Genomic DNA, 107,526 nt, shown 5'->3' on the forward strand with positions numbered 1-107,526 from the left:
CGTCCATCTGGGCCGCCCCCGTGATCATGTTCTTGATGTAGTCCGCATGGCCCGGGCAGTCCACGTGCGCGTAGTGGCGCTTCTCCGTCTCGTACTCCACGTGCGCAATCGCAATCGTGATGCCGCGCGCGCGCTCCTCCGGCGCGTTGTCGATCGAATCGAACGGCCGGTACTCCGCTTCGCCCTTCAGCGCCAGCACCTTCGTGATCGCCGCCGTCAACGACGTCTTCCCGTGGTCCACGTGCCCAATCGTCCCAACGTTGACGTGCGGTTTCGTCCTCTCAAACTTCGCCTTCGCCATGGTGATGCTTCCTTTCGTGCTTGCCCGGGTGGGCGGTGATGGTGGGGTTTAGCCGACGGCCTGCTTGGTGAGCGTGGCCGCGATGTTCTTGGGAACTTCCTCGTAGTGGTCGAACTCCATGGAGTAGCTCGCGCGCCCCTGGGTAAGCGAGCGGAGTTCGGTGGAGTAGCCGAAGGTCTCGGCGAGCGGGACCATGGCGTGGACGATCTGGGTCTTCCCCATCGATTCGGAGCCGAGGATCATGCCGCGGCGGGCGTTGATGTCGCCGACGACGGCGCCGAAGTACTCCTCGGGGCAGCGGACTTCGACCTTCATGATCGGCTCGAGGAGGATGGGGCCGGCCTTCTTGATGGCCTCCTTGACGCCGATGGAGCCGGCGTTCTTGAAGGCCATTTCGGAGGAGTCGACGGGGTGGTAGGAGCCGTCGACGAGGGCGACTTTGACATCGAGCACCGGGTAGCCGGCGACGACGCCGCCTTCGAGGGCTTCCTTGACGCCCTGCTGGACGGCGGGGATGTACTCCTTCGGCACGGCGCCGCCGACGATGCGGTTTTCGAAAACGAAGCCCTGGCCGCGCTCGAGCGGCTCGATTTCGAGCTCGACGACGCCGTACTGGCCGCGGCCGCCGGACTGGCGGACGAAGCGGCCCTCGGCCTTGGCCGGGCGGGTGATGGCTTCACGGTACGAAACCTGCGGCCGGCCGACGTTGGCTTCGACTTTGTGCTCCCGCTTCATGCGGTCGACGATGACTTCGAGGTGGAGCTCGCCCATGCCGGAGATGATGGTCTGGCCGGCTTCCTCATCGAAGGTCCAGTGGAAGGTGGGGTCTTCCTCGGCCATCTTCGAAAGGGCAGTGGCGAGCTTGTCCTGGTCTTCCTTGCTCTTCGGCTCGAGGGCGACGCGGATGACCGGCTCGGGGAACTGGATGCTCTCGAGGATGATCGGGTGGTCCGGTGCGCAGAGGGTGTCGCCGGTGAAGGTCTGCTTCAGGCCGACGGCGGCGCAGATGCCGCCCGCGCCCATCTCGGTGATCTCTTCGCGCTGGTTGGCGTGCATCTGGAGGAGGCGGCCGATGCGCTCGCGCTCCTGCTTGGTCGAGTTGAGGACGGTCTCGCCGGCCTTGAGGACGCCGGAGTAGACACGGATGTAGGCGAGGCGGCCGACGTAGGGGTCGGAGACGATCTTGAAGGCGATGGCTGCCAGCGGTTCGTCGTCGGAGGCGTGGCGGACGACTTCGCCGCCGTTCTTCGGGTCGACGCCCTTGACCGGCGGGATATCGACGGGGCTGGGGAGGTAGTCGACGACGGCGTCGAGCATGAGCTGGACGCCCTTGTTCTTGAGCGCTGAGCCGCAGAGGACGGGGTGGGCGAGGCTGTGGAGGGTCGCCCGCCGGATCGCCGTCTTCAGCTCGTGGACGCCGATCTCGTGGCCTTCGAGGTAGGCGATGGCGATCTGGTCGTCGACGTTGCCGATGCCTTCGATGAGCTGCTCGCGGGCCTTCTCGGCGGCCTCGCGGAGGTGGGCCGGGATCTCGCGACGCTCGGGCTTATCGCCCTTCTCGCCGCCGAACCACCACCAGCACATTTCGACGAGGTCGATGCAGCCGTCGAAATCGGCTTCGGCGCCGACAGGGATCTGGAGGGGAACGGGGTTGGCGCCGAGGCGGTCCTTCATCATCTCGACCGTGCGCCAGAAGTCGGCACCGACGCGGTCCATCTTGTTGACGAAGGCGATGCGGGGAACGCCGTAGCGGTCGGCCTGGCGCCAGACGGTTTCGGACTGGGGTTCGACGCCGGCGACGGCATCGAAGACGACGACGCCGCCGTCGAGGACGCGGAGGGAGCGTTCGACCTCGGCGGTGAAGTCGACGTGGCCGGGGGTATCGATGAGGTTGATCTGGTGGCCGTTCCACTCGCAGGTGGTGGCGGCGGCGGTGATGGTGATGCCGCGTTCGCGCTCCTGCTCCATCCAGTCCATGGTGGCGGCGCCTTCATGGACTTCGCCGAGCTTGTAGGTCTTGCCCGTGTAGAAGAGGATGCGCTCGGACACGGTGGTCTTGCCCGCGTCGATGTGGGCGATGATCCCGATGTTCCGGATGCGTTCGAGGTCGGCGTTGCGGGGCATGGGACTCCTGGCTTACCAGCGGTAGTGGACGAAGGCGCGGTTGGCCTCCGCCATCCGGTGAGTATCGTCGCGGCGTTTGATCGCGGCGCCCGTGCCGTTGGCAGCATCGAGGAGCTCGGCGGCGAGCTTTTCGCTCATGGAGCGGCCGTTGCGGTTGCGGGCGGCGTTGAGAATCCAGCGCATGGAGAGGGCGAGCCGCCGGTCGGGGCGAATTTCGACCGGGACCTGGTAGGTGGCGCCGCCGACGCGGCGGGGCTTGACTTCGAGGACGGGCGTGGCCTGGCGGATGGCCTGCTGGAAGACGTCCAGCGGGTCGCGGCCGGTCTGCGCCTGGATGCGGTCGAATGCGCCGTAGACGACCTTCTCGGCGACGCTCTTCTTGCCCCGCCGCATGATCTTGTTGATGAAGATCTGGACGTGGACGTTCCCGTAGCGGGCATCCGGCGGGATGGGGCGTTTCTCGGGCTTGGTGCGTCGGGCCATGGGCGGACTCCTGAGTTCTTCTGACCCTGGTGGTTAGCGCTTGCGGCCGGCGGCCACGGGCTGGGCGTTCTTGCGGGTGCCGTACTTCGAGCGGCCCTGCTTGCGGTTGTTGACGCCGGTCGCATCGAGGGCGCCGCGGACGATGTGGTAGCGGACGCCGGGGAGGTCCTTGACGCGGCCGCCGCGGACGAGGACGACAGAGTGTTCCTGGAGGTTGTGGCCTTCGCCGGGGATGTAGGCGGTGACTTCGATGCCGTTGACGAGGCGGACGCGGGCGACCTTGCGGAGCGCGGAGTTCGGCTTTTTCGGCGTCTGGGTGCGGACCTGCGTGCAGACGCCGCGCTTCTGGGGGTTGCCGCGGCCGACGGCCCTGGTGAGCTTGCCGGTGTTCGAATTGAAGCTGAAGAGCAGGGCAGGCGCGCCCGACTTCTTCGACTTCTTGGTTCGCCCTTTGCGAACGAGCTGGTTGATGGTCGGCATTCCTGCTTCCCCTGCGTTTCAGCGTTTGGCGGCGCCGGCGGGCGCCTGCGGCGTGGCCCGGGGGCCGGTTGGATTTTGGGCACGAAAACAGGCCGAAAAGCCTGTTCGTGAACAGCGCTCCGCGCTGGTTACCCGTGCGCAGAGCCGTCTTCAAGCACGCAGCTTCGCGACCTGTGCAAACTCAGAAGGTTCGCCAGTCAATAAGCGCCAAGGGAGAAGACTAGCACAGCACGGGATGCTGTCAACCCGTGGCGCGCGGGGTGGGAAGCCGCGGGGCGGCGGGGCCGCGGGTCTTTCGCCGCCTTCATCGAGGATATGACAGGCGTCCCCAACTGGCCACTCAACCGTTCGGGAATGGTCCCTGAGCGGCGCCGAGGGGACTGCCGTCCTTGGAGGTAGGCGGCCTCCTGACCAAAGGACGCCAGGCGACAATGTCCTCCCCGTCGCACGGGGGCGCTCCGCAAGGGGCGCCCCCACCCCCAAGAGCGCACGCGTCAGGCAGGGGGAGGGCCTGACCGCACCTTCTCCGTTCCGGTTTCCCTATTGCGGTTTGCTGGTAGGATGGGGCCCGGTGGTGGGATAGCCCCCGGGGGACAGGAGAGGGCGTGACGCAGGAAGAGTATTCGCAGGTGTGCCCGTACCTCGGGCTGGCGGACGATGCGGATTCGCACGCGACGTACGCCACCGAAGCGCACCGCTGCTACCGGCTGGAGACCCCGACCCGGATCGCGCTGCCGCACCAGGAGAGCTACTGCCTCGGCGCGAACCACGTGACCTGCCCGGTGTATATGGGCGAAGGCATCCCCGGCCGGGGCGCGCCGGCTGCGCAACAGCCGGCGGCGGCCGGCGCCGTGCCGGGGCCGCGCACAGCGCCGCGGCGGCCGTTCGGCCAGGGGCCGGCGGCAACCCCGCGGCCGCCCCGGCGGCCGTCGCCGGGGACGCTCGGCCCGCGGCCGCGGCCGGGCGGCATCAGCCTGCCGGTGGCGACCATCGGGCTGTTCGCGCTCGCCATCGTCGTCGTCGCACTGGCGTTCATCATCCAGCGGGTGGTGGATGACGGCGGCGGCGGCACGATTTCGCCGGCTGATGCGGTGGCGACGCGGGACGCGCTGAACCGGACCCAGACGGCGCAGGCCGCGAGCGGGACGCCGACGCCGCCGACGCAGCAGCCGGGCACCCAGCCGCCCGGCACGCCGCGCACGGGCACCCCGGCGAACGGGACGCGGACGCCGGGCGCGGGGACGCCGACACCGGGCGGCACCGGGGGGCGGACCTACACGGTGGCGGAAGGCGACACCTGCTTCTCGATCGCGCAGGCGAACGGGGTCAGCCTCCAGCAGCTGCTGCAGGCGAACAACCTGACCGAAGACGACTGCACGCGGCTGGCGGTGGGCCAGCAGCTCCGGCTTCCCTAGGAGCGGCCTGCCGGCCGGCGCGGTTCAGCTGATTCGGCGGAGGATGGCGAGCGCGCCCTTCTGCCAGGCGACGCGGTGCGTGACGCCGGTGTCGTAGCGGCCCCTGTTCTCGACGTACCAGTCCCAGGCGCGGATGAGGGCTTCGGCGTTGGAGTACTTCGGCTGCCAGCCGAGGAGCCGCTTCGCCTTGTCGACTTCGACGTAGGAGTCGCGCCACATCGTGCCGTAGTGCCAGGCGGCGAGCGGCGAAAGGCGGAGGAGTTCGAGCACGCGCAGGGCGGCCTCGCCGGGCCGGGCGGGCAGGTGCCAGAGGCGGGAGCCGGAGCCGGCATGGTCGAAGAGGGCCTGCATGTCCTCGTTCAGGGTCTGGAAACGGTCGGCGCCGACGTTCATCGTTTCGTTGACGACGTCGGGGTTCGTGGCGGCGCGGACGATGGCGTCGACGAGGTCGGTGACTTCGAGCAGCTGGTAGTGGTTGGTGCCGTCGCCGAGAAGCGGGATGCGGCGGCCCTCGGCGATCCATTCGAAGAGGATTTCGAAGACGCCGAGGCGCCCAGTGCCGAGGAACGTCTTGGGGCGGATGATGTTGACCTGGAGGCCGCGCTCCTGGTACTCGCGGCAGAGCTGCTCGCCGACGACTTTGGAGGAGCCGTAGTGGCCGAGCGGGTGGAGCGGCGAGGTTTCGTCGATCGGGTGGACCTTCGGGACGCCGTAGACGGCGGTGGAGGAGATGAAGACGACGCGAGGGATGCCGGCCTTCCAGGCTTCGTGGAGGACGTAGCGGGTGCCGCGGACGTTGGTGGCGTAAATCTTCCGCTTCGAGACCTGGATGGGGAGGGCGGCGGCGGCGTGGATGACGGCTTCGGCACCCTCGAGCGCGCGTCGGATGGCGTCGCGGTCCTGGACGTCGCCCTGGATGAAGGTGACGCGGTCGGCGATGTCGGCGTCATCGGGCGGAAGGGGTGCGATGTCGAAGAGGACGGGATGGATGCCGTCGTCGAGGAGGCGGCGGGCGACGTGGGAGCCGAGGAAGCCGGTGCCGCCGGTGATGAGCCAGCGGCGCGTGTTGGCGGGGGTGGTCATGCGGAATCGCTCTGCCTGCGGGGTGTGATGCGCTCAGGGTGCGCCACGGGTGCGTGACGCTCAAGCCGCAGGCAGGGGCGTCAGGGTTTCGGGCCGAGGACGACGAGCTCGGCGATGAACGCGCCGGTGCGGGGGTCGAAGCCGCCGGCGACGGTGGCGGAGTAGCCTTCGAACGAGGCGCCGGCGCGGATATCGGCCATGCTGAGGCCGCTTTCGCCGGGCAGGAATTTCAGGCGCGGGCGGCGGACGACCTGCACGGGGCCGTCGGCGGTCTGGAGCGTGAAGCCGGTCGGAGTGACGTCCTGCAGCGTACCGGTGAGGCGGACGAGCGGCGGCCCGTCACGGTGGTGTCCATCGCCGTCGCCGTCGCCGTCGCCGTCATGGCTGCCGGGCCGCATGTCGAGGCGCATCTCGAGGAGCCGGCCGCCGGGCTGGTCGATCGTGACTTTGCTGCCGAGCGGGGAGCCGGTCGCGGCGAGGAGCTGTCCGAGCGAGTCGACGTCGACGTCGACGAGGGCGCGGCGGCCGTCGGGGAGGAGGATGACGGCGCGCCCTTCCTTCCCGTCGCGGTCGATGGCGACGAGGGTGACCGTGCCCTGGGCGGGCGCGGCGAGGCGTTCGAGCGGGCGGCCGTCGCCGCCGGGGAGGGCAGCGGCGAGGGCGACGGTCTGGCCGTCGATGGCGAGGCGGCCCTGGCGGGCGTCGCGGACGAAGCCGGCGACGGAGACGGCTTCGCCGGGCCGCGGCGGCCGGTCCATGACGGCCCCGGCGGCGTCGAGGAAGGTCGCACCGGACGCGGCGACGGCGACGCGGCCGAACTCGGCGGTTTCGATGGTGATGCCGGAGGCGTCAGCGGCGGCGACGGTGCCGGTGAGCTGGACGTAGTCATCGACGCCGAGGGCCTGGACCTGCTGCGCGCCCTGGAACGGCCGGGAGACGAAGAGGGCGACGGCGGCCACGATCAGGACGGCGGCCAGGGAGCCCGCGAGCGAGAGGCGCCGGCCGCCGAAGAGGCGCTCGAAGCGCCCGGGCCGCGAGGCGACCGCGCGGACCTCGACGGGAGCCGGGCGCTGGGCGGCGAGGTAGCGCTGGAAGCGGGCGCGGGCAGCGGGAAGCGCGTTCGCGGCTTCGGCATCGATGCCGGCGCGGACCGCCGCGATGTCCGCGCGGGCAGCGAGGAGGCGCTCGAGTTCGGGGCGCTCGGCCGGCGCGGCGTCATCCGGGATGGTCCCGCTTTCGAGGGCGCGCTGGAGGAGGTCGTCGAGCCGGTCAGGCGTCATGCGCCGCCTCCCGCGTGGTAGGCTTCGCCGCCGAGGGCGCGGTGGAGGGCTGCGAGCGCCCGGCGCTGCAGGTTCTTGACGGCGTCTTCGGAGCGGTCCATGAGCTGCGCCGTCTCGGCGACGGATTTGTCGAGGAGGAAGCGGAGGCGGATGACCTCGCGCTGGTCCTCGGTGAGGCACTGGAGGGCGCCGGCGAGGTCGCTGCGGAGCTGGATCGCGGGGGCCGGGTCGTCGTCGGCGAGAGCGCCGGCGAGGTCGGCGGCCTCGAGGTCATCGGTCGGGCCGCGGCGGATGCGTTTCTTGATGACGTCGCGGGCGAGGTTGCGGGCGATGCCGAGGAGCCAGGCTTCGATGGGGACGCCGCGGTAGTCGAAGGCATCGGCGCGGGCGTACGCGGTTTCGAAGACCTGCGCGGCAAGGTCTTCAGCTTCGTCGGGGCTGGCGAGGCGGAAGCGAAGGTAGGCGTAGATGCGGCGGTAGTGGGCATCGAAGAGGGCTTCCCATGCGGCCGCGTCGCGGCGGGCAGCGCGGGCCGCGAGGTCGGCATCGGCCAGGTCGCGTGGCTGCGTGGGTTCATGGGGGCCTTCCCCGGGGTCGCGCACGGCGGGATTCACTGTACGAATGGCCCGGGGAAGGTAAAAGGTGACGGGCTTTACCGGGGGACAGGCGCGGTTCAGCTCTCCGACTGGCGGGCGTGCTTCTCCCGTTCGCGCGCTTCGAGTTCGGGCGAGGCCCAGCGGACCTCCCAGCCGGCGGCGGCGTCATCGCGGATGCGGTCGAGGACGGTGTGGTCCGGGGTGACGGTGGAGAAGGCCGCCACCCGGCCTTCGGCGGTGAGGAAAAGGAGGACGCCGTTCACCGTGGTGCCGCTCTCGGGGTAGGGGACCGGGTCGGTGGCGATGGAGAGGAGCACTTGGCCGGCGCGGTCGGCCGCGAGCAGCTCGGGGCGGGGGTTGGCGCCGCGGAAGAGGCCGGCGAGGATGGCGGCCGCCTGGTCGCGGGTCCGCGGCACCTCGCGGCCCTCGCGTTCGATGATGACGGGAACCTGCGTCCCCGGGGCCACCCCGAGGGCGCTGCAGCGGAGGTGGAGGTCCTGGCGGACGCCGTCGGGCAGACATTCGACCGGGCGGAATGCGGCATCGGCGAGCAGGCCGGCGGGGTCGCCGGCCTTCGCGGCGGCGATGGCGGCATCGAGACGGCCGGCGGCAGGCAGCGCGGCGAGCGCGGCGGCAAGGTCGCCGGCAGCGGGCAGGCCGACGGTGGGGGTAGGCGCCGGCCCGCTATCCTGGTCCCCGGCGGAGGTGAACGGCCCGGAACGGATGACGGCGACGGCGGCAAGGACGCCGGCGGCGAGGACGGCGACGAAAAGAAGCGACGAAAGTAGATGCCGTGTTCTCATGAACTAATGCCTCCTAAAACCTCCTAAGGGTAGCTCTCCCTCTTGTGCACTCTCGCCCAACCCCCCGGCTTCTCAGCCGGTCACTGAATTCGGAATGCCGGGTGGTCGACACTCCGGAGCGCCTGCATCCAAGTCGCACAAATATACTGCGAGACCGCGCCCGAGACGGCGGCGTAGCCGCTCCAATTTCCAGGCGGGCACGTGCTTAAGGGATTATGCTTGCGAACGCTGCCAATGGAGCACGCAGTAGGATTGTCCGACCAGCAGGTGTCATTGGATTTCGGAGAAACGGCGACTGAACCAACCGGAGCCGAGAGATGGGAGTGGCTCCCGCTTCCCCCTCCGCAGGTGGAGACGTTCCCCACGACGTTATAGAACCATTGCCCAGCCGAGGACACGGCAACCGTGAACTGCGGGCTGCTTGGACCGTTCGTCACGTGAACGAGCCGGAGGTCGTAGGCAGGGTAGTCGACCCACGTTCCGCCAACCAGGCGCTGGAGCCGCGCCCGAATGACGCAGCCCGACTCCGCCCAGTACCGGTATCGGGCTGGATAGGTCTGTGACGTGGCCGCCATCCCGCGCAGCCAGACGCTCCCACCATCTGACGGAGAGTAGTCATAGGCGCCGCGGCCAGGATCGCCCTCATCGAAATGAAGCCCGTAGTCGTAAACAGTCCCCGCACTCCGCCAAGCTGAGGGCATGATGTCGATGGCGGATTGGCTCCCGGAGGCAGGTGACTCCCAGTGGGTCCAAGCCACCGCCAAAAAGAACGCAATCAATGCCACGTTTCCACCAACTCGTTTCATGAGCACACCCGGGAACTTTTTTTCCCGGATTCTGTCCCCCCCCCCCCGAATGTCAAGGGCCATCTGTGGGATGTCCCTGCGCGTTGGCGCTCAGGGACGTTTCGTCCCGTGCGTCAGCCGCCGTTGCGGGAGCGGAGGTACTCCATCGTGGCGCGGTACCGGTCCTCGGTGATGTGGCCTTCGGACATGAGGTAGTTCGCGATCTGTTCGAGCGAGAGGATGGAGACGAGGTTGATGCCGGCGGCCTTGAGGGCCTGTTTGCCGCCCTCCTGGCGGTCGATGAGGGTGACGGCATCGCGGACGACGAGCCCGGCGGATTCGAGGGTGGCCGCGGTCTGGAGGATGGAGCCGCCGCCGGTGATGAGGTCATCGATGATGAGGCAGCTCTGGCCGCGGACGAAGATGCCTTCGATGACGTCGGCCTTATCGGTGCCGGGCGGGTGGATGTAGATCATCGGGGTGTTGACGAGGAGGGAGAAGGCGGTCGCGACGTGGAGGCCGCCGAAGGGCACGCCCGCGACGAGCGTAAACGGCTGGACGTGCGGGTTGCGCATCGACATGAGGGCTTCGAGCTCCTCTTTGATGATGCGCGCGCACTTCTTGAGCGCCTTCGGGTTGGAGATGAGGCGGCGGAGGTTGATGTAGATGGGGGAGTGGACGGCGGTGCGGCCGAGGGTGAAGTCGCCGAATTCGATGGCGTTCAGCTTCCAGAGTTCTTCGGCAAGCCAGAGGTTGCCGGGCGGCTTGGAGGATTTGCTCAAGGGGCACCCCGGGGAAAGGTCGGGAGCGCGGCTGCGAACGTGCACGCTACGTAAGGTTCTTTTTTCTTGCGCGGCCGGGCCTGTGTCAAGTTACGAACGGGGGTTCGCGGGCCGGTTGACGGGGTTGGGGGGCTCGCGGCCGGCGAGGACGGCGAGGATGTTGGCCGCCGCCATCTCCGCCATGCGGGCGCGGGTAGCGCGGCTGGCGGAGCCGATGTGGGGCGTGATGATGACGTTCGGGAACGTGGAGAGCGGGTGGTCGAGCGGGAGCGGCTCCGGGGTGGTGACGTCGAGCGCGGCGCCGCCGAGCCGGCCGGTGCGAAGGGCCTCCACGAGGGCGTCCTGGTCGACGACCTGGCCGCGGGCGGTGTTGACGAGGATGGCGCCGGGCTTCATGGCGGCGAGGGCGGCGGCATCGATGAGGTGGCGCGTTTCCGGGGTGAGCGGCGTGTGGAGCGTCACGAAGTCCGACTCGGCGAGCAGCTCCGGGAGGGGGCGGTATTCGAGGCCGAGGTCGGCTTCGAGGGCAGGCTTGCGGGTGCGCGAGTGATAGAGGATGCGCATCTTGAAGCCGCGCGCACGGCGGGCGACCGCCTCGCCGATTTCGCCGAGACCGACGATGCCGAGCGTCGCGCCGAAGACGTCGGTGCCGAGGAAGGCCGTCGGCGACCAGGTCTTCCAGCCGCCGGCGCGGGTGTCGCGATCGGATTCGACGATGCGGCGGGCGGCGGCGAGGAGGAGGCCGAAGGCGAGGTCGGCGGTCGTCTCGGCCAGGACGCCAGGGGTGTTCGTGACCCAGACGCCGAGGTCCGCGGCGGCGGCAGGGTCGACGTTGTCGTAGCCGGCCGCCATGTTGGCGACGATGCGGAGGCGGGGCGCCGCGGCGAGCATCTCCGGCGTGATGCGGTCGACGACCATGGCCATGACGGCGTCGCTGCGGACGAGCGCCGCGGCGAGTTCGGCGGGCGGCGGGGGGAGGTCGCCGGGCCAGGTTTCGACGGCGTGGCCGGCGGCCTCGAGCTGTTCGACGGCGCGGCCGGGGATGGCGCGGGTGATGAAGACGCGGGCCATGGCGGAGAGTTTGACGCGGAGGGCGCGGCAAGGCCAGCGCGGGTGTAGGCTTGCCGGCAGGCTGGCTTTCGGAGGTGTAGCGCGATGACCACGACGAGCGAACCGCGGCCCGTCTCGCCGACGGAATCCGTGCTGCAGGGGGTGCTGGCGGCGGCCGACCGCCTGCGCACGCCGCCGGAGGTGGTGGACCTGCTGCGCACGTCGTGGCGGGAGGTTCGCGCGCAGGTGCCGGTGCGGATGGACGACCGGACGCTGCGGATCTTCGAGGGCTACCGGGTGCAGCACAACGGGGCGCGGGGGCCGTACAAGGGCGGGGTGCGCTTCCACCCGAAGGCGGACCTCGACGAGGTGCGCGCGCTGGCGATGCTGATGACCTACAAGTGCGCGCTGATGGACTTGCCGTTCGGGGGCGCGAAGGGCGGCGTGATGTGCGACCCGACGCACATGAGCGAGACGGAGCTGAACCGGCTGACGCGCACCTACACGCAGCACATCGGCATGGTGCTGGGGGTGAACCGGGACATCCCGGCGCCGGATATGGGGACGAACCAGCAGACGATGGCCTGGATGATGGACGCCTACGGCGCGCGGTACGGCTACACGCCGGGCATCGTGACCGGGAAGCCGGTGGAGCTGGGCGGCAGCTACGGCCGGGACCAGGCCACGGGGCGCGGCGTGGCGATCTGCATGCGGGAGCTGGCGCGGATGGAGCGGGTCGCGCCGCAGGATATCCGGGTCGCGATCCAGGGATACGGCAACGTCGGCAGCTGGACGGCGCGGGTGGCGGGCGAGATGGGCTTCAAGGTCATCGCCGTGAGCGACGTGAAGGGCGGGGTGTACAACCCGGACGGGATCGACGTGGCGGCGCTCGACCGGTGGTTCTCGGTGGCCGGCAGCGTGGCGGGGTTCGAACCGGCGGAACCGATCACCAACGAGGCGCTGCTGGAGCTGGACTGCGACTACCTCGTGCCGGCAGCGATCGGCGAGGTAATCACCGGCGAGAACGCGGGCCGGGTGAAGGCGCGGGTGGTGGTGGAGGCGGCGAACCACCCGGTGACGCCGGAGGGCGATGCCATCCTGCGGGCGCGGAAGGTGCTCGTGCTGCCGGACATCCTCGCGAACGCGGGCGGCGTGACGGTGTCGTACTTCGAATGGACGCAGAACATCCAGCAGTTCCGGTGGCCGCTGGAGCGGGTGCTCGAGGAGCTGGAGAAGAAGATGGTGGCGACGTTCGACGAGCTGATGACGCGGGCGGCGCGGGACGGCACGCAGCCGCGGGACGCGGCGTTCGACATCGGGCTCGAACGGGTGGCGCGGGCGATCCAGCTGCGCGGGTTCGTGTAGCGCGAAGGGTGGCAGGGCCGACCCCATACCGTTAGGATGCGGTGAATGGTCGGGGCGTGGTTCGCGCGGACGTTCAAGGCGCTGGAGTACCGGGACTACCGGGTGCTCTGGATCGGGACGTCGCTGGCGTTCCTCGCGTTCATGATGTCGTCGGTGGTGCAGGCGGTGGTGGCGTTCGACCTCACCGGGCGGAACGGGGCGGTGGGGTTCGTCTCGCTCGGGATGGGGCTGGCGACGATCCTCGTGTCGCCGTTCGGCGGCGTGGTGGCCGACCGGTTTCCGAAGCGGCGGATGCTGTTCGCCGGGCAGACGATCATCGGGCTGAACTTCGCGGCGGTCGGCCTGCTCATCATCTTCGACCTCATCACGATCCCGCTGCTGGCGCTCTCGACGCTCGTGATGGGGGCGGTGTTCTCGTTCATCGGGCCGGCGCGGCAGGCGTGGATCGGCGAGCTGCTGCCGCCGAAGGACCTGCCGAACGGCATCGCGCTGCAGCAGGTGGGGATGACGCTGACGCGGGTCATCGGGCCGTTCATCGCGGCGGGCCTGATCGGGCTGTCGTTCGTCGGGACGGGCGGCACCTACCTGTTCATGGCGGGGCTGTTCGTCTTCGTCATCGGGAGCCTTGCGATGCTGCCGCCCTCGCGGGCGGTGGCGCGGGGCGGGCGGTCGTTCCGACAGGACATGGCGCTGGGGATGCGGCACATCCGGGAGCGGAAGCGGCTGATGCTCGCGGTGGTGACGTTCATCGGCGTGATCATGGCGGGGTTTTCGTATTTCGTGGTGCTGCCGGGGTTCCTCGAGAACGAGCTGGGGCGCTCCTCGAAGGACATGGCGCTGCTGATGGCGGCGGGCGCAGCGAGCGGCTTCGTCGTGTCGCTGGCGGTGGCGGGCGCGGCCGGTTCGCGGCATGCGTGGACCTTGATGGCGGCGGGCGGCGCCGTCCTCGGGCTGTCGCTCATCCTGCTGGCGGCGGCGCCGAACTTCGCCGTCGCGATGCTGGCGATGCTGGCGATCGGCGCGGGGACGGGCGCGTTCCAGGTGCTGAACAACGCGATCGTGATGCGGGAGGCGGAGCCGGCGTACCACGGCCGGGTGATGTCGCTGACGATGCTGGCGTGGGGCGTGAACGGGCTGGTGGCGTATCCCTTCGGCGCGCTCGCGGACCGGATTGGCGAGCGGGAGACGCTGGGGGTGATGGCGGCGGGCGTGCTGGCGATCATCGGGGCCGCGTGGGCGGCATCGGTGCCGCTGCGGCCGGGCGCGCCCGCCATCGACGTCGAGGCGGAGACGCTACCGCGGCCGGCGGGCGGCGACTAAGCTTTCGGGGAACGCACGAAGGGAGCCGCTATGGGACGCGAAGAGATCGCCGCGCTGATCGCCATCCTCGAACGGGCGCGGGAGGAGGGGCCGGGCAGCCCGGTCATCGGCACGTGGAAGATCCAGTTCGATAAGAAGCGCAGGGCGTTCGTGTTCGACAAGTGCGAGAACGAGGGCTACTGCGAGGAGCGGCCGGCGGTCATCGCGCTGGACGGTTCGGTGCTGGATCCCGGGGGGCCGCTGTTCGGCTGAGGCGGGGAACCTGCCGCGCCGCATGCCGGGTGCCGAGGGCGACGCCCAGCGCAGCCCCGGCGGCATCGGCGAGCACGTCGAGCGCCGAGGCGTGGCGGTTCGGCACGAAGGCCTGGTGGACCTCATCGGAGATGCCGTAGGCGACGGCGAGGAGCCAGGCGGCGGCTGCGACCGGCAGGCCGGCGGTGCCGCGCCACGCGGCGAGCCAGCGGACCGCGAGGTAGCCGAGCACGGCGTAAAAGGCAACGTGGGCGACGACGGCGCGGGGCTCGGTGACGCGCGGGCCGGGCGGGTTCGGGAAGCTGGAGAGGGTGAAGATGACGGCGGCCCAGGCGACGAGGCCGAGAAGCCACGGACGGGCGGCGCGGCTCACGGTGCGCCCCCGAGCGCGGCGACGAGCTGCTCGAGCTGCTCGCGGCTGGTGATGCCGCGCGCGAGGCGGAGGAACTCGCCGACGTCGTTGGTCTTCGCCCAGAGGGTTTCGAACAGCGGGCCGATGGGGTTGGAGGACTGGGGGCTATCCGCGTAGGTGCCGTAGAAGGCGAAGTAGGCCTGGTTGATCTTGCGGATGACGATGCCGTTGGCGGCGAGCTCCTGCCGCTTTTGCTCCATCAGCTGCTCGGCTTCGGCGACGCGGCCCTGCGCGAGGAGGTCGTCGACGGCGAGGCGGAGGCTGCGCATCTCGGCGCCGAAATCGATGTCCGGGTTGCGGCCGGCGGGCGGCGCGCTGCCGTCTTCGCCGGGCGGGAAGTCGATGGGGTGGCGGAGCATGACGAGGCGGGCGAGTTCGCGCCCGGCGATGGATGCGACGGTTTCGTTCAGCACCTCGGCGTCGCCGCCTTTGCCCCACTGCTGGCCGAGGGGGTAGAAGGCGAGGTAGTGGTGGACCCATTCGTGGGCGGCGGTCTCGAGAACGCTGGCGTAGGTCCGGTCATCGCGGACGATGGCAGGGTAGGCGGCGAGCCCGCCGAGCGAGACGACGATCGAGACGGTATCGGCCGTGTCGGCCTGCGCCTCGATGCGCTCGATATCGGCGAGGGTGAGGCCGGGCTGGAGGAGCGTATCGCCGGCCCGCTCGATGCGGTCGCGCGGGGAGCGGACGAGCAGGCGCGGCGGGCTGGTGAGCTCGAACGCGACCGGCGGCCACGTGATGGTCACGCCGGTGAAGAGCGGGAGCGGACGCTGGAGCCCGGCGGTCGCGATGACCTCCGTCAGGGCGCTGGAGACGAAGCGCTCGACGTCGTTTTCGTAAGTGGCGCGCTCGTTTTCGAGGGCGGCGATGAGGGCGAGGTCGGGGTTCGGTTGCGCGGCTTCGGCGCGGAGCTGCGAGGTGAGGGCGAAGTAGCGGCGGACGGCCTCGTCGCTGGCGGCTTCGGCGGGTTCGGGGCCGATGCCGGCGATGCGGGCGAGGGTGGGCACGAAGGTTTCGGCCTGCCAGCGCCAGAGGTGGTAGCGCTCGCCCGCGAACTCGCCGCGGGGCGCGAAGAGGGCGATGCCGAGCCCGATGACGATGCCGAGGACGCCGGCGAGGGTGAACGCGAGGAGCCAGCCATGGGGCCGCCACGGCTCGAAGACGGCCGGCGGGCCGGCGGAGACCGGTGAGGCGGCCATACGGTAACTGTACCGTGCGGGCCGGGGAGGCAGGGTGAAGGCGCTACCGCCTTACCCGGGCCGTCGTAGACTGGCGGGGATGGGCGCGGAAGCGACGATGGACACCCGCGGCGAGGGCCGGCGGCCAGCCTACCGGCTCCACTACGCCTCGTTCGAATCGCGCGTCGCAGCCGGGGCGCTGGACGTGCTCGTGCTGTTCATCATCGCCTCGCTGTTCGTGACGGCGGGGTCGCTCATCGTGCTGATTTCGTCGGATTTCGAGCGGGTCGAGCCGTCGTCGACGGCGCTTTCAGCCTTCTGGGTGTGCGTCGGGCTCATCCCGGTGGCGCTGCTGCTGTACTTCTTCATCGGGCTCGCGTGGAAGGGGCAGACGGTCGGCGCGGCGGTGATGCAGCTGATGGTGGTGCGGTCGGACGGGCGGCCGCTGGGCGTGCTGGGGGCGATGGCGCGGGTCATCGGCCAGCTGTTTTATGTCCTGCTCGCAGGCGCGGGCATCGTGGCGGCGTACGCGCTGCGGGAATCGACGCTGCTGGCGGGGGCGGCGCTCGCGATTGCGTTCGTGCTGGCGGCGTTGGGCATCCTGTGGGCAGCGTTCGACCGGCACCGGCGGACGCTGCACGACCGGCTGGCCGGCACGATCGTGGTGCGGCTGGTGTGAGCGGGCGGGGCCCGGACGCGTTCGGCGCGGAGCCGCAGGTGCGGGAGCGGCTGTTCGCGGAGGTGGCCGCGCCCGGCGAGGGTCGCCGGTCGCTGGTCGCGGTGCTGCTCGCGCTCGCTGCCTTTGGGATGGTGCTGAGCGTGAGCGCGTGGCAGGTGACGGGCGAGGCGACGGCGCTGCCGATGCTGCGGAGCGCGATCGCGAGCCTGACGGAGGTCGACCGGTTCCTCGCAGAAGAGGGGCCGGAACTGCGGGAGGCGGCGGCGCGGCAGGAGGGCGTGCTCGAGCTGCCGGGCTACCCGCTGCCGATCGCGCTGGAGGCGCGCGAGGTGCGCGGCGCGAGCGATGCCGGGCTGCGGACGATGCTGCTGGACCGCTCGGCGGCGCTCGTCTACGCCGAGGGACTGCGGGCGTTCGACCTGACGGGCGCGCAGTCGATCGACCGGCTTTCGATCGACGGGCTGCTGGAGCTGATGGCGGGCCAGCTTTCGGCGCCGACGCACGAGCGGGCGGGGGCGGCGGCGGCGGTGCTGGCGGCGGCGACGGCGGTGCTCGCGGCGCTGCTCGCCGCGCTGTCGACGGGATGGAGCCGACTGCGGGCGCCCGCTGCCGCGGCGGCGCTCGGGGGTGTCGGCGCCGCTGCCCTCAGCCTCGCGGCGTGGGCTATCGCGGGGCAGTTCGGCGGGAGCGACCCGTTCATGTCCGACCTCCGCGCGATCGTCCAGGCAGGGGTCTCGGCAGGGACGCGGAACGGCGCCATCGTCGCCGGGGCAGGGCTGGCGCTGGTCGCCGCCGCGTGGGGGCTCGAGCTGATGGAGCGGCGGGTCGCCGGCCTGCCGGCGGACGCCGCAGATGAGCCGGCCTACGCGCCCGCCGGCGATGAGCGGGAGGCCGGCTAAGGGACCTTTTGCGGGCGGCCGCCCGACCGGCCAGAATGGCGGGGCACCCCGACCCGGAAGGAGAGACCCGTGGAGTTTTGCCGGTACGAGAAGAAGGGCCACGTCGTGACCATCACGATCACGCGGCCGGAGGTGATGAACGCGCTGCACCCGCCGGCCAGCCATGAGCTGGACCAGGCGTGGGACCAGTTCGCGGCGGACGACGACGCATGGATCGCGGTGCTGACGGGCGAGGGCGACCGCGCGTTCTCTGCGGGGAACGACCTGAAGTACACGGCGGAGGTCTCGCGGCTGCCGAAGGAGCAGCGGCCGAACCTCGCATGGCCGAAGGGCGGCTTCGGCGGCATCACGAACCGGTACGACCTGTTCAAGCCGATCATCGCGCGGGTGAACGGCTTCGCGCTCGGGGGCGGGCTCGAAATGGCGCTCGCCTGCGACATCATCGTGGCGGCGGAGCACGCGGAGCTGGGGCTTCCCGAGCCGCGGCGGGGGCTCATCGCCGGCGCGATGGGCGTCCACCGGCTGCCGCGGCAGCTGCCGCTCAAGATCGCGATGGGCTACATGCTCACGGGCCGGCACATCCCGGCGAAGCGGGCCGCAGAGCTGGGGCTCGTGAACGAGGTCGTGCCGCTGCACGAACTGGACGGCGCGGTCGAGCGGTGGGTGGAGGACATCCTCGCGTGCGCGCCGCTCTCGGTGCGGGCGACGAAGGAAGCCGCGATGCGCGGCCTGCACCTGAGCCTCGAGGAGGCGGGGGCGCAGCGGTACGAGTGGGAGATGCGGCGGCGGACGAGCGAGGACGCGCTCGAGGGACCGCGGGCGTTCGCAGAGAAGCGAGCCCCGAACTGGCAGGGGCGGTAGCCGGACGGGGGTGCGGCCTCAGGCAGAGTAGCGGGCGGCGAAGTCGGCGTCGTCGAGCCGGGCGCCGAACCGCCGCTCGCTCACCGCGAGCTCCATCCGCGTGAGCTGGGCGAGGCCCTTGCGCGTGTCGCTGGCGACGCGGGCGCGGTCCTGCGATTTCAGGCGGCGCTTGAAGAGCCAGTAAGTGAACGCCTTCCAGTCGTCGAGGGCGACGTCGCCGGTGAGGAGACTGCCCGTCTCCTGGTAGTGGAGGGCGAGCAGCTCATCGCGCGACTTGCCGTAGATGCGCTGGTACATGGTCTCGTCGACCCGCTCGTCGAAGCCCCAGACGCGGCTCCGGACCTCCTTGTGGATCTCTTCTTCGACGGAGAGCTGGAGGGCTTCTTCGACGAGCACGCCGTAGAGGTAGTTCAGGTGGGCGCTGTGCTTGGCAGGGCCGATGCGGCGGGCGAACTCGCCGTCGTCGATGTCGATATCGGCGGGCCAGCGGTTTTGCCAGAGGAGGGCGTCGCGCGCGGCCGCCGGGACGAGGTCGGCCGCCTCATCGAGGAGGCGCTCAGCGAGGAGGAGCCAGTCGAACGCTTCGCCGGCGATGAGGTAGCGGTAGCGGCGGCCGGCGACGACCTCCTCGGGGATGCGCCAGCGGGCGACGGCGTCGAGCAGGGCTTCGAACCAGTGCTGGCCGCCGGCGATGGCCTGGCGCATGCGGAGGATGACTTCGTCGGGCGCGGGAAGCGGGCGGCCGTCGAGGAGGTCGCCTTCGAGGACGGGAGCCGGGCCGCCGGCGGTGGACATCGTGTTGATGGTAGCACGGGGGCGGGGCAGGCCCGAGTTCAGGCGCCGAGCCAGATTTTGCGGCGTTCCCAGCAGCGGGCGCAGACGGAAGCGGGGCGCTCGATGGTGACCCAGCCCTGGCGGAAGGGGTACATGCGCTCGCGGATGTGGTCGCCGCAGAAGTGGCCGCGGCAGAGCGAGCATTCGTGGGCCGGGTGCGGGCCGCAGCCCTCGATGCCGCAGAGGCCGGCCCGGTTGCGGGCGGCCACGGCGGCGCGGTAGGCCTGGTAGGCGACGAGGTCATCGCGCTTGGCGCGGCAGCGGCTGGCGGTGCAGACGGCTTCGTGGCCTTCGCGGTAGTAGGTGTGGCGGGCGCAGAACGGCCGGCCGCAGTACTGGCAGGTCTCTTCGGCGAGCTCGGAGCATTTCGAGAAGCGGCCGCCGAGCCGGCAGCGCTGGCCGACGATCATCCCCATCACCGCACGGTGGATAGGGGCCATGGTGCGCCCGCGGCGGCCAGGCGGTCAATCGGCGAGCCAGGCGCAGGCGCCGGGGCCTTCGGGCACCGTGTAGCGGGCTGCGATGCGCCACGTGGCGGTGTCGAAGACCGTGACGGTGCCGGCGCCGTTCGAAGCAACGGCGAGGTAGCGGCCGGAGGGCGAGCGGCAGAGGCCGTCGGGCCGGGGCGTGACGTCGAGGCGGCGGACGACCTCGCGGCGGGCGAGGTCGACGACGGCGACCTGGCCGGCTTCCTGCAGCGCGACGGCGGCGGTCCCGTCCCCGAGGTCGAGGATGCGGACCGGGCCGCCCCCGAGGGGGATGGCGCCGCGCGGCTCGAGGGTGACCGGTTCGAACAGGGAGAGGGTGCCGCCGAGGTAGTCGGCGGCGAGCAGGAGCCCATCGGCAGCAGCGAGGCTTTCCGGGAGGCGGCCGGCCTCGGCGGCCGCACCGCCGGATGGCCGAACCGCTTCGACGCGGCCCGCGCGGGCGGCGGCGACGTGGGGGACGCCGCCGGCGAGGGCGACGGCGTGGGGGGTTTCGCCGGTCGGCCAGCGCGCGATTTCGGCGAGGGAGGCGGCATCGAGCGCGACGAGCGCGTTCGCGTCGTCGAGCGTGACGTAGAGGACGCCAGCCGCCGGGTCGAGGGCGAGGCCGTGGGGCCGGCCGGGGAGGACCACGCGGCGGAGGATGCCGGGGGCGCGCGGGTCGAGTTCGACGAGCGCATCGGCGCGGGTGAGCGTGGCGTAGAGACGGCCGGCGCGGACTTCCAGCTCGTGGGGCGCTGCCGGGAGGGCGAGGGTGCGGGTTTCGCCGCGGGCGAGGTCGAAGAGCGTGAGCTGGCCGCTGCGGAGGCTGGCGACGGCGAGGATGCCCTCGGCGGGAGCGGGCACGGCGGGCTGGCGCTGGGCCTGCCGCGAAAACGCGAGAATCGCCAGGAGCATCACCGGGAGGACGGCGAGGCTGGCGAAGCGGTTGAAGCGGCCGAGGGAGGAGTGGCGCATGGCGTGGGGGTGGCCGGGGGCGGGGGAGGCTGCCCGCCCCCGGCTGGAACGAGGGTTAGCGGATGATGTTGACGAGGTCCTGCAGCATCTGGTCGCCGGCGGTGATGACGCGGGAGGAGGACTGGAAGCCGCGCTGGGCGAGGATGACGCTGGTGAACTGCTGGGCGAGGTCGACGTTGGAGGACTCGAGGGTGCCGGTGCTGACGGAGCCGCGGCCGTTGGTGTTCGGCGCGCCGATGATCGGTTCGCCGGAGTTGGAGCTGGGCGACCAGAGGTTCTGGCCCATGCGCTGGAGGCCGCCGGAGTTGACGAAGCTGGCGAGCGCGAGCTGGCCGATGACCTGGTTGGCGCCGTTGGAGTAGATGCCGGTGATTTCGCCGGTCGAGCCGACGGCGAAGGAGACGAGGGCGCCGGCGGGGGCGCCGTCCTGGCTGGAGACGTTGAGCTGGCTCTGGCCGGCGAACTGGGTGAGCGACGAGAAGTCGATATCGAAGGCGAGCGGCGTCAGGGCGTCGCTCGGCAGGGTGGCGAGGGAGAAGTTGAGCAGGCCGTTCGCGGGGGTCTGCAGCGTGCCGTTGGAGTTGTCGAAGACGAGCTGGGCCGGCGTCGGGGTGACCTGGACGTCGGGAGTGGAGTTGTTCGCGTCGTCGTCGTAGAAGGCGAAGACGTCCCACGTGTTGGCGGCGGCGTTCTTGCGGAACTCGAGCTTGAGGGTGATGGCGTTGCCCAGCGAGTCGTAGACGGTGAGGGTGGAGCCGACGAGGCCGGTGGCGGGCGGGCCGGCGTTGTAGGTGGGGGTGCCGGCGTCGAGGTTGCCGGCCATCACGACCTGGCTGGTGGCGCGGGCGCTGATGCGGGTGCCGAACGGGATGGAGAGCGGCACGAGCGGGCCGTCGGTATCGACGACGCCCATCGCGTTGGCGCGCCAGCCCATGACCTTGAGGCCGGTGACGGGGTTGACGAGGTTGCCGGCGACGTCGATGTCGAAGGCGCCGTCGCGGGTGTAAAAGTTGCGGGTGCCGTCGGAGACGACGAAGAAGCCGTCGCCCTGGATGGCGAAGTCGGTGAGTTTGCCGGTGCTCTGGAGGGAGCCCTGGGTCATGATGTTGTCGATGCCGCCGAGCTGCATGCCCAGGCCGACCTGGGCGGGGTTGGTGCCGCCGCGGCCGGCCTGGGGGCTGCTCGCGCCCTTGACGGTCTGGCCGAGGATGTCCTGGAACGTGACGCGGGAGGACTTGAAGGCGATGGTGTTGACGTTGGCGATGTTGTTGCCGACGACGTCCATGAAGGCCATGTGGTTCTTCATGCCGGAGATGGCGGAGAAGAGGGCTCGCATCATGGTGGGTACTCGATCCTTTCGCTACCGGGGTTGAGGTGGGTGGTGGTGCGGGATCGGGCCTCCGACGCGCGGACCGGCCCGGTACTGCCTAGGCGATGACGACGGAATCGATGTTCGTGAAGACGTTCTCCTTTCCGCGGGTGGTGTCGAGGGCGGTCACGACCGTGCGGCCGGGGACATCGACGATGACGGCGAGGTTGTCGAGCATGACGACGGTGCTGCGGGCGCCCTTGCTGGCGGCCCGGTCGATGGCCGCGTCGAGGCGCTGGAGCTTCGGGGCATCGAGGCCGAGGTCGCGGCGCTCGATGCGCTTCGCTGCGTGGTTCGAGAGCGTGAGGCGGGCGCTCGCGCGCTGGAGGAGGTCGCCGAATGCGGCGCCCGCCGGGGCGGGGGGAGCGGCCGGCTGCGGCCGGGGCGCCGGCGCGGCGGCGGGGCCGATGGCGGCGGTGCGGTCGATCACGGCTGCTGCACCTGAGCGACGGTGAAGAGGTCGACGACTTTGCCGCCGACGTAGAGGAAGGGGATGCCGGAGGCGTCCATGACGACCTTCTCGACGACGCCGGTGACTTCGCGGCCGGCGTTGGGGAGGTCGGCAGCGGCAGCCACGACGCGCTCGTCTTCGTTGACGGCGACGCGTTCGAGCGAGGTGAGTTTGGCGAAGGGGCGGCCGTACTTCTCGCGGGCGACGAGGTCGCGGGTGACGGCGATGGCGTCGACCTGCTTGCCGGTCACGGTCTTGCCGATGAGGCCGGCGGCGCTCGTGAGTTCGGTGAGGCCCTGGAGGGCCTTCATGCCGGAGGCGACGGCGCGCATCTGGTTGAGGGCTTCGAACTGGGCCATCTGGGCCATCCAGTCGGAGTCCTTCTGGGGCTCGAGCGGGTTCTGGTTCCGCATCTGAGCGATGATGAGCTTCATGAAGTCGACCTGGCCGAGCTCGTTGGAGGGCGCGCCGGTCGAGGGCGTGTAGGTGGCGTTCTTGAGGCCGGTGACGGGGTCGACCTGCAGTCCTGCCATGGGGCGGGCCTCCTAGACGCGGTAGAGGAGCGAGCCGTCGGGGTTGTAGGCGGCGCGCAGGCGCTGGTGGCGGGCGGCGGCGGCCGGGTCCTCGATGCCGAGGATGGCGGCGAACTCGCCGTCGCGGGGGGCGGCAGACCGGGGCCGCTGGTCGGCCCAGCCGCCGGATTCACCCTGGCGGGTGCCGAGGCCGACGTTGAGCCCGGCGAGGTTCATGCCGCGCTGGCCGAGGAGCGAGGAGAGGTCGGCGGCCGCGTCGCGGAGGAGCTGCACGGCCTCGGGGGTCTCGGCGTGGACGTCGACGTGGACGGCGTCGTGGCGGGCGTGGAGGCGGATGGTGATTTCGCCGAGGCCGGCGGGCTCGAGGTGGATGCGGGCCTCGCCGCCGCCGGCTTCGACGCGTTCGATGACGGCGGTGGCGACGGCGTCGAGGTTCTCGATGGCGGCAGGCGGCGGTTCGGCAACAGGCGCTGGCTCTGCTGCGGCGGCGGCCGGCGCGGGGGCCGGGGCCTCGCGGAGCTGGGCGACGGCGGAGGCCGGGGCGGCGTGCTGGATGGCCGGTTCGGCGGCGCGGGGGAGGGGGCGTTCGCCGGCGGGCCGCCGCTCCGCGCGCACTGCGGCGCCGGCCGGAAGCGGGGCTTCGAGGCCGGCGGGGGCGTTCCCGGCGGAGCGGACCACGCCCTCGGCAGCGGCAGGTTCGGCGGCTGGCGCTTCGGCCGGCGCACCGGGCGGCTCAGCCCCGTTCGCTTCAGCGGAACCGTCCAGGGCGGGGCGTTCGGCCGGCGCGGCCGCCGCATCGCCGGCCGTCGCAGCGGGCTCAGCGGTCGGCCCGGGGGCCGGGGTTTCGGCTTCAGGGCCGGCAGCCAGCGCCCCTTCGACGCCCTCTGCAGGCGGGAGCGGCGCCGGGTCCAGCTCGGCCTGGGCCAGGCCGATGGGCGGGCTGGCGAGCGGGTCCAGAGCGGGGGCCTCGCCCGCGCCGGCGCCGGTGCGGGACGTAAAGGCGGCCGGGACGGGGAAGCCGGGGGCCGGGGCCGCCGCCAGCGGAACCGCGAGGAAGAGCGCGGGGAGGAGCCCGGCGGCATCCGCGGCCGGGGCGCGCTTCGGGAGCGGCGGCATGGCCGGGAGCGGCGCTTCGCCCCCGGCGGGGGCGGGTTCGAGCGCGGCGAGCAGCCCGGCGAAGAGGTCGGCGGGGGGCGCCTGGCCATCGCCGGCTGCGGCGGCGAGCCCGGGGGTTTCGAGGGAGGCTGGCGGGAGTTCGACGACGAGTCCCATCAGATCTGCATCCGGAAGATTTCCTGGTAGGCCTCGACGGCCTTCGTTCGAACCTGCGTGGCGAGGGAGATCGCCAGGCTTTCGGCTTCGACGGCGAGCATGACGTCGTGGAGTTCGACGTCCTGGCCGGTCGCGAGGGCGTTGACCTTCTGGTCGGCGGTATCGCTGATGGCCTGGAGCTGGCCGAGCGCGCGGCCGAGGAGGTCGGCGAACCCGGCGGCCGGAGCGGCCGTCTTCGACCCAGTCTGGGCGAGGGGGAGCTGGCTCTGAATCGGTGCGATGTCCACGGGAACCTCCGGGGAGCGCGGATTGGGGGCGGGGAAACCCCTGAGCGGACTATCTGCTGGTGATATCGAGGGCGCGGAGCGCCATCTGCTTCATGGCGTTCAGGACGGTGACGTTGGCCTGGTAGGAGCGGTTGGCGGAGGTGAGGTCGGTCATCTCCTGGACGAGGTCGACGTTGGGCATCTGGAGGTAGCCGGTCTCAGGGTCGGCGTCGGGGTGCGAGGGGTCGTAGACCGTGCGGCCGGGGGTCTCGGCATCGACGGCGACCTGGGTGAGGACGACGCCGGTGGAGCCGCCGCCGAGGAACTTGCGGATGACGCCGGAGAAGGGGAGGGCCGGGTCGCCGGAGGCGAAGCGGACGACGCGGCGCTGGTAGGGGCCGCCCTCGGGCGTGGCGGTCGTGTCGATGTTGGCGACGTTGTTGGCGACGACGTCCATGCGGACGCGCTGGGCGGCGAGGCCGGAGGCGGTGGAGGCGATGGCGCGGATGAGGCTCATGGCGAGGCTCCTTAGCCCGTGATGGCGGTGCGGATGTTGTTGAGCTTGCGGGAGAGGACGCTGGCGGCGGCCTGGTAGCGCATCTGCGTCTCGGCGAGGAGGACCATCTCCTGGTCGACGTCGACGGTGTTGGCGTCGAGCCGGCTGGTGGCGAGGAGCTGCTGCGGGTCGAGGCCGAGCTGGCCGGTGCGCCGGGAGGGCGCGGCGATGTGGCGCGGGTCGGTGACGGCGAGCTGGCCGGACTGGCGGCCGAAGGCGCGCTGGAGTTCGGTTTCGAAGGTGACGTCCTGGCGGACGTAGCCGGGGGTATCGATGTTGGCGATGTTGTTGGCGATGGCGCCCTGGCGGCGGCCGAGGCCGGCGAGCCAGGCGGTGACCTGGGCGATGCCGCGGTCGGCGATGGGGTTCATGCGGGGTCCTCCGTGGGGATGGGCTGGCTCCGCCAGCGGGCGGCGACGAGGTCATCGAGCTGGCGGGCGGCGGCGCGGGCGCGCGCGAGCCGCTCTTCGGCCTGGCGGCGTTCGAGCAGGAGTTCGAGGGCGCGCCGGTCGCGGCGGCGCTCCATCAGCACGGCGCGCTCCTCGGCGACGTCCTCGTCGGAATGGGCGAGGGCGGCTTCGCGGGCGGCGATGTCGCGCTCGAGGCGGCGGAGGTAGGCCGCGCCGGCGAGGGCATCGGCGATATCGAGCGGCCCGGCGTGGGGTTCGACGGCGAAGAGGTGCTCGCGGCTGGCGCAGGCCTCGGCGAGGGCGGCCGCGCGGCGCTCGCGGAGGGCGATCGCCTCGGCGAGCTCGCGGCGCTGGACGAGCTCGGCGAGCTCACGCTGCCGGATCAAGCGCTTCAGCCGCTTCGATGACAGGCTCACCGGTCACCTCCTCAGGGTCGATGTCGCGGAATGCCGGGTCGGCCGGCGCATCCGCGGGGGCCGCGAATTCGGGGTCGATGGCGAACAGGCCCGCGAGCGCCTCATCGAACGAGGGGCACTCGTCGGCGCGCTGGCGGAGGAAGGCGTTGATGGCGGGCAGGAGTTCGAGGGCGCGGTCGACGAGCGGGTCGGCGCCGCGGGCGTAGGCGCCGATGGCGACGAGGTCGCGGGCGTCTTCGTAGGCGGCGAGGAGCTGGCGGAGGCGGCGGGCAGCCTCGCGGTGGGCGGGGCTCGCGACCCGGTCCATGAGGCGGGAGACGCTCTGGAGGACGTCGATTGGCGGGTAGTGGCCGGCCGAGGCGAGGGCGCGGCGGAGGACGATGTGGCCGTCGAGCGTGGCGCGCGCGAGGTCGGCGATGGGCTCGTCCATGTCTTCGCCGTCGACGAGGACGGTGTAGATGGCGGTGATGGAGCCGCGGGCGCCGGGGCCGGCGCGCTCCATGAGGTGGGGGAGCATGGAGAAGACGGAGGGCGGGTAGCCGCGGGCGGTCGGCGGCTCGCCTGCGGCGAGGCCGATTTCGCGGCGGGCCATGGCGACGCGGGTGAGGCTGTCGAAGAGGAGGAGGACATCGGCGCCTTCGTCGCGGAAGCCTTCGGCGATGGCGGTGGCGGCCCGGGCGGCGCAGATGCGCATCGCGGCCGGGTTGTCGCCAGTTGAGGCGACGACGACGCAGTGGCGGAGGGCTTCGCGGCCGAGGTCGTGCTCGATGAAGTCGCGGACTTCGCGGCCGCGCTCGCCGATGAGGGCGATGACGGTGACATCGGCGCGGGTGCCGCGCGCGAGCATGCCGAGGAGGGTGCTCTTGCCGACGCCGGAGCCGGCGAAGATGCCGACGCGCTGGCCGCGGCCGAGGGTGAGGAAGCCATCGACGGCGCGGACACCGCTGGGGAGCGGGCGGGCGATCGGCTCGCGGTCGAGCGGGTGGGGCGGCTCGGCGGAGGCGGCGACCCAGCGGACGCCCGCCGGGGGCTCGCCGCCGTCGATCGGCCGGCCGAGGCCGTCGAGGATGCGGCCGAGGAGGGCGCGGCCGACGGGGGCGAGCGGCGGGGTGCCGGCCGCGTAGACGCGCGCGCCGGCAGGCAGGACGGCGCGTTCGAGGAGGGCGAGGTGGGCGATGCCGGGCGCGGATCCGGCGGCCTCGGCGGCGACGGGCGCGCCGGAGGGCGTTTCGATGAAGACGAGTTCGCCGGGCTGGAGGTTGATGCCGGCCGCGGCGGCCATCTCGCCGCTGCTGTGGAGGAGCGTGCCGGTGCGGCGGTAGAGGCTGGCGCCCGCGACGGCGCGGATGACGGATTCGAGGGCGGCCGTCACGGTTCGCCCCCGGCCGCGCGGCGGATGGCGAGCTCGGCGAGGTCGAGCCGGGCATCGAGGGTGGCGTCGATCGTGCCGTTGCGGAGGTCGACGATGCAGCCGCCGACCTCGATGGCCGCGTCGGGGCGGACGTAGGCGCCGAGTTCGCCGAGGGCGGCCGTGACCCCGGCTTCGACCGCAGGGTTGACGCGGATGCTGAGCAGCTCCTGCCCGGCGGCGGCCCGGACGGCCTCTTCGCAGGCTGCGGCGGTGAGGGCCGGGTCCGCCTGGTAGGCGAGGCCGACGATGCGGCGGACGGCGAGGATGACGGCTTCGGCGAGGAGGCCGGAGGCGGAGGCGGCGATTTGGTCGCGGATGGCGCGGCCTTCGCGGGCGGCGGCGCGGAGGAGTTCGAGGAGGTCGCGGGCCTCGGCGGCGGCGCGGGCGAGCCCGTCCTGGTAGCCCTGCTCCGCAGCGGCCCCGGCGGCGGCGGCGACCTCGGCGGCGGCGCTTGCCCGGATGCGCGCGGCTTCGGCCTCGGCAGCGGCGATGATCTCGGCGGCGCGGGCCTCGGCGGCGGCGATGACCTCGGCGGCGGTGGCGACCGGCGCATCGAGCGGCACGGCCGGGGAGCTTGCGCCGACGACGAAGACCTCGCTCTCGGCGCGGGCGCGGGCGGAGCGGATGACGCGGGGCGGCCTAGCCGACCAGTTCATCGTCGCCTCCGCGGGAGATCACGATCTCTTCGGCCTCGTCGAGCCGGCGGATGACTTCGACGATGCGCTGCTGGGCTTCTTCGACCTGGCGGAGGCGGACGGGGCCGGAGGCCTCCATGTCCTCGCGCAGCATCTGGGCGGCGCGCTGGGACATGTTGCGGAGGATGCACTCTTTGACGGCGTCGGAGGTGGCCTTGAGGGCGAGGGCGAGGTCGCGGACTTCGACTTCGCGGAGGATGCGCTGGATGGAGCGGTCGTCGAGCGTGGCGATGTTCTCGAACACGAACATGCGCTTCTTGATCTGCTCGGCGAGCTCGGGCTCGTTCTCTTCGAGGGCCTCGATGATGGTCTTCTCCGTCATGCGGGAGGACTGTTTGAGGACCTGGACGAGGACTTCGATGCCGCCGACCGACTGGGACTGGCGGGAGGGCTGGAGGACGGCGCTGAGCTTGCGGCGGAGGACGGCCTCGACTTCGTTGACGATCTCCGGGTTGGCGCGGTCCATGAGGGCGATGCGGCGGGCGACATCCGCGGCGAGTTCGGGCTCGAGCCCGGCGAGCACTTGCGCGGCTTTGTCGGGCTGGAGGAACGAGGTCAGGAGCGCGATGGTCTGGGGGTGCTCCTGGGCGAGGAAGTTGACGAGCTGCTGGACGTTGAGGTGGCGGAGGAAGCCGAAGGGGACGGTCGGGGAGGTGGCGGAGAGCCGGTCGATGAGCTCGGCGGCCTTCTCTTCGCCGAGGGCGAGGCGGAGGAGCTCTTCGGCGTAATCGAGGCCGCCGAGCGAGATGACGTTGCGGGCGACGGCGGCTTCTTCGAACTCCTCGACGACCTCTTTGCGCTGCTCGGGGAGGAGCTCGCCCATGGCGGAGATCTCCCAGGTCAGGCGCTCGATGTCCTCGTCCGAGAGATGGCGCAGGACCTCGGCGGAGCGCTCCTTGCCGAGGGTGATGAGGAGCGCTGCGGCTTTGCGGCGGCCCTTGAGCTTCTCATCCTTGGCGACCATGGCCCGTTACTCTTCCCTCATCCAGGTTTGGACGACGTCGGCGACGGCGCGGGGGTTGGCCTCGGCGAGGCGGAGGACGCGCTCCTCGTGGGGGTCGGGCGGCGTTTCGAGGACGGGGAGGTCCTCCTGTGGCGCAGCGCTGGGCAGGGCGGCGAGGGCGGCGGCCGCGCCGGCGGGGAGCGCCTGCGCCATGACCGGCGCGGGCAGGCGGAGCTGCCGCTTCGAGAGCGAGCGGAGGAGCAGCATGACGAGGACGAAGGCGAGGATGACGGCGAGGATCGGGATGACGAGCTTGAGGTATTCGAAGTAGGCGGCGAGGCCGCCCGGCGTCTCGCCGATGAGGTCGGTCCGGGCGCTTTCGTCGAAGGGCAGGCGGGTGACGCTGAGGATGTCGCCGCGGACCTGGTCGAGGCCGACGGCGGCGGCGACGGCGCTCGTGATGGCGGCCTCCTGCGCGGCGGTGACGCTCTCATCGAGGACGACGGAGACACTGAGCCGCTGGAGCTTGCCGGGCGCCTGGATGGTGGTGGAGGAGGTCTTCGGGATTTCGTTGTTGGTGGTCGTCTCGGTGCGGGAATACTGCGAGTTGCCGTTGGCGGTGGTGTTGGCGCCGCCGCCGGTGCCGCCGTTCGCGCCGGTGCCGGGGACGTTGCCGACGTTGAGGTTCGTGCCGGTGAAGGTCTCCTCGACGGTCGTTTGCGAGCGGGGGACGGCCTGCTGGGGCGTGCCGTATTCGTCTTTGACCTGGGTGACCTGGTCGAAGTTGAGGCTGGCGCGGATGGTGACGGCGGAGCGGCCCGGGCCGACGATGCGGGCGAGGACATCGGCGACGTCGCGCTGGAGGGCGAGTTCGTACTGGCGCTGGAGTTCGAGCTGGGTCGCGGTGGCGCCGGCGGAGAAGCTGCCGCCAAAGGTCGCGCCGTCGAAGAGAACGCGGCCGGAGTCGTCGATGATGGTGATGCCCTTTTCGCTGAGGCCTTCGACGGAGTTGGCGACGAGGTTGGTGATGCCTTTCACCTGCTCGTCGGTGAGGCGGGCGCCGGGCTTCAGCTGGAGGAGGACGCTGGCGGTCGCTTCGTGCTGGTCTTCTTTGAAGACGGCCTGCTTGGGGATGGAGATGTGGACGCGGGAGGCTTTGACGGCATCGAGGGTGTTGATGGAGCGGGCGAGTTCGCCTTCGAGGCCGCGGCGGAAGTTGACCTGCTGGACGAAATCGGTGGCGCCGAAGTTGGTCTTGTCGAAGATTTCGAGGCCGACGGCGCCGCCGGAGGGGAGGCCGGCCTGGGCGAGCTTGATGCGCACCTCGGCGACTTTGTTGGCGGGGACGGCGATGGCGGAGCCGCCGGCGCGCAGTTCGTAGGGGATGCCGAGCGATTCGAGCTCGTCGGCCATGGCGGCGCTGTCCTCCGGGGCGAGGCCGGAGTAGGCGGTGACCATCTTCGGGCTCGAGGAGGAGAGGAAGAGCAACCAGACGAGGACGAGGCCGCCGATGCCGACTGCGGCGAGCATCAGCTGGCGGCTGCGCGGGAGCGCGTTCCAGCGTTCGAGCCATGGACCGAGTGGCGACGACTGCAGGTTCCCCATGCGGTGCTCCGGGCGGTAGTGCTCCGAAGGTAGCGATGGGGCTCGCGGCTCCGCATCGGGGAGTCACCGATGCGCGGGTGGCGTTCCCGTGAAGTGTGGGGAGAAAACCCTGATCCTGCCGTGCGGTGGCGGCTATTCGGCCGGCGCGAAATCGGGGTCGGCGGGGTCGAGGGGGAGGATGGGCGGCATGGCGCGGTCGAGGTGGTGCTCTTCGACCCAGCGGCGGCGGGCGTGCCAGTGAGCGGGATGGCTCGGCCAGCCGTGGGTGCGCTCTTCGACCCATTTCCAGTCGGCCCAGCAGAGGAGGGCAGTGTCGAGGTCGCGGCGGGCGAGCCGGCGGATGGCGCCGAGGAGCGGGTCGCGCTTCCGCTTGCGGGGTTCGAACTTGTCGGCGAGCAGGATGACCTTGGCGATGAGGGGCATGTCGGCGGCGCCGAGGGTGTGGTCGCGGACGGCGGTGAGGGCCTCGTCATCGGTGACGCCGAAGCGTTCGCGGAGAACGACGGCGGCGATGGGGCCGTGGAGGAGGACGGGCTCGAGGCGGTCGGTCTCGGTGACCGGGACGCCGCACTCGGCGGCGAGGCGGAGCTGTTCGGCCGGCGGGTGGGCACGGAAGAGGTCGTGGCCCCAGGCGGCGAGTTCGACGCGGGCGGGGTCGAGATCCCAGCAGGCGGCGAGGTCGCGCGCCTCGGCGGCGACGCGTTCGACGTGCCGGCGGAGGCCGTCCGGCAGGCGGGTGTATTCGGCCTGGACGGCGGCGAGCTGGGCGGCGATGTCGCTCATGCGCGGGGGCGGCGCCGGCGGAGTCAGCCTTCGGGGCCGAGCCGGCGGCCGGCGAGGAGGTGCATGTGGAGGTGGTGGATGGTCATGCCGGCGGCGTCGCCGACGTTGAAGGCGAGGCGGTAGCCGGGCTCCCAGGCGCCTTCGACGCGAGCGACGTCCTTGCTGAGCATGAACATGCCGGCGAGGGTCTCGGCGTGGCTCCATTCGACCTCGCGGGCGTTGTCGATGTGGACCTTCGGGATGATGAGGCAGTGGACCGGCGCGCGCGGGTTGATGTCGCGGATGGCGAAGGCGTGGGCGTTTTCGGCGATTTTCGTCACCGGGACCTCGCCCCGGTGCATGCGGCAAAACAGGCAGTCCTGCATGGGCGCCATTGTGTGCAGGCCGCGCGGCTGTGTCGATGGGCGGCGGCGGATTTTGCGGGCGGTTTGCGGGGGCGTTACGGTGCGCGGGATGACGCAGCCCGCAGGGAGCGTGCTCTCGCTGTTCTGGTCGCCGCTGTGCGCGGTGGGGAGCCACGGGCCGGCGGGGCCGAACGCGCAAATCTGCCTTTCAGTGCTGGGGGCCTCGATCGTGCCGGCGCGGCCGCGGCTGCTCGTGGCGCTCTGGAAGGGCAACTACACGCACGACCTCGTGCACGCGGCGGGGACGCTGGCGATCACGGTGCTGGCGGAGGGACAGGAGGAGCTGCTGGCGCCGCTCGGGCTGCAGAGCGGCCGGGAGAGGCCGAAGCTGGGCGGGCTGGAGTGCCGGCTCACGCCGGAGGGCGACCCGGTCTTCGCGGGCGGCGCCGGGTGGCTGCGGGGGCGCGTCATCGACACGTTCGATCTCGGCGATGCGACGGCCTTCCTCACGGCCGTCGATGAAACGGGCGCGGGCGAGGGGACGCCGCTGCGGTGGCAGACGGCGCAGCGCGTCGTCGGCGAGGAGTTCCTCGCGCGGTGGGCGGAGAAGAGCGCGCGCGACCGGGCGGCGGCGGAGCGGGCGATGCGGTGGCTGGCGTGAGCGGCCGGGATGCCGCCGGCGCTCAGGCGTAGAGGACGTGGGTGCGGAGGAAGGCTTCGACCGCCTTGTAGAAGTGGTCGATCGTCTCCGATTTGCGCCAGCCGTGGCCTTCGCCGGAGTAGACGTGGTATTCGTGCGGGACGCCGCGGGCGCGGAGGGAGGCGACGATGCTGTCGCTCTGCTCGCGGGGGACGACGCGGTCGATTTCGCCCTGGAAGACGGCGACGGGGTCGCGAATGCGGTCGGCGTGGAAGATGGGCGAGCGCTCGCGGTAGACGGCGGCGGCTTCGGGGAGCGGCCCGAGGAGCGAATCGAGGTAGCGGGCTTCGAATTTGTGGGTATCGGAGGCGAGGGTGAACTGGTTGGCGACGCCGAACATGCAGATGGCCGCTTTGTACACGCCGGGGTACTGGACGAGCGACTGGAGGACGGTAAAGCCGCCGGCGGAGCCCCCCATGATGACGAGGCGGGCAGGGTCGGCGAGGCCGCGTTCGGCGAGGGCGAGGGCGCCGGTGCGGGCGTCCTCGACGTCGTAGATGCCCCACGAGCGGCGGAGCTTGAGCATGTAGGCCCGGCCGTAGCCGGTCGAGCCGCGGTAGTTCGGCAGGAGGACGGCGTAGCCGCGGGTGGCGAAGAACTGGGCCTGGGGATTCCAGCTCGCGGTGACCTGGCTGGTGGGCCCGCCGTGGACGAGCACGACGAGCGGGGGCGCGCCGCGGCCTTCGAAGCGGTCGCTGGCCGGCGGATAGTAGAGCCCGTGCGCCTGCTCGCCATCGAACGAGGTCCAGCTGACCGGCTGCGGGGCGGAGAGGGCGGCCGCGGGGACGAGCTCGCTGTCGCTGCGGCGGACGACGTCGATGCGGGGCGCGGCGGGGTCGGCGAGGTCGATATCGAGGACGCGCGGGGGCTGCTTGCCGCCGCTGGCGACGACCGCGAGCCGCTCGGCGGCGGGCGATGCGGCGGGCGCGGAGAACGAGGTGTAGCGGGCGTGGGCCGCCTCGAGGTCGCGTTCGCCGCCGGCCGGGTCGAGAAGGACGAGGCGGTGGAAGCCGGCGATGGACCGGATGACGGCGATGCGGCCGGAGGGAAGCTCGGCGAAGGTGCGCATGCCGTGCATCCAGGCGGGCGTGCCGTGCTCGGCCTCGCCGGCGGTCACCTGGCGGACGGCCCCGGAAGCGAGGTCGCGGCGGTAGAGGTGGCCCCAGCCGGTTTCGTCGGAGACGTAGAGGAGCCCGGCGCCGTCGCGGGTGAAGAGCGGCTGGAAGATGCTGACGTCCGGGCCGCCGGCGACGACCCCGGACGAAGCGATGCGGGGGAGCGGGCCGCTGGCATCGAGGGCGGCGACCCGGAGTTCGGTGCCGTCCCAGGGCATGTTGGGGTGGTCCCATTCGACCCAGGCGAGGCGGTCGCCGCCCGGGTGCCAGGCGGGCTGCATGTAGAAATCGCGGCCCTCGGCGAGGCGGCGCGGCCACTGGCGGCCTTCGCTATCGACGACGGCGATGCAGTCGACGTCTTCGAAGGTGTGGACATAGGCGACCCAGCGGCCATCGGGGGAGACCGCGGGCGAGGAGGCGGCCCCGAAGGGCGGGGTGATGGGCCGCGCGGGCCCGCCGGCGAGGTCCTGGCGGTAGATGCGCTGGTCGGCCTGGCCGACGAAGTAGCAGGCGCCATGGGCGAGGGTGAAATCGCCGCCGCCGTAGCCGACGAAGGCGCGGACGGAGATCTCGGGGGTGAGGTCGCGGGTCGCAGATTCTCCGGCCTGGCGGGCGGTGACGACGCCGCGGTCGGAGCGGCCTTCGGACCAGGCCAGGGTGCGACCATCGGTATCCCAGGCAGGTTCGTTGAGGCGGAGGGCGGCGCCGAGCGCCGCGGGGGTGATGGGGCTCGGCCAGAGGCCGAACATGCGCTGTTCGCGTGCCATGGCGGGGATTGTACGGCGGGGCCGGCGAGGGCGCCGGGCAGGGGTCAGGCGGGCGGCTGCGTGATGCGGAAGTGGTTGCCGAAGGGGTCGCGCCCGGCGCAGTCGATGCCCCACGCTTGCTCGATGGGCTCCTGGGTCATCGTGACGCCGCGGGCGCGGAGCGTTTCGTAGGTCTTCCGGCAGTCGTCCGTATGGAAGATGAGCCAGCCGCCGGCTTCGCCCGTTGGGACGAGGCGGCGGACGGTATCGGCGGTTTCGGCGTCCATCATGGGGCCGCCGGGGAGTTCGAGGAGGATTTCGCGGGGGTCGCCGGGCACGCCGACGGTGAGCCAGCGCATGACCCCGAGGTCGATATCGGTGCGGACTTCGAGGCCGAGCTTGCCGACGTAGAAGTCGAGGGCGGCGTCCTGGTCGAGGACGTAGAGCTGGGAGATGGCGACGCGGGTGAACATGGCCCGCCATCATAGCCCGCCAGGGACGGAGGCGCGCGTTCCGCGTTCGGGGGCGAGGCCGTATCCTTGCCTGCGATGCCCACGAGTCTTGCCCCCGTTTCCGTCGACGAACTGAAGGCCATCGCGAAGCGCGTGCGCGCGCACATCGTGGAGATGGTCTACGAAGCGCAGAGCGGCCACCCGGGAGGGTCGCTCTCGGCGGTCGAGCTGGGGGTGGCGCTGTACTGGAACCACCTGCGGGTCGACCCGGCGAACCCGGAAGACCCGGGGCGGGACCGGTTCATCCTCTCGAAGGGGCATGCGACGCCGTTCTACTACGCCGTGCTGGCGGAGCGGGGGTTCTTTTCGGCCGACCTGCTGAGCGGATTCCGGAAGCTGGGGAGCCCGCTGCAGGGGCACCCGTCGATGAAAGCGCTGCCGGGCATCGAGATGTCGGGCGGGTCGCTCGGGCAGGGGCTGTCGTTCGCCATCGGGCACGCGCTCGCCGGGCGGCTGGAGGGGCGGGAGTTCCGCTGCTGGGTGCTGCTCGGCGACGGCGAGCTGAACGAAGGGCAGGTGTGGGAAGCGGCGATGGCGGTCCCGCATTTCGGGCTGGGCGACCGGGTCATCGCGCTGGTGGACCGGAACGGCATCCAGAACGACGGCTTCGCGGACAGGATCATGCGGACGAACCCGCCGGCGATGTTCGCGGGCTTCGGCTGGAAGGTGATCGAGTGCGACGGGCACGACATGGCGGCGGTGGATGCGGCGCTGGCGGAGGCGGAGCGGCCGGATGAGCGGCCGCGGGTGGTAGTGGCGCACACGGTGAAGGGCAAGGGCGTGTCGTTCATGGAGAACAACCCGGGCTTCCACGGGAAGGCGCCGACGCGGGAGCAGCTGGAGCAGGCGCTGGCGCAGATCGCGGAGGGGCTGGCATGACGCAGACGGCACCGGCGGCGGCGACGCGGGAGGCGTACCCGTTCGCGCTCATCGAGCTCGTGGAGCAGGGCGTGGACGTGGTGGCGATCGATGCGGACCTCTCGGTTTCGACGATGGGCTACCAGTTCGGCGAGAAGTACCCGGAGCGGTGGTACACGGTCGGCGTGGCGGAGCAGAACATGGTCGGGATCGCGGCGGGGCTGGCGGCCTGCGGGAAGACGGCGTTCATCGCGAGCTTCGCGGCCTTCCTCCCGGGGCGGTGCTTCGACCAGCTGCGGACGTCGGTGGCGCAGCCGCGGGGCGGGCTGAACGTGAAGTGCGTGGCGAGCCACGGCGGCATCACGGTCGGGGAAGACGGGATGAGCGCGCAGGCGATCGAGGACCTCGCGCTGGTCACCTCGCTCATCCCGTTCGACGTGGTGGTGCCGGCCGACTTCGAAGCCGCGAAGCAGGCGATCGTGGCCGTCGGGAAGACGACGCGGCCGGCGTACGTGCGGACGGGGCGGCCGAAGGTGCCCGCCATCTACGGGAGCGATTACCGGTTCGAACTGGGGAAGGCGACGCGGCTGCGCGAGGGGTCCGACGTGACGATCATCGCCTGCGGGGTGCTGGTCGGGATCGCGCTGGAGGCGGCGAATCTGCTGGCGAACGAGGGCGTCTCGGCGCGGGTGCTGGACATGGCCACGATCAAGCCGGTCGACCGGGAGGCCGTCATCGCCGCCGCGCGGGAGACGGGCGCCATCGTGACGGCCGAAGAGCACCAGACGACGGGCGGGCTGGGCACGGCCGTGGCGCGGGTGCTGGCCGAGACGGTGCCGGCGCCGGTTTCGTTCGTGGGCGTGGACCGGTACGGGACGAGCGGGAAGTGGGACGAGCTGCTGACGTATTTCGACCTGACGCCGGCGCGGGTTGCGGCGGCGGCCCGGGACGCGATCAGCCGGAAGCGGTAGCGGGCGATTCGCCGGCGGCGCGCGGCGCGATTTTTTCGAGGGCTTCGATGACCTCGGGGACGTGGGCGGTGACACGGAAGTCGTGGCGCATGGCGGCGCGGATGATGCCCTCTTTATCGATGACGTAGGTGACGCGTGGGGGCATCCACGGGATCCAGCCCTTCGCGTCGTAGAGGGCGCGCAGGCGGCCGTCGCCGTCGGGGATGAGCGGGAAGGGGAGGCTGTGCTTCTCGCGGAAGGAGGTGTGGGAGCTGGAGGAATCGCCGCTGATGCCGATGACGATGGCGTCGTAGGCGGCGATGGCGCCGTAGTTGTCGCGGAAGGAGCAGGCCTGGGCGGTGCAGCCGGGGGTGAAGTCCTTCGGGTAGAAGTAGAGGACGACGTGCTTCTTGCCGCGGTAGTCGCTGAGCCTGAAGGTCGAGCCGTCGTCGAGGGTGGCGGTGAAGTCGGGGGCGGGCGTGCCGGGCTTGAGCATGGGGCGGACCTCCGGGGGTGTTCGCCGGGCTAGGGTGTGCGGAAGCAGGCCTGGATGGCGGCGGCGATCTCGGGGGAACCGGTGAGTTCGCCGACCTCCTCGGCGCGGGCCTCGCCGCGGATGAAGCGGAAGAAGCCCGGGGTATCGGTCTTGAGGTAGACGTCGGCGTCGGGGGCGCCGCTGCGGCGGGGGTGGAGGTGGCCGTCGTGGATGTCGTAGGTCCAGGTGTTGGCGTCGCCGGCGTCGCTGATTTCGATGGTCATGCGGGCTTCGAGGTCTTCGGCGCGTTCGGGGTGGAAGGCGAAGGTGGGGATGACGCGGACGGCGAAGTCGTGGCTGACGCGGGAGCCGACGTGTTCTTCGCGGATGGGTTCGACGTATTTGCGGCCCCAGTCGAGGAGGGCGAGGAGGATGGGGCGGACTTCCCAGCCTTTCTGGGTGAGGGTGTATTCGACGCGCGGCGGGAGGGCTTTGAAGTAGTGGCGCTCGACGAGGCCCATGGCTTCGAGGCGGCGGAGGCGGTCGGAGAGGACGTTGGGGGACATGCCGGCGCAGCTTTCGAGGATGTCGTTGTAGCGGTGGAGGCCGGACATGAGGTCGCGAATGATGAGGAGGGTCCAGCGGTCGCCGAGGACGTCGAGCACCTGGGCGATGACACAGGGGAGGTTGTAGGTGCGGCCTGTGTCGGAATCTGCGCGCTGGGCCATGGGCGTGGCTCCGGTTTGGATAGTGTCAAGGTTCTGCGCGGCGCTAGCACCGGGACTATTGACATGATAGCGACCGATGCTATGATTCGCCTACGAGCACTGCTACGGGAACGCTAGTACCAGCACTCGCCGAGAACTAGCCTAGCCCAGCGGCAGTTGCCCGGTCAACAAATGGAAAGGGGGTCCACCACCATGGCTGACGCCACGATCGAGACGACGAAGGCTCCCCAGGCTGACCACTTCCACCGCTGGCGGATCGAGGAGCCGAACGGCCCGACGAGCCGCGGTGTCTGCAAGGTTTGCGGCGCGGAGAAGGAGTTCAAGAACTGGCTCGCCGAGGGCGACTTCATCACGAATGAAGAGCACCGGGCGATGGCTTCCGCGGCCTGAGCCTCCGTCCCTGCCCCGGGCAGCGGGCGTCCTCTCCCGCCCGCCGGCCCACCAGCAGCACCGCCGCCCCGCTGGCCCGGGGCGGCGGTTTTTTCGTGCCCGGCGGTCACTGGTTCAGATGATGCCGGCGGCGGCGAGGCGCTCGATCTCCGCGTCGGTGAGACCGAGGAGGCCCTGGTAGACCTCGCGGTTGTGTTCGCCGAGGAGCGGCGCGCGGCCGGGCACCGCGCCCGGGGTGGCGGTCAGCCGGGGCACGACGCCGGGCTGGAGGATGGGGCCGAAAACAGGCGAATCGACGGTGACGACCTGCTCGCGGGCCGCGTAGTGGTCGTCGGCGACGATATCGCTGACCTGGTAGACCTTCGAGGCGGGAACGCCGTGGCGGTCGAGCGCGGCCTGGGCCTCGGCGAGGGTGAGGCCGGCGGCCCAGTCGCGGAGGATGGCGTGGATGGCTTCGTGGTTCGCGAGGAGGTTCTGGCGGGGCGTGAAGCGGGGGTCGGCGACGAGTTCCGGCTGGCCGATGGCGGCGCAGAGCCGTTCGAACGAGCGCTGGGTGGTGGCGTTGATGACGAGGTAGTGGCCGTCGGCGGTTTCGAACTGCTCGGCGGGGACGACGCCGGGGTAGTAGTTGCCGCTGCGGGGGCGGTCGCGGCCGGTGAGGCCGAAGTTGGCGGCGTGGGTGCCGCTCATCCGCCAGACGGCTTCGTAGAGAGCGACGTCGACGTCCTGGCCGCGGCCGGTGAGATCGCGCGCGCGGAGGGCGGCGAGCGCGCCAAACGCGGCGAAGATGCCGGCGCCGTAATCGCCGATGAAGTAGCCGGGGCGGACGGGCGGCCGGTCGGGGTAGCCGGTGACGGCGGTGATGCCGCTGAAGGCGAGGGCGACGCGGTCGAAGCCGGCGCGGTCGCGGTAGGGGCCGTCCTGGCCGTAGCCGGAGATGCGAACGACGACGAGGCCGGGGTTCTCCTCGCGGAGGTCATCCGGGGCGAGGCCCCAGGCCTCGAGGGTGCCGGGGCGGAAGTTCTCGATGAGGACGTCGGCGGCGGCGGTCAGCCGGCGGAAGAGCGCGCGGCCCTCGCCGCGGGCGAGGTCGAGGGTGACGGACTTCTGGCCGCGGTTGTCCTGTTCGAAGGAGAGGTTGCCGCGGTTCGCTTCGCCGGTGCCGGGCGGCTCGACCTTGATGACCTCGGCACCGAACTCGGCGAAGAGGGTGGCGCAGAACGGCGCTGCGAGGATCTGGCCGGCGGAGATGACGCGGATGCCGGCGAGCGCGGCGAGGGCGGGCGGCATGGTGAGCGGGAATGATACGGTTCGGACGATGGCGGCTGCACGCGGCCCGGGAGAAACGTTCTACGAGGCGGTGTACGCGCTCGTGCGCCGCATCCCGGAGGGGCGGGTGATGACGTACGGGCAGGTCGCGCTGGAGCTGGGCGCGCCCGCGGCGGCGCGGGCGGTCGGCTACGCGCTGGCGTGGCTGCCGCAGGGGACTGAGGTGCCGTGGTGGCGGGTGGTGAATGCAAAGGGGGCGATCAGCCTCCGCGGCCGCGGCGAGGAGGCCGATCTCCAGCGGCGGCTGCTGGAAGCGGAAGGCGTGGTCTTCGGGCCGGACGGGCGGATGGATCTCGGGCGCTACCGCTGGTTTCCTTCGGACGGTTCGGCGGGCGGTACGGGCGCGAGCTTCGTGCCGGGAAGGTAGTAGCGGTCGTGCCAGATGCCGCGGTACGGTTCGCCTTCGAGCGGCATGCGCCACGTGCGGATGCGGGCGCCGGCGAGGGGGACGCGGATGAGCGCGCGGGGCTGGTCGATGGTCTCCTCGATGTACCGGTCGGCGGCCTCGGGCGGGACGTAGCGGCGAGCGATGCGGCGGTAGAGGTCGCGCCAGGCGGCATCGTCGCCCGGCTGGCGGACGACCTCGGCGACGCCTTCGATGACGACCTTCCGGTAGGGGTGGTGCTGGTCATCGATGGTGAGCGCGACGCGGGGGTCGTGGCGGATGTGGTCGAGCCACTCGGAGGCGGCGCGGGGCGTGATGTAGATGGCGCCGTCCTCGCAGATGAACCAGACCGGGGTGACGTGGGGCGCACCTTCGGCGTCGACGGTAGCGATGCGGCAGAGGATGCCGGGCTGCTGGAGGAATTCGTCGCGTTCGGCTGGCGAGAGGGCTGGCATCGGAGCCTCCGGGCGCGTGGCGGCGCTGCGATTGGGTAGGATACGCCCAACGTTCGAACGCTGGAGGAGCCGGTCATGGACGAGCAGGCGCAGGCCGCGAAGAAGACGCTGCTGCGGATGATCCCGTACGGGCTGTACGTGCTCGGGGTGCGGGACGGCGACGAGGTCTCGGCAGCGGCGATCAACTGGGTGACGCAGACGTCGTTCACACCGCCGCTGGTGGCGATGGGCGTGAAGAAGGACAGCGGGGCCTACGCGCTGCTGAAGCGGACGGGGCAGTTCGCGCTCTCGTTCCTCGAGAGCGGGCAGGGCGACATCGCCTACGCGTTCTTCAAGCCGACGACGGTCGAGGGTTCGAAGGTGAACGGGCAGGAGACGGAGGCGGCGACCAACGGCGCGCCGGTCATCGCGGCGGCGCCGGGCTGGGTGGAAGGGCGCGTGGTCGGCGAGGTGGACCTCGGCGACCACAGCTGCGTGGTGGGCGAGGTGACCAACGCGGTGCTGAAGCGGGAGGCGAAGCCGCTCACGCTCGACGAACTGGGCGTGAAGTACGGCGGCTGAGCGCTAGTCGAACCAGCGGGCTTCGCCGGGCGCCAGCTCGACGACGCGCGTGTAGCCGCGGTGGAGGACGGCGACGGTCCGCGGGTAAGAGCGATCGTTCCGGAGCTGGAGCCGGCCGCTGACGGGCCGCTGGAAGAGCCCCGCCGAGGTGACGTGGCCGGAATCGCCGACGAGGCGCGGGGTGCGCGCCGGGGCGTAGACCTGCCAGAGCGTGCCTTCGTGGGGGCGGAGGTAGACATCGCCCATCGGCAGGGGGCGCCGGTTCCAGACGTCGAAGCCGACCTCGCCGGGGCGGAGGAGTTCGGTCCACGGCACCCAGAGCGGCTCATCGGACCAGTTGAGGACGCCGACGAGGGCGCGGCCGTCGCCGAGGTCGGCGCGCCAGGCGCGGGGCGCGGGGCCGTCGCCGGGCTCGACCGGCCGGGCGGCGACGCCGGCGGGCGGGAAGAGGGCGAGCGCCATCTCGCGGCGGGCCGGCGGCAGCTTCGGGAGGTCGTCGCTGGCGACGACCATACCGCCGGAGAGGGCGATGCCGGTCGCGAGGAAGCGCACCTCGGCCTCCGTCAGCTCGGTGTCGGTGTCGCGGACGATGAGGCAGTCAGGGTCGTTGACCCACCAGCGGCGGTGCATCCAGTTGCGCTGGAGGGTGAGGCGCATGGCGTGGCGGACGGAGGGGTTGGGTCCGGCGGCCCAGGTTTCTTTGACATCCGGGCCGACGCGCATGGCGTCGACGAGGCCGATGGCGGGGCCGAAGTGGCAGGTGCAGCCGAGGAGGAAGGTATCGTCGCCGGCTTCTTCGCGGATGATTTCGAGGCCGCGGCGGAGGTTGGCGAGCGCCGTGGTGCCGGGCCGGTAGTAGCGGACGGTCGAAGCAGGCCGCGCCGCGTAGGAGCAGGCATCGAGCTTGAGGTAACTGTAGCCCCAGTCGCGGACGACGGTGCGGATGACGTTGCGGAGCCAGGCCTCGGCTTCGGGGTGGGTGCAATCGAGGACGGCGCAGCGGCCGAGCCAGGTCTGGACGAAGACGGTTTCGCCGCCGGGCGTCCGGAGGACCATCTCCGGGTGGTCGCGCAGGGCGGCGGAGTGCTCGTTGAGGACGAAGGGGGCGAGCCAGAGGCCGGGCCGGTAGCCGGCTTCGCGGATGCGGGCGGCGAGCGCGGCCATCCCGGAGGGGAACTTCGCGTTCGGCGTCAGCCAGTCGCCGGTGTGCGACTGGTAGCCGTCGTCGATTTGCACGACCTCGGCGGGGTGGCGTTCGCGGACCATCTCCTCGAGGTTGGCGAGGACGTCGGCCTCGGAGACGCGGTCGTAGAAGTAGTACCAGCTGCACCAGCCGGTCGGGACGCGCTCCGGGACACGGGCGCCCATGCGAGCGGCGACGTCGTCGGCGTACCGTTCGATGAGCTCGAGGGGGTCGCGGCCTTCGCGGAGGGCGACAGGCGGCAGCTGGACCGATTCGCCGGGGCCGAGGACGAGGCCGTCGACGTCGTAGACGAGGGCGATGCCGGTGACGGCAGACTCCGAAGCGTCGAGCGTGACTTCGACGTCGAAGAAGAAGCGGTCCGGCTGGAGGCAGGCGGCAAGGAGCGCTGGCGCGGGCTGCGAGGGGAGCCAGAGGACTGCCTGGTCGCGGCTGGTGTAGGTCACCGCGTCGCCGGAAGGGCGAGCGAAGCGGCCGTCGTAGCCCTCGGCGGCGGGCGCGCCGAAGTTGCGGACGAGGGCGTCCATCTGCATGTAGCGGCCGTGGACCCAGAGCCAGCCGTCGGCGGCCGGGGCCTCGAGCTGCGCCGCGAGGCGGATGTCGCGCGGGGCAGCCGGTTCGCCGCCGGTGTTCGACAGGGTGATGCGGAGCTCGCCGGCGGCCTCGTCGTAGTCGAAGGTGCAGTCGAGGCCGGGCGGCAGGCCGTCGGGAGCGAGCCAGAGGTCCCAGGGCAGGGTGGTCACGGGTGAACCTTACCGCCCCGGCGGGCTTCGGCGTAGCGGCGGGCGGCCTCGAGCGATTCGGGCGTGCCGATATCGAACCAGGCGCCGCGGACGGGCACGGCGCGGACCGTCCGGCCGGCTTCGATCGCGGCGGCGACGGCGCGGGGCAGCTCGTATTCGCCGCGGGACGACGGCTCGAGGGCTTCGACGAACGGCCAGAGCCACGCGCCGAGGACGGCGGGGCCAGCGTTGTTCCATGGGGTCGCGGAGGTGCCGCGGGGCGGCTTTTCGACGATGCGGGTGACGCGGAAGGCATCGTCGACGTAGACGGCGGCGCCGGCCCACGGGTCATCGACCGGGTTGACGAGGAGAGCGCCGTCGCTGCCGGGTGCGGCGCCGAGGAGGGCGGCGTAGCTCTCCGGGTCGAGGTAGACATCGCCCCAGGTGACGAGGAAGGGGCCGGGGGCGAGGTGGGGGCGGGCGAGGGCCGCGGCGCGCGCCGTGCCTTCGAGCCGCTCCTGGCGGACGAAACGGAGCTCGAGGCCGGGCGGCGGCGCGGCGGTGAGGGCGTCCACGATGCGGTCGCCGAGGTAGCCGACGACGACCACGGCCGATGCGATGCCGGCAGCAGCGAGCGCGTCGAGGGTGTGGAGGAGGAGCGGGCGGCCGGCGAGCGGGAGGAGCGGCTTCGGCGTGTCGGCGGTGAGCGGGCCGAGGCGGGTGCCGCGGCCAGCGGCGAGGATGACGGCCTGCCGCGCGCTCATGCCAGCCGGGCCCCGGCGGAGGGCGCGACCTCGAAGGCGGGGCCGCCGGCCGCCGCAACGGCCGCGTCGATGACGGCCTGCTCGCGCCCGCGCTCGCAGACGGCGATGGCGAAGCCTCCGAAGCCCGCGCCGGTGAGGCGTGCGCCCGCGGCGCCGGCCTTCGTCATGGCCTTTACGAGGGCGTCGAGGGCGGGCGTCGAACAGCGGTAGTCGTCGCGGAGCGAGGCGTGGGAGGCAGCCATCAGCTCGCCGAGGGCGGCGAGGTCGCCGGCTTCGACGGCAGCGCACGCGAGGTCGACCCGCTCGGCCTCGGCGAGGACGTGGCGGGCGTACCCGCGGACCGGGAGCTGTGCATCGGGGTCGAAGGTGCCGGCGGCGAGCGTGACGAGGCGCTCGAGGGGGACGCCCGCCGTAGCCGCGGCCTTTCGCGCGGAGCTGCGCGCCGGGAGCTCATCGACGAGCACCGGCGCGGCATCGATGGCGGCGACGTGGCCGAGGAGGGGCGTGCCCTCGATCTCGGCGCCGAGCATGTCGGCGAGGAGTGCGGCGGCGATGCGCGTCGCGACGACGCGTTCGTTGTAGGCGTCGCGGGCGCCGCCGCCTTTCGGCGCCGGCTGCCCGGAGGAGGCGACGACGAACGCCCAGCCGGCGGGGACCGGCACGGCGCGCATCGCCGGCGGCAGGAAGTCGATGCGGAGGAGCGCCCCGGCTTCGGCGAACGCGATCACCTGCTGGTCCATGCCGCCGGTCTCGGCGCCGGCGAGGCGTTCGGCCTGCGCGGCGAGCCCGGCGAGTTCGGCGCGGCCGAGGCCGAGGCCGAAGGCGGCATCGAGGGCCAGCAGGAGGGCGACCGTGAGCGCGCTGGAGGAGCTGAGGCCGCTCGCAGCGGGGAGGTCGCTGGCGACGGCGATGCGCGCACCCCGGCCGGGAAGACGGGGACCGAGGACCGCGGCCGCGGCCGCGAGGTAGCGGTGCCACGGTTCGGCGCAGGCCGCCGGGCCGGCATCGAGGGGCAGGCGGGCGGGAACGGGGAATTCGCGCGAGACGGCCTCGAGCAGCGGGGCTTCCGACGGCGCGACGGCAACGGCCGTCGACTGGCCGATGGCGAAGGGGAGGACGGGCAGGCCGTTGTAATCGGTGTGTTCGCCGATGAGGTTGACGCGGCCGGGGGCGACGGCGACGGCGGCAGGTTCGGCGGCGAAGGTCGAGCGGAAGAGAGCGGCTGCGGCCGCAGCGGGGTCCACAGGGGTATTATCCGGGCATGACGACCGTGACCACACCTTCGAACCGCGCGATGCCCTCGACCCGGGGGCTGAACTTTTTCGAGGCGGACCCGAACCTCGAACGGGCGCTGCGGGCGTACGCGGAGCCGGCCGATGCGGACCGGGCGGTGCCGCTCCTCCGCGAGGTGGGCCGCTGCGCGGGCGACGAGCTGGATGAGCTGGCGGCCATCGCAGACGCGAACCCGCCGGTGCTGCGCACGCACGACCGGCTCGGCCAGCGGGTGGACGAGGTCGTCTATCACCCGGCGTTCGTGGAGATGCAGCGGCTCGGCTTTTCGCGGTTCGGGTTCGCGGCGATGTCGCACCGGGAAGGGGTGCTGGGGTGGCCGGGGCGCGTGCCGCACGTCGTGAAGTTCGCGCTCAGTTATGTCTTCGTTCAGTCGGAGTTCGGGCTGTTCTGCCCGATTTCGATGACGGATTCGGCGGCACGGGTGCTGCGGATGTTCGGCTCCCCGGAGCTGCAAGCGCGGTACGTGCCGCGGCTGACGAGCACGGAGTTCGGCGAGCTGATGCAGTCGGCGCAGCTGCTGACCGAGCGGACGGGCGGGAGCGACGTCGGCACGAGCGAGTGCGAGGCACGGCTGGTCGACGGCGGGTGGCGCATCTGGGGCGAGAAGTGGTTCTGTTCGAACGCGGGGGCGGACGTGCACCTCGCGCTGGCGCGGCCAGCCGGCGCGCCGGCCGGGACGAAGGGGCTCGGGATGTTCCTCGTGCCGAAGACGCTGCCGGACGGGAGCCGGAACCGGTACGTCATCCGGCGGTTGAAGGAGAAGCTCGGGTCGCGGTCGATGCCGACAGGCGAGTACGAGTTCGAGGGTGCGACGGGGTACGTGGTGGGCGAGATCGACCGCGGGTTCGCCCAGATGGCGGAGATGATCAACGTCTCCCGACTGAGCAACGGGATGCGGGCGGCAGCGCTGATGCGGCGGTCGCTGCTGGAGGCGGCGGTGCACGCGCGCGGGCGGGCCGCCTTCGGGCGGGCGCTCTTCGACCTGCCGCTGGTGCGGGAGCAGCTGTTCGAGATGGTGCTCGACAGCGAGGCGGCGCTCGCCATCGTGCTGTTCGCGGCGCAGGCGCTGGACCGGGCGGACGGCGGTTCGGAGCACGACGAACTGGTGGTGCGCATCACCACGCCGCTCATCAAGTACGCGAACTGCCGCCGGGCGCGCTGGACGGCGGGGATGGCGATGAACCTGCGCGGCGGGAACGGCTACATCGAGGAGTGGGTGAATGCGCGGCTCCTGCGCGACGCGCACCTCGGGAGCATCTGGGAAGGGGCGGAGAACGTGGTGGCGCTCGACGTGGCGCGGGCGGCGATGCGGAACGGTGCGCACGAGGCGCTCTTCCGGGAGCTGGAGGCGCGGCTCGCCGGCGTGACCGACGAGCGGGCGCGCGGCGAAGCGGAGGCGGCGCGGCGCGAACTGGGCCGCGTCCGGGCCGCGTTCGACCGGCTGCTGCAGGCGAGCGAGGACGAACGCGAGGCAAAGATGGCCACGATGTGCGACCGGCTGGCAGCGCTGGTGTGCGCCTGCCTGCTCACCGCCGAAGGCGACCGGGAGGCGCTGGCGGGCCTCGGGTACGGGAAGCTGCTGGCCGCGCGGGAGTACCGGCGCCGCTACGTGGAGCGGCAGGACCCCTTGGAGGCCGACACCGGCGCGCTGCGCTGGCTCGGCCACCTGGTCGACGGGGCGCCTGTGCCGGCCGCGGCCCTGGGGTAGCGGCTCAGGCGGCGGGCGGGAGCCTGTCCCCCCGCTGCGGGGTCAAGGGGCCGGCGGGAGGGGGGCCTCGCCGTACTGGTTGGGCATCGGCTTCGACGGCTGGGCGCAGAGCACGATGAGCGCAATCCAGCCGACGAGCGGGATGAGCCCGATGAGCTGGAGCCAGCCGGACTGGCCGATGTCGTGCAGGCGGCGGGCGGTGACGCCGATAGACGGCAGCAGGGCTGCCAGCGAGAAGGCAAAGGACACCACGTTGAAGAAGTTGCTGCTGACGGCGAGGGCGCCGAGGACGAGGCCGATGATGAACTGGCCGAGGGCGAACCACCAGAACTCCGGGCGGCCGGCGCGGCCTTCGAACAGGACGTAGCGCTTCCAGGGTGTGAGATACCACTGGATGGGCGAAGGCTGAGCGGGGGCTGCGGCCTGCATGGCGGGCTCCTGTCGCGAGGTGGCGGGAGCCTACCGAATCGCCCGCTCCCGTATCAAGGGCCACGTTCGTCCCCGATCGGGGCGAGGTGCGGGCCGGTCTACGCCTTGCTGTAGTCCCAGGAGATGTACTTCACCGGCGTGACTTCGATGTAGGCCGTATCGGGGCCGACTTCGGTGGGCAGCTGGTCCTCCGGGACGCCGCGGCGGCGCATCGCTTCGCGGCGGAGGGGGAGCACTTCGGCGGGGTCGGTGATGACGCGGCCGGTGCCCTGGATGCAGACGCCCTTGATGTCCTGCATCGTGCTGCCGGATTCGAGCATGACGGAGACGTTGGGGTTGCGCTCGATGTTTTTCGTCTTCTGGGTGCCCTTGCGGCAGCCCATGTAGATTTTTTCGCCGAGGCGGAAGTAGCCGATGGGGACGGTGTGGGGGTGGCCGCTGCGGCTGATGGTGGAGAGGGCGATCCAGCCGGGGCGGGAATCGAGGAAGGCGTGGATCTCGTCGAGGGACATCTTGCCGGGCATGCGGAACTCCGAAGCGGGATTCCCAGGGCAGGTGCAAGTTTGGGTTGCCCGGCTGCGGCTGTCGAGTGAGGATGAGCGGCAACGGAGGAGGGTTCACGCATGGCGCTCTACGTGAGGTTCGAACGGGCGGACGGCCGCCGCGGGGCGGGGCTGCTGGAGGGGGAGACGATCCGGGTCATCGAGGAGCCGTTCTGGGAGGGGACGCGGCCGACGGGCGAGACGGTGCCGCTGGCATCGGTGCGGCTGCTGCCGCCGTGCGAGCCGCGGAGCATCGTCTGCGTGGGGCTGAACTACGCGAGCCACCTGCAGGGGCGGCCCGCGCCGGACCCGCCGACGCTCTTCTTCAAGCCGCTCTCGTGCATCGCCGGGCCGGGCGACGCGATCGTGCTGCCGCCGAACTGCGGCCGCGTGGACCCGGAAGGCGAAATCGTCATCGTCATCGGGAAGCGGGTGAAGGGCGCGTCGCGGGAGGAGGCAGAAGCGGCGATTTTCGGCTACACGGCGGGGAACGACGTCTCGGCGCGCGCGTGGCAGCAGGCCGACGGCCAGTGGTGGCGGGCGAAGGGCAGCGACACGTTCGGCGTCTTCGGGCCAGCGATCGTGACGGGGCTGCGGCACGACGCGCTGGAGGTGGCGACCCGGGTGAACGGGCGCGAAGTGCAGCGGGGCCGCTCCACCGAGCTGATCCGCGACATCCCGGAAATCGTGCGGTACGTGAGCGCGGTGATGACGCTCGCGCCGGGCGACATCATCTACACCGGCACGCCGGGCAGCCCGCCGGAAATCCACCCGGGCGACGTGGTGGAAGTGGAGGTGACCGGGGCGGGGGTGCTCCGCAACGAGGTGCGCGCCGGGTAGCCTCAGGCGACGGCTTCGGCGCGGGACGCCGGACGTGCCGCAGGCCGCCCGAGGAGGAAGCCCTGCACGAGGTCGACACCGGCCTCGCGGACGACCCGGAGTTCGGCCTCGGTCTCGATGCCCTCGGCCAGCGTGCAGATGCCGAGGTCGCGGGCCATGGCCACGATGCGGCGGAGGATGGTCGCCCGGTACGGGTTCGCGTCGACGCCGCGGACGAGCTGCATATCGAGCTTGAGGTAATCGGGTCGGACGCGATCGAGGAGGTTGAGCGAGGAGTAGCCTTCGCCGAAGTCGTCGAGGGCGACGGCGAACCCGGCGGCGCGGTAGGTCTCGAGGATGCGGACGAGGTGGCCGACGTCCTGCACGCGGTGGCTCTCGACGACCTCGAAGACGACCTCGGCCGGCGGGATGCCGGCGGCGTGGACGGCTTCGACGGTAGAGCGGAGGCAGAACGCCGGGTTGTAGATGGCCGTCGGGGTGAAGTTGATGAAGAGGCGGCCGAGGCCGGCGCCGCTGCGGATGGCGAGGAGGCGGGCGAAACGGTCGAGGTGGAAGAGGAGGTCGCCGGCGGCGGCCGCACCGTAGAGGACGGCGGGCGAGATGAGCGTGCGGCCGTCCCGTTCGACGCCGCGGAGCAGGCATTCGTGGGCGAAGAGGTCGCCGGCCGCCGTGTAGATCGGCTGGAAGTAGGTGACGGCGCGCTGCCCGGCGAGGAGGTCGATGAGCCACGCGGCGCGGACTCGGGCGAGGAAGGCGCCGAGCGGCTCCATCCGGAGGAGGGCATCGAACGAGGGGGCGGCGCCGTCCTCGACGACGAGGGCGCGGGCATCGTGGAGCTCGACGGACGAGAGGGCGGCTTCGAGACAGGCGGCGAGCGGTTCGAGCTGGCCGGGTTCGAACGGGACCGAGATGGTGGAGTCGACTTCGCTGAAGGGCGCGAAGCCCGCGCCGCGGAGGGCGGACGCGAGGCCTTCGAGGGACCACGCGAGGGGCGGGGCGACGATGAGCCGGCCCCGCGCGGGCGGGGCGGGCGGCAGGAGCTGGCAATCGACGCAGAGGGAGGAGGGACGCTCGGCGGGCCGTGTCACGCGGGGATCATCGGCCGGGCGGCGGAGCCGCTTGAGGGGCTAGTGGTGGCCGTGAACGAGCGAGAGAAACTCGGCGCGCGTGACGTGGGAGTTCTTGAAATCGCCGCGCATCGCGGAGGTGACCATGAGCGAGCCGGGCTTCTTGACGCCGCGCATGGTCATGCAGAGGTGCTCGGCTTCGATGACGACGGCGACGCCGTCGGGCTGGAGGACCTCCTGGATGGCTTCGGCGATCTGGCTGGTGAGCTGTTCCTGGATTTGCGGGCGGCGGGCGTAGCCTTCGACGACGCGGGCGAGCTTGGAGATGCCGACGACGCGGCCGTCGGGGATGTAGCCGACGTGGGCCTCGCCGTGGAAGGGAAGGAAGTGGTGCTCGCACATGCTGTAGAACGGGATGTTGCGGAGGATGACCATCTCATCGTGGGCGACTTCGAAGCCGACGCGGAGGTGTTCGCGGGGGTCGATGAAGAGCCCTTCGAAGATTTCGGCGTACATTTCGGCGATGCGGCGCGGGGTATCGCGAAGGCCTTCGCGGGAGGGATCGTCGCCGATGGCCTGGAGGAGTTCGATGACGGCAGCGCGGATGCGGGCCTGGTCGGGGCCGGCGGTGGTGGTCACATGGTGCTCCGGGGCGGAGGATTGGGAGGATCGTAGCAGGGATGGAGCGAGCGGCGGGGCGCGGGCGCTGACACACCCGGCGCAGGAGGGGCGATGGACTGGCTGATCGCGGCCGCGGCGGTTGTGGCGGCGACGGGCGGCGCGCTGGCGCTGGGGTGGTGGGGGCTGCGGCGGAGCGCGGCGGGGCGGCGCTTCCTCGCGCTGCGGCGGCGGCAGAAGCTGCGGTTCCTGCGGGCACTCCTGCGGGCGGGGCGGCTCGGCTGGGCGGGGCGGCTGGCCGCGGCGGCCCTGCTCGGCTACCTCCTGCTGCCGTTCGACATCATCCCGGACGTCATCCCGGTGCTGGGGATGGCGGACGACGCGGCGGTGTTCGTGCTGTTCGTCTGGCTGCTGCTGGCGGTGGTGTCGGCGGCAAGCCTCGAGGCGGCGTTCGCCGAGGCGGAGGGCGCGGAACGTTCGGACGGCGCGGAGGGGGACGAAGGGCCGTAGGCGGCGGGCGCGGCGGGGCGCAGGCTACGGGGAGCCGGCGGGGTTTCTGTGGTGCCCCGGCGGTTGCGGCGCGACGGCAGGTGAGACGCCCCGGTCCCCCATTCCGGAGTGTGCCGTCGCGCCGCTCGCTCGTTTCAGCGGAGGAGCAGGGCGCGGGCGAGCTGCTGGATTTCGACCATGGCGGTCGGGTCGCCGGCGCGGCCGGCCCATGCGCCGATGCCGAGACTGGCGGTCATCATGGTGGTGATGAGCATGCGGGCGGCGGCGTCGGCGGGGACGGGCCGGAATTCGCCGGAGCGGATACCGGACTCGATGAGCTCGGCGAAGCTGCGCTGGAGCCACTCGGCGTAGTCGTCTTCGAACGACTGGTTGCGGGCGGCGAGCCGGAAGACGGAGACGAGCAGGCGGCGGTGCGCTTCGAGGTACTCGGCCATGGTGCCGAGGGCGGTGCAGACGCGGTCGATGGCGGGGGTATCGCCGGCGACGGCGGCGCGGTAGCGGGCGACGGCGTCGTCGCGGGAGACGCGGAGGACTTCGCGGAGGAGGTCTTCCTTGGAGGCGAAGTAGCCGTAGAGGGTGCCGACGCCGGTATCGGCGAGTTCGGCGATCTGCTGGATGGACGTGTCCTCGAAGCCCTGTTCGTGGAACAGGCGGTTCGCGGCGTCGAGGATGGCGGCGCGGGTGCGCGCCTTGCGGCGCTCGAGGCGGCCGGGCGCAGTAGGGGCTGCGGTCATGCGGACTCCGGTGCGGTGGTACGGCCGAACGGGGCGTGGAGCCGTGGCGTGTTCGGACTCGAACGCAGTCTACGCCGGGTTCGGCATGCGGACCAGCGCGCTTCAGGCGGCCTCGGCGGCGCCGGCGGATTCGGCTGCAGGCGTCCCGAGGTCTTCGAAGATGTCGAAGCCGTTGCCGCCGGAGCGCTTCACCAGCCGCTTGGCCCGGGCGATGGTGGCGGCGAGGTCTTCGTAGGAGAGGTGGGCGATCCGTTCGAAGGGGCAGCCGGCGATGGAGACGGTGAGGCGCGTCTCCGCCGGGAGTTTGCCTTCGGGGTCGAACCAGCCGGGGCGGGCGAGAGCGCGCTGGCAGGCGGCGCGGAACGCGTCGAGGTCGTCGGTGTGGACGGCGACGATGAAGTCGTCGCCGCCGACGTGGCCGACGAAGGCGTCGCGGCTGGCAGCGCCCGCGGCGTCGACGAGGATGCGGGAGAGGGCGAGGATGGCGGTATCGCCGTGGGCGAAGCCGCAGGCGTCGTTGAACTGCTTGAACTGGTCGAGGTCGGCGTAGAGGAGATACCAGCCGGCGGGGTCGTCGCGGAGCCGTTCGAGGTGCTCGCGGATGCGCTGGTTGCCGGGGAGGCCGGTGAGCGGGTTGAGGTTGCGGGCCTCGGCGACTTCTTCGGCGAGGACGGCCTGCAGGAGCTCGTGGACGCGGACGATGCCGGCGAGCGCATCGCCGTCGAGGACGACGATGGGGTCCTGCTGGAAGGGCGCGGCGCGCTCGAGGGCGGCGCGGGCGGCGGTGCGGGGCGAGGCCGAGGCATCGACGCAGGTGGCGGGGGCGCAGAGTTCGGAGGCGGGGCGCTTGCCATTCAGCGGGAGGCCGAACTGCCCGGACATGCGCTCGAAAATCCGGCCGCGCGTGACGATGCCTTCCACCCGGCGGCCATCGAGCACGACGACGGCCTCGAGGTGGCGGTTGTTGGCGAAATGCTCCATGAGGCGGCCGCCGGGGGTGGCGGCGGTGACGGTCGGGGTGATGGTGACGAGGTCGCCGATGCGGGTGACGACGGGGGCGGCGCGGCGGAGGCGGTTGGCGCGGTGGATGGCGAGGCGGGCTTCGGAGGCCGCCGGGGCGGGGACGGGCGCGGGGCGGCCGAGGAAGTAGCCCTGTCCGTAGTCGGCGCCGAGTTCGATGAAGGCGGTGAGCTGTTCGCGCGTTTCGATGCCCTCGGCGATGACGCGGGCGCCGACCTGCCGCGCGAAGGTGCAGATGGCTTCGACCATGGAGCGGCGGCCGCGGTCGAACTCGATGTCGCGGGCAAGCCAGCGGTCGAGTTTGATGAAGTCCGGCCGGAGCTCGACGATGGACTGGAGGCTGGAGGCGCCGGCGCCGGCATCGTCGATGGCGAAGAGAAAGCCGCAGGCGCGGAAGGCGCCGACGACGCGGCGCATCTGACCGAAGTCTTCGATCGCCTGCTCTTCGGTGATTTCGAGGACGACGCGCTCGGGCTGGAGGCCGTGGCGGCGGACGAGGCCCTGGAAGGAGGAGGGCGAGAGGAGGCCGGAGGTGAGCGCCGAGGGCGTGCAATTGAGGAAGAGCATCTGCTCGTGGCCGATGACGGGGCCGAAGCGGCTCACGGCAGCGACCCGCCAGCTGTGGTCGACCTGCTCGAGCAGGTTGCAGGCGCTGGCGGCGGCGAGGAACTCCTGCGGGTTATCGAGCGGCGCGGGCGCTTCCGGCCGGGAGAGAGCTTCGTAGCCGAGGACGTCGCCGGTGGAGAGGGAGGCGATCGGCTGGCAGAGGCTGCGGACGGCGCCGCCATCGAGCACGGCGCGGATGGCGCGCCGGGTGGCGGCGGCGGAGATGGTCGTGGCGAGGGGCCCGGTGGGCGGCATGTCGCGCGTGTCGCTCCTTGGTTGTCGACCTCACCGGGAGTGTCGGAACGCCGGGACCGTGACCGTACCACCTTTCGACCACCGTTAAAGGGACTGTAACCGGCTGTCACCCGCCCGCCCCGCGCCGGCTACGGAGCTGGCGGCTGGAGGCGGTTGCCGTAGATGCCCGGGTCGCTGCCGGGAATGGGGATGGCGCCGACCGCGCGGGCGTAGAAGTCGGCCGGGCCGACGCTGCCGATGACGGCGTAGGCGTAGCCCTCGGCGGCCATGGCGTGGAGCGAACAGAGGAGGAGCGCGGTGCCGATGCCGCGGCCGCGCTCGGCTTCGTCGACGCCGGTGGGGCCGAAGAAGTTCGGCCGGGTGGCGTGGTAGCAGGCGAAGCCGAGCACGGCGCCCTCCCGGGCTGCGACGTAGCAGGTCGCCGGGCTGCGGGAGAGCGAGACGGTCAGCTCATCTTCCCAGCGGGGGAAGTGGGCGCGGACGAAGGCCAGGACGGCCGAGCGCTCGTAGGCTTCGGGCCGGCGGCAGACGACGCCTTCGGCGGCGAGCCGCTGGAGGAGCGGCTCCGCCGGGGGCAGGTCGTACAGCCGGACGAGCATGTCGGTCATCGGCGGCTCAGGCGAGGGCGCCGCCGTCGAGGATGAGCGTCTGGCCGGTAGTGAAGGAGCTGGCGGGACTGGCGAAGTAGACGACGGCGCCGGCCATCTCGTCGGGTTCGCCGATGCGCTTGAGGGCAGAGGTCTGGACGGAGTTCTTGAGGATGGCTTCGTTCTCCCAGAGGGCGCGGGAGAATTCGGTGCGGATGAGGCCGGGGGCGATGCAGTTGACGCGGATGCCGTCCGCGCCCCACTCCTTCGCGCAGACCTGCGTGAGCATGATGATGGCGGCCTTGGAGACGGAGTAGGCGCCGAGGCCGGTGGACGCGCGGAAGCCGCCGGTCGAGCTGACGTTGATGATGGAGCCGCCCTGGCCGTGCTCGAGGATGGCTTCGCGGACGAGCTTGCTGAGGAAGAACACGGACTTCACGTTCGTGTTCATGACCGTGTCCCACGCGCGCTCGTCGAGGTTCGCGACGGGGCCGAAGACGGGGTTGGTGGCGGCGTTGTTGACGAGGATGTCGATGCGGCCGAGCTGGCGCTTCGTCTCGGCGACGAGGTTTTCGAGGGCGGCCATGTCGCGGACGTTGGTAGGGACGGCGATGCCGCGGCGGCCGGTCGCGCGGATGGCGGCGACGGTTTCTTCGAGCGATTCGGGTTTGCGTGCGGCGACGGCGACATCGGCGCCGGCCTCGGCGAGCGCGATGGCGATGGAGCGGCCGATGCCGCGGCTGCCGCCGGTGACGATGGCGACCTTGCCGGCGAGGGAGAAATCGGCGACGGGCACGGGGAACCTCCGGGCAGGGGCATCTGAATGTGGCCGGATTCTATCCGGGGGCCGGCCTTCGCGCCCGGGCCCGGCCGGTCAGTGGGAGACGAGGTTCCACTCGCCGGTGCGCAGGTGGTGGACGTCGTTCAGCGACTGGAGGGCGCGGACGCCTTCGCCGGCGAAAACGATGGAGATGGAGGCGTGGGCCGGGCGGAAGAACATGTCGTAGGGGCTGCCGATGATGTGGCCGATGTAGGCGTTGATGACGCCGCCGTGGCAGGCGATGACGACGCGCTTGCCCTGGTTGCCGGCGATGATCGCTTCGACGGCGTTGACGGTGCGCTTGCGGAATTCGAACGAGCTTTCGGAGTAGGGGTAGACGTCCCACTTCCGCTCGCGGAGCATCCGTTCGCGGATGCCGAGGAGGAGTTCGCGGCCGAGGAAGTCGATGGCGGACTTCTCGGGCGGGATATCGCGGAAGATTTCGACCTCACGGAGGTCGTCGATGACGATCGGCTCGAGGCGGTGATGGCGGGCGATAGCGCGGCCGGTTTCGAGGGCGCGCTGGAGCGGGCTGGCGTAGACGGCATCGACGCGGTCGGCGCTGAGGCGGGCGCCGACGGCTTCGGCCTGCTGGCGGCCGCGGTCGGAGAGCGGCGGGTCGATGGTGTCGCCGACGGGGCCGGTGCGGGGGTCGGGGACGTACTGCTCGCCGTGGCGGACGAAGATGAGCTCGGTGACGCCTTCGACGTCGGTGAGGAAGGCGCGGTCGAAGATCATCGGAGAGCGGGCGGTGCCGTGGGACATCGGGGCTCCGGGTGGCAGAAGGTTTCGAGGGGACTATCCCAGATGCGGGTGAACGCGAAAAGCGGCGCGCGGGCCTATGATGGTGGGCCATGCAGGCGCCGCACGTTTCGGTGATGCTCCGGGGCTGGGATATCCGGACAGGGACGACGGGCGAGATGGTGCTCGACGCAGCCCGGCGGGCGGAGCGGCTGGGGCTGGACGGGCTCATCGCGGGCGACCACGTGACGTTCTACGGCTACGGGAACGACGGGCTCGTCACGCTGACGGCCGCAGCGGCGGTGACCGAGCGGATCGACCTGAAGACGGGCGTCTACCTCTTGCCGCTGCGGCACCCGGTGCCGGTGGCGCTGCAAGTCGCCCAGCTGGACCAGCTGAGCATGGGGCGGTTCACGCTCGGCATCGGGGTCGGGGGCGAAGACCCGCACGAATTCTGGAGCTGCGGCGTGGACCCGCGGACGCGCGGGGCGCGGACGAACGAGGCGATCGCCATCCTGCGGCAGCTGTGGACGGAGGACGGGGTGACGTTCCGCGGGCGGCATTTCACGCTCGAGGAGGTGACGGTCTACCCGAAGCCGTTCCGGCCGGTGCCGATCTTCGTCGGCGGGCGGAGCGAGGCGGCGCTTCGGCGGGCGGGGCGGCTGGGCGACGGCTACACCGGCATCTGGCTGACGCCGGAGCGGTTCGCGGAGGCGATGGCGCAGGTGCGCGCGTTCGCGGCAGAGGCGGGACGCGACCCGGCGGCCGTCGAGGGTGGCATGCAGTTCTGGACGAGCGTGGCGGACGACCGGGCAGCGGCGCGGGAGCTGGTGGGCCGGGCGATGGAGGCGACCTACCGGCTGCCGTTCGAGCGGTTCGAGCGGTACACGCCGTTCGGCACGGCGCGGGAGGTAGCGGCGTTCCTCTGGCAGTTCGTCGAGCAGGGGGCGCGGCACGTGAACCTGATCACTGCGCAGGCGACGCCGGAGGAGGCGATCGAGCGGGCGGCGGAGATCCGGGCGGCGCTCCGCGAGCTGGCAGGCTGAGGGGGCTGCCCCGGCAGGTGCGGATTCCGTATCCTGCGCGGGTGGCAACGGCTGCGGTCATCGGCTCCGGCGCGGTCGGCGGGTACTATGGCGGGCGGCTCGCGCTCGCCGGCCACGACGTCCGGTTCCTCGTCCGGAGCGAGTACGAGGCGTGGCGGACGAACGGGCTCCGGGTGTTCAGCAAGGACGGCGATTTCCACCTGCGCGAGGTGCAGTGCTTCCGCGACCCGCGCGAGATGGGACCGGCGGACTGGGTGATGTGCGCGCTGAAGGCGACGGCGATCGGCGAGGCGGCGGAGCTCATCGCGCCCTGCGCGGCGCCGGGCACGCGCATCGTGGCGCTCATGAACGGGCTCGGGAACGAGCAGCGGCTGGCAGAGCGGTTCGGAGCGGAGCGGGTGTTCGGCGGGATGGCGTTCGTCTGCATCAACCGGGGCGAGCCGGGTGTCATCCACCACCTCGACTACGGCCGGGTCTCCATCGGACACCTCGGCGACGACCCGGCGGCGTGCGCGGCGCTGGCAGAGCTGCTGCGGAGCGCCGGGATCGAAACGGTGGTGGCGCCGAGCCTGCGGTTCGCGCGGTGGGAGAAGCTCTGCTGGAACGTGCCGTTCAACGGGCTGAGCGTGGCCGCGGGCGGCGTCGGGACGCACACGATCCTGCGCGACCCGGAGCTGCGGGCCTTCGCCGAGGGCGCGATGCGTGAGGTGGTGCGGGCTGGCAACGCCGACCTCGAGGCGGCCGGGAGCGGTGCGCGGCTCGACGAGGACGACGTGGAGGCGCGGATGTTCGCCCAGACGGAGACGATGGGCGACTACCGGACGAGCATGGTGATCGATTACGTGCTGGGGCGGCCGCTGGAGTCGGAGGCGATCCTCGGGAACCCGGTGCGGCGGGCGCGGGAGCTCGGAATCGCAGCGCCGCGGATGGAGGCGCTGTACGCGCTGGTGCGGCACGCGGACCTCGCGCGGCGGGGAGAGCGGCGGCTGCTGCAGGCGGCCGACCTGGCGCTGCCCGGCACGGTTGTTTGAAGAAACTTACCGGGCGGTATAGACTCGCCGGGCGCACGCACTGAGCACCTGCCCAGGAGGAGGAACGACGCATGACCGGGATTCGCGAGATGCTGATCGACGGGATCGAGCAGCTGAACGACTGGTTCGACGACGCGCTGAAGGGCCTGACGGACGAGCAGGCGAACTGGCTGCCGCCGGGGAAGACGGTGAGCATCGGCTTCAACGCCTGGCACACGCTGCGGACGCAGGACGACATCGTGAACTTCGTGCTGCAGGGGCGGAAGCCGACGGTGTGGATGAGCGAGGGGTTCGCCGAGCGGCTCGGGCTGCCGCCGGTTGGGCAGGGCACCGGGATGTCGCTGGAGGATGCGCGGGCGCTCCGCGTCTCGGTCGAGCCGCTGCGGGAGTACTGCCAGCGGGTGAAGGCGGTGACGCTCGAGTTCGTGAAGAACGTGCCGCAGGAGGAGCTGGAGCAGGTCCAGCAGATCCGGCCGCTCGGCGAGATGCCGAAGTGGAAGGTGCTCCGGCAGGTGGTCATGACGCACGGGTTCATGCACCTGGGCGAGGTGAACACCATCAAGGGCGCGCAGGGGATGGGCTTCTCCATCTAGCGCCGCAGGCACGAACGGCTCCGTGTAAGGAGAGCCTTGCGCTGCCGGTCTACGCTGGGAGTGTGCGCCCCTGAGGGCGCCCCCCGGAGGGAGCAGCATGGACCGGAACGGATGGCTGAGGATGGCCGCGGCGGCTGCGCTGCTCGCGGCGGCGGGTGCCGTGCTCGGGGCATGCAGCGACCGGGACGACGGGGCGGCGCCGCCGCCGACCGCCGGGGAGCCGACCCGCCCGGCTTCGCCCCCGTCTTCGCCGCCGGCGCCAACCTCCACCGCGGCCCCGCCGACGGCAGCATGGCCCACGCCGCCGGCGACCCCGGGACGGCCGACCCCGGCGGGCCCGACGACGGTGCAGATGACCGGCGTGTGCCCGCCGAACCCGGACCCGGCGCCCGCGAACGTCGCGGTGGTGACGCAGCCGGCGCCGAACGCGAGCGTGACGAGCCCGCTGACGGTGACGGGAATGGTGGAGGCGTTCGAAGCGACCTTCCAGGCCGAGCTGCTGGACGCGCAGCAGAACCAGCTCGCCCACGTCGTCGGCATGGCGCAGCAGGGGCAGGTGCTCTCGCCGTTCAGCGTGCAGCTGACGTTTTCGGTCAATGCGCCGACGCCGGGGTGCCTGCGCATCTACCAGCAGAGCGCGCGCGACGGTTCGGACACGAAGATCGTGCTCGTGCCGCTGGTGCTGCTGCCGTGATGGGGCTCAGCGGCTGGCGAGCCGGCGGGCGGCTTCGCGCAGGGTCTCTTCGGACTTCGAGAAGGTGAAGCGGACCATGCGGCTGCCCGCCCCGCTGCCGGGCCGGTAGAAGCTCGACCCGGGAACCGGCGCGACGCCGATGTCGCGGATGAGGTGGTGGGCGAAGGCGGTGTCGTCGCCGTCGAAGCCGAGGGCAGAGAAGTCGGCCATGATGTAGTAGGCGCCCTCGGGCTGGTGGCAGGCGAAGCCGGCGCGGCGGAGCGCATCGAGCAGGATGGCGCGCTTTTCGGCGTACATGGTGCGGAGTTCGGGGTAGTAGCTGTCGGCCTGTTCGATGGCGATGGCCGCGGCCTCCTGCAGCGGGGCCGGCGCGCCGACGGTGAGGAAGTCGTGCACCTTGCGGAGGGCGTCGGAGAGGTGGGGCGGGGCGATGAGGTAGCCGAGCCGCCAGCCGGTGACCGAGAACGTCTTGGAGAGGCCGCTGATGGTGATGGTGCGCTCGTACATGCCGGGCAGCGTGGCCATCGGCACGTGCTCGTGGTGGTCGTAGAGGATGTGCTCGTAGATTTCGTCGGTGATGCAGAGGGTATCGAACTCCTGGCAGAGGGCGGCGATCTGCTCGAGTTCGGCGCGGGTGAAGACTTTGCCGCTCGGGTTGTTCGGCGTGTTGACGATGATGGCGCGGGTGCGCGGCGAGAAGGCGCGGCGGAGCTCGTCGGGGTCGAAGGAGAAGCCTTCGCCGCGGAGGGTGACGAAGACGAGCTTCGCGCCGGACATGGCGGCATCGGGGACGTAGTTCTCGTAGAACGGTTCGAAGACGATGACCTCGTCGCCTTCTTCGACGACGGCGAGCATGGCGCACATCATCGCCTCGGTCGCGCCGCAGGTGACGGTGACTTCGCGGTCGGGGTCGAGGTCGAGGCCGTAGAGGCGGCGGGTCTTGTCGGCGATGGCGCGGCGGAGGCGGGGCGAGCCCCAGGTGATGGCGTACTGGTTGATGTCGGCGTTGATGGCGTCGATTGCGGCCTGCTTGATGAAGGCGGGCGCGGGGAAGTCGGGGTAGCCCTGGGCGAGGTTCATCGCGCCGTGGAGCATGGCGAGGCGGGTCATCTCGCGGATGACCGACTCGCTGAAGACGCTGGTGCGGCGGGCGACGTGGGCGCGGGGCATCGAGCGGAAAGGTTACACCACCACGTGCTCCCGGTATTCGCCGAAGACGCGGCGCCACATGCCGCAGATTTCGCCGACCGTCGCGCCGGCGTTCACGGCATCGAGGATGTAGGGCATCGTGTTCGCCTTCGGGTCGCGGCTGGCGTTTTCGAGGGCGAGCATCGCGGCGGCGTGGCGCGCTGCGTCGCGCTCGGCCTTGTGCTTCTTGAGGCGGGCGAGGTGACGCTTCTCGCCCTCGGGGTCCATGCGGAGGATGGGGATTTCGCGGGGCTCATCGAGGATGTACTCGTTGACGCCGACGATGATGCGGTCGCGGGTGTCGACTTCGCGCTGGAAGCGGGCGGAGGCGTCGGCGATCTCCTTCTGGAAGAAGCCGGTTTCGATGGCGGGGATGACGCCGCCGAGGGCTTCGATCTTTTCGAAGTAGTCGAGGGCGTCGCGCTCGATGTCGGCGGTGAGCCGTTCGACGAACCAGGAGCCGCCGAGCGGGTCGACGGTGTTGATGACGCCGGTCTCGTGGAGGATGACCTGCTGGGTGCGGACGGCGAGGCGGGCAGCCTTGTCGGAGGGCAGGGCGATCGCCTCGTCCATGGCGTCGGTGTGGAGGGATTGGGTGCCGCCGAGGACAGCGGCGAGCGCCTGGATGGCGACGCGGATGAGGTTGACCTCGGGCTGCTGCTCGGTGAGGGAGACGCCGGCGGTCTGGGTGTGGAAACGGAGGATCCAGGAGCGGGGGTTCTTCGCGCCGAAGCGTTCGCGCATCTGGCGGGCCCAGATGCGGCGGGCGGCGCGGTATTTCGCGATCTCCTCGAAGAAGTCGTTGTGGGCGTTGAAGAAGAAGGAGATGCGGGGCGCGAAGCTGTCGATATCGAGGCCGCGGGCGAGCGCCCACTTCACGTATTCGATGCCGTCGGCGAGGGTGAAGGCGAGCTCCTGGGCGGCGGTCGCGCCGGCCTCGCGGATGTGGTAGCCGGAGACGGAGATGGGGTTCCAGAGCGGCATCTCCTTCGATGCGAACTCGATGGTGTCGGTGACGAGGCGCATCGATTCGGCCGGCGGGTAGATGAACTCGTTCTGGGCGATGTATTCCTTGAGGATGTCGTTCTGGAGGGTGCCGGCGAGCTTCGCGCGGGGGATGCCGCGCTTCTCGGCGGCGGCGATGAAGAGGGCCCAGACGACCGGTGCCGGGCTGTTGATGGTCATCGACGTGGTGATCTTGTCGAGCGGGATGCCGTCGAGCAGGAGCTCCATATCGCCGAGGTGGTCGACGGCGACGCCGCAGGAGCCGAATTCGCCTTCGGCCCACGGGTCATCGTGGTCGTAGCCCATGAGGGTGGGCATATCGAAGGCGATGGAGAGGCCGTTGTTGCCGGCTGCGAGGAGATCCTTGTACCGCTGGTTCGTTTCTTCGACCGAGCCGAAGCCGCTGAACATGCGGATCGTCCACGGCTTGCCGCGGTAGCCAGTGCGGTGGATGCCGCGGGTGAAGGGGTAGTGGCCGGGGAGGTTGATGTCGCGCTCGTAGTCGAGGTCGGCGGTATCGGTCGGGTCGTAGACGCGGTCGATGGGGCGGCCGGAGACGGTGATGAAGGGCCCGGCGAGTTCTTTGCCTTCGCGGAGGACGGCGTCGTCGTATTCGGCGCGGAGCTGGCGGGCGCGGTCGGGGTCGATCTGCATGGGAGGACTCCGGTAGGGGCGAACGTTTTGGCCGGGCGGCCAACGGTAACTGTACACGAGCCGGCGACAGGGGTGGGAGGCCCCCGGGATGCGTTTCGGGCAGGCGGCGGGCTACGCTCTTGGCATGGCGAAGGACGAGAGTTTCGATATCACGACGGGCGCTGACCTGATGGAGGTGGCGAACGCCATCAACCAGGCGCGAAAGGAGATTGCGAACCGGTTCGACTTCAAGGGGGTCGTGGCGGAGATCGACTACGACCACGGGACGACGCGGTTCGTGCTGCATGCGCAGGACGACTACAAGCTCGAGGCGATGTGGCAGGTGGTGGCGCAGCGGATGGTGGCGCGGAACGTCCCGCTGAAGAACCTCGTGCGGGGGACGCCGCAGAAGGCATCCGGCGGGACGCTGCGGCAGGAGGTGACGATCGTCCAGGGCATCGAGCCGGAGGTCGCGCGGAAGATCGTGAAGTTCATCAAGGACCAGAAGTACAAGAAGGCGCAGGCGCAGGTGCAGGGCGATGCGGTGCGGGTGAGTTCGCCGAGCCGGGACGAGCTGCAGCAGGTGATCCGCGACGTGAAGGCGCAGGACTGGGGGATCGAGCTGAAGTTCGGGAACTACCGCTGAGGGTGCGAACGGCTCAGAGCGGGCGGTGGAAGACCTGCTCGAGGGCGGCGCGGCGGCGGCGCTCGGCTTCGCGCTGGAGGGCGAGGCGGCGGTCGATGCGGCGCTGGTTGCGGGCTTCGTAGCGGATCCAGCCGACGATGATGCTGGCGAGGGCGGCGACGAAGAGCAGGTTGCCGGCGAGCCAGAGGATCATGATGGCGATGCGCTGGTCGGCGATGGGCTCGGGCGCCCAGGCCGGGGCGCGCTCGGCGAAGCCGGCGTGCATAGCGGTGTTCATGCTGAGGAACATGCCGCCGAAGAGCGCCTTGTGGGTCATTTCGACGAAGACGTAGAGGACGCGGAGCGGGTAGGGCAGCCGCCAGCCGACCGGGTCGATGGCGAGCGCGGGCAGCCAGAAGAGGAGGCCGGTGACGAGCAGCGTGGCCAGCTGGAGGTCGCGGAGGAGCCAGTTCGTCGCGGCGAGGTCGGTCAGCCGGGTGAACTGCCAGAGGTAAGTGACGACGGCGAACAGGAGCCAGGTGAAGACCGGGAACGTCAGGGCCTTCACGAGGCGGCTGCGGACGGCGCGGCGGAGGCGGCGGCGGCCGGCGGGGCCGGCGGCGCGGAAGGCGAGCGTGAGCGGCGCGCCGAGGAGGAGGAGCGGCGGGGCCGCCATGGTGAGGGCGAGGAAGCCGGTGAAGTTGACCCAGAGGACGCGGTTGCCGAGCGATTCGAGCGGGGTGACCGTGGCGGCGGCGACGATGACGAGCCCGGCCGCGAAGCAGGCCAGCCGCCAGGCGGGGTGGCGGCCGGCAGCAGCCCGCCACGCGCGAGCGTAGAGCAGCGCCGCCGCGGCGAGGAGGGGGAGCCAGAACGGGTCGAGCGTCCAGCCGGCGACGGTCACGGGTCAGCGCGCTCCGAAGGCCTCGAAGGTGAGGATGGTGAACGTCTCGCGGACGTGCGGGATGGACTGGATGTCGCGCTCGATGACGCGGCCGATGCTGTCGATGTCGTCGACGTAGAGCTTGGCGAGGAGGTCGTACTGGCCGGTGATGCTGTAGCACTCGGAGAAGGCGGGGACTTCGGCGACGCGGTTGGCGACGTCGGTGGTATGGCCGGGCTCGGTCTTGATCATCACGAAAACGGCGCGCATGGATGGAGTGTACGGCACGGCGGGCGGCGCGGGTGTCAGGGCTGGAGCCGGTCGGGCTGACCCTCGACGAGGATGCGGGTTTCGGCGCCGGGGACGATGGCGCTGACGGTGCGGCTGATGGCGCCTTCGATGGCGAGGACTGCCGCCGAGCCGCCGCCGTAGCCGAGCACGTCGGCGGAGAGGTCGACGGTGACGGTATCGCCCTGGCGGGAGACGCCGAGCAGCCGGGTGCCCGGCGGGAAGGGATTGACGACGCCGGCGGAGGCGCGCTCGTCGGCGGTCGGGCCGGCGAGGAGCAGCTCGAGGGCGGCCGGCAGGGGGTCGGCGCCGGCGGGGAGGGTGCGCTGGACGGGGCGGAAGCCGGTCATGTCGGCGATGGGGTAGACCAGCGAGACTTCGACGGGCGCGGAGTCATCGTCGCCGCCGCACGCGGACGCCGCGATGGACGCGGCGAGCAGGAGGACGGCGAGGAAGCGGAGCGCGGCGCGCATGGCCGAAGGATGACACCAGGCATAGCCGCCAGTCATGGGCCGCGCGGGGCAGCCGGGGGCGGCCAAAGGTCAGTAGTCGGTGCCGGGGCTGCCGGCGAGGGCGTCGCGGAGCTGGGCGAGCCGGCTGCGCTCGGCGAGGAGTTCGAGGATGCGGAGCGCCTGGGCAGGGGTCGGCTGCTCGCCGGCCTCGAGGAGGAGCTGCTGAACCTGCCGGTCGATGGCCTCGATCTGGCGGTTGAGCTGGGCGATGGTGGGGCCGGGCTGGCCGCCCTGCCCCGGGACGGGCGTGCCGGTCGCACCGGGGGTCCCTGCCGGGGATGCGCCGGGCATGGGGGTTTGGCCGCCCTGGCCGGGGCCCGGGGTCTCCTGGCCCGGGCCGGGCGTGCCGGCGCCGGGACCGGGCGTCCCTTGCCCGGGGCCGGGAGTGCCCGCACCGTCCTGGCCGGGGGATGGGGAGGCGCCGGGCGACGGCGAAGGAGAGGGGGAGGGCGTCGGCGTCTCGGGCGGCGGCGGGAAGAGGAGGCGGAGGACGACTTCGAAGTCATGGCGCGAGGCGTCGTCGGAGGGGTCGATGATGAGGGCGTCGCGGAAGGCCGAGAGGGCCTCCTGCAGGCGGCCGGCTTCGAACTGGTGGTGGCCGATGCTGGCGAAGGCGCGGCGGCGGATGTCCGGGTCGTTGGATTCGAGGGCGCGCCGGGCGGCGCGGATGGCGTCCTCGTAGCGGCCGGCGGCGTGGTAGGCGGCGGCGAGGTTGAGGGTGACGTTCGGGTCGTTGGGGCGGGCGACCTGGGCTTCGAGGAAGGCCTCGATGGCGGCCTCGGCGTCGCCGGCGGCGAGGGCTTCGCGGCCGCGTTCGTTCGCTTCGTAGGCGGGGGTGGCGCAGCCGCCGAGGAGGAGCGCGAGGAGGGCGGCCGGCAGGAGCACGGCGGGGCGGCGCGGGCGCACCCGCTCCCAGGCGGTCCCGAGGAGGAGGAGCGCGAGGGCGGCGCCGGCGAACCACTGGAAGCGTTCGACCGGCAGCGTGGTCGTGCGTTCATCGAGGCGGGCGCGTTCGAGGGCGCGGACCCGGCCTTCGACGACGCCGGGGACGACGCTGAGGTCGTTCCCGAGGTAGCGGCCGCCGCTGGCCGCGGCGAGCGATCGGAGGAAGCCTTCATCGAGGCGGGAAGTAATCGGTTGGCCGGCGGCATCGAGCCGGGGCCCGGTGCGGCCGGTGAGCGGGTCGACGGCGGGGACGATGCCGCCTTCCGGGGTGCCGGCGCCGGCGATGAGCAGCTCGGCGCCGGACGCGCGGACCTGCTGCGCGACGGCGGCGACATCGCCGCCGAGGTTGTCGCCGTCGGTGATGAGCAGGATGAGGCTGCCGGCCGAGTCGTCGCCGGCGAGGAGTTCGAGCGCGAGTTCGAGGCCCCGGGCGACGTCGGTGCCGCCTTCGACGAGGACGACGCCGGTTTCGAGGCCTTCGATGACACGGGCAGCGGCCGCCGTATCGGTCGTGAGCGGGAAGCGGATGCGCGCGCTGCCGGCGAAGACGACGAGGCCGACGCGGTCGCCGGCAAGGCGATCGATGGAGCGGATGGCGGCGGCCTTCGCGGCGGCGATGCGGGAGGGCTCGACGTCGGGGACGTCCATGCTGCGGGAGATATCCATGACGATGACGAGGTCGGCACCGGTGCGGGGGACCTGCGACACGCGGGTGCCCCAGCGCGGCTGGGCGGCGGCGGTGATGGCGAGCGCGGCGGCGGCCGTGTAGCAGGCCATCGCGGCGAACGAGGGCCGACCGGGCAGAACGCGGGAGAGGCGGCGGGCGGCCCGGCGGCCGCGGATGATGCCCGCGACCCACGCGAGCGCGGCGGCGGCCGGGATGCCGAGCAGGAGCAAGACCCACGGGTGGGCGAAGGAGAGGCCGCTCATCCCGGACTCCTCCGCAGGATGGTGGCGCCGAGGAGGAGTTCGAGCGCGAGCAGGCCGGCAGCGGCACCCGCGAACCACGGCGAGAAGTAGTCGTAGTCGTCGAAGGCGTCGCGGGTGATGCGGGAGCGCTCGAGCGAGGAGATTTCGTCGTAGACGTCGTCGAGCTGGCCGGGGTTGCTGGCGACGAAGTAGCGGCCGCCGGTCTGGTCGGCGATGGCGCGGAGGAGGCGCTCATCGATTTCCCGGCCGCGCTCCAGCGGGGATTCGCTGACGACGCCGATGGTGTAGACGCGGATGTTGAGCGCGGCAGCGAGGGCGGCGGCAGCCTCGGGCCGGATGGAGGGGGCGTTGTGTTCGCCGTCGGTGAGGAGGATGACGACGCGGGAGGCGGCGGTGGATTCCTGCAGCATGCTGAGCGCGGCGGCGAGGCCGACGCCGATGCCGGTGCCATCGGGCAGGAGGCCCGATTCGAGGTCGGCGACCATGCGGTCGAGAGCGGCGTAGTCGGTCGAGGGCGGGGAGAGGGCGAGGGCGTCCTGCTGGAAGACGACGAGGCCGACGCGGTCGTTCTCGCGGGAGCGGATGAACTCGCGAACGACGTCTTTGGTGACGGCGAGGCGGGTGGAATCGCCGAAGGTCTGGAGCATCGAGCTGGAGAGGTCGAGCGAGAGCACGATATCGACGCCTTCGCCGGGGACGATGGTGCGGGCGTCGCCGCCGCGCGGGCCGGCGATGGCGACGGCGAGGAGGACGACGGCGAGGACGCGAAGCGCCGGGAGCGCCCGCGCGAGCCGGAGCCGGAGCCGCGGCCGGGCTGCGACGAGGCCGGCGGCCGAGGCGACGGGGATGGCGGCGCGGCGGCGCGCGCGGAGAACGAACGGGAGGGGCAGCGCGAGCAGCGCGAGGGCGAGGGCCGCGGGGGTGGCGAAGTCGATGCCGTTCATCCGGGTTCGCCCACCAGTTCGTAGGCCATCGCGAGGTCGGCCCGGCGGCGTTCGGGGGCCGGCCGGTAGCCGGCATAGACGACGGCGTCGCACTCTTCGAGGAGGCCGCCGGCGAGGCGGGCGACCCAGCGGTCGGCGCCGGAGGCTTCGAGGCGGGCGCGCAGCTCTGCGGCGGTGAGGGCCGTCGCGGGGATGCCGAAGCGGCGGGCGAGCTCGGCGCGGACGGTGGCGGCGAGGGCGCGGTAGGCCGCCACGGGGTCGGTCTCGATGGCCGATTCGGCGAGGAGGAGCCCCTCCAGCGCGGGCTCCGCCGGCGGGGGCGGCGCGGGAGCGGCCGGGGCAGGCGCCCGGCGGCGAAGGCGGCGGGCGAGGAGGATGACGAGCGCGGCGAACAGCCCGGCGGCGAAGGCGGCGCCGGCAGCGATGGCCGGGCGGAGGAGCGGTGATTCGGCGCCGGCGATGGCGACGGGCGGCGCGAGCGGGCTCAGCTCGAGCGGGGCGTCGGGGAGGAGGGTCGGGAGGACGCGGAGGGGCACCGGCGGCGGCTCGACCGTCTGCACATCGGGGCCGGCGGTCACGGCGATGGTGGGGCTGAAGGCGAGGTCGCCGAGCGCGAACGGCGCGACGGTCGCCTCGAGGATCCACGCGGTTTCGCCGCCGGCGCTGCTGAGCTGGCGGGGAGCTTCGAGGCGGACGGCTTCGACCGCGCCCCAGCCGGCAGTGCCGGGTGCGAATTCGGGCTGCTGTCCCTCCGGGAGGACGAGGCGGACGGTGAGCCGGAGGTGGTCGCCGATGCGGGCGTTCGCCGGCTCGACCGCGACCTCGACGGCGGGCGGCTGCTCCTGCGCGCTGGCGGCGCCCCCGGCGAGGACGGCGGCTGCGAGGAGCGCGGCGGGCAGCAGCAGCCGGCGGCTCATGCGGCCGCGCCCCTGCGGCGGAAGAAGCGGAGGAGGGCGGGCACGTAGTCGCGGCCGACGTGGGCGCGGATTTCGTCGATCTGCAGCTGGCCGAAGAGGGCGGCGCGGTCGGCATCGAGGGCGGCGACGCGGCGGGCGTAGGCGGCGCGGACGGCAGGGTCGGAGGTGTCGACTTCGACGGCGGCGCCCGTCTCGGCATCGGCGAGGGTGACGATGCCGGCCGCGGGCAGCGTTTCGTCGACCGGGTCGCGGACGGTGACGGCGATGAGGTCGTGGCGGGTGGCAGCGGCCCGCAGGCGGGCGGCATCGAGCGGTTCGAGGAAATCGGAGATGAGGAAGACGGTGGCGCGGCGGCGCTGGACGCCGACGAGGTACTGGAGCGCCGCCGCGACGTCGGTGCCGGGGCTGGCGGGCCGGGCGCGGAGGACCTCGCGGATGAGGCGAAGGACGTGGGTGGCGCCGCCGCGGGGGCGCACGTAGCGCTGGGGCTCGCCCGAGAAGAGGAGGAGGCCGACGCGGTCGTCGTTGCGGATGGCGGCGAGGGCGAGCACCGCGGCGATCTCGGCCGCGAGGGCGGCCTTCGGCTGCGCGCCGGCGCCGGCGAACTGGGAGGCGGAGCAATCGACGGCGAAGATGACAGTCAGCTTCCGGTCTTCGCGGTAGCGGCGGATGAACGGCTCGCCAGTGCGGGCGTAGGCGTTCCAGTCGAGTGCGCGGACGTCGTCGCCCGGGACGTAGGGGCGGAGCTCGTCGAATTCGATGCCGCGGGCGCGGAAGACGGCGTGGTATTCGCCGAGGAAGAGGGTGTTGACGAGGCGGCGGGCGCGGAGCTCGATGGCGCGCACGCGGGCGAGGAGCTCGGGCGTGAGGTCGTCCTCGAGCGCGGCGGGCCGGGGGGGTTCGGGACGGCGGAGCGGGCGCGGGAGACGGAGACGCATCAGGCTGCTCCGGGCGCGGGCGGCATCAGGGGACGTCGACCCCTTCGAGGATACGGTCGATGAGGTCGTCGGGGGTGAGTTCGCGGGCGTCGGCTTCGTAGGTGGTGATGATGCGGTGGCGAAGGGCTTCGTGGGCGACGGCTTTCACGTCCTCGGGCATGGCGTAGCCGCGGCCCTGGAGGAAGGCGTGGGCGCGGGCCGCGAGGGCGAGGGCGATCGAGGCGCGCGGCGATGCGCCGAAGGCGACGAGCGGCTGGAGGTCGGGCATGCGGTAGGCGGCCGGCCGGCGGGTGGCGGCGACGAGGTGCGTGATGTAGTCGCGGATGGCGTCGTCGAGGGCGACTTCGTGGACGGCCGCGCGGGCATCGAGCATCGCCTGGCGGGAGGCGACGACGCTGACCGCCGGCGGCGACGGCGCGAGGCTCATCTCGAGCACCTGGCGCTCCTCGGCGCGGGAGGGGTAGTCGACGCGAACTTTGAGGAGGAAGCGGTCGAGCTGGGCTTCGGGCAGCGGGTAGGTGCCTTCCTGCTCGATGGGGTTCTGGGTCGCGATGACGAGGAAGGGGTCATCGAGGGGGAAGGTCTGGCCGCCGATGGTGACCTGGCGCTCCTGCATGGCTTCGAGGAGGGCCGACTGGACCTTGGCCGGGGCGCGGTTGATTTCGTCGGCGAGGACGAAGTTGGCGAAGATGGGGCCTTTGCGGATGGTGAACTGGCCGTCGCGGGCGTTGAAGATTTCGGTGCCGATGAGGTCGGCGGGGAGGAGGTCGGGGGTGAACTGGATGCGGACGGCGTGGAGGTCGAGCGCGCGGGCGAGGGTGGAGACGGTGAGGGACTTGGCCAGGCCGGGCACGCCTTCGACGAGGATGTGGCCGTTGCAGAGCAGGCCGATGAGCAGGCGGTCGATGAGGCGGTCCTGGCCGACGATGACGCGGTGGACTTCGGCGCGGACGCGGGCGAGGGTGTCGGAGGCGAGGGCGGCGGATGGGGAGAGGGTGGAGGCGCCGGGCGGCACGGGTGGCTCCGGGGCAATGAGGTGCCCGTATTGTAGGCGGGGGCGAGGTAAAGCCGGGGGAACCGGAGTGAGCGGGAACCGGGAGGCGGGAACCGGGAGGCGGGAACGGGGAACCGGGAACGGAAAGGCGGGGGTCAGTCTTCGATGGAGGCGTGGAGGCGGGTGAGGTCGAGGCTGGCGCGGGTAAAGCTGAGGGCCCAGGTCTCGCGGGCGCCGTGGTCGAGGAGGGCGCGGGCGCATTCGCGGACGGTGGCGCCGGAGGTGATGACGTCGTCGATGATGCCGATGCGGAGGCCCTCGAGCGGCGGCCCCTCGCAGGCGAAGGCCCCGGCGAGGGCGGCGGCGCGTTGGGCGGCGGTGCGGCGCACCTGGCTGCCGGTGTGGCGCAGGCGGCGGAGGCGGGCGGGCGCCGGCGGGAGGCCGGCGTGCCGGAGGAGCAGCTCGGCCTGGTTGAAGCCGCGCTCGCGCTCTCTGCGGAGGTGGAGCGGCACGGCGACCCAGCCGTCGACCGGGAGCGAGGCGGCGGCCGCGGCGAGCCGGTTCGCCATCAGCGGGGCGAGGGCGCGGTAGCGTTCGTATTTCAGCCGGTGGACGAGGGCGCGGGCGGCGCCGGTGTGTTCGCACACGGCGCGGACGCCGGCGAGTTCACGCCAGCCGAAGCAGCGCGGGCAGAAGCCCTCGCCCTCCCACGCTGCGGAGCAGAAGCCGCAGCGGCCGGGGCCGATGGCAGGCTGCAGCGCCGCCTCGCAGCGGGCGCAGAGCGGCGTATCGAATGCGCCGCAGCCGGCGCAGCGGAGCGGGAAGAGGAGGTCGACGGCGCGGCCGAGGAGTTGCCGGGGGCGCACGGCGGGGAGGATAGCAACCCGGCGAGGCGGGCGCGGCTACAATGGGAGCGATGGGCACGGTCACGGTGCTGCTGTTCGCTTCGCTCGCGGAGCGCGCCGGGACGCGGCGGCTGGAAGTGCCGCTGGAGGAGGGCGCGACGGTCGGGCAGGTGCGCGACCGGGTGGTGGCGCAGTTCCCGCAGCTGGCGGCGGCCGTGCCGACGCTGATGTACGCGCTGGATGAGGAGTACGCGCGGGAGGATGCGCCGGTTCGGCCGGGGAGCACGCTCGCGCTCATCCCGCCGGTTTCGGGAGGGTAGCGATGCTGATCCGGGTGACGGAGGCGCCGATTTCGGCGGACGAAGCGGCGCAGGCGGTTGCCTCGCCGGCGGCGGGCGCCATCAACGTGTTCCTCGGCGTGGTGCGCAACACGAACCTCGGGCGGGCGGTTTCGCACCTCGTCTACGACGCGTATCCCTCGATGGCGGAGAAGGAGATGCGGGCCATCGCGGAGGAGGCGAAGGCGCGGTTCGGGCTCGAGGATTGCGCCATCCTGCACCGGACGGGGCGGCTGGAGATCGGGGAGACGAGCCTCGTGGTGGCGGTGAGCTGCGGCCACCGGCGCGAATCGTACGAGGCCGGGCTGTGGGTGGTGAACGAAGTGAAGAAGCGGGTGCCGGTGTGGAAGAAGGAAGTCTGGGAGGACGGGGAGGAGTGGATCGAAGGGCCGGAATCGCTCGGGATGCAGCAGGCGCCGGCGAGCATGCAGCGATGAGCGGCCACCCGCACGCGTTCAGCCGCTACTGCATGCACTGCGGCCAGCGGCTCACGACCGCCGTCCCGGAGGGCGACACGAAGCGGCGGATGGTCTGCCTCGATTGCGGGTTCATCCACTACCTGAACCCGCGGCCGGTCGCGGGCGTCATCCCGGTGCGGGAGAGCGGCGAACTGCTGCTCGTGCGGCGGACGATCGAGCCGCGGGCCGGCACGTGGGTCTTCCCGGGCGGCTACATGGACCTCGGCGAGACGGCGGAGGAAGCGGCCATCCGGGAGACGCTGGAGGAGGCGCGGCTGGAGGTGGCAGACCTGCGGCTGGTCGGCGTGTTCACGCGCACGGGGCCGGGGATCGTGGTGATCGTGTACGAAGGACGGGCGCTCGGCGAGGGCGAGCCGGGCCACGAAACGAGCGAAGTGCGCTGGTTCGCGCCGGGGGAGATCCCGTGGGAGGAGCTGGCGTTCGACAGCACGGAGGCGGCGCTGCGGGCGTGGGCGCGGCAGCGGGGGCTGCCGGCCTGAGCCTCACTCGAGGGTGAGCAGCGGCACGGCGCTGACGCCGCGGCCGTATTCGAGCGCAGCCGGGCGGACGGCCGGCGGAAGGTCGTAGGCGATCCAGCCTTCGACGGCCTGGCCGGGCTCGAGGACGCCCATGCGGAGCGCGGGCTCCTGGTTCGAAAGCGCCCAGGTGTAGAGCTGGCCGTCGCTGCCGCGGAGGCGGAGGAGCGAGAAGTTGTAGCTCGCGCGGGGCTGGAGGCCTTCGAGTTCGAGGAGGATGCCGACGCGGCGGTGGCCGGCTTTCACCGGGAACACGCCCGGGGGCTCCGGGTCGGCGATATCGATGATGGTGTAGCGGACGCCATCCACCTCGGCCGCGCGGCCGGCGACGGGGCTGGCGGCCGGCGCGGCGCTTTCGCCGAGCGGTGCGCGGGGATTGCCGGCATCGGCGGCCGGGGGCGTGGTGACGCCGACCCGCTCGCCTTCGCGCTCGGCAAAGGTGAGGATGCCGGCCAGGAAGAGCAGGACACCCCCGGCGAGGATGAGCAGGGCGCGGGACCACCTCACGGGCGCATCGTAGCGGGCGGGGGCCTAACGCGTGCGGCGGGGAGGACGCGGCCCGGGCGGCGCGGCTGCTCCGCGGCCGAGGTGGTAGTGGGGCGCGATGATGGCGAGGACCGCGCCGGCGCGCGGGTCGGCGATGCGGGCGACGATGCGAGGATTCGCGGCCTGCAGCTCCTCGAGGGAGCGGTCGCTCGTGACGACCGTCGGGAGCCCGCTGACGTGGCGGTAGTTGACGACCTGGTAGAGCTTCTCCTGCGCCCACGGGGTGGCGGCCTGCGCGCCGAAGTCGTCGAGGATGAGGAGGTCGGCGGTGCGGACGCGGTCGAAGAGCTCGTCGTAGGGGAGTTCGCGGCCAGGCATGTACGAGGCGCGCAGGTGGTCGAGCAGGTCCGGGACGACGGCGAAGAAGACGGAGCGGCCGCGTTCGAGGGCGCGGTTGGCGATGGCGCCGGCGAGGTGGGTTTTGCCGCAGCCGTTGGGCCCGACGAGGACGAGCCAGCCCTGCGGGTCGTCGGCGTAGCGGCGGGCAGCCTCGAGAGCGGCTTCTAGGGAGAGGCGCTCCTCTTCGCGGAGGCCGGGGATGCGCGTTTCGAAGGCGGAAAACTGGAACGCTGCGAGCCGCTCGCGGGACATGCCGCCGACTTCGCGGTAGGCGGCATCGCCGGCGCGGCCCAGGGCCACGACGCGGGCGAGCGCAGGGTCGAGCAGCCGCGTCGCCAGCCGGGGGTCGAGGGAGGCGGGCGGCGCCGCGAGCGTGATGACCGTCGGGAGGGCGAGGTTGAAGCGGTGGTTGAGGACCTGGAGGAGCTTCTCCCGCGCCCAGGACGTGCCCGAGGCGCCGTCGAGGTCGTCGAGGATGAGGAGCGGAGCGTTCCGGACCTGGTCGAAGACGCGGTCGAAGGCGAGGTCCTCGTCGTCGGCGTCGTAGCCGGCGCGGAGGTGGTCGAGGAGGTCGGCGACGACCATGAAGAGCACGGGGTGGCCGAGCTCGATGCGGCGGTTGGCGAGGGCGGCGGCGAGGTGGGTCTTGCCGCTGCCGGAGGGGCCGGTGAGGACGAGCCAGCCGCGCGGGTCTTCGGCGTAGGCGCGGGCGGCGGCGACGGCTTCGGCGAAGGCGGGGTCGCTGCCGCCGCGGCCGGCCGGGTCGAGGGTGGCAAAGGTGAAGCGGGCGAGGGCGCCGATGTTGCTGAGGCGGGTGAGGCGTTCGCGGCGCTGGTCTTCGCGCTCGCGGAGGACACAGTCGCAGGGTTCGGCGCGGCCGAAGCGGGGGTGGTCGACCGGGTAGGGGCGGCGGACGAAGCCAGCGCCGCGGCAGATGGGGCAGGCGCCGGCGTCGTCGGGGTCGTCAGCGGTAGCGGGCGATGTGCCCGAGGGAGCCTCCGAGGTAGCGGCGTTTCGCATCTTCGAGAGCATCTCGTCCAGGCGTTTCATCGGGGCGGCCCTCCAGTGCCCAGTTCTCGAGCATGCGCTGGATATAGCGCCAGTTGCGGACGTTCAGTTCGGCGGCCTCGCGGAAGGCCGCTTCGATCCATTCGGGCGGGTAGACGGATTCGGCCTCGGCGAGCTTTTCGGCGACGAGGGGGGTGATGGTGCCGATGTGCTCTTCGTAGAGGCGGAAGATGCCGGGGCGCTCCTCGGGCGCGCGGAGCGGGGCGACGGCGGCGCCGGGCCGGAGTTCGAGGCGGCCGGCGCGGGCGCGGGCGATGGCGCGCCGGGAGGCCGGGTTGTTGACGAAGTAGAAGGTCTCGGCGCCGGTGGCGGTGCGCGCTTCGAGAGCGAGCAGGGCGCGGAGCTCGAGGCAGCGCTGGAGGCCGGCTTCGAGGCCGGGGCGGCCGCTGGCGAGGGTTTCGAAGCTGAGGCGGGCGGGCTCGTGCTCCCAGATGGCCGCGGCGGTGACGCAGCGCGGCTCGGCGGGCAGCTCCTGCACGAGGCGAGCCGTCCAGAGGAAGGCCAGGAGGTCGCCGGGCGCGGTCAGCTTCGGCAGGACCGCCGTGAAGAAGAGGTTGGGGATGGCGGTGGCTTTGCCGATGCCGGGGAAGCCGTCGAAAGCGGCGCGGTCAGCTTGCGACGTCATCGGTCCGGAGCACCCAGTCTTCGAAGCGGGCGAAGCGTTCGCGGAAGCGGAGTTCGACGGTGCCGATGGGGCCGTGGCGGTTCTTGGCGACGATGACCTGCGCGACGCCCTTCGGGTAGGCGGATTCGGGGAGGTCGGGGTGCTGCTGGGCCCACTGTTCGGGGGTGACGTACATCTCTTCGCGGCTGAGGAACATGACGATGTCGGCGTCCTGCTCGATGGAGCCCGAATCGCGGAGGTCGGAGAGCATCGGGATGCGGGGGTGGCGGTTTTCGATGGCGCGGGAGAGCTGGGCGAGGGCGACGATCGGGACATCGAGTTCGCGGGCGAGGCTCTTGAGGGTTCGGGAGATGTAGGAGATCTCCTGCACGCGGTTTTCGCGGGAGCCGGTCCCGTCGCCGTGCATGAGCTGGAGGTAGTCGATGACGATGAGGTCGAGGCCGCCGGCCTGCCCGGCGAGGCGGCGCGCGCGGGCGCGGAGCTCGGCGACGGTGAGGAACGGCGAGTCATCGAACCAGATGTTGGCCTCGGAGAGGCGGGCGGCGGCATCGATGACTTTGCGCTCTTCGAATTCGGTGTTCTGGCCGAGGCGGAGGCGGTTGGCCTCCACGCCGGCCTCGGCGCTGAGGAGGCGGACGGCGAGCTGCTCGGCCGACATCTCGAGGGAGAAGACAGCGACGTTCGCCTTCTGGAGGATGGCGGCGTTGCGGGCGATGCCGAGGGCGAAGCTGGATTTCCCGACGCTCGGGCGGGCGCCGATGATGACGAGGTCGGAGCGCTTGAAGCCGGCGAGGAGGGTATCGAGGTCGGTGAAGCCGGTGCGGATGGCGGAGAGCTGGAGGCGCTCGATCTCGGCGGGGTCCTGCTCGAGGTAGGCATCGAGGACCTGCCGGATGTGGACGAAATCGCGGAAGGATTCGCCGCCGCGGAGACGCTGGATGAGCGATTCGGCGCGGGAGAAGACGGACTCGATCTCGGCCGGCGCCTCATAGGCCATCTGCATGATGGCGGAGGCGGCGTGGATGAGGCCGCGGTAGGTGGCGTCGCGCTTGACGATGCGGGCGTAGAACTCGACGCCGATGGAGGTGGGGAGGCGGCGGATGATCTCGGCGAGGTAGGTCTGGCCGCCGACCGCAGCGAGGCGGTCTTTGGTGGCGAGTTCGTGGGCGACGGTGATCTGGTTGATGACCTCGTCGCGGCTCCAGAGGTCGAGACAGGCTTCGTAGATCCAGCCGTGGACTTCGCGGAAGAAGTCGGAGGGCTTGAGGATGTTGACGACCGCGAGCATAGCGTCGGGGTCGACCATGAGGGAGGCAATGACGGCCTCCTCGGCCTCGATGTCGTGCGGGGGGAGACGTTCGAGGGGTGCGAGGGTCATGGGGAGAAGGAGGGACGCGGGTGCGCGGGAATGCGCGGCCCGGCAACGGTTCCGGTCCCTGCGGCCCTCCTTTCGCGGTGGTTATTCGCTCTCAGCGGCGCCCTGCGCCTGGGCCGCGAGCTTCTCGGCGATGGCCTTCGAGGACGCGTCGGGGATGACATCGACGGCGACCTCGGCGCTCACGTTGCGGGTGAACTTGATTTCGACCGCGCGCCGGCCGAGTTCGCGGATCGGCTCGGGGAGGAGCACCTGCTGGTGCTCGAGCTCGACCCCGGTTGCTGACTTGATGGCGGCGGCGATGTCGCGGTTCGTGACGGAGCCGAACAGGCGGCCGGTTTCGCCGACGCGGGCCTCGATGGAGACCGCGAGGTTTTCGAGCTTCGCGGCGATGACGCGGGCCTCGGCGTCGAGTTTCTCCTGGCGGCGCGCCTCGCGCTGGGCGAGGGCGTTGGCGCGCTGGAGGTTCTCCTTCGTGGTCGGGCCCGCGATACCGCGGGGGAGCAGGTAGTTCCGGGCGAAGCCGTTCTTGACTTCTTTGATTTCGCCGACGTGGGCGGTTCCTTCAACGTCTTCGAAAAAGACGACTTTCATGCTGACCTCTGGTGGTGCGGGATGGCCCGGCGGGACCCGGCGGGGATGGAGCCCGCCCGGGACGATCCCGGGGGCAGGGTAGAGAGGTCAGGATATCGCTTCCAGCGATTATGGTCAGGTGTGCAGGGTTTTGACGGAGCGTTCACGGTTCGTTGCTGTTATGCATAGCGAAGCGACGCGACAGATGCTGTCGCGAACGGCGGCGGGATAGGGCAGTCGCGGGGAAGACGGGCCGGTTCTACGCTTCCGGGGATGGGTTATGCGCAGCCGGTGCTGGTGATTTTCCACGGGGGCACGGGGGAGGGCGCGGCCGAGCGGGTGATGTCGCGGGCTCGCGTGGCGGCGGCGCGGAACTCGGCGGAGGCGGCGCTGGCGGCAGGGTTCGAAGCGGTCATCATCGCGACGGACGAACCGGCAGCGTTCGTGCCGCTGCCGCCGGGGGTGCTCGTGGATGAGGACCGGCCGGGGGAGCAGTTCAGCTACCGGGAGCGGCTGGCGTGGGTCATTGAGCGGTACGGGCTCGAGCGGCCGGCGGTGATGGGGTCGGGGTCGGTGCCGCTGCTCGGGGTCGCGGAGTTTGCGCTGGTGGCGGAACAGCTCCGGGCGCGCGATGGCCGCTTCGTAACGAACAACTTCTTCTCGGCCGACCTGACCGGCTGGACGCCCGGTTCGGCGTTCCGCGCGATCGGCGACTTGCCGCGGGACAACCTGCTGCCGAGGAAGCTGCGGGATGAGGCAGGCCTGGCGCCGGTCATCCTGCCGCGAACGACGGCGACGCAGTTCGACCTCGACACGCCGACGGACCTCGCGATCCTGGCCCTGGCGCCGGGAGTGAGCCCGGCACTGCGGGCGGCGGCCGAACCGGTGCGGGCCCTCGCGGAGCGGGTGCGCGCGGTGATGCCGCTCCTGTGCGACCGCTCGGCGGAGCTGGTGGTGGCGGGCCGGGTGGGGAGCCAGGCGTGGCAGTACCTCGAACGGGAGACCGCCTGCCGGGTTCGGCTCTTCAGCGAGGAGCGGGGGCTCGCGACAGCCCCGGCCGGGCACCGGCCGAGGAGCGTGCTCGGCTTTTTGCTGGAGGAGCTGGGGGCAGAGCGGTTCTTCCAGCGGATGGCGGAGCTCGGCGATGCCGTGGTGCTCGATACGCGGGTCATCGAGGCGCATCTCGGCCTGGCGCCCTCGCGGGAGGACCGCTTCCAGGGCGACCTCGGGAACTGGGAGCAGGTCGGCGAGCCGGAGCTGCGGCGATTCACCCGCGCTGCCCTGGAGGCGCCGGTGCCGGTCATCCTCGGGGGCCACTCGCTCGTCTCTGGCGGCCTCATGGCCCTGAACGATGCGGCATGGGAAGGCAGGTAGCGAATACCGGCGGGGAGAGCGGCTTCAGGGCGCGTGGGATTCGTAGACGGAGGCCATGCCCTCGAGCATCACGTCGGCCAGTGAGAGGACATTTTCGATGGCGTCGACGGCCTCTTCGGCGGAGAGCCCGGCTTCGGTCGCGATCTGGGCGGCGGTTTCTTCCAGCGAGCGGCGCAGGGCGTTGAACGTGGCGACGGCGGTGGTGAGGCTGACGTGCTCGCCGACGAGCGTGCGGCCGTATTCGCGACCGATGGAGCGGGCGTCCTCGATCGCGCGGTCGCGGCGAGCTTCGCCTGCGATGATGCGGGAGAACAGGTCGACCACCTGGCGGCCGAGCAATCGGAGGCGGTCGAGCGCATCGGGGCTGAGCTGGTCGAAGGCAGGGGCCCCGTGGGAAGCGCGCCCGCGGGGGTGGAGCCGGCGCCGAACGCGGGCGGTGGCGAGGTCGCTGATGCGGCTGGCATCGCGAGCGGCCTGGGCGGGGCTGACGCTGGCGACGATGTGCTTGAGGTCCTCGGCGAGGATGCGCCGGTGCCCGCCGCTGGTGCGGTAGGAGCGAATTTCGCCCGCATCGGCCCAGCGGCGGATGGTCGATTCGCTGACCCCGAGCAGCTTGCTGGCTGCACCGAGCGTCACCCAGCGGTGGCCGGTCAGTTCGAGGTCCGGGGGCTGATCGCCAAACTTCTCCAAAGCGTACCAATTCTTTCGCCGGGAGCCGCGGGCTGTCAACGGGGCTGCCGGGGGCCCGCCCCGGGGAGTTCGGCGGCCCTCCGGATGATCCCGGCCCCGTAGCGGTCGCGGAGCTGGAGGAGGGCGTCGTGGAGTGCGCCGTCCGCCGCGGATTCGCCAAAGGCGAGCTGGCGGGATCGCTCGATGAGGCCGGTCACACCCAGCCCGATGAGCCGCACCGGGCGGCGGCCGTTCGCGTCCCAGGCATCTGCGAAGAGGGCGGCCGCAAGTCGGTAGATTTCGCCTGCGAAGAGCACCTGTCGTCCCGGTGTGGCCGACCGGGTGATGGTTTCGAACGGCGGGAAGCGCAGCTTGAGGACGACGGTGCGGGCGGCGCGCTGCTGTCGGGCGAGGTCATCGGCGATGTGCTCGGCCTGCCGAAGGAGGGTCGCGCGGAGGAGCCCGGCGGAGCTTTCATCACGGTCGAACGTGTATTCGCGGGAGACCGAGCGGCGACCCGGCGGTGCCGGTGCGATTCCAGCGGGCGCGATGCCGCGGGCGCGCCGCGCAAGGTCGGCGCCATGGCGCCCGAACCGTCTCTCGAGGATTGCTGCGGGGACGGCCGCGAGCTGCCCGATGGTCGCGATGCCCAGGCCGGCGAGCACCTCCGCCGTTTTGCCGCCGACACCGGGCAGGTCGCGGACGGGCCGCGGCGCGAGGAAGGCTGCTTCGCTGCCGGGCGGGACCAGGATGAGACCGTCGGGCTTGGCGGCGTCGCTGGCGACCTTGGCGACGAGGCGGTTGGCAGCGATGCCGATGGAAGCCGTGATGCCGATTTCTGACCGGATGCGGGCACGGATGGCCTCGGCGATGGCGTGCGGGGAGCCGAACAGCCGCTCGGAGCCGGAGACATCGAGGCAGGCTTCGTCAACACTGATCGCCTCGACGGCGGGGGTGTAGTCGCGCAGGATGGCGTGGAAAGCGCGCGACGCGGGGGCGTACCACGAGAAGTCCGGCGGGAGGATGACGGCGCCGGGACAGAGCTCCCTGGCGCGGGCCACAGGCATGGCAGAGCGGACGCCGAAGCGGCGTGCTTCATAGCTCGCGGTGCTCACGACCCCGCGGGGGCCGGGGTAGCCGACGATCAGGGGGCGGCCCCGGAGGTCGGGCCTGCGCAGGAGCTCCATCGCGACGAAGAAGGCATCGAGGTCGACGTGGAGGATTGCTGCGGATGCGACCATTTGTTCGGATGGTAGCAGGGGGCGGGGCCGCCCTGCATCGGCGCCGGTGTATGCTGAGGTGCATGCAGTACCTGAAGCTGGATTCGCTGCCCGAACTGCGTGCGCCGGTGTTCATCTGCGCGTTTGCGGGCTGGAACGATGCGGCCTCGGCGGCGACGAACGCGGCGAGGTTCATCGTACGGCGGTTCGGGGCGCGGAAGTTCGGGGCGTTCGACCCGGAGCCGTTTTTCGATTTCCGGGAGGTGCGGCCCCATGTGCAGGTCACGGTGCGCGGCGAGCGGGAGATCACGTGGCCTCCGAACGATGTGCACTTCGCGCGGAACCCGACGGGGCCGCACGACGTGGTGGTGTTCACGGGGACGGAGCCCAATCTGAAGTGGCGGACGTTCGCAAGCGAGCTGGTTGAGCTGGCGCAGGCCGCTCGGGCTGACCTCGTGGTGACCCTGGGGGCGCTGCTGGCTGACGTGCCGCATACCCGACCGGTCCGCGTGACGGGGAGTTCGCTCGACCCTGCGGCCGCTGAGCGGCTCGGCCTCCAGCCCTCGCGGTACGAGGGGCCGACGGGCATCGTTGGCGTGCTCCACACGGCGCTCCGCGATGCGGGGCTGCCCGGCGCCACGCTGTGGGCAAACGTGCCGCACTACCTGACGTCGAGCCAGAACCCCGGGGCCACGGCGGCGCTGCTGCGGCGCGTATCGGCGCTGCTCGAGGTGGAGTTCGACCTCTCCGAGATGGACGCGGCTGCGCAGAGGTTCGTCGCCGAGGTCGAGGGTGCGCTGCGGGCAAACCCGGAGGCGCAGGAGTACGTTCGCCGGCTGGAAGCGACCTACGAAGAGGCGGCCGCGGAGGCCCCTCAGCTGCCGCGGGGCGAAGACCTCGTGCTGGATATCGAGCGCTTCCTCCGGGAGCAGCGGGAGGGACGGGGCGAGGGCTGAGGCCGCGTCCGGTCGTCAGCCTGCCGACTCGTGGCTGCCTTCCCGGGGCAGGAGCAGCGCATCGAGGACGAGGTAGAGGCTGACCACGACGAGCGTGACGACGGCGATGCGAAACGCGCGGCGGGCCACGGCGGCCGGCAGGGCCATGATGGTTCGCATAGGGTTTACTCCCTCGAAACGCGGCTGATGACCTGCTCGTTGAACCGGTCGAGGACGCCGAGGCGGTCCTCGAGGGTGCGGCCGAGGGTAAAGGCAGGGATGATCAGCTCCTGCACGCCGGCCTCGGCGTACCGTTCGACGGCGGCGCGGAGGTCGGCGGGAGAGCCGCCGAGGACGGGGAAGCCGGCCCGGCCGACGCGCTCGAGGGCTGCGGGGTCGTCGGACATCACGAGGAGGGCCTGGGCGGAGCGGCGGATGGTGCGCGGGTCGCGGCCGAGCTCTGCGCAGTGGCGGTCGAGGATGCGGCCCTTGTGGGCGAGCACCTCGGGCGTGCCCCAGGTGTTCCATTCGTCCGCGAAACGGGCAGCGATGCGGAGGGTGCGCCGTTCGCCGCCGCCGCCGATGAGGAGGGGAAGGGGCTGCTGGAGCGGCTTCGGCTCGAGCGGCGCATCCTCGAGGCGGTAGTAGCGGCCTTCGAAGGTGGTGCGGCGGTTGGCGAACAGGGAGGTGATGACCTCGCAAGCCTCTTCGAGGCGGTCGAGGCGCCCCTTGACGGTCGAGAATTCGATGCCGTAGGCGCGGTGTTCGTTCTCCTGCCAGCCGGCGCCGAGACCGAGCACGAGGCGGCCGCCGCTGATGTTGTCGACGGTGGCGGCCATCTTGGCGAGGACCGCGGGGTGGCGGTAGGTGTTGCCGGTGACGAGCGGGCCGATGCGGATGCGCGGCACGGCGGCGGCGAGCGCGGCGAGGGTCGTCCAGCATTCGCTGACGGGCGCCGAGACATCGGCGGCATTCGGCATGAAGTGGTCCGCGTAGTAGACGCCGTCCCAGCCGGTCGCCTCGGCATGGCGGGCGATGGCGAGGGTTTCGGACCACGGGTCGTTCATGCTGGGCCAGACGGCGAATTGCATCGGGGTCGCGCCTCCGGGGGCTGGCAGGGTGGCGCCATCGTACCGGAGCGGCGGCGTGCGGGCGCGGGGGCCGACCGGGGAAGCGGTTCACGGCCTGCCGGGCACTGGACCGAACGGCAGAGGCGCCGAAACTTCCGGGCGTGACGGGCGAAGCTCCGAAATGGCGCGAACGGCTGCGGCGGGCGCTGGTGGTCGCCGCGGTGGCGGCGGTCGTCTACGTGCCCGGGGCCGTGACGCTCTGGATGCTGCTGGCGGGGCGGGCATGAACGACGCGGCAGTGCTGGCGATCATCGTGGCGGTGCGGGGGCTCGTGCCGCTGCTGATCTTTCGCTGGAACCTCGCCGGGGCGCTGCTGGCGATCGCGGCGGACGGGAGCGACGCCATCATCCAGGACGTGCTGGGGGCGGAGCCGCTCCGCGGGTGGTATCACGAGTTCGACAAGATTTTCGATACCTACTACCTCGGCATCGAACTGTGGGTGGCGCTCCGGTGGGGCGACCCGATCGCGCGGTGGATGCTGGCGGGGCTGTTCGCGCTGCGGCTGCTGGGCGTGGCGGTGTTCGAAATCACGGAGGCGCGCGAGGTCATCCTCTTCACGCCGAACGTGTTCGAGAACTACTACCTCGTGCTGGCGGGGCTCCGGTCGATCCGGCCGGGCTACCGGCTGCACGGCTGGGGCGAGGCGGTGCTCTGGCTGGCCGCAGTGACGCCCCCGAAGGTGCTGCAGGAGTACGTGATGCACTACCGGGCGGCGCAGACCTGGCACTTCGTGCGGGACGAGATTTTCACGCCGTGGAACTGACGGGCGCGCGCGGGGCGATGAGCCGGTAGAGCGGGCCGAAGCGGCGGACCCAGAGCTTGTGGACCTCGACGGCGAGGATGATGGTCGAGGCGACGGCAATCATCCGCCACCAGGCTTCGAAGGAGAGCGGTTCGACGCGGAGGACGTACTGGGTAGGCGGCAGGTAGAGCGCCGCCACGTGGAGCGAGAGCGCGGCGATGGTGCCGGTGAGGAGGAAGGGGTTGAGGAACGGGCTGCGCGTGAAGGCGGACTGGCGCTCGGAGCGGACGTTGCCGAGGTGGAAGGCCTGGAAGAGCACCATCGTCGTGAGCGCAACGGTCTGGGCGGATTCGAGCGAGGCGCCGTGGTCGAGTTCCCAGCGGAAGAGGGCGAGGGTGCCGACGAGGCGGGGGATGCCCGCGACGACGGTCCGCTCCCAGAGCAGGGGCGAGATGATGCCGTCGGAGCGGCGGCGCGGCGGGAACTTGAGGACGTCCTTCTCGCCGGGTTCGAAGGCGAGCGCGAGGTCCTGGATGCCGCTGGTGACGAGGTTCAGCCAGAGGAGCTGGGCAGCGACCATCGGCAGCGGCCACTGGAAGAGGACGGCGGCAAGGATGACGACGAGCAGCACGGCGCCGTTGGAGACGAGGAAGAAGGTGACTTTGCGGACGTTCTCGAAGGTGACGCGGCCCTCCTCGACGGCGGCGTAGATGGTGACGAAGTTGTCGTCGGCGAGGACCATGTCGGCGGCTTCGCGGGCGACGTCGGTGCCGGAACGGCCCATCGCGACGCCGATGTCGGCGGCGCGGAGGGCCGGCGCATCGTTCACGCCGTCGCCGGTGACGGCGACGACGTGGCCGTCGGCGCGGAGGGCCTGCACGACGCGGAGCTTGTGCTCGGGCGCAGCGCGGGCAACCACGGCGGTCTCGCGAAGCCGCTCGCGGAGGTCGTCGTCGGAGAGGCGGTCGACCTCCGGGCCGGGGAGGACGGGCGCGCCGGGCGGGGCGATGCCGAGCTCGGCGGCGATGGCGCTGGCGGTGGCGGCGTGGTCGCCGGTGATCATGACGACCCGGATGCCGGCGTCGCGGCAGCCGGCGATGGCTTCGCGGACGCCGGGGCGGGGCGGGTCCATCATCGCCTGGAGGCCGAGGAAGGTGAGCCCGGCGGGGTGGTCGTCCGGGCCGGGCGGGGCATCGAGCGCGGCGAAGGCCATGGCGAGGACGCGGTGGCCGCGGCTGGCGAGCTCGTGGGCGGCGGCGAGCACGGCCTCGCGGTCGAGCGGCGCGGGGCCGGACGGCGTGAGCATGGAGGTCGAGCGTTCGAGCAGCCGCTCCGGCGCGCCTTTGACGAACCAGGTTGGGGCGCCCTCGAAATCGCGGCAGCTGGCGGAGTACTGGCGCTCGGATTCGAAGGGGATGTCGAGCAGGACGGGCGCGGCGCGCAGCTCGGCGGGCTCCATGCCGGCGGCGATGGCGGCGAGGAGGAGCGCGGCCTCGGTGGGATCGCCGCTCGTTTCGTAGGTCTCGCCGGCGAGGAAGGCATCGGCTTCGTTGGTCATGACGCCGGCGATGAGGAGGAGCCGCTCGGCGGGTTCGAGGCCGATGGGCTCGGCGCCGGGCGCCGGCGGCGGGAGCGGACGGACGCCGGCGGCGGTCCAGAGTTCACGGACGGTCATCCGGTTTTCGGTGAGGGTGCCGGTCTTGTCGGTGCCGATGACGGTCGTGCTGCCGAGGGTTTCGACCGCCGGGAGCTTGCGGATGATGGCGTTGCGGCGGGCCATGCGCCGGACGCCAAGGGCGAGCGCGACGGTGAAGACGACGGGGAGGCCCTCGGGCACGACGGCGACGGCGAGGGCGACCGCGACCTTGAACATCTGGGAGGGGGATTCGCCGACGGCGACGCCGAGGAGGAAGGAGACGAGGGCGCCGAGGGCGACGATGACGCCGATGGTGCGGGCGAACCGCTCCATCCGCTCCTGGAGCGGCGTCTGCGGGGTGGCCTGCTCGCGGATGCTGCCGGCGATGGCGCCGAGCTCGGTCGCCATGCCGGTCGCGACGGCGTAGCCGCGCCCGCGGCCGCGGACGACGATGCTGCCCGAGTAAGCCATGCAGGCGCGGTCGGCGATGGGCGCGGCTTCATCGACCGGGTCGGCGTGGCGGGACACGCCTTCGGACTCGCCGGTCAGGAGCGACTGGTCGAGGACGAGGCCGGTGACCTGGACGAGGCGGATATCGGCGGGGACGCGCATGCCGGATTCGAGCAGGACGAGGTCGCCGGGGACGACCTCGCGGCCTTCGATTTCCCGCTCGTGGCCCTCGCGGAGCACGCGGGCGCGGGGCGCGACGAGGCTCATGAGGGCGCGGACCGAGCGCTCGGCGCGGCGCTCCTGGGTGAAGCCGATGGAGGCGTTGAGCAGGAGGACGGCGGCGATGACGGCGGCATCGACGAGGTCGCGCAGGATGAGGGTGACCAGCGCGGCGGCGAGGAGGATGTAGATGACGGGCGAGCGGAACTGGCGGAGGAGCGTGACGTACCAGGGCGTCGGCGGCGCGGGCTCGATTTCGTTGGGGCCGAAGCGGGCGAGCCGGCTCGCGGCGTCGGCGGCGGGCAGGCCGTGAGGGCCGGTGCCGAGGCGGGCCTCGACCTCGGGCAGCGGGAGCGCGTGCCAGGGCGGCGGGGCGCCGGCGCCCTCACCGGCCGGCGGCATCGGCGCCTCCCGGGGCGGTGACGATGAGCGGCAGCGGGCTCGTGCGGAGGAGCGCCTCGGCGACGGAGCCGAGGAGGAAGCGCATCGCGCGGCCGCGGCCGTGGGTGGCGAGGGCGAGGTGGGTCGCGCCCGTCTCGGCAGCAACGCGAAGCGCGGCGGCCGGGACGGATTCGAAGGCGCGCGGCGGTTCGACCCGGCGATGGGCGGCGGGCGCGGAGAGACCGCGCTCCAGCGCCTGGAGGGCGGCCGCGAGGTCGAGTTCCCGCTCTTCGGGCCGCTCGCCGACGGCGGGGACGGCGACGGCGAGGAGTTCGACGGGAACGGCGGCATCGCCGAGCAGGCGGGCGAGCGCGGGCGCGACCGCGGCCGACTCCGGCGAGCCATCGGCGAGGGCGAGGATGCGGACGGGCGTCGGGGCCGGGCCGGCGTAGCGGGGGCCGATGGCGAGGACCGGGACGGGGGCGGCGCGGACGGCGCGGCCGAGGTCGCCGAGCCAGGGGGTTTCGCGCGCGTCGACGGCGAGGAGCCGCGGGGCGGTTGCGATGGCGAGGCGGACGGGCGGCGCCCAGGGCGGCTCGCCGTTCAGGCGGAGGCTGAGGCCTGCGGAAGCGACCCCGGGCGGCAGCAGGGCCGCGAGGTCGGCCTCGGCGGCGGCGCGGGCGGCTTCGACGTCGGCCGGGTTCGCCGGGTCGGCCGACGCCGCAGCATCGAAGAGGGCAGTGGCGGCGAGCGAGAGGCCGAGGGCGCGGGCGAGCGGTTCGGCCGCACGGGGAAGAGTCGCGGTATCGCCGGGAGGCAGCGCACACAGGACGGTCATGGCACGAGTATGGCCGATCAACGGGGCCGCGTGACGGGGCAGACGGCCCCCCTCGGGCGGCCGTTTGGGCGGCCGACGGGTGCAAAACCGGGCATCTTTTTCCCTGCGCGTGCGGTGCTACCGTGAGGGAGCCGTGGGCACACCAGGGGGGCCCGATCTCACGCCGCTCTACAGCCCGCAGGGCCGGGTGACCCGCTACCGGGTCAGCCTGCCAAAGGCGGGCATCGTCGAGACGGGCGCCGGGCGATACGAGGCGACACCGTACGCGGAGCGGCGGCGGGGGCTGGGCGGGTTCGCGCTGGACCTGAAGGACCTCGTCATCGGGCGGTCGATGTCGAACCTGCGGCTCGCCGAGCAGCGGCTGAGCCGGAAGATTGCGCTGGCGGTCTTTTCCTCGGACGCGATTTCGTCGACGGCGTACGGCCCGCAGGAGGTGCTGCTCATCCTCGTGATGGCCGGTTCGGGAGCGCTGACCTACAGCCTGCCGATCGTGCTCGCCATCGTGGGGCTGCTGGCGGTGGTGGTGCTCTCGTACAGCCAGACGATCCGGGCGTACCCCCATGGCGGCGGGGCGTACACCGTGGCGCTGGAGAACCTCGGGAAGGCGGCCGGGCTGACGGCCGCCGCCGCGCTGCTGATCGACTACACCCTGACCGTGTCGGTCTCGATCTCGGCGTCGGTGGAGGCGATCGTGGCCGCGTTCCCGAGCATGCAGCCGCTGTCCGTCGAGCTTGCGGTCGCGATGGTGGCGGTGATCGCGACGATGAACCTGCGCGGGGTGCGGGAATCGGGGACGGTGTTCGCCATCCCGACGTACGGGTTCATCATCGTGCTGGGGACGACGATCGTCTTCGGCGTCGCGAAGGTGCTGCTGAGCGATACGCCGAACATCTTCGCGGCGGGGACGCCGGACCGCGCGCTACCGGAGGCGACGCACAGCCTGTCGCTCTTCCTGCTGCTGCGGGCGTTCGCGGCCGGGTGTTCGGCGCTGACGGGCGTGGAGGCGGTCTCGAACGGGGTGCAGGCGTTCAAGCCGCCGGAGTGGAAGCACGCGATCGAGACGATGACGGCGATGGCGATCATCCTCGGGTCGCTGCTTTTGGGGACGACGCTGCTGGCGCGGCATTACGGCGTGGTCTACCTCGAGGGCGACCACGCGACGGTGCTGGCGCAGATCGGCGAGCAGGTTTTCGGCCGAGGGGCGATGTTCTTCGCGCTGCAGGCGTTCACGGCGGGGATCCTGTTCCTCGCGGCGAACACCTCGTTTGCGGATTACCCGCGGCTGGCTGCGGTGCTGGCGAAGGATGCCTACCTGCCGCGGGTGTTCCGGCAGCGGGGGAACCGGCTGGTCTTCAGCTACGGCATCCTCGCGCTGGCGCTGATGGCGATCGGGCTGATCGTGCTCTTCCAGGCAAAGACGACGCGGCTCATCCCGCTGTATGCCTTCGGGGTGTTCCTCTCGTTCACGCTTTCGCAGGCGGGGATGGTGCGGCACTGGCACCGGCTGCGGGGCCGCGGCTGGCGACTTTCGATGGCGATCAACGGATTCGGGGCGACCGTGACGGCCATCGTCACGGCGATCGTGGTGGTCACGAAGTTCAACGAGGGCGGCTGGATGGTGGTGGTGGCGGTGCCGGTCGCGGCGGCGGGCCTGTACTTCGTCGGCCGGTACTACGCGCGGCTGCGGCGGCTGCTCCACGTGCCGCCGGAGGCGACGTTCGATATGCGGCCGCGGGGCGAGGCGCCGGAGCCGGTGCTCGTGCCGGTGCAGGAGATCAACCTCGCGCTCGTGATGGCGCTGGGGGCGGCGTGCGAACGCGCGAAAGCAGTCCAGGCGATCCACGTGGAGGTCGACCCCGACCAGCCGGACGAGATCGACGCACAGTGGCGGCGGCAGTTCCCGGGCATCCCGCTGGTGGTCATCGATTCGCCGTACCGGAACGTGGCGGACCCATTCGCGCGGTACGTGGAGGACCGGCTGCGGGAGCCGCCGTACGGGGTGACGGTGCTGCTGCCGATCATCGAGACGCGGCGCTGGTTCGAGCGGCTGCTGGTGAACCAGAGCGCCGGAGCGATTGCGCGGCGGCTGAAGGCGAACCGGCGCGTGCGGATCGAGCGGTACTACTACCAGCCGGGAGGGCTGGGCCGGCGGCGGGGGCATCGCCCGCCGGTGCGCGTGTAATCGCCGCGGTGAGGAAATCAGGATGTTCCCCGAGGCCGGGCGTCCGAACTCTCCAGTAGGATGCGCCGGGATGAACGGGGGACCCCGGTGAACGTCGCGCTCTCGGCGGCGGACGAGGCGACCCGGGCGCGCATCGCGGCAGCGCTGCGGGCGGCGGGGCATGCCGTCGTGGGGCGCGACGAAGCGGCCGACGTGGTCGTCGCCGACGGGCTGTGCGGGGCGGAGGCTGCCCGCGAGGCGCAGCAGGCGGTGCTCGGCCTGGGGCGGGTGTTCATCGCCGGGATTACGGATGTGCCCGGCGGCGTCGCGGCGGCGCTGCGGGGCGGGGCGGCCGACGCCTATCCCGCGGGCGATGCAGCGGCGCTGCTGACGCGGCTCGCGGTGCTGGAGGCCGCCGGCCCGCGGGATGTCGGCGCGAGCCTGGCGGCGGCGAACGTCAACGATGCAATGTATGCGGTGGACCTGGAGGGCCGATTCCTCTGGGCGAACGAGGCAGCGGAGCGGCTGACGGGCTACCGCCGCGAGCAGCTCGTCGGGATGCATTTCTCGGAGCTGGTACGCGACCCGGGGGATATCGAGCGGGCTGCCGCGGAGATGGCGGCGAAGGTCGCAGGCGACACCGAGACATCGCTGTTCGAGGTGACGATCACGACGGCCTCCGGCGAGCTCGTGCCGGTCGAGGTCAACAGCCGGGTGGTTTTCCGCGACGGGCAGCCGTGGGCGGTTGAAGGCGTCGCGCGCGACCTGCGGCCGCGGCGGCGAGCAGAGGCCGAGGTGCGCCGGCAGGCGGAGCTGTTCGCCCAGCTGGGCGTCGCGGCGGTGGCCGTCGACACGCAGGGGCGCATCGTGGCGTGGAACCGGGAGGCCGAGCGGATGTTCGGCGAGGCGGCCGTCAGCATGCTCGGGACGCGGGCCGTGAGCGGCTTCTCGACCGACGTGGAGGCGACCGCCCGGCAGCTGGCGCGCGTGCTCACGGGCGAGACGGTGACCGAGGCGCGCGACCTCCGCCGTGCGGACGGCTCGATCTTCCCGGCGCTGGTAACTGCCGCGCCGCTCCGTGACGAGCGCGGCGCGGTCGCGGGCGCGATCGGGGTCATCCTCGACCTGAGCGAAGAGCGCGCGCGGCAGGAGCGGATGGCGCAGCTCGCGGCGGTCGTCGAATCGAGCGATGACGCCATCACGATGTACGACCGCGACGGGACGATCATCGGCTGGAACGCGGCGGCGGAGCGGATCTATGGCCGGCCGGCGGCCGAGGCGGTCGGGATGAAGGCATGGGAGCTCGCGGAGCCCGCGGAGCAGGAGGCGCGGCGGGCGATGGTGCTGGGGGTGCTCGGCGGGGAGGCGATCTCGGGGCAGGTGGTGCGAAGGGGCGGGAACCCGGGGATGGTCGGCTATCTCAGCCTCTCCGCGTTCCCGCTGCGGGATGCGGAGGGGCGCATCACGGGCGCGGCCGCGGTTGCGCGCGACATCACCGCGCTCGTCGAGGCGGAGCGGGAGCGGAGCCGGCTGGCCGCCATCGTGGAATCGGCGGACGACGCCGTCATCGGGCGGGACCTGGAGGGCCGGATCACGAGCTGGAACGCGGCGGCCGAGCGGCTCTTCGGCTACACCGCGGCGGAGATGCTGGGCGGCTACGGCTACGAGACGGTGCCGGCGTCGCGGAGGGGCGAGTACACCGCGCGGGCGCGGGAGGTCGCGGGCGAGGAGCGGGTCGAGGCTGATGTGCTGCGGCAGGACCGGCAGGGCCGGGTCTTCCCGGTGCGCGCGGTGACGTTCCCGGTGTACGACCAGCGCGGGCAGCGGCTCGGCTCGGCGACGTTCCTGCGGGACATCAGCGACGAGCGGGCAATGCTGGCCGCGCTGGAAGAGCGGGAGCGGCAGCTGCGGGCGCTGTTCGAGAGCGCCGGCGAAGCGATCATCCTCGTCGACCGGGAGCGGCGCATCCGCTGGCTGAACCGGGCGGCGGTCGCGATCGGCGAGGAAACCTTCGGCGAGCGCCCGGACGTCGGCGCCCCCATCGACCGCTGGGTGCGCCCGCAGGATCGGGAGGCCTGGGAGGCGGCCTTCGAAGGCGCCCTCGCCGGGCGGAGCACGACGCTGCTCGGGCGGCTGATGCGGAGCGACGGCTCGCCGTTCTGGTATGAGATGACGTACCGCCCCGTGCACGACGCGGACGGTTCCGTGGCCGCGGCTGCGCTCGTGGGGCGGGACGTGACGGAGCGGATGGAGGCGGAGCGGGCGCTGCGCGACCGGGAGGCGACGCTGCGGAGCATCTTCGAGAGCACGCGCGACCACCTCTGGCTGCTGGACCGGGAGGGGCGGCTGGTCACCTGCAACACGCCGGCGGCGGAGTTCTCCGAGCGGCGGTTCGGACGGCGGCCGGAGTCGGGCGATTCGATGCTGGCGTTCGCGGACGAGCGGGGGCGGCCGGTGCTGGAAGCGGCGATCCGGATGGCGCTCGAGGGACAGGAGCCCGAGGGCGAACTGGCGGTGCCGCACGCGGACGGCACGAAAACGTACTTCAACATCCACGTGACACCCGTGCGGGATGAGCGGCGGGGCATCACCGGGGTGCTGGTCGATGCGCGCGACGTGACCGCGGAGGCGCTCGCGCGGCGGGAGCTGCAGCGGGCGCGGCAGGCACTGGCCGAGGAGTACGCGAAGCTCTCGACGATCATCGAGAACTCCGACGAAGGGGTCATCCTGCTCGACCGGGAGTGCCGGGTGGTGGCCTTCAACAGCGAGTTCGCGGAAGGGACGAAGCTTCGGCGAGGCATCGCCCCGCAGCCGGGGATGCACTTCACGGAGACGGTCTCGCCTGAGAGCGCCGCGTTCCTCCTCGGGAAGGTGCAGGAGGCGCTCGCCGGCCGGCGCGTCGCGTTCGAAGTCCAGTCGCAGACGCCGGGGCAGCGGCGCTGGTTCGAAGTGCGCATCCGGCCGGTCGTCACCGAATCGGGCGAGGTGACGGGGGCCGTCTACACGGGGCGGGACGTGACGGAGCGGCGGCTGCTGGAGGAGGAGCGGGAGGCGGCGCTCGCAGAGGCGCGGCGGCTCGCGGCGATCGTCGAGAGCTCGACCGAGGCAGCGCTGGCGGTCGGCCGTGACGGGCGGATCGAAAGCTGGAACCGGGCCGCAGAGGCGCTCTACGGCTGGAGCGCGGAGGAAGCGACCGGGCAGCCGTTCACCCTCATCGTGCCGCCGGAAGAGCGCCCCGCGGCCGAGCGGCTGTTCGCGCGGCTGCTGGCGGGCGAGTCGTACCGGGGCGAAATGGACCGGGTGCACAGGTCCGGCCAGCGGTTCCGGGTGGAGTCGGTCTACTTCCCCCTGCGCGATGCGCAGGGCGTGGTCATCGGCGTCGGGTGCACGTCGCACGATGTGACGCGGGAGCGGGAGATGGAGCGGCGCATCGCCGAATCGGCGGCGGACCTCGCGGCGACGCTGGCGTCCATCCGGGAGGGCGTGGCGCTGATCGGGGCGGACGGCCGGCTGGCGGCGGTGAACCCGGCCACGCAGTCGGCGGTCGGCGAGGTGTTCGGCGTTCGGCCGGAGCCCGGGATGCACTGGCGGGACGCGCTCCCCGAAAGCTGGCATCAGGCCTTCGCGGAGGTCATGGAGCGGACGCTGGCTGGCGAATCGATGACGTACGAGCTGCAGCTCACGGATGCGGCGGGGAATCCGCGGTGGTTCGAGCTGTCGTTCGGGCGGGTGGAGCTGCCGGACGGCTCGGTGCGCGGCATCGCGCTCAGCACGCGGGACCTGACGGAGCGGAAGCGGACGGAGGAGCGGCTGCTGCAGGCGCAGAAGGCGGAATCGCTGGCGGTGCTGGCGGGCGGCATCGCGCACGACTTCAACAACCTGCTCGTCGGTATCCTCGGCAATGCGGGGCTGGCCCTGGCCGAGCTGCCGCCGGAATCGCCCGTGCGGGAGACGGTGGCCGAGATCGAGCTGGCGGGGCAGCGGGCGGCCGACCTCGCGCGGCAGATGCTGGCGTATTCCGGCAGGGGGAAGTTCGTGGTGCAGCCGCTCAGCCTGAACGGGGTGGTCGAGGAGATGGCGCACCTGCTGCGGGTCTCGGTCGGGGCGGGCGTGCGGCTGGTGCTGGACCTCGCGCCGGGGCTCCCGGCGGTGGTCGGCGACGCCACCCAGCTGCGGCAGGTGATCATGAACCTCGTCATCAACGCGTCGGACGCGATCGGGAGCGGCGAGGGCACGATCCGCGTGCGGACGAGCGTGGCCCCGGGCACGCGGGAGCTGTTCGAACGCGCCGTGCTGGCGCCGGGGCAGCTGGCGGAGCGGTACGTGGTGCTCGAGGTGGCGGATACCGGCGCGGGGATGGACGCGGCCACGCTTTCGCGGATTTTCGACCCGTTTTTCACGACGAAGTTCACCGGGCGCGGGCTCGGGCTCGCGGCCGTGCTCGGCATCATCCGGGGGCACCGCGGCGGCATCGATGTCGAGAGCGCGCCGGGCGCGGGCACGACGTTCCGGGTAATGCTGCCGGCGAGCCAGAGCACGGCGCAGGCGGAGCCGGGGGCCGGGAGCAGCGGACAGTGGCGGGGCGAGGGGCTCGTCATCGTGGCGGACGATGAGCCGAGCGTGCGGGCGGTCACCTCCCGCGCGCTGCGGGCGATGGGGTTCGAGGTCGCCGAGGCCGCGGACGGGCAGGAAGCGGTGGAGGTCTACGCCCGGGAGCGCGGGCGGGTGCGGCTCGTGCTGCTCGACATGACGATGCCGCGGATGAGCGGCGAGGCCGCGCTCCGGGCGATCCGGGAGCTGGACCCGGGGGCGAAGGTCGTGCTGATGAGCGGCTACACCGAGCAGGACGCGCAGGAGCAGGTCGGCGGCGGACTCGCGGGCTTCCTCCAAAAGCCGTATGAGCTCGGGGCGCTGCGCGAGACCGTGCGGCGTGCGCTCGGCGAGGACACCGGATAGAACATCTGTACGCTATACTGCGCGGGTGACCGAGGAACGGCTGGTGGCGCCGCAGGCGCTGGCGGAGGACGCGGAGCTGGAGCGGTCGCTCCGGCCGCGGCGGCTGGAGGAGTTCCCGGGTCAGGAGCGGACGAAGCGGAACCTCGCCATCGCCATCGAAGCGGCGAAGCAGCGGGGCGAAGCGCTCGACCATGTGCTGCTGTACGGGCCGCCGGGGCTCGGCAAGACGACGCTGGCAAACATCATCGCGAACGAGATGGGCGTCTCGATCCGGACCACGAGCGGGCCCGCGTTCGAGCGGCCGGGCGACCTCGCGGCGGTGCTCACGAACCTGAAGGAGCACGACATCCTGTTCATCGACGAGATCCACCGGCTTTCGAGCGCGGTGGAGGAGATCCTCTACCCGGCGATGGAGGATTTCGCGCTCGACCTCGTCATCGGGAAGGGGGCGGGGGCGCGATCGGTGCGGCTGGCGATGCCGCGGTTCACGCTCATCGGGGCGACGACGCGGTATGCGATGGTGAGCGCGCCGCTGCGCGACCGGTTCGGCTCGGTCTACCGGCTCGATTTCTACGAGCCTGAGACGCTGGCGGTCATCGTGCGGCGCTCGGCGGCCATCCTCGGGGTCGATGTGCCGGGCGACGCGGCGATGGAGATCGCACGGCGCGCGCGGGGGACACCGCGGATCGCCAACCGGCTGCTGCGGCGGGTGCGGGACTTCGCCGCTGTCCGGAACGACGGGGTGGTGACGCTCGAGGCGGCGCGGGAGGCGCTGGCGATGCTCGACGTTGACGAACTGGGGCTCGATGAGTCGGACCGGGCGGTGCTGCGGGCGATTTGCGAGAAGTTCGGCGGCGGACCGGTCGGGCTGGAGACGATCGCGGCGGCGATTTCGGAGGAGGCCGACACGATCATGGACGTGTACGAGCCGTTCTTGCTGAAGTGCGGGTTTCTGAACCGGACGCCGCGCGGTCGGGTGGCGACGGAGGCAGCCTACCGGCACCTCGGGCTGGAGCCGCCGCGGGACCGGCCGGCGCAGGCCGGACTGTGGGACGCGCTAGCGGAGCCGTAGAGCGGGGGCAGACGGCGGGAGAGACGGGGGCCGGCTGGCGCCGGCCCCGGGCGATGAGGGGCGGCCGGTTCAGGCGCGGGCCGGCGCCTCCTGCGTGAGCACGGCCTCATAGACGGAGAGCCGGGGCGGCCCGGCGAGGACGCCGTGGAGGGGCGCCTGGCCGTGGGCAGCGCGGAAGGCTTCGGAGCGGGTCCAGGCTTCGAAGGCGGCGCGGGATTCCCAGGTGGAGTGGGAGATGTACTCCCCGGGCTCGTCGCCCTTGAGGAGGGCGAAGCGGAGGAAGCCGGGGACGGATTCGAGGTAGGACTCCCGGGTGCGCCAGGCGGCTTCGAAATCGGCTTCGCGGCCGGGGTTGATGGCGAAACGGTTCATCGCGACGAACAAGGGGGCCTCCAGGGCGAGATGATGGCATGGCGGTCTGCCAGCGTAAGCCGAGCCGCCACGATGCATGATGCTAGACTGATCGCTTGTCATTAGGCAAGCCTAATGCTAGATCTTCGGATCATCCCGCTCTTGGGATGAGGAGGTGTGAGATGTTCCCTGCGCGGAGCGCCCGCCGGGCGCTTGCAATCGGGCTGGCGGCGTGCCTGGCCGCCGGCGCATTCTTCGCCGCGGCATGCGGCGGCGATGACGATGATGATGCGGCGACACCGCCGCCTGCGGCGACGACGGCCGCCCCGGCCGCGACGGCCAGCCCGACGGCGACACCTGCGCCGACCGTGGCCGCAGAGGCGCGGCCTGTCCTCCCGGCGAAGGTGACCGATAAGGACGGCAAGGAGATCACGGTCAGCGACGTCAGCCGGATCGTGGTGCTGAACGGCGACCTGACGGAAGTCGTGTATGCGCTCGGCCTCGGCGAGAACGTGGTCGGCGTCGACACCTCGGCGACGTACCCCCCGGAAGCGGCGCAGAAGCCGAAAATCGGCTACCAGCGGTCGCTCAATGCCGAGGGCATCCTGAGCCTGCAGCCGACGGTGATCATCGGCAGCGAGCTGGCGGGGCCGCCGGCGGTCATCGAGCAGATCAAGTCGGCGGGCGTTCCGGTGGTGCTGTTCAAGACGGTGGCCTCGCTGGACGACGTGAGCCGAAAGATTACCGACGTGGCGACTGCGCTGGGCGTCCCGAACCGGGGCAAGCTGCTGGCCGAGCAGACCCGGAAGGAGATCGGCGAGGCGGTCGCGCTGGCGAAGAAGGCGACGAGCAAGCCGCGGGTCGTCTTCCTCTATCTCCGGGGCTCGACGACGCAGGTGATCATGGGCAAGGGCTCGGGCGCCGATGTGCTGATTACGGCGGCGGGGGCGATCGATGCCGGTGCCGAAGCGGGGGTGACCGGCAGCAAGCCGCTGACGCCGGAAGCGCTGGTCGCAGCGCAGCCGGACGTGATCCTCGTGCTGACGGCGGGGCTGCAATCGGTTGGCGGCGTCGACGGCCTGCTGCAGATCCCGGGCATGGCGCAGACGCCGGCCGGCCAGCAGAAGCGGGTAGTCGACTTCGATGACCAGTACCTGCTGGGGCTGGGGCCGCGCGCCGGCAAGGCGCTCATGGACCTCGTGAAGGCGCTTCACCCCGAGCTGAAGGGCTAGCGGCGGCACATCGACGTTCGAGCAGCCGAGAGCGCGCGGCGTCGCAGGCCGGCCTGCCCCGGGCATCCCCTCCCCCGGCAGGCCGGCCGCATCCATGCCGCGGGCGCGGCGGAGAGGAAACGATTGAGATGACGATCGCGGTCGGGTCACTGGTGCGCCGGGCGGGCCTGGCGCGGGGGCGGGTTCGGCTGGCGGCCCTGCCGGCGCTGGCCGGGCTGCTCGCCCTCGCTGTGCTGCTGAACCTCGTCATCGGGGCGGTGCGGGTGCCGCCCGGCGAAGTGCTCGGGATCCTGCTCGACCATGCCGGGCTCCCGGCGCCGTTCGAGTTCACGCGGCAGCACGAGGCGGTGGTCTGGAACATCCGGGTGCCGCGGACGCTGCTGGCGCTCGTCGTGGGCGCCGGGCTGGCGACTGCCGGCTGCGCGCTGCAGGGGATCTTCCGCAACCCGCTGGCGGACCCCGGCATCATCGGCGTTTCGAGCGGGGCGGCGCTCGGCGCGGTCGGGGTCATCATCCTCGGCGTGAGCCCGCTGGGAACGTGGACGACTCCCGCGGCTGCCTTCGCCGGCGGGCTCGCGCTGACGCTCGCGGTCTACGCGCTATCGCGGCGGGACGGGCGGACGGAAGTGGTGACGCTGGTGCTGACGGGCGTGGCGCTCAACGCCATCGCCGGCGGGGTCATCGGCTTCGCACTGTTCTTCGCGACGGACGCGCAGCTGCGGAACGTGGTGTTCTGGCAGCTCGGCAGCGTGGGCGGCGCGACGTGGGCGGCGGTGCGGCCGGCGGCGCTGCTGGCGCTCATCGCGCTGGTGCCGCTGATGCGGTACGGCCACCGGCTGAACCTGCTGGCGCTGGGCGAGCGGGAAGCGTACCACCTCGGGGTCGATACCGAGCGGCTGCGGCTCGAGGTGATCGGGCTGGCGGCGCTGGCGACCGCAGCGGCGGTCTCGTTCGCGGGCATCATTTCGTTCGTGGGGCTGGTGGTGCCGCACATGCTGCGGCTGATGCTGGGGCCGGACCATCGGCGGTTGCTGCCGGCTTCCGCGCTGCTCGGCGCGGCGGCTATCGCGCTGGCAGACCTCGCGGCGCGGACGGTGGTGGCGCCGGCCGAGATGCCGCTGGGGGTGGTGACGGCCCTCGCGGGCGGGCCGTATTTCCTCTGGCTGATCCACCGGACGCGGCGGGCGCAGGGAGGCTGGGGATGAGGCTCGAAGCGCGGGGCGTGACGTTCCGGGCCGGGCCGTTCGCGCTGGTGCGCGGGGCCACGGTGGCAGTGGAGCCGGGCGAGCTGGTCGCGGTCGTCGGGGCGAACGGTGCAGGCAAGTCGACGCTGCTGCGGCTGCTGGCGGGCGACCTGCGGCCGGCTGAGGGGGAAGTCCTGCTCGGCGGCCGGTCGCTGGGAAGCTTCCGCGCGGCGGAGCTCGCGCGGCTGCGGTCGGTGCTGCCGCAGCAGTCGCGAATCGAGTTTTCGTTCACGGTGCGGCAGGTGGTCGAGATGGGGCGGAGCCCGCACCTCAGCGGGCGCGCGGCGCCTGCGTCCCACGCGGCGGCGGTCGAGGCGGCGATGCGGGCTGCCGACGTCGCGGCGCTGGCGGAGCGGGCGTATCCCGGCCTGTCGGGCGGGGAGCAGGCGCGGGCCTGCCTCGCGCGGGTGCTGGCGCAGGAGACGCCGGTGGTGTTGCTCGACGAGCCGACCGCGGCGCTCGACATCCGCCACCAGCACCAGGTCCTCACCGTGATCCGGGGGCTTGCTGCGAAGGGCCGCGCCGTGCTCGCGGTCGTCCACGACCTCAACCTCGCGGCGGCGTACGCGACCCGGGTGGTCGCGATGCACCGGGGTGTCATCGCGGCGGACGGCCCGCCCGCGGAGGTGCTGACGGCGGAGGTGCTGAGCCGCATCTACGAGCACCCGGTAGAGGTGGTGCGGGCCGGGTCGCCGGAGCGGCTGGTGGTGCTGCCGCGGCACGAGGTCGCGGCCGGGGCCTGACGGCAGGGGCGGCCCCGACCGGGTAGAGTGACCTCGATATCCCGTGTTCGGAGGTTGGAGTCATGCCCTGGGTCGTGAGCGTCTTCCTCGCGGTCATCATCTGCGGCGGCGCGCTGCTCATCGGGCGGGCGGCGCGGGCGGCAGCCCAGCCCGGCACCCCGGAGCGGATGCGGGGCGCCCTCATCATGGGCGTCGCGGCAGCGATCTTCATCGCGTGGGTCGGGGTCCACACGGCGCTGCGATCGGTGAAGCCCATCGAAGCGGGCCACGTCGGCGTCGTCTACCAGTTCGGCGAAATCGTCGGGCAGAAGCCGGAGGGCCTGCAGTTCATCTGGCCGTGGCAGGACCTGCGCATCGAGAGCGTGCAGGTGCAGCGCTACCGGTTCGAGAACATCACGGCGTTTTCGCAGGAGACGCAGGACGTCTTCTTCATCGCGACGCTGAACTACTCGGTCTCGCCGGCGGCGGTGCAGACGCTGTTCCGGACGGTGGGGCCGCGCTGGTTCGACCGGCTCATCGAGCCGCGGGTGCTGAACTTCTTCAAAGAAGAGACGGTGAAGTACTCGACGGTGGACGTCGGCCCGAACCGCGAGAACATCCGCTCGGCGGTGCGGGCGCGGCTGGCGGCCGAGCTGGCGCCGTTCTCGATCGAGATCAACGACCTGCTCATCGACAACATCGAGTTCAGCGCGGAGTTCAAGGCGGCGATCGAGCAGAAGCAGATTGCGACGCAGGATGCGCTGCGGGAGCAGGAGCGGGTGCGGCAGCGGCAGTTCGAAGCGCAGCAGCAGATCGAACTGGCGCGCGGCGAGGCGGAGTCGATCCGGGTGCGCGCGGAAGGCCAGGCCGAGGCGAACCGGCTGCTCTCGCAGTCGCTGACGCCGGAGGTCATCCAGTTCCAGGCGCTGCAGAAGCTGGGCGACAACATCCAGATCGCGCTGCTGCCCTCCGGGCAGGGGATCATCCTCGACCCGACGACGCTGCTCGGGCAGGCCGGCGCGAACCGGTGAGGCCGGCGCGCGGGGCGCCCGGCGGGCGGGCGGCTGGTACGCTGTCTTGATGCTCGCCGCACCCGCGCGCCGGAATCTCCGCCTGCTCGCCGCGTTCTGGTTCCTGCGGGAGTTCCAGCTCTGGATTCCCGTCTGGATCGTCTACCTGACGCTGGAGCGCGGCTTTTCGTTCAGCCAGATTACGGCTGCGGAGAGCGTCTACCTGCTCGGGGTGCTGGCGCTCGAAGTGCCGACCGGGGCGATCGCGGACCGGTACGGGCGGAAAATCTCGCTCGGGCTCGGGGCGATCAGCCTCGCGTCGTCGGTGACGGTGTTCGCGTTCACGACATCGCCCGTGGTGCTGTTCGTTTCGTTCGCGTGGTGGGCGGTCGCGACGACGCTGATGTCCGGGGCCGACATGGCGCTGCTGTTCGACACGCTGAAGGCGGCGGGGCGAGAGCACGAGTACGAGCGGCTGGCTGGCCGGGGCCAGGCGGTGTCGTGGAGCGGGGTCGGGCTGGCGACGCTGTTCGGCGGGCCGGTCGCGGCGGTGCTCGACATCCGGGCGACGATCCTGATCGGGGCGGCGACGTGCCTCGCCGCAGCGGCGGTGGCCTTCGCGCTCTGGGAGCCGCCGCGGGCGGCGGTGGAGCGGGCGGGCGGGATGCGCGGCTACCTCGGGACCATCGGGGCGGCGTTCCGGGACGCCTGGGAGGCGCGGGCGGTGCGGTACGTGCTGCTCCTCTTCGGCGTGACGGTGGCCGGGCTGGAGACGGTCCACTACCTCGTGCAGCCGTACCTCGTGGAGAACGGCGTGCGGGTCGGGACGGCGTTCTCGCTCCTGCAGGTGCCGCTCTTCGCCGCCGGGATGGGCGGGGCGCTGCTCGCCTCCCGGGTGGAGCGGAGTGCGGGCCCGGTCGGCGGGCTGCTGCTGCTCGCCGCGGCAGGGATGGCGATGCTCGGGGCGCTGGCGCTGGCGCCGTCGCTCTGGCTGTACGGGGCGCTGCCGGTGCTGATGGCGGCGAACTCCTGCGCGTGGCCGCTGATGACGGGAGCAGTGAACCGCCAGGTTTCGTCGGAGCGGCGGGCGACGGTGCTGTCGATCGGGAGCATGACGGTGAGCGTGGCGATGGCGGTGCTCGCGCCTGCCATCGGCCTGGCGGTCGACACCTGGGGCACGGGCGCTGCCTTCGGCCTGGGAGCGGCGGCAACGGCGGCGGGCATCGGGCTGTTCGGCGGGTCGGCGCTGGCGGCCTGGCGGGAGCGGAACGGGACAGCCGGCGCGGCGGCGGCGAGCCCGGCGGCGGGAACGTAAGGCGCTCCCGCGGCAGAATGGCGGACGCCCCTCGCACCTTCGACGCTGATTTCCTGGGAGGCGCCATGGCCGGGCTGTTCGATATTTCGGGGAAGGTCGCGCTCGTGACGGGCGGCTCGCGCGGCATCGGGCTGATGATCGCGCGCGGGTTCGTGGAGGCGGGCGCGAAGACGTACATCTCCTCGCGGAAGGCGGACGCCTGCGCGGAAGCCGTCGCCGAGCTTTCGAAGTTCGGCACCTGCATCGCCATCCCGGCGGACCTCGGCACGGAGGCGGGCTGCCGCTACCTCGCGGACGAGCTGGCGAAGCGGGAGGAGCGGCTGCACATCCTCGTGAACAATGCGGGGGCGAACTGGAACGCGCCGCTGGCCGAGTTCCCCGATGAGGCGTGGGACAAGGTGATGAACCTGAACGTGAAGGGCGTGTTCCACCTCACGCGGTTCCTCGTCCCGCTGCTGGAGAAGGCGGCGAGCGACGCGGACCCGGCGCGAGTGATCAACATCGGCTCGATCGACGGGCTGCAGGCGCCGGGCTTCGATACCTACGCCTACTCGTCGAGCAAGGCGGCGGTGCACCACCTGACGCGGCACCTCGCGCAGAAGCTGGCGCCGAGCCGGATCACGGTCAACGCCATCGCGCCGGGGCCGTTCGAGAGCAAGATGATGGCCGAGACGCTCCGGCGGTTCGGCGAGGGCATCAGGGCGAGCAACCCGCTGGGCCGCATCGGCGTGCCGGACGACATGGCGGGGACGGCGATCTACCTCGCGTCGAAAGCGGGCGCCTACGTGACCGGGGCCGTGATCCCGGTGGACGGCGGGATGTCGACCCGCCGCCAGTAGACGGGAGCCGTTCAGAACGCGAAGGGGTCGGAGCGGGCCCGCCGGCTGGCGCGGTCGGCGAAGAAGACGACGGCGAAGAGAAGGAGCACGACGGCGGCGAGGATGCTGCCGGCGGCAGCGAACGCCCAGGCAGGCGGGCGGAAGTCGGCCGGGGTATCGCGGAAGGCGATGATGCCGCCGAGGACGATGGCGACGGCTCCTGCCGCGCCGAGGATGCCGCTCGTGACGAACAGCTCGGCCGCGACCAGGGCGAGGCCGAGGCCGATGAGGACGAGACCGGCGGTATCGACCGGCAGCAGGCCGAAGCCGAGGAAGCCGAGGATGATGGCGATGGCGCCGGCGACGCCCGGCACGCCGAGGCCCGGCGCATACAGCTCGATGATGAGCGCGAGGAAGCCGATGGAGAGGAGGAGTGAGGCGATGGCGGGGTCGGCGATGAAGGCGAGGAACCGCTCCCATGGGGTCATCTCGAGGTCGACCCGGGGGGCGTCGGCGAGGCCGGTGAGCGTGGCGGTGACGCCGGGCCGGAGGGTGACGGTGCGGCCCTCGGCTTTGCGGAGGAGGTCGTCGAGGTCGGCCGCGACGAAATCGACGACGTTCAGCCGGGCAGCTTCGTTTTCGTTGACGGCGACGGCCTCGCGGACGGCCTGCTCGGCCCAGTCGGCGTTGCGGCCGCGGAGTTCGGCGATGCCGCGGATGTAGGCGACGGCGTCGTTTTCGATCTTCTTGCCGAGGGTGCCTTCGATGTCGGAGCCGTCGGCGTTGATGGCGGCGGCCGCGCCGATGGCGGTGTTGGGCGCCATCGCGGCGATGTGGCCGGCCATCGTGATGAAGGTGCCGGCGCTCGCGGCGCGCGCCCCGATCGGCGCGACGTAGACGGCGACGGGGACATCGGCGCGGCCGATGCGCTGGACGATCTTGCGCATGGAGGAATCGAGGCCGCCGGGGGTATCGAGCTCGAGGACGACGAGGCGGGCGCGCCGCTCTTCGGCGTCGGAGATGACGCGGTCGATGTACCGCTCCATGATCGGGCCGACGGTGCCGTCGACGCGGGCGACGACGACGCCGCCTTCGGGGGTGTCGCTGCCGGCGCAGGCCGCGAGGAGGCCGAGGGCGACGGCAGCGGCTGCGATGATTCGCCGCATCATGGTTCGAGTATAGCCGGGGCGGCGGGCGCTTCTCCGGCAGGTTCGGGCGGGCGATACTGGCGGCATGACGGCGATGGCGATGGCCCGGCCGGTGCAGGGCCGCAGCCTGCGGAATGCGGTGGAGCTGGTGACGGCGCTCACGAGCCGGGACCTGCGGCTGCGCTACCAGGGGAGCGTGCTGGGCTGGGCGTGGTCGCTCGCGCGGCCGCTGGCGCTGGGCGCCGTGCTGGCGTTCGCGCTCGGGCGGGTGCTGGGCACGGGCATCACCGCGGAGTTCCTGCTGGCCGGGCTGTTCCCGTGGTTCTGGTTCCAGGGTGCGGTGCAGGGCGCGGCCGGCAGCTTCATCGGCAACGGCGGGCTGCTGAAGAAGGTGCGCTTCCCGCGCGCGGTGCTGCCGGTGAGCACGGTGCTGGGGGCGACGCTCCAGTTCGCGCTCTCGCTGCCGGTGCTCATCGGGTTCGTGCTGGCGGCGGGGAATGCGCCGACGGCGGCGTGGCTCGGGCTGCCGCTCATCTTCGCGCTCCAGCTGGGGCTGGTGACGGGGCTCGGGCTGTTCGTGGCGAGCGTCACGGTCTACTTCCGCGACCTCGAGCACATCACGGAGGTGCTGCTGACGCTGCTCTTCTACGCGACGCCGATCATCTACAGCGCCGACCTCGTGCCGGAGGGCTACCGCTGGCTGACGTACGTGAACCCGCTGGCGCCGATCATGGAGGGGTGGCGGAGCATCCTGCTCGATGGGGCGATGCCGGCGGCGAGCCACCTCGCGGCGTCGGCCGGGCTGACGGCGCTGGCGCTGGCCATCGGCTGGGGGACGTTCCGGCGGCTGGAGGACGGGTTCGCCGATGCCATCTGACGGGGAGGTGGTGGTCGCTGCGCGGGGCGTCTCGCGGCGCTACCCGCTCGCGGTCCCGGGGCAGGCGCTGAAGACGACGCTGCTCCACCCGGGGCAGGCGTTCGGCGCATGGCGGCAGCGGCGGCGCCGGGAGCTGTGGGCCGTGCGCGACGTGTCGTTCGACGTGCGGCGGGGCGAATTCTTCTCGATCGTGGGGGCGAACGGGAGCGGCAAGAGCACGCTCCTCCGGCTGCTGGCCGGGCTTTCGAAGCCGACGCGGGGGACGGTGGAGCTGCACGGCCGGGTGAGCACCCTGCTGGAGCTCGGCAGCGGCTTCCACCCGCAGGTGAGCGGGCGCGAGAACGTCATCATGAACGGCCTGCTGATGGGGCGCACGAAGCGGGAGATGGAGGCGCTGCTGCCGGGCATCGTCGAATTCGCGGGGCTGCGGGAGTTCATCGACCAGCCGATGCGGACGTACTCCTCCGGGATGTACGTGCGGCTCGGGTTCGCCATCGCGGCGTTCATGGAGCCGGAGATCCTGCTGGTCGATGAGGTGCTGGCGGTCGGCGATGCGAAGTTCCAGGAGAAGTGTTACGACCACATCGCGAAGCTGCAGGCCCGGGGCGTCACGATCGTGATGGTGTCGCACGACCTCGGCGCGGTGGAACGGTTTTCGGACCGGGCGGCACTGATGGAGCGCGGCCGGATGGTCGCGATCGGCGCGCCGCGGAAGGTGGTCGGCCTGCACCTCGAACGGCTGGCCGAGACCTCGCCAGAAATCCGGCAGGCGATCGACGAAGGGATCGCGGCCGACGAGGAGCGGGTCCGGCGGATGCTGGAGGAAGACCCGGAATGGGCGGCGGCCTTCGCGGCGGCGCTGGAGCAGAACCCGGCCTTCCACGAGAAGCTGCGGCAGCAGGCCGGGCAGGGAGCAGGAAGCGATGCGCGGCCGGATTGAGCGGATACGGGCTGCCTGGCGCGAGATGAAGGCGCTGCTCCGGGAGGACATCGAGCTGCAGGCGCAGTGGCCGCGGACGTTCGGGCTCATCCGGGCCGACCGGCCGGCGTGGTTCACGTTCGTCTACCTCCTGTTCGCCATCCACATGTTCCCGGCAGTCGTCCTCTACCGGGTGCAGGTGTTCCTGTACGAAGCGGGCTTCCCGCGGCTGGCGACGATCGTGTCGCGGCTGAACGCCTTCCTGTTCGATGTGACGATCGGGAACCACGTGCGGGCCGGCGGGGGGCTGCTGATCGCGCACGGGCACGTGGTGCTGGACGGCTGGACGACGATCGGGCGGCGGGTGGAGATCAACCCGTTCGTGACGCTGGGCATCGGGAACAGCTCGCGCAAGCCGTTCGAGCTCTGGGGGCCGGAGATCGGCGACGACGTGAACATCGGCACCGGAGCGAAGATCGTCGGCCGGGTGAAGGTCGGCGAGGGCGTCAAGATCGGGGCGAACGCCGTGGTCATCAGCGACATCCCGCCGTTCCACACGGCGGTCGGCGTGCCGGCGCGGGCGATCCCGGGCGGGCGGCGGCGCGAAACCGAGCGGTGGGAGCCGCCGAAGGCGTGACGACCCCGCGGGTGGCCATCCTGACGGTGACGACGAACGCGGCAGCGCACCTGCCGGCGTACCTCGACGCGCTTGAGCGGGTGAGCTACCCGACGTGGGAGCTGTGGGTGGTCGACAACGGCTCGGCGGACGGCTCGGCCGAGCTGGTGCGGGCGCGGATGCCGGGGGCGCGGGTGCTCGAAAACGGCGAGAACCTCGGCTTCACCGGGGCCTGCAACCGGGCGCTCCGGGAGATGCTGGCGCGGCCGGACATCGATTACGTCCTGTTCCTGAACGACGACACCGAGGTGACGCCCGGCTTCCTCGAGCCGCTCGTCGCGCTGGCCGACGGCAGGACGCTGGTCGCGCCGAAGACGTACCTCGCGGGGCAGCCCGGCATCCTCGACGACGCCGCGGGGGCGTTCGACTGGTGGCGGGGGACGTGGAAGCGGCGGGTGCTGGGCAGGCCGGAAGGTCCGGCGGACCGCTACCCGCATGCCATCGAGACGGCGAACCTCTCCTGCCTGCTGGTGCCGATGGGGGCGTTCCGGGAGGTGGGGCTGCTCGACGACGCCTTCTTCGTGTACTACGACGATACGGATTTCTGCCGGCGGGCGCGGGCGGCGGGCTACCGGATCTTCTTCGAGCCGCGGTCGGTGGTGTACCACCGGAAGGGCGCGACGCTGGGCGGGCAGGCGAGCGCGTTCGGCTGCTACTACCTCGCGCGGAACCGGCCGTACCTCATCCGCAAGCACCGCGGGCGGCTCCAGTTCGCGGCGTTCTCCGCGTACTACGCGGCGACCCGGGCGGCGCGGATGGGGCTGTGGCTGGGGCAGGGCCGGGGCGACCTCGCGCGCGCGACGGCGGCGGGGATGCGGGACTTCGTCCTCGGGCGGATGGGGCCGCGGCGCTGACGGACGCGGTCAGAGGTCGAGGAGCTCGGTTTCGAGGTCGAGGAGTTCGGCATCGGGCCGCCACTCCTGGACAGCGGCGGCGATGGCGCTCAGCTGTTCGTCGGCGTGGCGCGGGTCGTTCGAGACGACGGCTGCGGCGATGACGGCGCTCCCGACAACGTCGAGGGCGTCGACCTCGGCGACGGCGGCGTTGAAGCGGTTGCGGAGGCGCTCGACGATCGGCCGGACGATGGCGCGCTTCTCTTTGAGCGAGCGGCTCGGGAGCCGGAGCGTGAGGCGGAGAACGCCGACGGTCACGGGGTGAGTGTAGGGAGCGCGCCCGGCAGGGGCGACGGCCTCAGCGGCGGCGCGGCCGGTCGTCGCGGGGGCCGCCGAGGAGCAGCACGAACATGAGGAGGAGGGCGCCGCCGATGACGAGGGCGGCGATCCATGCGGGCGAGGCGTCGCCGCGGAGCGCGCTGAGGAGGGCCGGGAGGCGCGTCACATCCCGGGAGACGCTGGCGGAGGCGGCTCAGGTTCCCCGCTGCGCGGCTTCGAGGGCGAAGAGGAGCGGCGCGACGCGGCGCATGTCGGCGGGCCGGTGGAGGAGGAACCACTCTTCGGCGAGGAGCGCGCTGACGATGCCGGGCGGGAAGAGCGCCTCCGGGCCGCCGCCGGGGAGCTGGGAGCGGTGGGCGGCGATGGCGGCGAGCTTCGCCGGCGCGGCCTCGGCGATGGGGATGCGGAAGTCGGGGGCCTCGACGCCGAGGTCGGCGGCGGCCAGCGCCGGCGGGTCGCCGAGGAGAGGCCGGCAGAGCTCGTACTGCGGGCGGAAGAGGCCGCGCGGGAAGGCGGCGAAGAGGAGCGCGGGCGGCGCCGGCATCCGCTCGACGGCGGCGACGACGGCGCGGTGGAGGGCGAGGTGGTCGGGGTGGCCGTAGGCGCCGTCCGGGCCGAGCGTGAGGAGGAGGTCCGGCTGGCAGGCGGCGATGGCCGCCGCGACGGCCCCCGGGAGGCTGCCGGCCCGGGCGAGGCCGCCGTCGGGCAGGCGGGGCGAATCGCCGGGGCAGGCGCCGAGGGCGGCGCAGGCAGCGGCCAGCTCGCGGAGGCGGAGCGCGCCGACCTCGGCGGGCCCGGCGGCTTCGCCGGTGTAGCAGTTGCCGGCCTCGCCGGCGGAGCAGGCGATGACGGTGCAGCTCCAGCCGGCGCGCGCGGCGAGCGCGAGGGTGCCGCCGACGCTGTAGGCCTCGTCATCGGGATGGGGCACGAGCGCGAGGATGCGGGGCATGGGGGAGATCGTACCGCGGGCAGGGGAATCGTTCGCGGGTTCCGAAAGACAGCGCCGGGCCGAGGTGGTAGATTCTCGGCCGGCCGCGGAAGGGGCATCGGACCCCGGCGGCTGCCAAGACCCCTGCACAGGAGTTCGAACAGGAAAATGCCCGGGAGACTGGAAGGCAAGGTTGCAATCGTGACGGGCGCGGGCCGCGGCATCGGCCGCGCCGAGGCGCTCGCGCTGGCGCGGGAGGGCTGCCGCGTCATCGTCAACGACGTCGGCGGGAGCGCGGCCGGCGAGGGGAAGGACACGACACCGGCCGAGGAGGTGGTCGCCGAGATCAAGAAGATGGGCGGCGAGGCGGTCCCCAACTTCGGCGATGTGACCTCGATGGCGGACGGCGAGGCGATCGTGAAGCAGGCGCTCGACACGTGGGGCCGGCTCGACATCCTCGTGAACAACGCGGGCATCCTGCGCGACCGGATCATCTTCAACATGACCGAAGCGGAGTGGGATGCGGTCATCGCGGTCCACCTGAAGGGGCACTTCACCATCACGAAGCACGCGGCGATGGTGTTCCGGCAGCAGCGTGGCGGCCGGATCGTGAACACGAGCTCGGAGAGCGGGCTGGGCAACCTCGGGCAGGCGAACTACGCGGCGGCGAAGGAAGGCATCGTCGGGCTGACGCGGACGCTGGCGCTCGACCTCGGCAAATACGGGGTGACGGCGAACGCGATCCGGCCGCGGGCGGCGACGCGGCTGACGCTGAGCCCGGAGATGGAGGCGGCCCGGGCGCGGCGGGCGCAGCTCGCGGCGCAGGGGCAGGAGCCGGCGACGCCTTCGACCTCGGCCGAGGAGGCGATTTCGCGGATTTCGTCGATGGCGCCGGAGCTGGTCGCGCCGCTCGTGGTGTACCTCTGCCTGCCGGAGGCGGCGAACGTGAACGGCCGCGACTTCATCGTCGGCGGCGATGAGATCAGCCTGATGAGCCTGCCCACGCGGGAGAAGACGATCTACAAGAAGGGCGGCTGGGACCTCGAGTCGCTGATCGAGGTGTTCCCGGGGACGCTGGGCGCGGGGCTGGTGAATCCGCGGCCGCCGGAGCAGGCGTAGCGTGGCCGGCCGGTTCGACGGCCGGGTCGCGTTCGTCACGGGAGCAGGGTCGGGCATCGGCGAGGCCGCGGCCCTGCGCTTCGCTGCCGAGGGCGCGGCGGTCGCCTGCGCGGACATCAACCGGGAGGGGGCCGAGCGCGTGGCGGCCGGCATCGCCGAGCACGGCGGGCGGGCGATCGCGATCCCGCTCGACGTGACCGACGA

117 protein-coding genes (1 of these 117 only partly in view) are annotated in these 107,526 nt (G+C 72.0%); 43 read left to right on the forward strand and 74 right to left on the reverse strand.

Translation table 11 applies throughout. From position 1 onward, the window contains the following. The 4 genes from N2041_RS01370 to rpsL form a co-directional block, all read right to left on the reverse strand. Positions 1 to 301, reverse strand: a 301-nt coding sequence (locus N2041_RS01370) for a GTP-binding protein (RefSeq protein ID WP_297675065.1), incomplete at its 3' end; no start/stop codon positions are given. Between the two features lie 48 nt (positions 302 to 349). Further along, the gene (fusA, locus tag N2041_RS01375; RefSeq protein ID WP_297675067.1) at positions 350 to 2,425 is read right to left on the reverse strand and encodes an elongation factor G; all 2,076 of its coding nucleotides are present in this window, start codon (positions 2,423 to 2,425) and stop codon (positions 350 to 352) included. 12 nt (positions 2,426 to 2,437) lie between these two features. After that, the gene (rpsG, locus tag N2041_RS01380; protein WP_297675069.1) at positions 2,438 to 2,908 is read right to left on the reverse strand and encodes a 30S ribosomal protein S7; all 471 of its coding nucleotides are present in this window, start codon (positions 2,906 to 2,908) and stop codon (positions 2,438 to 2,440) included. A 33-nt stretch (positions 2,909 to 2,941) separates the two neighbouring features. After that, positions 2,942 to 3,388, reverse strand: a complete 447-nt coding sequence (gene rpsL, locus N2041_RS01385; RefSeq protein WP_297675071.1) for a 30S ribosomal protein S12 — start codon at positions 3,386 to 3,388, stop codon at positions 2,942 to 2,944. Positions 3,389 to 3,993: 605 nt separating this feature from the next. Between rpsL and N2041_RS01390 the strand changes: the two genes are divergently transcribed. Further along, entirely contained in the window at positions 3,994 to 4,803 is an 810-nt protein-coding gene (locus N2041_RS01390) for a LysM peptidoglycan-binding domain-containing protein (RefSeq protein ID WP_297675073.1), read from the forward strand. A 24-nt stretch (positions 4,804 to 4,827) separates the two neighbouring features. Here the strand turns inward: N2041_RS01390 and N2041_RS01395 are convergent, their stop codons facing one another. The 6 genes from N2041_RS01395 to N2041_RS01420 all read right to left on the reverse strand — a co-directional run bounded on the left by N2041_RS01395 (position 4,828) and on the right by N2041_RS01420 (position 11,203). After that, positions 4,828 to 5,886 (reverse strand): NAD(P)-dependent oxidoreductase, encoded by a 1,059-nt coding sequence (locus tag N2041_RS01395; RefSeq protein WP_297675075.1) that lies wholly within the window; start codon positions 5,884 to 5,886, stop codon positions 4,828 to 4,830. 80 nt (positions 5,887 to 5,966) lie between these two features. Further along, positions 5,967 to 7,166, reverse strand: a complete 1,200-nt coding sequence (locus N2041_RS01400) for a hypothetical protein (RefSeq protein ID WP_297675077.1) — start codon at positions 7,164 to 7,166, stop codon at positions 5,967 to 5,969. After that, a complete protein-coding gene (locus N2041_RS01405) occupies positions 7,163 to 7,768 on the reverse strand; it encodes a sigma-70 family RNA polymerase sigma factor (RefSeq protein WP_297675079.1) in 606 nt (201 codons plus the stop codon). The genes N2041_RS01400 and N2041_RS01405 overlap by 4 nt, the downstream gene beginning before the upstream one ends. A gap of 71 nt (positions 7,769 to 7,839) precedes the next feature. Next, positions 7,840 to 8,565 carry a hypothetical protein gene (locus N2041_RS01410; RefSeq protein ID WP_297675081.1) on the reverse strand — a complete coding sequence of 242 codons (726 nt, stop codon included), beginning with the start codon at positions 8,563 to 8,565 and terminating at the stop codon, positions 7,840 to 7,842. 919 nt (positions 8,566 to 9,484) lie between these two features. Next, complete coding sequence (locus N2041_RS01415; RefSeq protein WP_297675083.1) at positions 9,485 to 10,132, reverse strand: orotate phosphoribosyltransferase; 648 nt, start codon at positions 10,130 to 10,132, stop codon at positions 9,485 to 9,487. Between the two features lie 90 nt (positions 10,133 to 10,222). Then, complete coding sequence (locus tag N2041_RS01420; RefSeq protein ID WP_297675085.1) at positions 10,223 to 11,203, reverse strand: D-glycerate dehydrogenase; 981 nt, start codon at positions 11,201 to 11,203, stop codon at positions 10,223 to 10,225. An 84-nt stretch (positions 11,204 to 11,287) separates the two neighbouring features. Here N2041_RS01420 and N2041_RS01425 point away from each other — a divergent pair, with 84 nt between their 5' ends. Genes N2041_RS01425 through N2041_RS01435 form a run of 3 tightly spaced genes read left to right on the forward strand, consistent with a single transcriptional unit; the run spans position 11,288 to position 14,119 of the window. Continuing rightward, positions 11,288 to 12,547 carry a Glu/Leu/Phe/Val dehydrogenase dimerization domain-containing protein gene (locus tag N2041_RS01425; RefSeq protein WP_297675087.1) on the forward strand — a complete coding sequence of 420 codons (1,260 nt, stop codon included), beginning with the start codon at positions 11,288 to 11,290 and terminating at the stop codon, positions 12,545 to 12,547. Between the two features lie 45 nt (positions 12,548 to 12,592). Further along, the gene (locus N2041_RS01430) at positions 12,593 to 13,867 is read left to right on the forward strand and encodes an MFS transporter (protein ID WP_297675089.1); all 1,275 of its coding nucleotides are present in this window, start codon (positions 12,593 to 12,595) and stop codon (positions 13,865 to 13,867) included. A 30-nt stretch (positions 13,868 to 13,897) separates the two neighbouring features. Further along, positions 13,898 to 14,119 carry a hypothetical protein gene (locus tag N2041_RS01435; RefSeq protein WP_297675091.1) on the forward strand — a complete coding sequence of 74 codons (222 nt, stop codon included), beginning with the start codon at positions 13,898 to 13,900 and terminating at the stop codon, positions 14,117 to 14,119. Here the strand turns inward: N2041_RS01435 and N2041_RS01440 are convergent. Then, entirely contained in the window at positions 14,067 to 14,492 is a 426-nt protein-coding gene (locus N2041_RS01440; RefSeq protein ID WP_297675093.1) for a VanZ family protein, read from the reverse strand. The two genes, N2041_RS01435 and N2041_RS01440, sit on opposite strands and share 53 nt — an antisense overlap. Beyond that, the gene (locus N2041_RS01445) at positions 14,489 to 15,730 is read right to left on the reverse strand and encodes a hypothetical protein (RefSeq protein WP_297675095.1); all 1,242 of its coding nucleotides are present in this window, start codon (positions 15,728 to 15,730) and stop codon (positions 14,489 to 14,491) included. The genes N2041_RS01440 and N2041_RS01445 overlap by 4 nt, the downstream gene beginning before the upstream one ends. A gap of 79 nt (positions 15,731 to 15,809) precedes the next feature. Here N2041_RS01445 and N2041_RS01450 point away from each other — a divergent pair, with 79 nt between their 5' ends. From N2041_RS01450 to N2041_RS01460, 3 genes are all read left to right on the forward strand, one after another. Continuing rightward, positions 15,810 to 16,388: an RDD family protein gene (locus N2041_RS01450; protein WP_297675097.1), complete on the forward strand. Its 579-nt coding sequence runs from the start codon at positions 15,810 to 15,812 to the stop codon at positions 16,386 to 16,388. Beyond that, a complete protein-coding gene (locus tag N2041_RS01455) occupies positions 16,385 to 17,287 on the forward strand; it encodes a hypothetical protein (protein ID WP_297675099.1) in 903 nt (300 codons plus the stop codon). The genes N2041_RS01450 and N2041_RS01455 overlap by 4 nt, the downstream gene beginning before the upstream one ends. 69 nt (positions 17,288 to 17,356) lie before the next feature. Next, positions 17,357 to 18,148, forward strand: coding sequence for an enoyl-CoA hydratase-related protein (locus N2041_RS01460; protein WP_297675101.1), 792 nt, complete (start codon positions 17,357 to 17,359; stop codon positions 18,146 to 18,148). A gap of 18 nt (positions 18,149 to 18,166) precedes the next feature. Here N2041_RS01460 and N2041_RS01465 read toward each other — a convergent pair whose 3' ends face one another. The 17 genes from N2041_RS01465 to N2041_RS01545 form a co-directional block, all read right to left on the reverse strand. Beyond that, entirely contained in the window at positions 18,167 to 18,943 is a 777-nt protein-coding gene (locus tag N2041_RS01465; protein ID WP_297675103.1) for a hypothetical protein, read from the reverse strand. Positions 18,944 to 18,981: 38 nt separating this feature from the next. Next, positions 18,982 to 19,398, reverse strand: coding sequence for a hypothetical protein (locus tag N2041_RS01470; protein ID WP_297675105.1), 417 nt, complete (start codon positions 19,396 to 19,398; stop codon positions 18,982 to 18,984). Between the two features lie 48 nt (positions 19,399 to 19,446). Beyond that, on the reverse strand, positions 19,447 to 20,424 hold the full coding sequence (locus N2041_RS01475; RefSeq protein ID WP_297675107.1) for a YncE family protein: 978 nt from the start codon (positions 20,422 to 20,424) through the stop codon (positions 19,447 to 19,449). 55 nt (positions 20,425 to 20,479) lie between these two features. Beyond that, positions 20,480 to 21,763 carry a flagellar hook protein FlgE gene (locus tag N2041_RS01480; protein WP_297675109.1) on the reverse strand — a complete coding sequence of 428 codons (1,284 nt, stop codon included), beginning with the start codon at positions 21,761 to 21,763 and terminating at the stop codon, positions 20,480 to 20,482. Positions 21,764 to 21,851: 88 nt separating this feature from the next. Then, the gene (locus tag N2041_RS01485; protein WP_297675111.1) at positions 21,852 to 22,223 is read right to left on the reverse strand and encodes a TIGR02530 family flagellar biosynthesis protein; all 372 of its coding nucleotides are present in this window, start codon (positions 22,221 to 22,223) and stop codon (positions 21,852 to 21,854) included. Beyond that, on the reverse strand, positions 22,220 to 22,777 hold the full coding sequence (locus tag N2041_RS01490; RefSeq protein ID WP_297675114.1) for a flagellar hook capping FlgD N-terminal domain-containing protein: 558 nt from the start codon (positions 22,775 to 22,777) through the stop codon (positions 22,220 to 22,222). Before N2041_RS01490 ends, N2041_RS01485 begins: the two co-directional genes overlap by 4 nt. A 12-nt stretch (positions 22,778 to 22,789) precedes the next feature. Then, positions 22,790 to 24,049, reverse strand: a complete 1,260-nt coding sequence (locus N2041_RS01495; RefSeq protein ID WP_297675116.1) for a flagellar hook-length control protein FliK — start codon at positions 24,047 to 24,049, stop codon at positions 22,790 to 22,792. Continuing rightward, positions 24,049 to 24,336, reverse strand: a complete 288-nt coding sequence (gene fliE / locus N2041_RS01500) for a flagellar hook-basal body complex protein FliE (RefSeq protein WP_297675118.1) — start codon at positions 24,334 to 24,336, stop codon at positions 24,049 to 24,051. The genes N2041_RS01495 and fliE overlap by 1 nt, the downstream gene beginning before the upstream one ends. A gap of 49 nt (positions 24,337 to 24,385) precedes the next feature. Further along, positions 24,386 to 24,832, reverse strand: a complete 447-nt coding sequence (gene flgC / locus N2041_RS01505) for a flagellar basal body rod protein FlgC (RefSeq protein WP_297675120.1) — start codon at positions 24,830 to 24,832, stop codon at positions 24,386 to 24,388. A gap of 11 nt (positions 24,833 to 24,843) precedes the next feature. Continuing rightward, positions 24,844 to 25,242 carry a flagellar basal body rod protein FlgB gene (gene flgB, locus N2041_RS01510; protein ID WP_297675122.1) on the reverse strand — a complete coding sequence of 133 codons (399 nt, stop codon included), beginning with the start codon at positions 25,240 to 25,242 and terminating at the stop codon, positions 24,844 to 24,846. Then, entirely contained in the window at positions 25,239 to 25,697 is a 459-nt protein-coding gene (fliJ, locus tag N2041_RS01515; RefSeq protein WP_297675123.1) for a flagellar export protein FliJ, read from the reverse strand. The genes flgB and fliJ overlap by 4 nt, the downstream gene beginning before the upstream one ends. Continuing rightward, entirely contained in the window at positions 25,651 to 27,069 is a 1,419-nt protein-coding gene (locus N2041_RS01520) for a FliI/YscN family ATPase (RefSeq protein WP_297675125.1), read from the reverse strand. The genes fliJ and N2041_RS01520 overlap by 47 nt, the downstream gene beginning before the upstream one ends. After that, positions 27,066 to 27,764, reverse strand: coding sequence for a FliH/SctL family protein (locus tag N2041_RS01525; RefSeq protein ID WP_297675126.1), 699 nt, complete (start codon positions 27,762 to 27,764; stop codon positions 27,066 to 27,068). Before N2041_RS01525 ends, N2041_RS01520 begins: the two co-directional genes overlap by 4 nt. After that, positions 27,748 to 28,767 carry a flagellar motor switch protein FliG gene (fliG, locus tag N2041_RS01530; RefSeq protein ID WP_297675128.1) on the reverse strand — a complete coding sequence of 340 codons (1,020 nt, stop codon included), beginning with the start codon at positions 28,765 to 28,767 and terminating at the stop codon, positions 27,748 to 27,750. The genes N2041_RS01525 and fliG overlap by 17 nt, the downstream gene beginning before the upstream one ends. Positions 28,768 to 28,773: 6 nt before the next feature. After that, positions 28,774 to 30,351, reverse strand: coding sequence for a flagellar basal-body MS-ring/collar protein FliF (fliF, locus tag N2041_RS01535; RefSeq protein ID WP_297675130.1), 1,578 nt, complete (start codon positions 30,349 to 30,351; stop codon positions 28,774 to 28,776). Between the two features lie 132 nt (positions 30,352 to 30,483). After that, a complete protein-coding gene (gene yqeK / locus N2041_RS01540; protein WP_297675132.1) occupies positions 30,484 to 31,134 on the reverse strand; it encodes a bis(5'-nucleosyl)-tetraphosphatase (symmetrical) YqeK in 651 nt (216 codons plus the stop codon). A 23-nt stretch (positions 31,135 to 31,157) separates the two neighbouring features. Continuing rightward, a complete protein-coding gene (locus tag N2041_RS01545; protein WP_270057201.1) occupies positions 31,158 to 31,499 on the reverse strand; it encodes an HIT domain-containing protein in 342 nt (113 codons plus the stop codon). A gap of 88 nt (positions 31,500 to 31,587) precedes the next feature. On the opposite strand from N2041_RS01545, the gene N2041_RS01550 reads away from it, so the two are divergent. Beyond that, a complete protein-coding gene (locus N2041_RS01550) occupies positions 31,588 to 32,139 on the forward strand; it encodes a flavin reductase family protein (protein WP_297675134.1) in 552 nt (183 codons plus the stop codon). 22 nt (positions 32,140 to 32,161) lie between these two features. Here N2041_RS01550 and N2041_RS01555 read toward each other — a convergent pair whose 3' ends face one another. Both N2041_RS01555 and N2041_RS01560 read right to left on the reverse strand, forming a co-directional pair. Continuing rightward, entirely contained in the window at positions 32,162 to 34,060 is a 1,899-nt protein-coding gene (locus N2041_RS01555) for a S9 family peptidase (RefSeq protein WP_297675136.1), read from the reverse strand. A 44-nt stretch (positions 34,061 to 34,104) separates the two neighbouring features. Further along, the gene (locus N2041_RS01560) at positions 34,105 to 34,512 is read right to left on the reverse strand and encodes a VOC family protein (RefSeq protein ID WP_297675138.1); all 408 of its coding nucleotides are present in this window, start codon (positions 34,510 to 34,512) and stop codon (positions 34,105 to 34,107) included. Positions 34,513 to 34,587: 75 nt separating this feature from the next. Between N2041_RS01560 and N2041_RS01565 the strand changes: the two genes are divergently transcribed. Together N2041_RS01565 and N2041_RS01570 are read left to right on the forward strand one after the other, a co-directional pair. After that, positions 34,588 to 35,430 (forward strand): transketolase, encoded by an 843-nt coding sequence (locus N2041_RS01565; protein ID WP_297675140.1) that lies wholly within the window; start codon positions 34,588 to 34,590, stop codon positions 35,428 to 35,430. Then, positions 35,427 to 36,380, forward strand: a complete 954-nt coding sequence (locus N2041_RS01570; RefSeq protein WP_297675142.1) for a transketolase C-terminal domain-containing protein — start codon at positions 35,427 to 35,429, stop codon at positions 36,378 to 36,380. Before N2041_RS01565 ends, N2041_RS01570 begins: the two co-directional genes overlap by 4 nt. Here N2041_RS01570 and N2041_RS01575 read toward each other — a convergent pair. Then, positions 36,364 to 36,855 carry a peroxiredoxin gene (locus tag N2041_RS01575; RefSeq protein WP_297675144.1) on the reverse strand — a complete coding sequence of 164 codons (492 nt, stop codon included), beginning with the start codon at positions 36,853 to 36,855 and terminating at the stop codon, positions 36,364 to 36,366. The genes N2041_RS01570 and N2041_RS01575 overlap by 17 nt on opposite strands. A gap of 29 nt (positions 36,856 to 36,884) precedes the next feature. Continuing rightward, complete coding sequence (locus tag N2041_RS01580; RefSeq protein WP_297675146.1) at positions 36,885 to 37,562, reverse strand: helix-turn-helix domain-containing protein; 678 nt, start codon at positions 37,560 to 37,562, stop codon at positions 36,885 to 36,887. Positions 37,563 to 37,754: 192 nt separating this feature from the next. Between N2041_RS01580 and N2041_RS01585 the strand changes: the two genes are divergently transcribed. Then, the gene (locus tag N2041_RS01585) at positions 37,755 to 37,952 is read left to right on the forward strand and encodes a hypothetical protein (RefSeq protein WP_270057210.1); all 198 of its coding nucleotides are present in this window, start codon (positions 37,755 to 37,757) and stop codon (positions 37,950 to 37,952) included. A gap of 114 nt (positions 37,953 to 38,066) precedes the next feature. On the opposite strand, the gene N2041_RS01590 is transcribed toward N2041_RS01585, so the two are convergent. Then, positions 38,067 to 39,242, reverse strand: a complete 1,176-nt coding sequence (locus tag N2041_RS01590; RefSeq protein WP_297675149.1) for a CoA transferase — start codon at positions 39,240 to 39,242, stop codon at positions 38,067 to 38,069. Between the two features lie 28 nt (positions 39,243 to 39,270). On the opposite strand from N2041_RS01590, the gene N2041_RS01595 reads away from it, so the two are divergent. Continuing rightward, positions 39,271 to 39,648: an MGMT family protein gene (locus N2041_RS01595; protein WP_297675151.1), complete on the forward strand. Its 378-nt coding sequence runs from the start codon at positions 39,271 to 39,273 to the stop codon at positions 39,646 to 39,648. Here N2041_RS01595 and N2041_RS01600 read toward each other — a convergent pair. Then, on the reverse strand, positions 39,582 to 40,121 hold the full coding sequence (locus tag N2041_RS01600; protein ID WP_297675153.1) for a TIGR03618 family F420-dependent PPOX class oxidoreductase: 540 nt from the start codon (positions 40,119 to 40,121) through the stop codon (positions 39,582 to 39,584). The genes N2041_RS01595 and N2041_RS01600 overlap by 67 nt on opposite strands. 75 nt (positions 40,122 to 40,196) lie before the next feature. Between N2041_RS01600 and N2041_RS01605 the strand changes: the two genes are divergently transcribed. Then, complete coding sequence (locus N2041_RS01605; RefSeq protein ID WP_297675155.1) at positions 40,197 to 40,682, forward strand: flavin reductase family protein; 486 nt, start codon at positions 40,197 to 40,199, stop codon at positions 40,680 to 40,682. A 3-nt stretch (positions 40,683 to 40,685) separates the two neighbouring features. Here N2041_RS01605 and N2041_RS01610 read toward each other — a convergent pair whose 3' ends face one another. From N2041_RS01610 to N2041_RS01620, 3 genes are read right to left on the reverse strand one after another with little or no spacing between them, the layout of a single operon-like run. Next, the gene (locus N2041_RS01610) at positions 40,686 to 42,626 is read right to left on the reverse strand and encodes a glycoside hydrolase family 36 protein (RefSeq protein ID WP_297675157.1); all 1,941 of its coding nucleotides are present in this window, start codon (positions 42,624 to 42,626) and stop codon (positions 40,686 to 40,688) included. Next, on the reverse strand, positions 42,623 to 43,369 hold the full coding sequence (locus N2041_RS01615; protein ID WP_297675159.1) for a nucleotidyltransferase family protein: 747 nt from the start codon (positions 43,367 to 43,369) through the stop codon (positions 42,623 to 42,625). Before N2041_RS01615 ends, N2041_RS01610 begins: the two co-directional genes overlap by 4 nt. Further along, positions 43,366 to 44,613: a galactokinase family protein gene (locus N2041_RS01620; protein ID WP_297675162.1), complete on the reverse strand. Its 1,248-nt coding sequence runs from the start codon at positions 44,611 to 44,613 to the stop codon at positions 43,366 to 43,368. The genes N2041_RS01615 and N2041_RS01620 overlap by 4 nt, the downstream gene beginning before the upstream one ends. A 17-nt stretch (positions 44,614 to 44,630) precedes the next feature. Between N2041_RS01620 and N2041_RS01625 the strand changes: the two genes are divergently transcribed. Then, positions 44,631 to 46,370 carry an acyl-CoA dehydrogenase family protein gene (locus tag N2041_RS01625; protein ID WP_297675164.1) on the forward strand — a complete coding sequence of 580 codons (1,740 nt, stop codon included), beginning with the start codon at positions 44,631 to 44,633 and terminating at the stop codon, positions 46,368 to 46,370. A gap of 42 nt (positions 46,371 to 46,412) precedes the next feature. Here the strand turns inward: N2041_RS01625 and N2041_RS01630 are convergent, their stop codons facing one another. Both N2041_RS01630 and N2041_RS01635 read right to left on the reverse strand, forming a co-directional pair. Next, positions 46,413 to 46,799, reverse strand: coding sequence for a DUF805 domain-containing protein (locus N2041_RS01630; RefSeq protein WP_297675166.1), 387 nt, complete (start codon positions 46,797 to 46,799; stop codon positions 46,413 to 46,415). Positions 46,800 to 46,897: 98 nt separating this feature from the next. After that, positions 46,898 to 47,323, reverse strand: coding sequence for a pyridoxamine 5'-phosphate oxidase family protein (locus tag N2041_RS01635; RefSeq protein ID WP_297675168.1), 426 nt, complete (start codon positions 47,321 to 47,323; stop codon positions 46,898 to 46,900). Between the two features lie 99 nt (positions 47,324 to 47,422). Here N2041_RS01635 and N2041_RS01640 point away from each other — a divergent pair, with 99 nt between their 5' ends. Beyond that, entirely contained in the window at positions 47,423 to 48,181 is a 759-nt protein-coding gene (locus N2041_RS01640; protein WP_297675171.1) for a fumarylacetoacetate hydrolase family protein, read from the forward strand. A 2-nt stretch (positions 48,182 to 48,183) separates the two neighbouring features. On the opposite strand, the gene N2041_RS01645 is transcribed toward N2041_RS01640, so the two are convergent. Both N2041_RS01645 and folE read right to left on the reverse strand, forming a co-directional pair. Further along, positions 48,184 to 49,269 (reverse strand): EAL domain-containing protein, encoded by a 1,086-nt coding sequence (locus tag N2041_RS01645; protein WP_297675172.1) that lies wholly within the window; start codon positions 49,267 to 49,269, stop codon positions 48,184 to 48,186. 39 nt (positions 49,270 to 49,308) lie between these two features. Next, positions 49,309 to 49,887: a GTP cyclohydrolase I FolE gene (gene folE / locus N2041_RS01650; RefSeq protein ID WP_297675174.1), complete on the reverse strand. Its 579-nt coding sequence runs from the start codon at positions 49,885 to 49,887 to the stop codon at positions 49,309 to 49,311. 93 nt (positions 49,888 to 49,980) lie between these two features. On the opposite strand from folE, the gene N2041_RS01655 reads away from it, so the two are divergent. Continuing rightward, positions 49,981 to 50,376: a YkvA family protein gene (locus N2041_RS01655; RefSeq protein WP_297675176.1), complete on the forward strand. Its 396-nt coding sequence runs from the start codon at positions 49,981 to 49,983 to the stop codon at positions 50,374 to 50,376. A 134-nt stretch (positions 50,377 to 50,510) separates the two neighbouring features. Here N2041_RS01655 and N2041_RS01660 read toward each other — a convergent pair whose 3' ends face one another. The 5 genes from N2041_RS01660 to N2041_RS01680 all read right to left on the reverse strand — a co-directional run bounded on the left by N2041_RS01660 (position 50,511) and on the right by N2041_RS01680 (position 55,163). After that, positions 50,511 to 51,110 (reverse strand): TetR/AcrR family transcriptional regulator, encoded by a 600-nt coding sequence (locus tag N2041_RS01660; RefSeq protein WP_297675178.1) that lies wholly within the window; start codon positions 51,108 to 51,110, stop codon positions 50,511 to 50,513. Between the two features lie 102 nt (positions 51,111 to 51,212). After that, positions 51,213 to 52,991, reverse strand: a complete 1,779-nt coding sequence (locus N2041_RS01665) for a bifunctional diguanylate cyclase/phosphodiesterase (protein ID WP_297675180.1) — start codon at positions 52,989 to 52,991, stop codon at positions 51,213 to 51,215. 128 nt (positions 52,992 to 53,119) lie between these two features. Continuing rightward, the gene (locus N2041_RS01670) at positions 53,120 to 53,599 is read right to left on the reverse strand and encodes a GNAT family N-acetyltransferase (protein ID WP_297675182.1); all 480 of its coding nucleotides are present in this window, start codon (positions 53,597 to 53,599) and stop codon (positions 53,120 to 53,122) included. Positions 53,600 to 53,606: 7 nt separating this feature from the next. Further along, on the reverse strand, positions 53,607 to 54,374 hold the full coding sequence (locus tag N2041_RS01675) for an SDR family NAD(P)-dependent oxidoreductase (RefSeq protein ID WP_270057228.1): 768 nt from the start codon (positions 54,372 to 54,374) through the stop codon (positions 53,607 to 53,609). A gap of 78 nt (positions 54,375 to 54,452) precedes the next feature. Continuing rightward, positions 54,453 to 55,163, reverse strand: coding sequence for a histidine phosphatase family protein (locus tag N2041_RS01680; RefSeq protein WP_297675185.1), 711 nt, complete (start codon positions 55,161 to 55,163; stop codon positions 54,453 to 54,455). Between the two features lie 89 nt (positions 55,164 to 55,252). Here N2041_RS01680 and N2041_RS01685 point away from each other — a divergent pair, with 89 nt between their 5' ends. The 4 genes from N2041_RS01685 to N2041_RS01700 all read left to right on the forward strand — a co-directional run bounded on the left by N2041_RS01685 (position 55,253) and on the right by N2041_RS01700 (position 58,503). Then, positions 55,253 to 56,185 carry an LLM class flavin-dependent oxidoreductase gene (locus N2041_RS01685; protein ID WP_297675187.1) on the forward strand — a complete coding sequence of 311 codons (933 nt, stop codon included), beginning with the start codon at positions 55,253 to 55,255 and terminating at the stop codon, positions 56,183 to 56,185. 41 nt (positions 56,186 to 56,226) lie between these two features. After that, positions 56,227 to 57,216, forward strand: coding sequence for a 2-dehydropantoate 2-reductase (locus tag N2041_RS01690; protein ID WP_297675189.1), 990 nt, complete (start codon positions 56,227 to 56,229; stop codon positions 57,214 to 57,216). 71 nt (positions 57,217 to 57,287) lie between these two features. Continuing rightward, complete coding sequence (locus N2041_RS01695; RefSeq protein WP_297675191.1) at positions 57,288 to 57,809, forward strand: DinB family protein; 522 nt, start codon at positions 57,288 to 57,290, stop codon at positions 57,807 to 57,809. Between the two features lie 97 nt (positions 57,810 to 57,906). After that, on the forward strand, positions 57,907 to 58,503 hold the full coding sequence (locus tag N2041_RS01700) for a Gmad2 immunoglobulin-like domain-containing protein (RefSeq protein WP_297675193.1): 597 nt from the start codon (positions 57,907 to 57,909) through the stop codon (positions 58,501 to 58,503). Between the two features lie 6 nt (positions 58,504 to 58,509). Here N2041_RS01700 and N2041_RS01705 read toward each other — a convergent pair whose 3' ends face one another. Together N2041_RS01705 and N2041_RS01710 are read right to left on the reverse strand one after the other, a co-directional pair. Further along, positions 58,510 to 59,673, reverse strand: coding sequence for an aminotransferase class I/II-fold pyridoxal phosphate-dependent enzyme (locus tag N2041_RS01705; RefSeq protein WP_297675195.1), 1,164 nt, complete (start codon positions 59,671 to 59,673; stop codon positions 58,510 to 58,512). Between the two features lie 12 nt (positions 59,674 to 59,685). Continuing rightward, complete coding sequence (locus N2041_RS01710; protein WP_297675197.1) at positions 59,686 to 61,350, reverse strand: methylmalonyl-CoA mutase family protein; 1,665 nt, start codon at positions 61,348 to 61,350, stop codon at positions 59,686 to 59,688. A gap of 124 nt (positions 61,351 to 61,474) precedes the next feature. Between N2041_RS01710 and N2041_RS01715 the strand changes: the two genes are divergently transcribed. Next, positions 61,475 to 61,975: a YajQ family cyclic di-GMP-binding protein gene (locus tag N2041_RS01715; protein WP_297675198.1), complete on the forward strand. Its 501-nt coding sequence runs from the start codon at positions 61,475 to 61,477 to the stop codon at positions 61,973 to 61,975. A gap of 13 nt (positions 61,976 to 61,988) precedes the next feature. On the opposite strand, the gene N2041_RS01720 is transcribed toward N2041_RS01715, so the two are convergent. From N2041_RS01720 to N2041_RS01760, 9 genes are all read right to left on the reverse strand, one after another. Further along, positions 61,989 to 62,858: a cytochrome c oxidase assembly protein gene (locus tag N2041_RS01720; RefSeq protein WP_297675199.1), complete on the reverse strand. Its 870-nt coding sequence runs from the start codon at positions 62,856 to 62,858 to the stop codon at positions 61,989 to 61,991. A gap of 3 nt (positions 62,859 to 62,861) precedes the next feature. Further along, positions 62,862 to 63,107, reverse strand: coding sequence for an Lrp/AsnC ligand binding domain-containing protein (locus tag N2041_RS01725; RefSeq protein WP_297675201.1), 246 nt, complete (start codon positions 63,105 to 63,107; stop codon positions 62,862 to 62,864). Between the two features lie 35 nt (positions 63,108 to 63,142). Then, a complete protein-coding gene (locus N2041_RS01730) occupies positions 63,143 to 63,598 on the reverse strand; it encodes a GerMN domain-containing protein (protein ID WP_297675203.1) in 456 nt (151 codons plus the stop codon). Positions 63,599 to 63,667: 69 nt separating this feature from the next. Continuing rightward, entirely contained in the window at positions 63,668 to 65,512 is a 1,845-nt protein-coding gene (locus N2041_RS01735; protein WP_297675205.1) for a VWA domain-containing protein, read from the reverse strand. Further along, positions 65,509 to 66,456 carry a VWA domain-containing protein gene (locus N2041_RS01740; protein WP_297675206.1) on the reverse strand — a complete coding sequence of 316 codons (948 nt, stop codon included), beginning with the start codon at positions 66,454 to 66,456 and terminating at the stop codon, positions 65,509 to 65,511. The genes N2041_RS01735 and N2041_RS01740 overlap by 4 nt, the downstream gene beginning before the upstream one ends. Then, positions 66,453 to 67,373 (reverse strand): hypothetical protein, encoded by a 921-nt coding sequence (locus tag N2041_RS01745; RefSeq protein WP_297675208.1) that lies wholly within the window; start codon positions 67,371 to 67,373, stop codon positions 66,453 to 66,455. The genes N2041_RS01740 and N2041_RS01745 overlap by 4 nt, the downstream gene beginning before the upstream one ends. Further along, positions 67,370 to 68,311, reverse strand: a complete 942-nt coding sequence (locus tag N2041_RS01750; RefSeq protein WP_297675210.1) for a DUF58 domain-containing protein — start codon at positions 68,309 to 68,311, stop codon at positions 67,370 to 67,372. The genes N2041_RS01745 and N2041_RS01750 overlap by 4 nt, the downstream gene beginning before the upstream one ends. A 25-nt stretch (positions 68,312 to 68,336) precedes the next feature. Beyond that, positions 68,337 to 69,326, reverse strand: coding sequence for an AAA family ATPase (locus N2041_RS01755; protein ID WP_297675212.1), 990 nt, complete (start codon positions 69,324 to 69,326; stop codon positions 68,337 to 68,339). Between the two features lie 134 nt (positions 69,327 to 69,460). Beyond that, positions 69,461 to 70,171, reverse strand: a complete 711-nt coding sequence (locus N2041_RS01760) for a ComF family protein (protein WP_297675214.1) — start codon at positions 70,169 to 70,171, stop codon at positions 69,461 to 69,463. Between the two features lie 50 nt (positions 70,172 to 70,221). Between N2041_RS01760 and moaD the strand changes: the two genes are divergently transcribed. Genes moaD through N2041_RS01775 form a run of 3 tightly spaced genes read left to right on the forward strand, consistent with a single transcriptional unit; the run spans position 70,222 to position 71,446 of the window. Continuing rightward, positions 70,222 to 70,470, forward strand: coding sequence for a molybdopterin converting factor subunit 1 (moaD, locus tag N2041_RS01765; RefSeq protein WP_297675216.1), 249 nt, complete (start codon positions 70,222 to 70,224; stop codon positions 70,468 to 70,470). 2 nt (positions 70,471 to 70,472) lie between these two features. Continuing rightward, positions 70,473 to 70,925 (forward strand): molybdenum cofactor biosynthesis protein MoaE, encoded by a 453-nt coding sequence (locus N2041_RS01770; protein ID WP_297675218.1) that lies wholly within the window; start codon positions 70,473 to 70,475, stop codon positions 70,923 to 70,925. Continuing rightward, the gene (locus N2041_RS01775) at positions 70,922 to 71,446 is read left to right on the forward strand and encodes an NUDIX hydrolase (RefSeq protein ID WP_297675220.1); all 525 of its coding nucleotides are present in this window, start codon (positions 70,922 to 70,924) and stop codon (positions 71,444 to 71,446) included. The genes N2041_RS01770 and N2041_RS01775 overlap by 4 nt, the downstream gene beginning before the upstream one ends. A 3-nt stretch (positions 71,447 to 71,449) precedes the next feature. On the opposite strand, the gene N2041_RS01780 is transcribed toward N2041_RS01775, so the two are convergent. The 5 genes from N2041_RS01780 to rplI all read right to left on the reverse strand — a co-directional run bounded on the left by N2041_RS01780 (position 71,450) and on the right by rplI (position 76,029). Further along, a complete protein-coding gene (locus N2041_RS01780) occupies positions 71,450 to 71,989 on the reverse strand; it encodes a hypothetical protein (protein WP_297675222.1) in 540 nt (179 codons plus the stop codon). A gap of 24 nt (positions 71,990 to 72,013) precedes the next feature. Then, complete coding sequence (locus N2041_RS01785) at positions 72,014 to 73,417, reverse strand: ATP-binding protein (RefSeq protein WP_297675224.1); 1,404 nt, start codon at positions 73,415 to 73,417, stop codon at positions 72,014 to 72,016. Beyond that, positions 73,332 to 74,060: a DnaD domain-containing protein gene (locus N2041_RS01790; RefSeq protein WP_297675226.1), complete on the reverse strand. Its 729-nt coding sequence runs from the start codon at positions 74,058 to 74,060 to the stop codon at positions 73,332 to 73,334. Before N2041_RS01790 ends, N2041_RS01785 begins: the two co-directional genes overlap by 86 nt. After that, a complete protein-coding gene (dnaB, locus tag N2041_RS01795; RefSeq protein ID WP_297675228.1) occupies positions 74,044 to 75,438 on the reverse strand; it encodes a replicative DNA helicase in 1,395 nt (464 codons plus the stop codon). The genes N2041_RS01790 and dnaB overlap by 17 nt, the downstream gene beginning before the upstream one ends. Positions 75,439 to 75,519: 81 nt before the next feature. Next, positions 75,520 to 76,029, reverse strand: coding sequence for a 50S ribosomal protein L9 (gene rplI / locus N2041_RS01800; RefSeq protein ID WP_297675230.1), 510 nt, complete (start codon positions 76,027 to 76,029; stop codon positions 75,520 to 75,522). A 252-nt stretch (positions 76,030 to 76,281) separates the two neighbouring features. On the opposite strand from rplI, the gene N2041_RS01805 reads away from it, so the two are divergent. After that, a complete protein-coding gene (locus N2041_RS01805) occupies positions 76,282 to 77,382 on the forward strand; it encodes a hypothetical protein (RefSeq protein WP_297675232.1) in 1,101 nt (366 codons plus the stop codon). A 24-nt stretch (positions 77,383 to 77,406) separates the two neighbouring features. On the opposite strand, the gene N2041_RS01810 is transcribed toward N2041_RS01805, so the two are convergent. Then, positions 77,407 to 78,072, reverse strand: coding sequence for a helix-turn-helix domain-containing protein (locus N2041_RS01810; protein WP_297675234.1), 666 nt, complete (start codon positions 78,070 to 78,072; stop codon positions 77,407 to 77,409). Positions 78,073 to 78,107: 35 nt separating this feature from the next. After that, the gene (gene dinB / locus N2041_RS01815) at positions 78,108 to 79,292 is read right to left on the reverse strand and encodes a DNA polymerase IV (protein WP_297675236.1); all 1,185 of its coding nucleotides are present in this window, start codon (positions 79,290 to 79,292) and stop codon (positions 78,108 to 78,110) included. Between the two features lie 62 nt (positions 79,293 to 79,354). Here dinB and N2041_RS01820 point away from each other — a divergent pair, with 62 nt between their 5' ends. Then, positions 79,355 to 80,227, forward strand: coding sequence for a PAC2 family protein (locus N2041_RS01820; protein WP_297675238.1), 873 nt, complete (start codon positions 79,355 to 79,357; stop codon positions 80,225 to 80,227). Between the two features lie 15 nt (positions 80,228 to 80,242). Here the strand turns inward: N2041_RS01820 and N2041_RS01825 are convergent, their stop codons facing one another. Continuing rightward, entirely contained in the window at positions 80,243 to 80,386 is a 144-nt protein-coding gene (locus N2041_RS01825; protein ID WP_297675239.1) for a hypothetical protein, read from the reverse strand. Between the two features lie 5 nt (positions 80,387 to 80,391). Further along, entirely contained in the window at positions 80,392 to 81,297 is a 906-nt protein-coding gene (locus tag N2041_RS01830; protein WP_297675241.1) for a TIGR03560 family F420-dependent LLM class oxidoreductase, read from the reverse strand. A 140-nt stretch (positions 81,298 to 81,437) separates the two neighbouring features. Between N2041_RS01830 and N2041_RS01835 the strand changes: the two genes are divergently transcribed. Then, a complete protein-coding gene (locus N2041_RS01835; RefSeq protein ID WP_297675243.1) occupies positions 81,438 to 81,563 on the forward strand; it encodes a hypothetical protein in 126 nt (41 codons plus the stop codon). Then, positions 81,560 to 82,099, forward strand: coding sequence for a hypothetical protein (locus N2041_RS01840; protein WP_297675245.1), 540 nt, complete (start codon positions 81,560 to 81,562; stop codon positions 82,097 to 82,099). The genes N2041_RS01835 and N2041_RS01840 overlap by 4 nt, the downstream gene beginning before the upstream one ends. On the opposite strand, the gene N2041_RS01845 is transcribed toward N2041_RS01840, so the two are convergent. After that, entirely contained in the window at positions 82,083 to 84,785 is a 2,703-nt protein-coding gene (locus N2041_RS01845) for an HAD-IC family P-type ATPase (RefSeq protein WP_297675247.1), read from the reverse strand. The two genes, N2041_RS01840 and N2041_RS01845, sit on opposite strands and share 17 nt — an antisense overlap. After that, positions 84,769 to 85,602: a universal stress protein gene (locus tag N2041_RS01850; protein WP_297675249.1), complete on the reverse strand. Its 834-nt coding sequence runs from the start codon at positions 85,600 to 85,602 to the stop codon at positions 84,769 to 84,771. The genes N2041_RS01845 and N2041_RS01850 overlap by 17 nt, the downstream gene beginning before the upstream one ends. A 133-nt stretch (positions 85,603 to 85,735) precedes the next feature. Here N2041_RS01850 and N2041_RS01855 point away from each other — a divergent pair, with 133 nt between their 5' ends. From N2041_RS01855 to ruvB, 3 genes are all read left to right on the forward strand, one after another. Further along, a complete protein-coding gene (locus N2041_RS01855) occupies positions 85,736 to 87,784 on the forward strand; it encodes an APC family permease (RefSeq protein ID WP_297675251.1) in 2,049 nt (682 codons plus the stop codon). An 87-nt stretch (positions 87,785 to 87,871) separates the two neighbouring features. Next, complete coding sequence (locus N2041_RS01860; protein WP_297675253.1) at positions 87,872 to 92,719, forward strand: PAS domain S-box protein; 4,848 nt, start codon at positions 87,872 to 87,874, stop codon at positions 92,717 to 92,719. Positions 92,720 to 92,744: 25 nt separating this feature from the next. Further along, positions 92,745 to 93,791 (forward strand): Holliday junction branch migration DNA helicase RuvB, encoded by a 1,047-nt coding sequence (gene ruvB, locus N2041_RS01865; protein ID WP_297675256.1) that lies wholly within the window; start codon positions 92,745 to 92,747, stop codon positions 93,789 to 93,791. Positions 93,792 to 93,860: 69 nt separating this feature from the next. Here ruvB and N2041_RS01870 read toward each other — a convergent pair whose 3' ends face one another. Continuing rightward, positions 93,861 to 94,175, reverse strand: coding sequence for an antibiotic biosynthesis monooxygenase (locus N2041_RS01870; protein WP_297675258.1), 315 nt, complete (start codon positions 94,173 to 94,175; stop codon positions 93,861 to 93,863). 149 nt (positions 94,176 to 94,324) lie between these two features. Here N2041_RS01870 and N2041_RS01875 point away from each other — a divergent pair, with 149 nt between their 5' ends. The 6 genes from N2041_RS01875 (at position 94,325) to N2041_RS01900 (ending at position 100,504) form a co-directional block, all read left to right on the forward strand. Then, positions 94,325 to 95,374: a hemin ABC transporter substrate-binding protein gene (locus tag N2041_RS01875; protein WP_297675260.1), complete on the forward strand. Its 1,050-nt coding sequence runs from the start codon at positions 94,325 to 94,327 to the stop codon at positions 95,372 to 95,374. A gap of 128 nt (positions 95,375 to 95,502) precedes the next feature. Beyond that, the gene (locus N2041_RS01880; protein ID WP_297675262.1) at positions 95,503 to 96,579 is read left to right on the forward strand and encodes an iron ABC transporter permease; all 1,077 of its coding nucleotides are present in this window, start codon (positions 95,503 to 95,505) and stop codon (positions 96,577 to 96,579) included. Then, positions 96,576 to 97,361, forward strand: a complete 786-nt coding sequence (locus N2041_RS01885; RefSeq protein WP_297675264.1) for a heme ABC transporter ATP-binding protein — start codon at positions 96,576 to 96,578, stop codon at positions 97,359 to 97,361. The genes N2041_RS01880 and N2041_RS01885 overlap by 4 nt, the downstream gene beginning before the upstream one ends. A gap of 62 nt (positions 97,362 to 97,423) precedes the next feature. Beyond that, complete coding sequence (locus N2041_RS01890) at positions 97,424 to 98,371, forward strand: prohibitin family protein (protein ID WP_297675266.1); 948 nt, start codon at positions 97,424 to 97,426, stop codon at positions 98,369 to 98,371. Between the two features lie 49 nt (positions 98,372 to 98,420). Continuing rightward, positions 98,421 to 99,665, forward strand: a complete 1,245-nt coding sequence (locus N2041_RS01895; RefSeq protein WP_297675268.1) for an MFS transporter — start codon at positions 98,421 to 98,423, stop codon at positions 99,663 to 99,665. A 65-nt stretch (positions 99,666 to 99,730) separates the two neighbouring features. Continuing rightward, positions 99,731 to 100,504, forward strand: coding sequence for an SDR family oxidoreductase (locus N2041_RS01900; RefSeq protein WP_297675270.1), 774 nt, complete (start codon positions 99,731 to 99,733; stop codon positions 100,502 to 100,504). Positions 100,505 to 100,515: 11 nt separating this feature from the next. Here the strand turns inward: N2041_RS01900 and N2041_RS01905 are convergent, their stop codons facing one another. Then, on the reverse strand, positions 100,516 to 101,652 hold the full coding sequence (locus N2041_RS01905; protein WP_297675271.1) for a nodulation protein NfeD: 1,137 nt from the start codon (positions 101,650 to 101,652) through the stop codon (positions 100,516 to 100,518). A gap of 64 nt (positions 101,653 to 101,716) precedes the next feature. Here N2041_RS01905 and N2041_RS01910 point away from each other — a divergent pair, with 64 nt between their 5' ends. The 4 genes from N2041_RS01910 to N2041_RS01925 are packed head-to-tail and all read left to right on the forward strand — an operon-like array spanning position 101,717 to position 104,957. Beyond that, the gene (locus N2041_RS01910; RefSeq protein WP_297675273.1) at positions 101,717 to 102,508 is read left to right on the forward strand and encodes an ABC transporter permease; all 792 of its coding nucleotides are present in this window, start codon (positions 101,717 to 101,719) and stop codon (positions 102,506 to 102,508) included. Next, positions 102,498 to 103,448: an ABC transporter ATP-binding protein gene (locus N2041_RS01915; protein ID WP_297675275.1), complete on the forward strand. Its 951-nt coding sequence runs from the start codon at positions 102,498 to 102,500 to the stop codon at positions 103,446 to 103,448. The genes N2041_RS01910 and N2041_RS01915 overlap by 11 nt, the downstream gene beginning before the upstream one ends. Continuing rightward, on the forward strand, positions 103,432 to 104,064 hold the full coding sequence (locus tag N2041_RS01920) for a hypothetical protein (RefSeq protein ID WP_297675277.1): 633 nt from the start codon (positions 103,432 to 103,434) through the stop codon (positions 104,062 to 104,064). The genes N2041_RS01915 and N2041_RS01920 overlap by 17 nt, the downstream gene beginning before the upstream one ends. Continuing rightward, the gene (locus N2041_RS01925; RefSeq protein ID WP_297675279.1) at positions 104,061 to 104,957 is read left to right on the forward strand and encodes a glycosyltransferase family 2 protein; all 897 of its coding nucleotides are present in this window, start codon (positions 104,061 to 104,063) and stop codon (positions 104,955 to 104,957) included. The genes N2041_RS01920 and N2041_RS01925 overlap by 4 nt, the downstream gene beginning before the upstream one ends. Before the next feature lie 9 nt (positions 104,958 to 104,966). On the opposite strand, the gene N2041_RS01930 is transcribed toward N2041_RS01925, so the two are convergent. Genes N2041_RS01930 through N2041_RS01940 form a run of 3 tightly spaced genes read right to left on the reverse strand, consistent with a single transcriptional unit; the run spans position 104,967 to position 106,224 of the window. Continuing rightward, positions 104,967 to 105,254 carry a DUF503 domain-containing protein gene (locus N2041_RS01930; protein WP_297675281.1) on the reverse strand — a complete coding sequence of 96 codons (288 nt, stop codon included), beginning with the start codon at positions 105,252 to 105,254 and terminating at the stop codon, positions 104,967 to 104,969. A gap of 40 nt (positions 105,255 to 105,294) precedes the next feature. Next, entirely contained in the window at positions 105,295 to 105,441 is a 147-nt protein-coding gene (locus N2041_RS01935) for a hypothetical protein (RefSeq protein ID WP_297675283.1), read from the reverse strand. Between the two features lie 27 nt (positions 105,442 to 105,468). After that, a complete protein-coding gene (locus N2041_RS01940; protein ID WP_297675285.1) occupies positions 105,469 to 106,224 on the reverse strand; it encodes a PIG-L family deacetylase in 756 nt (251 codons plus the stop codon). A gap of 147 nt (positions 106,225 to 106,371) precedes the next feature. Here N2041_RS01940 and N2041_RS01945 point away from each other — a divergent pair, with 147 nt between their 5' ends. Together N2041_RS01945 and N2041_RS01950 are read left to right on the forward strand one after the other, a co-directional pair. After that, entirely contained in the window at positions 106,372 to 107,322 is a 951-nt protein-coding gene (locus N2041_RS01945) for an SDR family NAD(P)-dependent oxidoreductase (protein WP_297675287.1), read from the forward strand. A 1-nt stretch (position 107,323) separates the two neighbouring features. Next, positions 107,324 to 107,526 carry the beginning of an SDR family NAD(P)-dependent oxidoreductase gene (locus N2041_RS01950; RefSeq protein WP_297675289.1) on the forward strand. 574 nt of this gene lie beyond the right edge of the window, so only the first 203 of its 777 coding nucleotides appear in the window; its start codon is at positions 107,324 to 107,326; its stop codon lies off the right edge, out of view.

It is taken from the genome of Tepidiforma sp. (assembly GCF_026419595.1).
Classification (GTDB): domain Bacteria; phylum Chloroflexota; class Dehalococcoidia; order Tepidiformales; family Tepidiformaceae; genus Tepidiforma.

What these genes read in the sequence shown, in the direction of transcription:
- fusA (WP_297675067.1), bottom strand. Translation starts at nt 2,425, where the DNA reads ATGCCCCGCAACGCCGACCTCGAACGCATCCGGAACATCGGGATCATC.
- rpsG (WP_297675069.1), bottom strand. Translation starts at nt 2,908, where the DNA reads ATGGCCCGACGCACCAAGCCCGAGAAACGCCCCATCCCGCCGGATGCC.
- rpsL (WP_297675071.1), bottom strand. Translation starts at nt 3,388, where the DNA reads ATGCCGACCATCAACCAGCTCGTTCGCAAAGGGCGAACCAAGAAGTCG.
- N2041_RS01395 (WP_297675075.1), bottom strand. Translation starts at nt 5,886, where the DNA reads ATGACCACCCCCGCCAACACGCGCCGCTGGCTCATCACCGGCGGCACC.
- N2041_RS01400 (WP_297675077.1), bottom strand. Translation starts at nt 7,166, where the DNA reads ATGACGCCTGACCGGCTCGACGACCTCCTCCAGCGCGCCCTCGAAAGC.
- N2041_RS01410 (WP_297675081.1), bottom strand. Translation starts at nt 8,565, where the DNA reads ATGAGAACACGGCATCTACTTTCGTCGCTTCTTTTCGTCGCCGTCCTC.
- N2041_RS01420 (WP_297675085.1), bottom strand. Translation starts at nt 11,203, where the DNA reads ATGGCCCGCGTCTTCATCACCCGCGCCATCCCCGGCCGCGCCGTCGAA.
- N2041_RS01425 (WP_297675087.1), top strand. Translation starts at nt 11,288, where the DNA reads ATGACCACGACGAGCGAACCGCGGCCCGTCTCGCCGACGGAATCCGTG.
- N2041_RS01430 (WP_297675089.1), top strand. Translation starts at nt 12,593, where the DNA reads ATGGTCGGGGCGTGGTTCGCGCGGACGTTCAAGGCGCTGGAGTACCGG.
- N2041_RS01435 (WP_297675091.1), top strand. Translation starts at nt 13,898, where the DNA reads ATGGGACGCGAAGAGATCGCCGCGCTGATCGCCATCCTCGAACGGGCG.
- N2041_RS01445 (WP_297675095.1), bottom strand. Translation starts at nt 15,730, where the DNA reads ATGGCCGCCTCACCGGTCTCCGCCGGCCCGCCGGCCGTCTTCGAGCCG.
- N2041_RS01450 (WP_297675097.1), top strand. Translation starts at nt 15,810, where the DNA reads ATGGGCGCGGAAGCGACGATGGACACCCGCGGCGAGGGCCGGCGGCCA.
- N2041_RS01465 (WP_297675103.1), bottom strand. Translation starts at nt 18,943, where the DNA reads ATGTCCACCGCCGGCGGCCCGGCTCCCGTCCTCGAAGGCGACCTCCTC.
- N2041_RS01470 (WP_297675105.1), bottom strand. Translation starts at nt 19,398, where the DNA reads ATGGGGATGATCGTCGGCCAGCGCTGCCGGCTCGGCGGCCGCTTCTCG.
- N2041_RS01475 (WP_297675107.1), bottom strand. Translation starts at nt 20,424, where the DNA reads ATGCGCCACTCCTCCCTCGGCCGCTTCAACCGCTTCGCCAGCCTCGCC.
- N2041_RS01480 (WP_297675109.1), bottom strand. Translation starts at nt 21,763, where the DNA reads ATGATGCGAGCCCTCTTCTCCGCCATCTCCGGCATGAAGAACCACATG.
- N2041_RS01490 (WP_297675114.1), bottom strand. Translation starts at nt 22,777, where the DNA reads ATGGCAGGACTGCAGGTCGACCCCGTCACCGGCCTCAAGAACGCCACC.
- N2041_RS01495 (WP_297675116.1), bottom strand. Translation starts at nt 24,049, where the DNA reads ATGGGACTCGTCGTCGAACTCCCGCCAGCCTCCCTCGAAACCCCCGGG.
- flgC (WP_297675120.1), bottom strand. Translation starts at nt 24,832, where the DNA reads ATGAGCCTCATCCGCGCCATCGCCTCCACCGCCTCCGGCCTCGCCGCC.
- flgB (WP_297675122.1), bottom strand. Translation starts at nt 25,242, where the DNA reads ATGAACCCCATCGCCGACCGCGGCATCGCCCAGGTCACCGCCTGGCTC.
- N2041_RS01525 (WP_297675126.1), bottom strand. Translation starts at nt 27,764, where the DNA reads ATGAACTGGTCGGCTAGGCCGCCCCGCGTCATCCGCTCCGCCCGCGCC.
- fliG (WP_297675128.1), bottom strand. Translation starts at nt 28,767, where the DNA reads ATGGTCGCCAAGGATGAGAAGCTCAAGGGCCGCCGCAAAGCCGCAGCG.
- fliF (WP_297675130.1), bottom strand. Translation starts at nt 30,351, where the DNA reads ATGGGGAACCTGCAGTCGTCGCCACTCGGTCCATGGCTCGAACGCTGG.
- yqeK (WP_297675132.1), bottom strand. Translation starts at nt 31,134, where the DNA reads ATGAGCGACATCGCCGCCCAGCTCGCCGCCGTCCAGGCCGAATACACC.
- N2041_RS01545 (WP_270057201.1), bottom strand. Translation starts at nt 31,499, where the DNA reads ATGCAGGACTGCCTGTTTTGCCGCATGCACCGGGGCGAGGTCCCGGTG.
- N2041_RS01550 (WP_297675134.1), top strand. Translation starts at nt 31,588, where the DNA reads ATGACGCAGCCCGCAGGGAGCGTGCTCTCGCTGTTCTGGTCGCCGCTG.
- N2041_RS01555 (WP_297675136.1), bottom strand. Translation starts at nt 34,060, where the DNA reads ATGGCACGCGAACAGCGCATGTTCGGCCTCTGGCCGAGCCCCATCACC.
- N2041_RS01560 (WP_297675138.1), bottom strand. Translation starts at nt 34,512, where the DNA reads ATGTTCACCCGCGTCGCCATCTCCCAGCTCTACGTCCTCGACCAGGAC.
- N2041_RS01565 (WP_297675140.1), top strand. Translation starts at nt 34,588, where the DNA reads ATGCCCACGAGTCTTGCCCCCGTTTCCGTCGACGAACTGAAGGCCATC.
- N2041_RS01570 (WP_297675142.1), top strand. Translation starts at nt 35,427, where the DNA reads ATGACGCAGACGGCACCGGCGGCGGCGACGCGGGAGGCGTACCCGTTC.
- N2041_RS01575 (WP_297675144.1), bottom strand. Translation starts at nt 36,855, where the DNA reads ATGCTCAAGCCCGGCACGCCCGCCCCCGACTTCACCGCCACCCTCGAC.
- N2041_RS01580 (WP_297675146.1), bottom strand. Translation starts at nt 37,562, where the DNA reads ATGGCCCAGCGCGCAGATTCCGACACAGGCCGCACCTACAACCTCCCC.
- N2041_RS01585 (WP_270057210.1), top strand. Translation starts at nt 37,755, where the DNA reads ATGGCTGACGCCACGATCGAGACGACGAAGGCTCCCCAGGCTGACCAC.
- N2041_RS01590 (WP_297675149.1), bottom strand. Translation starts at nt 39,242, where the DNA reads ATGCCGCCCGCCCTCGCCGCGCTCGCCGGCATCCGCGTCATCTCCGCC.
- N2041_RS01595 (WP_297675151.1), top strand. Translation starts at nt 39,271, where the DNA reads ATGGCGGCTGCACGCGGCCCGGGAGAAACGTTCTACGAGGCGGTGTAC.
- N2041_RS01600 (WP_297675153.1), bottom strand. Translation starts at nt 40,121, where the DNA reads ATGCCAGCCCTCTCGCCAGCCGAACGCGACGAATTCCTCCAGCAGCCC.
- N2041_RS01605 (WP_297675155.1), top strand. Translation starts at nt 40,197, where the DNA reads ATGGACGAGCAGGCGCAGGCCGCGAAGAAGACGCTGCTGCGGATGATC.
- N2041_RS01615 (WP_297675159.1), bottom strand. Translation starts at nt 43,369, where the DNA reads ATGAGCGCGCGGCAGGCCGTCATCCTCGCCGCTGGCCGCGGCACCCGC.
- N2041_RS01625 (WP_297675164.1), top strand. Translation starts at nt 44,631, where the DNA reads ATGACGACCGTGACCACACCTTCGAACCGCGCGATGCCCTCGACCCGG.
- N2041_RS01630 (WP_297675166.1), bottom strand. Translation starts at nt 46,799, where the DNA reads ATGCAGGCCGCAGCCCCCGCTCAGCCTTCGCCCATCCAGTGGTATCTC.
- N2041_RS01635 (WP_297675168.1), bottom strand. Translation starts at nt 47,323, where the DNA reads ATGCCCGGCAAGATGTCCCTCGACGAGATCCACGCCTTCCTCGATTCC.
- N2041_RS01640 (WP_297675171.1), top strand. Translation starts at nt 47,423, where the DNA reads ATGGCGCTCTACGTGAGGTTCGAACGGGCGGACGGCCGCCGCGGGGCG.
- N2041_RS01655 (WP_297675176.1), top strand. Translation starts at nt 49,981, where the DNA reads ATGGACTGGCTGATCGCGGCCGCGGCGGTTGTGGCGGCGACGGGCGGC.
- N2041_RS01660 (WP_297675178.1), bottom strand. Translation starts at nt 51,110, where the DNA reads ATGACCGCAGCCCCTACTGCGCCCGGCCGCCTCGAGCGCCGCAAGGCG.
- N2041_RS01665 (WP_297675180.1), bottom strand. Translation starts at nt 52,991, where the DNA reads ATGCCGCCCACCGGGCCCCTCGCCACGACCATCTCCGCCGCCGCCACC.
- N2041_RS01670 (WP_297675182.1), bottom strand. Translation starts at nt 53,599, where the DNA reads ATGACCGACATGCTCGTCCGGCTGTACGACCTGCCCCCGGCGGAGCCG.
- N2041_RS01680 (WP_297675185.1), bottom strand. Translation starts at nt 55,163, where the DNA reads ATGTCCCACGGCACCGCCCGCTCTCCGATGATCTTCGACCGCGCCTTC.
- N2041_RS01685 (WP_297675187.1), top strand. Translation starts at nt 55,253, where the DNA reads ATGCAGGCGCCGCACGTTTCGGTGATGCTCCGGGGCTGGGATATCCGG.
- N2041_RS01695 (WP_297675191.1), top strand. Translation starts at nt 57,288, where the DNA reads ATGACCGGGATTCGCGAGATGCTGATCGACGGGATCGAGCAGCTGAAC.
- N2041_RS01700 (WP_297675193.1), top strand. Translation starts at nt 57,907, where the DNA reads ATGGACCGGAACGGATGGCTGAGGATGGCCGCGGCGGCTGCGCTGCTC.
- N2041_RS01705 (WP_297675195.1), bottom strand. Translation starts at nt 59,673, where the DNA reads ATGCCCCGCGCCCACGTCGCCCGCCGCACCAGCGTCTTCAGCGAGTCG.
- N2041_RS01710 (WP_297675197.1), bottom strand. Translation starts at nt 61,350, where the DNA reads ATGCAGATCGACCCCGACCGCGCCCGCCAGCTCCGCGCCGAATACGAC.
- N2041_RS01715 (WP_297675198.1), top strand. Translation starts at nt 61,475, where the DNA reads ATGGCGAAGGACGAGAGTTTCGATATCACGACGGGCGCTGACCTGATG.
- N2041_RS01725 (WP_297675201.1), bottom strand. Translation starts at nt 63,107, where the DNA reads ATGCGCGCCGTTTTCGTGATGATCAAGACCGAGCCCGGCCATACCACC.
- N2041_RS01730 (WP_297675203.1), bottom strand. Translation starts at nt 63,598, where the DNA reads ATGCGCGCCGCGCTCCGCTTCCTCGCCGTCCTCCTGCTCGCCGCGTCC.
- N2041_RS01735 (WP_297675205.1), bottom strand. Translation starts at nt 65,512, where the DNA reads ATGAGCGGCCTCTCCTTCGCCCACCCGTGGGTCTTGCTCCTGCTCGGC.
- N2041_RS01740 (WP_297675206.1), bottom strand. Translation starts at nt 66,456, where the DNA reads ATGAACGGCATCGACTTCGCCACCCCCGCGGCCCTCGCCCTCGCGCTG.
- N2041_RS01745 (WP_297675208.1), bottom strand. Translation starts at nt 67,373, where the DNA reads ATGAGCCGCCGGCTGCTGCTGCCCGCCGCGCTCCTCGCAGCCGCCGTC.
- N2041_RS01750 (WP_297675210.1), bottom strand. Translation starts at nt 68,311, where the DNA reads ATGCGTCTCCGTCTCCCGCGCCCGCTCCGCCGTCCCGAACCCCCCCGG.
- moaD (WP_297675216.1), top strand. Translation starts at nt 70,222, where the DNA reads ATGGGCACGGTCACGGTGCTGCTGTTCGCTTCGCTCGCGGAGCGCGCC.
- N2041_RS01770 (WP_297675218.1), top strand. Translation starts at nt 70,473, where the DNA reads ATGCTGATCCGGGTGACGGAGGCGCCGATTTCGGCGGACGAAGCGGCG.
- N2041_RS01775 (WP_297675220.1), top strand. Translation starts at nt 70,922, where the DNA reads ATGAGCGGCCACCCGCACGCGTTCAGCCGCTACTGCATGCACTGCGGC.
- N2041_RS01785 (WP_297675224.1), bottom strand. Translation starts at nt 73,417, where the DNA reads ATGAAACGCCTGGACGAGATGCTCTCGAAGATGCGAAACGCCGCTACC.
- N2041_RS01790 (WP_297675226.1), bottom strand. Translation starts at nt 74,060, where the DNA reads ATGACGTCGCAAGCTGACCGCGCCGCTTTCGACGGCTTCCCCGGCATC.
- dnaB (WP_297675228.1), bottom strand. Translation starts at nt 75,438, where the DNA reads ATGACCCTCGCACCCCTCGAACGTCTCCCCCCGCACGACATCGAGGCC.
- rplI (WP_297675230.1), bottom strand. Translation starts at nt 76,029, where the DNA reads ATGAAAGTCGTCTTTTTCGAAGACGTTGAAGGAACCGCCCACGTCGGC.
- N2041_RS01805 (WP_297675232.1), top strand. Translation starts at nt 76,282, where the DNA reads ATGGGTTATGCGCAGCCGGTGCTGGTGATTTTCCACGGGGGCACGGGG.
- dinB (WP_297675236.1), bottom strand. Translation starts at nt 79,292, where the DNA reads ATGGTCGCATCCGCAGCAATCCTCCACGTCGACCTCGATGCCTTCTTC.
- N2041_RS01820 (WP_297675238.1), top strand. Translation starts at nt 79,355, where the DNA reads ATGCAGTACCTGAAGCTGGATTCGCTGCCCGAACTGCGTGCGCCGGTG.
- N2041_RS01825 (WP_297675239.1), bottom strand. Translation starts at nt 80,386, where the DNA reads ATGCGAACCATCATGGCCCTGCCGGCCGCCGTGGCCCGCCGCGCGTTT.
- N2041_RS01830 (WP_297675241.1), bottom strand. Translation starts at nt 81,297, where the DNA reads ATGCAATTCGCCGTCTGGCCCAGCATGAACGACCCGTGGTCCGAAACC.
- N2041_RS01840 (WP_297675245.1), top strand. Translation starts at nt 81,560, where the DNA reads ATGAACGACGCGGCAGTGCTGGCGATCATCGTGGCGGTGCGGGGGCTC.
- N2041_RS01845 (WP_297675247.1), bottom strand. Translation starts at nt 84,785, where the DNA reads ATGCCGCCGGCCGGTGAGGGCGCCGGCGCCCCGCCGCCCTGGCACGCG.
- N2041_RS01850 (WP_297675249.1), bottom strand. Translation starts at nt 85,602, where the DNA reads ATGACCGTCCTGTGTGCGCTGCCTCCCGGCGATACCGCGACTCTTCCC.
- N2041_RS01875 (WP_297675260.1), top strand. Translation starts at nt 94,325, where the DNA reads ATGTTCCCTGCGCGGAGCGCCCGCCGGGCGCTTGCAATCGGGCTGGCG.
- N2041_RS01880 (WP_297675262.1), top strand. Translation starts at nt 95,503, where the DNA reads ATGACGATCGCGGTCGGGTCACTGGTGCGCCGGGCGGGCCTGGCGCGG.
- N2041_RS01885 (WP_297675264.1), top strand. Translation starts at nt 96,576, where the DNA reads ATGAGGCTCGAAGCGCGGGGCGTGACGTTCCGGGCCGGGCCGTTCGCG.
- N2041_RS01890 (WP_297675266.1), top strand. Translation starts at nt 97,424, where the DNA reads ATGCCCTGGGTCGTGAGCGTCTTCCTCGCGGTCATCATCTGCGGCGGC.
- N2041_RS01895 (WP_297675268.1), top strand. Translation starts at nt 98,421, where the DNA reads ATGCTCGCCGCACCCGCGCGCCGGAATCTCCGCCTGCTCGCCGCGTTC.
- N2041_RS01900 (WP_297675270.1), top strand. Translation starts at nt 99,731, where the DNA reads ATGGCCGGGCTGTTCGATATTTCGGGGAAGGTCGCGCTCGTGACGGGC.
- N2041_RS01905 (WP_297675271.1), bottom strand. Translation starts at nt 101,652, where the DNA reads ATGATGCGGCGAATCATCGCAGCCGCTGCCGTCGCCCTCGGCCTCCTC.
- N2041_RS01910 (WP_297675273.1), top strand. Translation starts at nt 101,717, where the DNA reads ATGACGGCGATGGCGATGGCCCGGCCGGTGCAGGGCCGCAGCCTGCGG.
- N2041_RS01915 (WP_297675275.1), top strand. Translation starts at nt 102,498, where the DNA reads ATGCCATCTGACGGGGAGGTGGTGGTCGCTGCGCGGGGCGTCTCGCGG.
- N2041_RS01920 (WP_297675277.1), top strand. Translation starts at nt 103,432, where the DNA reads ATGCGCGGCCGGATTGAGCGGATACGGGCTGCCTGGCGCGAGATGAAG.
- N2041_RS01940 (WP_297675285.1), bottom strand. Translation starts at nt 106,224, where the DNA reads ATGCCCCGCATCCTCGCGCTCGTGCCCCATCCCGATGACGAGGCCTAC.
- N2041_RS01945 (WP_297675287.1), top strand. Translation starts at nt 106,372, where the DNA reads ATGCCCGGGAGACTGGAAGGCAAGGTTGCAATCGTGACGGGCGCGGGC.